The sequence below is a fragment of the Streptomyces sp. YS415 genome, from assembly GCF_023544665.1.
Classification (GTDB): Bacteria; Actinomycetota; Actinomycetes; order Streptomycetales; family Streptomycetaceae; genus Streptomyces.
In genome coordinates this window covers 1-111948 of record NZ_JAMJFL010000010.1, presented here as the reverse complement: position 1 = coordinate 111948, position 111948 = coordinate 1, and the positions used below count along the sequence as shown (strand labels likewise).

At 72.7% G+C, this 111948-nt stretch carries 109 protein-coding genes, 2 pseudogenes and 1 riboswitch (1 of these 112 only partly in view); of the genes and pseudogenes, 54 read left to right on the top strand and 57 right to left on the bottom strand.

Annotation, left to right across the window (positions count from 1 at the left end; all coding sequences use genetic code 11):
- From M8H82_RS15190 to M8H82_RS15180, 3 genes are all read left to right on the top strand, one after another.
- A protein-coding gene (locus M8H82_RS15190) for an adenosylmethionine--8-amino-7-oxononanoate transaminase (RefSeq protein ID WP_250074101.1) crosses the window boundary here: on the top strand, positions 1-391 show its 3' portion. Its footprint begins 890 nt before the window's first position; 391 of the gene's 1281 nt are visible here — the last part of the coding sequence; its start codon lies off the left edge, out of view; its stop codon occupies positions 389-391.
- 1 nt (position 392) lies between these two features.
- Positions 393-1103, top strand: coding sequence for a dethiobiotin synthase (bioD, locus tag M8H82_RS15185; RefSeq protein WP_250074099.1), 711 nt, complete (start codon positions 393-395; stop codon positions 1101-1103).
- Between the two features lie 181 nt (positions 1104-1284).
- Entirely contained in the window at positions 1285-1971 is a 687-nt protein-coding gene (locus M8H82_RS15180) for a class I SAM-dependent methyltransferase (protein WP_250074097.1), read from the top strand.
- 15 nt (positions 1972-1986) lie between these two features.
- Here M8H82_RS15180 and M8H82_RS15175 read toward each other — a convergent pair whose 3' ends face one another.
- Together M8H82_RS15175 and M8H82_RS15170 are read right to left on the bottom strand one after the other, a co-directional pair.
- Entirely contained in the window at positions 1987-2361 is a 375-nt protein-coding gene (locus M8H82_RS15175) for a fic family toxin-antitoxin system, toxin component (RefSeq protein ID WP_250074096.1), read from the bottom strand.
- Positions 2362-2365: 4 nt separating this feature from the next.
- Positions 2366-2593 carry an antitoxin gene (locus M8H82_RS15170; RefSeq protein ID WP_250074095.1) on the bottom strand — a complete coding sequence of 76 codons (228 nt, stop codon included), beginning with the start codon at positions 2591-2593 and terminating at the stop codon, positions 2366-2368.
- A gap of 133 nt (positions 2594-2726) precedes the next feature.
- Between M8H82_RS15170 and M8H82_RS15165 the strand changes: the two genes are divergently transcribed.
- From M8H82_RS15165 to mug, 8 genes are all read left to right on the top strand, one after another.
- Entirely contained in the window at positions 2727-3542 is an 816-nt protein-coding gene (locus tag M8H82_RS15165; protein ID WP_250074092.1) for an ABC transporter ATP-binding protein, read from the top strand.
- A gap of 4 nt (positions 3543-3546) precedes the next feature.
- Complete coding sequence (locus tag M8H82_RS15160; protein ID WP_250074091.1) at positions 3547-6114, top strand: ABC transporter permease; 2568 nt, start codon at positions 3547-3549, stop codon at positions 6112-6114.
- A gap of 57 nt (positions 6115-6171) precedes the next feature.
- Positions 6172-6597: a GNAT family N-acetyltransferase gene (locus tag M8H82_RS15155; protein WP_250074089.1), complete on the top strand. Its 426-nt coding sequence runs from the start codon at positions 6172-6174 to the stop codon at positions 6595-6597.
- Between the two features lie 145 nt (positions 6598-6742).
- Positions 6743-8086 carry a hemolysin family protein gene (locus M8H82_RS15150; protein ID WP_250074087.1) on the top strand — a complete coding sequence of 448 codons (1344 nt, stop codon included), beginning with the start codon at positions 6743-6745 and terminating at the stop codon, positions 8084-8086.
- Complete coding sequence (locus tag M8H82_RS15145; RefSeq protein WP_250074086.1) at positions 8083-9096, top strand: hemolysin family protein; 1014 nt, start codon at positions 8083-8085, stop codon at positions 9094-9096. The genes M8H82_RS15150 and M8H82_RS15145 overlap by 4 nt, the downstream gene beginning before the upstream one ends.
- A 60-nt stretch (positions 9097-9156) precedes the next feature.
- Positions 9157-9933, top strand: coding sequence for an SGNH/GDSL hydrolase family protein (locus M8H82_RS15140; protein WP_250074084.1), 777 nt, complete (start codon positions 9157-9159; stop codon positions 9931-9933).
- Positions 9934-10006: 73 nt separating this feature from the next.
- Complete coding sequence (gene purB / locus M8H82_RS15135; RefSeq protein ID WP_250074081.1) at positions 10007-11449, top strand: adenylosuccinate lyase; 1443 nt, start codon at positions 10007-10009, stop codon at positions 11447-11449.
- The gene (mug, locus tag M8H82_RS15130; RefSeq protein WP_250074396.1) at positions 11446-11997 is read left to right on the top strand and encodes a G/U mismatch-specific DNA glycosylase; all 552 of its coding nucleotides are present in this window, start codon (positions 11446-11448) and stop codon (positions 11995-11997) included. The genes purB and mug overlap by 4 nt, the downstream gene beginning before the upstream one ends.
- On the opposite strand, the gene M8H82_RS15125 is transcribed toward mug, so the two are convergent.
- From M8H82_RS15125 to M8H82_RS15115, 3 genes are read right to left on the bottom strand one after another with little or no spacing between them, the layout of a single operon-like run.
- Entirely contained in the window at positions 11975-12370 is a 396-nt protein-coding gene (locus tag M8H82_RS15125) for a hypothetical protein (RefSeq protein WP_250074080.1), read from the bottom strand. The two genes, mug and M8H82_RS15125, sit on opposite strands and share 23 nt — an antisense overlap.
- A gap of 56 nt (positions 12371-12426) precedes the next feature.
- Positions 12427-13152 (bottom strand): ABC transporter permease, encoded by a 726-nt coding sequence (locus M8H82_RS15120; RefSeq protein WP_250074078.1) that lies wholly within the window; start codon positions 13150-13152, stop codon positions 12427-12429.
- Entirely contained in the window at positions 13149-14075 is a 927-nt protein-coding gene (locus M8H82_RS15115; RefSeq protein WP_250074076.1) for an ABC transporter ATP-binding protein, read from the bottom strand. Before M8H82_RS15115 ends, M8H82_RS15120 begins: the two co-directional genes overlap by 4 nt.
- A gap of 108 nt (positions 14076-14183) precedes the next feature.
- Between M8H82_RS15115 and M8H82_RS15110 the strand changes: the two genes are divergently transcribed.
- The 3 genes from M8H82_RS15110 to M8H82_RS15100 all read left to right on the top strand — a co-directional run bounded on the left by M8H82_RS15110 (position 14184) and on the right by M8H82_RS15100 (position 17295).
- A complete protein-coding gene (locus M8H82_RS15110) occupies positions 14184-15338 on the top strand; it encodes a sensor histidine kinase (RefSeq protein ID WP_250074073.1) in 1155 nt (384 codons plus the stop codon).
- Positions 15339-15352: 14 nt separating this feature from the next.
- Positions 15353-16015, top strand: coding sequence for a response regulator transcription factor (locus tag M8H82_RS15105; RefSeq protein WP_250074071.1), 663 nt, complete (start codon positions 15353-15355; stop codon positions 16013-16015).
- Between the two features lie 122 nt (positions 16016-16137).
- Positions 16138-17295 carry an ROK family transcriptional regulator gene (locus M8H82_RS15100; RefSeq protein ID WP_250074394.1) on the top strand — a complete coding sequence of 386 codons (1158 nt, stop codon included), beginning with the start codon at positions 16138-16140 and terminating at the stop codon, positions 17293-17295.
- 64 nt (positions 17296-17359) lie between these two features.
- On the opposite strand, the gene M8H82_RS15095 is transcribed toward M8H82_RS15100, so the two are convergent.
- Both M8H82_RS15095 and M8H82_RS15090 read right to left on the bottom strand, forming a co-directional pair.
- Positions 17360-18121 carry a GntR family transcriptional regulator gene (locus M8H82_RS15095; RefSeq protein WP_250074069.1) on the bottom strand — a complete coding sequence of 254 codons (762 nt, stop codon included), beginning with the start codon at positions 18119-18121 and terminating at the stop codon, positions 17360-17362.
- A gap of 211 nt (positions 18122-18332) precedes the next feature.
- Positions 18333-19217: an RNA polymerase sigma-70 factor gene (locus M8H82_RS15090; protein WP_250074067.1), complete on the bottom strand. Its 885-nt coding sequence runs from the start codon at positions 19215-19217 to the stop codon at positions 18333-18335.
- A gap of 182 nt (positions 19218-19399) precedes the next feature.
- On the opposite strand from M8H82_RS15090, the gene M8H82_RS15085 reads away from it, so the two are divergent.
- A complete protein-coding gene (locus M8H82_RS15085) occupies positions 19400-20221 on the top strand; it encodes an alpha/beta fold hydrolase (protein WP_250074065.1) in 822 nt (273 codons plus the stop codon).
- Between the two features lie 126 nt (positions 20222-20347).
- Here the strand turns inward: M8H82_RS15085 and M8H82_RS15080 are convergent.
- Positions 20348-21133 (bottom strand): annotated as a pseudogene (locus tag M8H82_RS15080) (DMT family transporter); the annotation flags it as partial.
- Between the two features lie 47 nt (positions 21134-21180).
- Between M8H82_RS15080 and M8H82_RS15075 the strand changes: the two are divergent.
- The 5 genes from M8H82_RS15075 to M8H82_RS15055 all read left to right on the top strand — a co-directional run bounded on the left by M8H82_RS15075 (position 21181) and on the right by M8H82_RS15055 (position 30090).
- On the top strand, positions 21181-22626 hold the full coding sequence (locus M8H82_RS15075) for a PLP-dependent aminotransferase family protein (RefSeq protein WP_250074063.1): 1446 nt from the start codon (positions 21181-21183) through the stop codon (positions 22624-22626).
- A gap of 121 nt (positions 22627-22747) precedes the next feature.
- Positions 22748-24322: an alkaline phosphatase gene (locus M8H82_RS15070; RefSeq protein ID WP_250074061.1), complete on the top strand. Its 1575-nt coding sequence runs from the start codon at positions 22748-22750 to the stop codon at positions 24320-24322.
- 128 nt (positions 24323-24450) lie between these two features.
- Complete coding sequence (locus M8H82_RS15065) at positions 24451-25863, top strand: SWIM zinc finger family protein (protein ID WP_250074060.1); 1413 nt, start codon at positions 24451-24453, stop codon at positions 25861-25863.
- Positions 25860-28484: a DUF6493 family protein gene (locus M8H82_RS15060; RefSeq protein WP_250074058.1), complete on the top strand. Its 2625-nt coding sequence runs from the start codon at positions 25860-25862 to the stop codon at positions 28482-28484. Before M8H82_RS15065 ends, M8H82_RS15060 begins: the two co-directional genes overlap by 4 nt.
- A gap of 199 nt (positions 28485-28683) precedes the next feature.
- Positions 28684-30090, top strand: a complete 1407-nt coding sequence (locus tag M8H82_RS15055) for a GNAT family N-acetyltransferase (protein ID WP_250074056.1) — start codon at positions 28684-28686, stop codon at positions 30088-30090.
- On the opposite strand, the gene M8H82_RS15050 is transcribed toward M8H82_RS15055, so the two are convergent.
- The gene (locus tag M8H82_RS15050; protein WP_250074054.1) at positions 30087-31289 is read right to left on the bottom strand and encodes a PLP-dependent aspartate aminotransferase family protein; all 1203 of its coding nucleotides are present in this window, start codon (positions 31287-31289) and stop codon (positions 30087-30089) included. The two genes, M8H82_RS15055 and M8H82_RS15050, sit on opposite strands and share 4 nt — an antisense overlap.
- 60 nt (positions 31290-31349) lie before the next feature.
- Between M8H82_RS15050 and M8H82_RS15045 the strand changes: the two genes are divergently transcribed.
- Both M8H82_RS15045 and M8H82_RS15040 read left to right on the top strand, forming a co-directional pair.
- A complete protein-coding gene (locus M8H82_RS15045; RefSeq protein WP_250074052.1) occupies positions 31350-31841 on the top strand; it encodes an Lrp/AsnC family transcriptional regulator in 492 nt (163 codons plus the stop codon).
- 32 nt (positions 31842-31873) lie between these two features.
- Entirely contained in the window at positions 31874-33562 is a 1689-nt protein-coding gene (locus M8H82_RS15040) for a DUF885 domain-containing protein (RefSeq protein ID WP_250074051.1), read from the top strand.
- Between the two features lie 143 nt (positions 33563-33705).
- Here M8H82_RS15040 and M8H82_RS15035 read toward each other — a convergent pair whose 3' ends face one another.
- The gene (locus tag M8H82_RS15035) at positions 33706-34188 is read right to left on the bottom strand and encodes a rhodanese-like domain-containing protein (RefSeq protein WP_250074048.1); all 483 of its coding nucleotides are present in this window, start codon (positions 34186-34188) and stop codon (positions 33706-33708) included.
- Positions 34189-34355: 167 nt separating this feature from the next.
- Between M8H82_RS15035 and M8H82_RS15030 the strand changes: the two genes are divergently transcribed.
- The gene (locus tag M8H82_RS15030) at positions 34356-34802 is read left to right on the top strand and encodes an Lrp/AsnC family transcriptional regulator (protein WP_250074046.1); all 447 of its coding nucleotides are present in this window, start codon (positions 34356-34358) and stop codon (positions 34800-34802) included.
- 4 nt (positions 34803-34806) lie between these two features.
- Here the strand turns inward: M8H82_RS15030 and M8H82_RS15025 are convergent, their stop codons facing one another.
- The 5 genes from M8H82_RS15025 to M8H82_RS15005 form a co-directional block, all read right to left on the bottom strand.
- Positions 34807-37800, bottom strand: coding sequence for an AAA family ATPase (locus M8H82_RS15025; protein ID WP_250074044.1), 2994 nt, complete (start codon positions 37798-37800; stop codon positions 34807-34809).
- Positions 37797-38960: an exonuclease SbcCD subunit D gene (locus M8H82_RS15020; RefSeq protein WP_250074042.1), complete on the bottom strand. Its 1164-nt coding sequence runs from the start codon at positions 38958-38960 to the stop codon at positions 37797-37799. The genes M8H82_RS15025 and M8H82_RS15020 overlap by 4 nt, the downstream gene beginning before the upstream one ends.
- Positions 38961-39064: 104 nt before the next feature.
- On the bottom strand, positions 39065-39691 hold the full coding sequence (locus tag M8H82_RS15015; RefSeq protein ID WP_250074040.1) for a YigZ family protein: 627 nt from the start codon (positions 39689-39691) through the stop codon (positions 39065-39067).
- A gap of 24 nt (positions 39692-39715) precedes the next feature.
- Positions 39716-40258, bottom strand: coding sequence for a histidine phosphatase family protein (locus tag M8H82_RS15010; RefSeq protein ID WP_250074392.1), 543 nt, complete (start codon positions 40256-40258; stop codon positions 39716-39718).
- A gap of 157 nt (positions 40259-40415) precedes the next feature.
- Positions 40416-41141, bottom strand: a complete 726-nt coding sequence (locus M8H82_RS15005; RefSeq protein ID WP_250074038.1) for a hypothetical protein — start codon at positions 41139-41141, stop codon at positions 40416-40418.
- A gap of 164 nt (positions 41142-41305) precedes the next feature.
- On the opposite strand from M8H82_RS15005, the gene M8H82_RS15000 reads away from it, so the two are divergent.
- The 3 genes and pseudogenes from M8H82_RS15000 to M8H82_RS14990 all read left to right on the top strand — a co-directional run bounded on the left by M8H82_RS15000 (position 41306) and on the right by M8H82_RS14990 (position 43989).
- The gene (locus tag M8H82_RS15000) at positions 41306-41713 is read left to right on the top strand and encodes a CoA-binding protein (RefSeq protein WP_250074036.1); all 408 of its coding nucleotides are present in this window, start codon (positions 41306-41308) and stop codon (positions 41711-41713) included.
- A gap of 194 nt (positions 41714-41907) precedes the next feature.
- Positions 41908-42740, top strand: a pseudogene (locus M8H82_RS14995) (formylglycine-generating enzyme family protein).
- Between the two features lie 25 nt (positions 42741-42765).
- The gene (locus M8H82_RS14990) at positions 42766-43989 is read left to right on the top strand and encodes a 4-hydroxybenzoate 3-monooxygenase (protein WP_374211659.1); all 1224 of its coding nucleotides are present in this window, start codon (positions 42766-42768) and stop codon (positions 43987-43989) included.
- A gap of 1 nt (position 43990) precedes the next feature.
- On the opposite strand, the gene M8H82_RS14985 is transcribed toward M8H82_RS14990, so the two are convergent.
- Complete coding sequence (locus tag M8H82_RS14985) at positions 43991-44350, bottom strand: metalloregulator ArsR/SmtB family transcription factor (protein WP_250074034.1); 360 nt, start codon at positions 44348-44350, stop codon at positions 43991-43993.
- A gap of 59 nt (positions 44351-44409) precedes the next feature.
- Between M8H82_RS14985 and M8H82_RS14980 the strand changes: the two genes are divergently transcribed.
- The gene (locus M8H82_RS14980) at positions 44410-45429 is read left to right on the top strand and encodes a cation diffusion facilitator family transporter (protein WP_250074032.1); all 1020 of its coding nucleotides are present in this window, start codon (positions 44410-44412) and stop codon (positions 45427-45429) included.
- 2 nt (positions 45430-45431) lie between these two features.
- On the opposite strand, the gene M8H82_RS14975 is transcribed toward M8H82_RS14980, so the two are convergent.
- From M8H82_RS14975 to M8H82_RS14965, 3 genes are all read right to left on the bottom strand, one after another.
- The gene (locus tag M8H82_RS14975; RefSeq protein WP_250074030.1) at positions 45432-45989 is read right to left on the bottom strand and encodes a YbaK/EbsC family protein; all 558 of its coding nucleotides are present in this window, start codon (positions 45987-45989) and stop codon (positions 45432-45434) included.
- Between the two features lie 29 nt (positions 45990-46018).
- Positions 46019-46591, bottom strand: coding sequence for an XRE family transcriptional regulator (locus M8H82_RS14970; protein WP_250074028.1), 573 nt, complete (start codon positions 46589-46591; stop codon positions 46019-46021).
- Between the two features lie 135 nt (positions 46592-46726).
- Positions 46727-47491: an acyltransferase gene (locus M8H82_RS14965; RefSeq protein ID WP_250074027.1), complete on the bottom strand. Its 765-nt coding sequence runs from the start codon at positions 47489-47491 to the stop codon at positions 46727-46729.
- Between the two features lie 107 nt (positions 47492-47598).
- Between M8H82_RS14965 and M8H82_RS36440 the strand changes: the two genes are divergently transcribed.
- Positions 47599-48114, top strand: coding sequence for a gamma carbonic anhydrase family protein (locus tag M8H82_RS36440; protein WP_284048914.1), 516 nt, complete (start codon positions 47599-47601; stop codon positions 48112-48114).
- 65 nt (positions 48115-48179) lie between these two features.
- Here the strand turns inward: M8H82_RS36440 and M8H82_RS14950 are convergent, their stop codons facing one another.
- The 5 genes from M8H82_RS14950 to M8H82_RS14930 form a co-directional block, all read right to left on the bottom strand.
- A complete protein-coding gene (locus tag M8H82_RS14950) occupies positions 48180-48824 on the bottom strand; it encodes a DedA family protein (protein WP_250074025.1) in 645 nt (214 codons plus the stop codon).
- Positions 48825-48901: 77 nt separating this feature from the next.
- Positions 48902-50461 carry a carboxylesterase/lipase family protein gene (locus M8H82_RS14945; protein ID WP_250074023.1) on the bottom strand — a complete coding sequence of 520 codons (1560 nt, stop codon included), beginning with the start codon at positions 50459-50461 and terminating at the stop codon, positions 48902-48904.
- Positions 50458-52926 carry a beta-glucosidase gene (locus M8H82_RS14940; protein WP_250074021.1) on the bottom strand — a complete coding sequence of 823 codons (2469 nt, stop codon included), beginning with the start codon at positions 52924-52926 and terminating at the stop codon, positions 50458-50460. The genes M8H82_RS14945 and M8H82_RS14940 overlap by 4 nt, the downstream gene beginning before the upstream one ends.
- Before the next feature lie 216 nt (positions 52927-53142).
- A complete protein-coding gene (locus M8H82_RS14935) occupies positions 53143-54789 on the bottom strand; it encodes an RICIN domain-containing protein (RefSeq protein ID WP_250074019.1) in 1647 nt (548 codons plus the stop codon).
- 283 nt (positions 54790-55072) lie between these two features.
- Positions 55073-55510 (bottom strand): DUF4442 domain-containing protein, encoded by a 438-nt coding sequence (locus M8H82_RS14930; protein WP_250074388.1) that lies wholly within the window; start codon positions 55508-55510, stop codon positions 55073-55075.
- A gap of 164 nt (positions 55511-55674) precedes the next feature.
- On the opposite strand from M8H82_RS14930, the gene M8H82_RS14925 reads away from it, so the two are divergent.
- Together M8H82_RS14925 and M8H82_RS14920 are read left to right on the top strand one after the other, a co-directional pair.
- A complete protein-coding gene (locus M8H82_RS14925; RefSeq protein ID WP_250074017.1) occupies positions 55675-56682 on the top strand; it encodes a hypothetical protein in 1008 nt (335 codons plus the stop codon).
- 73 nt (positions 56683-56755) lie between these two features.
- Entirely contained in the window at positions 56756-58045 is a 1290-nt protein-coding gene (locus tag M8H82_RS14920) for an MFS transporter (RefSeq protein WP_250074015.1), read from the top strand.
- Here M8H82_RS14920 and M8H82_RS14915 read toward each other — a convergent pair.
- The 3 genes from M8H82_RS14915 to M8H82_RS14905 all read right to left on the bottom strand — a co-directional run bounded on the left by M8H82_RS14915 (position 58007) and on the right by M8H82_RS14905 (position 61089).
- Entirely contained in the window at positions 58007-58846 is an 840-nt protein-coding gene (locus M8H82_RS14915) for a fused MFS/spermidine synthase (protein ID WP_250074013.1), read from the bottom strand. The genes M8H82_RS14920 and M8H82_RS14915 overlap by 39 nt on opposite strands.
- An 89-nt stretch (positions 58847-58935) precedes the next feature.
- Positions 58936-60114, bottom strand: coding sequence for an elongation factor Tu (gene tuf / locus M8H82_RS14910; protein WP_250074011.1), 1179 nt, complete (start codon positions 60112-60114; stop codon positions 58936-58938).
- A gap of 252 nt (positions 60115-60366) precedes the next feature.
- Entirely contained in the window at positions 60367-61089 is a 723-nt protein-coding gene (locus M8H82_RS14905; RefSeq protein ID WP_250074009.1) for a DNA alkylation repair protein, read from the bottom strand.
- A gap of 49 nt (positions 61090-61138) precedes the next feature.
- Here M8H82_RS14905 and M8H82_RS14900 point away from each other — a divergent pair, with 49 nt between their 5' ends.
- Positions 61139-61900, top strand: coding sequence for a TVP38/TMEM64 family protein (locus M8H82_RS14900; RefSeq protein ID WP_250074007.1), 762 nt, complete (start codon positions 61139-61141; stop codon positions 61898-61900).
- Positions 61901-61904: 4 nt separating this feature from the next.
- Here M8H82_RS14900 and M8H82_RS14895 read toward each other — a convergent pair whose 3' ends face one another.
- The gene (locus M8H82_RS14895) at positions 61905-63074 is read right to left on the bottom strand and encodes a thiolase family protein (protein WP_250074006.1); all 1170 of its coding nucleotides are present in this window, start codon (positions 63072-63074) and stop codon (positions 61905-61907) included.
- Positions 63075-63166: 92 nt separating this feature from the next.
- Between M8H82_RS14895 and M8H82_RS14890 the strand changes: the two genes are divergently transcribed.
- Positions 63167-63640, top strand: coding sequence for a helix-turn-helix domain-containing protein (locus M8H82_RS14890; protein ID WP_250074004.1), 474 nt, complete (start codon positions 63167-63169; stop codon positions 63638-63640).
- Between the two features lie 27 nt (positions 63641-63667).
- Here the strand turns inward: M8H82_RS14890 and M8H82_RS14885 are convergent, their stop codons facing one another.
- On the bottom strand, positions 63668-64465 hold the full coding sequence (locus tag M8H82_RS14885) for an alpha/beta fold hydrolase (protein ID WP_250074002.1): 798 nt from the start codon (positions 64463-64465) through the stop codon (positions 63668-63670).
- A gap of 168 nt (positions 64466-64633) precedes the next feature.
- Between M8H82_RS14885 and M8H82_RS14880 the strand changes: the two genes are divergently transcribed.
- The 4 genes from M8H82_RS14880 to lnt all read left to right on the top strand — a co-directional run bounded on the left by M8H82_RS14880 (position 64634) and on the right by lnt (position 67968).
- On the top strand, positions 64634-65509 hold the full coding sequence (locus tag M8H82_RS14880; protein WP_250074000.1) for an undecaprenyl-diphosphate phosphatase: 876 nt from the start codon (positions 64634-64636) through the stop codon (positions 65507-65509).
- A gap of 91 nt (positions 65510-65600) precedes the next feature.
- Entirely contained in the window at positions 65601-65780 is a 180-nt protein-coding gene (locus tag M8H82_RS14875) for a hypothetical protein (RefSeq protein WP_250073997.1), read from the top strand.
- 63 nt (positions 65781-65843) lie between these two features.
- Entirely contained in the window at positions 65844-66311 is a 468-nt protein-coding gene (locus tag M8H82_RS14870) for a nuclear transport factor 2 family protein (protein WP_250073995.1), read from the top strand.
- A gap of 79 nt (positions 66312-66390) precedes the next feature.
- Positions 66391-67968, top strand: coding sequence for an apolipoprotein N-acyltransferase (lnt, locus tag M8H82_RS14865; RefSeq protein WP_250073993.1), 1578 nt, complete (start codon positions 66391-66393; stop codon positions 67966-67968).
- On the opposite strand, the gene M8H82_RS14860 is transcribed toward lnt, so the two are convergent.
- Positions 67892-68797 (bottom strand): Gfo/Idh/MocA family protein, encoded by a 906-nt coding sequence (locus tag M8H82_RS14860; RefSeq protein WP_250073990.1) that lies wholly within the window; start codon positions 68795-68797, stop codon positions 67892-67894. The genes lnt and M8H82_RS14860 overlap by 77 nt on opposite strands.
- Before the next feature lie 8 nt (positions 68798-68805).
- The gene (locus M8H82_RS14855) at positions 68806-69990 is read right to left on the bottom strand and encodes an FAD-dependent oxidoreductase (RefSeq protein ID WP_250073987.1); all 1185 of its coding nucleotides are present in this window, start codon (positions 69988-69990) and stop codon (positions 68806-68808) included.
- A gap of 78 nt (positions 69991-70068) precedes the next feature.
- Here M8H82_RS14855 and M8H82_RS14850 point away from each other — a divergent pair, with 78 nt between their 5' ends.
- The 3 genes from M8H82_RS14850 to M8H82_RS14840 all read left to right on the top strand — a co-directional run bounded on the left by M8H82_RS14850 (position 70069) and on the right by M8H82_RS14840 (position 71811).
- Positions 70069-70662, top strand: coding sequence for a TetR/AcrR family transcriptional regulator (locus M8H82_RS14850; protein ID WP_250073985.1), 594 nt, complete (start codon positions 70069-70071; stop codon positions 70660-70662).
- A 41-nt stretch (positions 70663-70703) separates the two neighbouring features.
- Positions 70704-71213, top strand: a complete 510-nt coding sequence (locus M8H82_RS14845; protein ID WP_250073983.1) for a DinB family protein — start codon at positions 70704-70706, stop codon at positions 71211-71213.
- A 112-nt stretch (positions 71214-71325) separates the two neighbouring features.
- On the top strand, positions 71326-71811 hold the full coding sequence (locus M8H82_RS14840) for a hypothetical protein (RefSeq protein WP_250073980.1): 486 nt from the start codon (positions 71326-71328) through the stop codon (positions 71809-71811).
- 27 nt (positions 71812-71838) lie between these two features.
- Here M8H82_RS14840 and M8H82_RS14835 read toward each other — a convergent pair whose 3' ends face one another.
- The 5 genes from M8H82_RS14835 to fabG all read right to left on the bottom strand — a co-directional run bounded on the left by M8H82_RS14835 (position 71839) and on the right by fabG (position 76537).
- On the bottom strand, positions 71839-72330 hold the full coding sequence (locus M8H82_RS14835; protein ID WP_250073978.1) for a hypothetical protein: 492 nt from the start codon (positions 72328-72330) through the stop codon (positions 71839-71841).
- A 104-nt stretch (positions 72331-72434) separates the two neighbouring features.
- Positions 72435-73118, bottom strand: coding sequence for a uracil-DNA glycosylase (gene ung / locus M8H82_RS14830; RefSeq protein ID WP_250073976.1), 684 nt, complete (start codon positions 73116-73118; stop codon positions 72435-72437).
- A 95-nt stretch (positions 73119-73213) separates the two neighbouring features.
- Positions 73214-74797, bottom strand: coding sequence for an ABC transporter substrate-binding protein (locus M8H82_RS14825; RefSeq protein ID WP_250073972.1), 1584 nt, complete (start codon positions 74795-74797; stop codon positions 73214-73216).
- A gap of 207 nt (positions 74798-75004) precedes the next feature.
- Positions 75005-75763 carry an SDR family oxidoreductase gene (locus M8H82_RS14820; RefSeq protein ID WP_250073970.1) on the bottom strand — a complete coding sequence of 253 codons (759 nt, stop codon included), beginning with the start codon at positions 75761-75763 and terminating at the stop codon, positions 75005-75007.
- Between the two features lie 12 nt (positions 75764-75775).
- Positions 75776-76537 (bottom strand): 3-oxoacyl-ACP reductase FabG, encoded by a 762-nt coding sequence (fabG, locus tag M8H82_RS14815; protein ID WP_250073966.1) that lies wholly within the window; start codon positions 76535-76537, stop codon positions 75776-75778.
- A gap of 260 nt (positions 76538-76797) precedes the next feature.
- Here fabG and M8H82_RS14810 point away from each other — a divergent pair, with 260 nt between their 5' ends.
- Entirely contained in the window at positions 76798-77253 is a 456-nt protein-coding gene (locus M8H82_RS14810) for an excalibur calcium-binding protein (protein WP_250073964.1), read from the top strand.
- Between the two features lies 1 nt (position 77254).
- On the opposite strand, the gene M8H82_RS14805 is transcribed toward M8H82_RS14810, so the two are convergent.
- Entirely contained in the window at positions 77255-77671 is a 417-nt protein-coding gene (locus M8H82_RS14805) for a DUF3037 domain-containing protein (RefSeq protein ID WP_250073962.1), read from the bottom strand.
- On the bottom strand, positions 77668-78423 hold the full coding sequence (locus M8H82_RS14800; RefSeq protein ID WP_250073960.1) for a HipA family kinase: 756 nt from the start codon (positions 78421-78423) through the stop codon (positions 77668-77670). The genes M8H82_RS14805 and M8H82_RS14800 overlap by 4 nt, the downstream gene beginning before the upstream one ends.
- 89 nt (positions 78424-78512) lie before the next feature.
- Between M8H82_RS14800 and M8H82_RS14795 the strand changes: the two genes are divergently transcribed.
- Positions 78513-78977 carry a Rieske (2Fe-2S) protein gene (locus tag M8H82_RS14795; RefSeq protein WP_250073958.1) on the top strand — a complete coding sequence of 155 codons (465 nt, stop codon included), beginning with the start codon at positions 78513-78515 and terminating at the stop codon, positions 78975-78977.
- Here the strand turns inward: M8H82_RS14795 and M8H82_RS14790 are convergent.
- Positions 78964-79602 carry a cysteine hydrolase gene (locus M8H82_RS14790; protein WP_250073956.1) on the bottom strand — a complete coding sequence of 213 codons (639 nt, stop codon included), beginning with the start codon at positions 79600-79602 and terminating at the stop codon, positions 78964-78966. The two genes, M8H82_RS14795 and M8H82_RS14790, sit on opposite strands and share 14 nt — an antisense overlap.
- 134 nt (positions 79603-79736) lie before the next feature.
- On the opposite strand from M8H82_RS14790, the gene M8H82_RS14785 reads away from it, so the two are divergent.
- A complete protein-coding gene (locus M8H82_RS14785; protein WP_250073954.1) occupies positions 79737-80204 on the top strand; it encodes a pyridoxamine 5'-phosphate oxidase family protein in 468 nt (155 codons plus the stop codon).
- Positions 80205-80214: 10 nt separating this feature from the next.
- On the opposite strand, the gene M8H82_RS14780 is transcribed toward M8H82_RS14785, so the two are convergent.
- Complete coding sequence (locus M8H82_RS14780) at positions 80215-81138, bottom strand: LysR family transcriptional regulator (protein WP_250073952.1); 924 nt, start codon at positions 81136-81138, stop codon at positions 80215-80217.
- A 74-nt stretch (positions 81139-81212) separates the two neighbouring features.
- Here M8H82_RS14780 and M8H82_RS14775 point away from each other — a divergent pair, with 74 nt between their 5' ends.
- A complete protein-coding gene (locus M8H82_RS14775; RefSeq protein WP_250073950.1) occupies positions 81213-82178 on the top strand; it encodes a DMT family transporter in 966 nt (321 codons plus the stop codon).
- A 20-nt stretch (positions 82179-82198) separates the two neighbouring features.
- Here M8H82_RS14775 and M8H82_RS14770 read toward each other — a convergent pair whose 3' ends face one another.
- On the bottom strand, positions 82199-83530 hold the full coding sequence (locus M8H82_RS14770; RefSeq protein WP_250073948.1) for an aminotransferase class I/II-fold pyridoxal phosphate-dependent enzyme: 1332 nt from the start codon (positions 83528-83530) through the stop codon (positions 82199-82201).
- Positions 83531-83565: 35 nt separating this feature from the next.
- Here M8H82_RS14770 and M8H82_RS14765 point away from each other — a divergent pair, with 35 nt between their 5' ends.
- Entirely contained in the window at positions 83566-84249 is a 684-nt protein-coding gene (locus M8H82_RS14765) for a pyridoxamine 5'-phosphate oxidase family protein (RefSeq protein WP_250074387.1), read from the top strand.
- 142 nt (positions 84250-84391) lie between these two features.
- On the opposite strand, the gene M8H82_RS14760 is transcribed toward M8H82_RS14765, so the two are convergent.
- Positions 84392-85396, bottom strand: coding sequence for a DMT family transporter (locus M8H82_RS14760; protein WP_250073945.1), 1005 nt, complete (start codon positions 85394-85396; stop codon positions 84392-84394).
- 72 nt (positions 85397-85468) lie between these two features.
- Positions 85469-86014, bottom strand: coding sequence for a Clp protease N-terminal domain-containing protein (locus M8H82_RS14755; RefSeq protein WP_250073943.1), 546 nt, complete (start codon positions 86012-86014; stop codon positions 85469-85471).
- A 185-nt stretch (positions 86015-86199) separates the two neighbouring features.
- Here M8H82_RS14755 and M8H82_RS14750 point away from each other — a divergent pair, with 185 nt between their 5' ends.
- Together M8H82_RS14750 and M8H82_RS14745 are read left to right on the top strand one after the other, a co-directional pair.
- Positions 86200-86421, top strand: coding sequence for a hypothetical protein (locus M8H82_RS14750; RefSeq protein WP_250073941.1), 222 nt, complete (start codon positions 86200-86202; stop codon positions 86419-86421).
- A gap of 78 nt (positions 86422-86499) precedes the next feature.
- Entirely contained in the window at positions 86500-86928 is a 429-nt protein-coding gene (locus M8H82_RS14745) for an SRPBCC family protein (RefSeq protein WP_250073938.1), read from the top strand.
- 82 nt (positions 86929-87010) lie between these two features.
- Here the strand turns inward: M8H82_RS14745 and M8H82_RS14740 are convergent, their stop codons facing one another.
- Positions 87011-87616: a PadR family transcriptional regulator gene (locus M8H82_RS14740; protein WP_250074384.1), complete on the bottom strand. Its 606-nt coding sequence runs from the start codon at positions 87614-87616 to the stop codon at positions 87011-87013.
- Positions 87617-87756: 140 nt separating this feature from the next.
- Between M8H82_RS14740 and M8H82_RS14735 the strand changes: the two genes are divergently transcribed.
- Positions 87757-88566 carry a PhzF family phenazine biosynthesis protein gene (locus tag M8H82_RS14735; RefSeq protein ID WP_250073937.1) on the top strand — a complete coding sequence of 270 codons (810 nt, stop codon included), beginning with the start codon at positions 87757-87759 and terminating at the stop codon, positions 88564-88566.
- 61 nt (positions 88567-88627) lie between these two features.
- Here the strand turns inward: M8H82_RS14735 and M8H82_RS14730 are convergent, their stop codons facing one another.
- Both M8H82_RS14730 and M8H82_RS14725 read right to left on the bottom strand, forming a co-directional pair.
- A complete protein-coding gene (locus M8H82_RS14730; protein ID WP_250074382.1) occupies positions 88628-89428 on the bottom strand; it encodes a type II CAAX endopeptidase family protein in 801 nt (266 codons plus the stop codon).
- A gap of 90 nt (positions 89429-89518) precedes the next feature.
- Entirely contained in the window at positions 89519-91036 is a 1518-nt protein-coding gene (locus M8H82_RS14725; protein WP_250073935.1) for a glutamate-cysteine ligase family protein, read from the bottom strand.
- 549 nt (positions 91037-91585) lie between these two features.
- Between M8H82_RS14725 and M8H82_RS14720 the strand changes: the two genes are divergently transcribed.
- Positions 91586-92170 (top strand): hypothetical protein, encoded by a 585-nt coding sequence (locus tag M8H82_RS14720; RefSeq protein WP_250073933.1) that lies wholly within the window; start codon positions 91586-91588, stop codon positions 92168-92170.
- A 338-nt stretch (positions 92171-92508) separates the two neighbouring features.
- Positions 92509-92715, top strand: a complete 207-nt coding sequence (locus tag M8H82_RS14715; RefSeq protein WP_250073930.1) for a DUF5999 family protein — start codon at positions 92509-92511, stop codon at positions 92713-92715.
- A 132-nt stretch (positions 92716-92847) separates the two neighbouring features.
- Here M8H82_RS14715 and M8H82_RS14710 read toward each other — a convergent pair whose 3' ends face one another.
- The 9 genes from M8H82_RS14710 to kdpF all read right to left on the bottom strand — a co-directional run bounded on the left by M8H82_RS14710 (position 92848) and on the right by kdpF (position 103314).
- On the bottom strand, positions 92848-93882 hold the full coding sequence (locus M8H82_RS14710) for an endo-1,4-beta-xylanase (protein WP_250073928.1): 1035 nt from the start codon (positions 93880-93882) through the stop codon (positions 92848-92850).
- Between the two features lie 53 nt (positions 93883-93935).
- Positions 93936-94700 carry a carbohydrate ABC transporter permease gene (locus M8H82_RS14705; protein WP_284048921.1) on the bottom strand — a complete coding sequence of 255 codons (765 nt, stop codon included), beginning with the start codon at positions 94698-94700 and terminating at the stop codon, positions 93936-93938.
- A gap of 68 nt (positions 94701-94768) precedes the next feature.
- Complete coding sequence (locus M8H82_RS14700) at positions 94769-95767, bottom strand: carbohydrate ABC transporter permease (RefSeq protein ID WP_250073923.1); 999 nt, start codon at positions 95765-95767, stop codon at positions 94769-94771.
- Between the two features lie 6 nt (positions 95768-95773).
- Positions 95774-97069 (bottom strand): extracellular solute-binding protein, encoded by a 1296-nt coding sequence (locus tag M8H82_RS14695; RefSeq protein ID WP_250073921.1) that lies wholly within the window; start codon positions 97067-97069, stop codon positions 95774-95776.
- A gap of 146 nt (positions 97070-97215) precedes the next feature.
- On the bottom strand, positions 97216-98712 hold the full coding sequence (locus tag M8H82_RS14690; RefSeq protein WP_250073919.1) for a glycoside hydrolase family 43 protein: 1497 nt from the start codon (positions 98710-98712) through the stop codon (positions 97216-97218).
- 115 nt (positions 98713-98827) lie between these two features.
- A complete protein-coding gene (gene kdpC, locus M8H82_RS14685) occupies positions 98828-99463 on the bottom strand; it encodes a potassium-transporting ATPase subunit KdpC (protein WP_250073917.1) in 636 nt (211 codons plus the stop codon).
- A 6-nt stretch (positions 99464-99469) separates the two neighbouring features.
- On the bottom strand, positions 99470-101557 hold the full coding sequence (gene kdpB, locus M8H82_RS14680; RefSeq protein WP_250073915.1) for a potassium-transporting ATPase subunit KdpB: 2088 nt from the start codon (positions 101555-101557) through the stop codon (positions 99470-99472).
- The gene (gene kdpA, locus M8H82_RS14675; RefSeq protein WP_250073913.1) at positions 101554-103218 is read right to left on the bottom strand and encodes a potassium-transporting ATPase subunit KdpA; all 1665 of its coding nucleotides are present in this window, start codon (positions 103216-103218) and stop codon (positions 101554-101556) included. The genes kdpB and kdpA overlap by 4 nt, the downstream gene beginning before the upstream one ends.
- 6 nt (positions 103219-103224) lie before the next feature.
- Positions 103225-103314: a K(+)-transporting ATPase subunit F gene (gene kdpF / locus M8H82_RS14670; protein ID WP_009326374.1), complete on the bottom strand. Its 90-nt coding sequence runs from the start codon at positions 103312-103314 to the stop codon at positions 103225-103227.
- Between the two features lie 251 nt (positions 103315-103565).
- On the opposite strand from kdpF, the gene M8H82_RS14665 reads away from it, so the two are divergent.
- The 4 genes from M8H82_RS14665 to M8H82_RS14650 all read left to right on the top strand — a co-directional run bounded on the left by M8H82_RS14665 (position 103566) and on the right by M8H82_RS14650 (position 106819).
- Complete coding sequence (locus tag M8H82_RS14665; RefSeq protein WP_250073911.1) at positions 103566-103964, top strand: molybdopterin-binding protein; 399 nt, start codon at positions 103566-103568, stop codon at positions 103962-103964.
- Between the two features lie 166 nt (positions 103965-104130).
- Complete coding sequence (modA, locus tag M8H82_RS14660) at positions 104131-104946, top strand: molybdate ABC transporter substrate-binding protein (protein ID WP_250073909.1); 816 nt, start codon at positions 104131-104133, stop codon at positions 104944-104946.
- Positions 104943-105770, top strand: coding sequence for an ABC transporter permease (locus tag M8H82_RS14655; RefSeq protein ID WP_250073907.1), 828 nt, complete (start codon positions 104943-104945; stop codon positions 105768-105770). The genes modA and M8H82_RS14655 overlap by 4 nt, the downstream gene beginning before the upstream one ends.
- The gene (locus M8H82_RS14650; RefSeq protein WP_250073905.1) at positions 105767-106819 is read left to right on the top strand and encodes an ABC transporter ATP-binding protein; all 1053 of its coding nucleotides are present in this window, start codon (positions 105767-105769) and stop codon (positions 106817-106819) included. The genes M8H82_RS14655 and M8H82_RS14650 overlap by 4 nt, the downstream gene beginning before the upstream one ends.
- A gap of 78 nt (positions 106820-106897) precedes the next feature.
- Here the strand turns inward: M8H82_RS14650 and gcvP are convergent, their stop codons facing one another.
- Positions 106898-109783, bottom strand: a complete 2886-nt coding sequence (gene gcvP, locus M8H82_RS14645) for an aminomethyl-transferring glycine dehydrogenase (protein ID WP_250073903.1) — start codon at positions 109781-109783, stop codon at positions 106898-106900.
- 177 nt (positions 109784-109960) lie between these two features.
- Positions 109961-110057, bottom strand: a riboswitch (glycine riboswitch).
- A 113-nt stretch (positions 110058-110170) separates the two neighbouring features.
- Between gcvP and M8H82_RS14640 the strand changes: the two genes are divergently transcribed.
- A complete protein-coding gene (locus tag M8H82_RS14640) occupies positions 110171-110545 on the top strand; it encodes a PRC-barrel domain-containing protein (RefSeq protein WP_250073902.1) in 375 nt (124 codons plus the stop codon).
- Between the two features lie 544 nt (positions 110546-111089).
- Here the strand turns inward: M8H82_RS14640 and M8H82_RS14635 are convergent.
- Positions 111090-111948, bottom strand: an 859-nt coding sequence (locus M8H82_RS14635) for a helix-hairpin-helix domain-containing protein (RefSeq protein WP_250073900.1), incomplete at its 5' end; no start/stop codon positions are given.

Here is a 111948-nt window from a genome sequence, read left to right as displayed (position 1 = left end):
AATCTCGCGGGGCGAGGTGCCGGTGCTGGCGCACGGCCCGACGTTCATGGGCAATCCGCTGGCGGCGGCCGTCGCCTGCGCCTCGATCGAGCTGCTGCTGGGCCAGGACTGGCTCGCGGAGGTCAAGCGGATCGAGGCGGGCCTGCGGGACGGGCTGGCCCCCGCGGCGGAGCTGCCGGGGGTGAAGGACCTCCGGGTCCTCGGGGCCATCGGCGTGGTCCAGCTGGACCACCCGGTGGACATGCGGGCGGCGACGGCGGCGGCCGTGCGCGAGGGCGTGTGGCTGCGGCCGTTCCGCGACCTGATCTACACGATGCCGCCGTATGTCACGGGCGACGCCGATCTGGCGCGGATCGCAGGTGCGGTGTGCGCGGCGGCACGGGAGGGCTGAGATGACGATTCTGGTGATCACGGGCACCGGCACGGAGATCGGCAAGACGGTCACGACCGCCGCCGTGGCCGCCACGGCGCTCGCGGCCGGGCGCACGGTGGCCGTGCTGAAGGCCGCGCAGACCGGCCTGCGGCCGGACGAGCGCGGGGACGCCGACGAGTGCGCGCGGCTCGCCGGCCCGGTGACGACGGCCGAACTCGCCCGCTATCCCGAGCCGTTGGCGCCGGCGACCGCGGCGCGCCGGGCGGGGCTGCCGCCGGTGCGCCCGCACGAGATCGCCGAGGCCGCCGCGAAGCTGGCCACCGAGCACGATCTGGTGCTGGTGGAGGGCGCGGGCGGTCTGCTGGTCCGCTTCGACGACGAGGGCGGCACGCTGGCCGACGCGGCCGGACTGCTGGCCGCGCCGGTCCTGGTGGTGGCGTCGGCGGGTCTGGGCACACTGAACGTCACCGAGCTGACGGCCCGTGAACTGCGCTCGCGGCGGCTGGACCTGTTCGGTGTGGTGATCGGCAGCTGGCCCGACGACCCCGATCTGGCCTCGCGCTGCAATGTGACGGACCTGCCGGAGGTGGCCCAGGCACCGCTGCTGGGAGCACTGCCGGCCGGGTCCGGGGCGCTGGCACCGGCCGGCTTCCGTACGGCGGCGCCGACTTGGCTCGCTTCGGAACTGGGCGGGACGTGGGAGGGCGGGGTCTTCCGGGAGGGCCTGTAACGGGAGGCTTGTGACGGGAGGGCTTTGCGCGCGGCCGGTCCGGGGCTTCGTACGGCGTCACGTCGGCGGGAGGCGCTGCCGGAACCGGCCGGCGGTGCGAGTCCGAGGCTGCACAGCGGGGGTGCGTCGGGGCGGGCGGGGGGACAATCGGGGTAGTGCCCGTCCTGCCCGGGAGGTCCTCATGCCCCTTCGGTCCGCCGGTACCGGCAAGGTGCCGCGGGATGCCGTGCACCATCCGGTGTTCGCCCGCTACTACGCCCGCCTCAGCGTGAGCGCCGAGACGAAGCTCGGCATGGGCGCCGTACGCGACCGGCTGCTCACCGGTCTGTCCGGGCGGGTGATCGAGATCGGCGCGGGCAACGGCCTGAACTTCGCCCACTATCCGGGCACCGTCTCGGAGGTCGTGGCGATCGAGCCGGAACGGGTGCTGCGCAAGCTCGCCGTCGAGGCGGCCCTGCGCGCCGAGGTGCCGGTCGACGTGGTGCCCGGGGCGGCGGAGGCCCTGCCGGTCAAGAGCGAGGCGTTCGACGCGGCGGTGGTCTCCCTGGTGCTGTGCAGCGTCCGTGATGTGCCGCGGGCGCTCGGGGAGATCCGGCGGGTGCTGCGGCCGGGCGGAGTCATCCGGTTCTTCGAGCACGGCCGGGGCGGCGGACGAGTGATGACGTTCACCCAGCAGGCACTGGACCGTACGGTGTGGCCGCTGGTGAGCGGCGGCTGCCATGTGGGCCGGGAGCCGGTCGCGTCCCTGCGCGGCGCCGGGTTCGAACTCGGCCCCTACCGGCGGATCCTGATGCCGGAGAAGGGGCCGGTGCTGCCGTCGTCGTACTGCGTGCTGGGCACGGCGTGGCGGCCCGGCGTCCAGGAATGATCACCCCGGCTCGGCTCACTCGCACCACTGCCGCAGTTCGTCGGCGATGTCCTGCACCGTGGCCGCACCGCTCTTGACCAGCCGGGCCAGCTCGCGGACCTGTTCCGGCGAGGTGACGACCTTCAGGCCGCAGGCGACCAGATAGGCGTAGGCGACGGCGGAGGCGAACAGGGCGTTGGAGCGCTCCAGCGCCGGGACGTGGATGAGCAGTTGGAGCAGTGCCGCGGCGCGCGCGTGCGGGCTGTCGTAGACGGGGACGTCGAAAATCTCGGCCTCGTGACGGGCGACGGCGGCGATCAGCGCGCCCCAGTCGGTGACCTGCGGATCTCCGGGGGTGTTCTGCTCGGCGAGCATCAGCAGCCAGGCGAGGTCGATCCTCACGGTGCTCAACGGATCAACGACGGCCTTCGCGCTCGGCGCCGAACTCCTCGGCGAACACGGACTCGTACTGCTGCATGAAGTCGGCCGCGGCCTCCACGAAGGTGTGGCCGACCTCGCCGGTGTCCTGCCGGACCAGTTCCTCGATGTAGCGGTTGACGCTCATGCCGCGCGCCAGGGCGCGCTCGCGGGCCGCGCGGGCGGTGCCCTCGTCGACGCGGACGTTCAGCTGGGTCTTCGCCATGTCTCGAAGCTAGCGCCCAGGCGCTAGCAGTGGCAAGGGTCATTCCTGGGGTGGAGACCGGTTCGGACCCAGGGGGGATATCCGGTGTGCGCCGGATCACACTACGCTCGGGGGCCCTGAGAAGGACGTCGCGATGTCCAGGATCGAGGAGGCAGCCTTGTCCACTCCTGCTTCGGCACACGACCCGGCCGACGGGATCGCGGCAAGGGCCCGCGGTCTGACCAAGGCCTACGGCTCCGGCGAGACGACGGTGCTCGCCCTGGACGCGGTGGACGTGGACATCGCGCGCGGCCGCTTCACCGCGGTCATGGGCCCCTCGGGCTCCGGCAAGTCCACGCTCATGCACTGCCTCGCCGGGCTCGACAACGTCTCGGCCGGACAGGTCTGGCTCGGCGGCACCGAGATCACCGGTCTGAAGGAACGCGAGCTGACCCGGCTGCGCCGGGACCGGATCGGGTTCATGTTCCAGTCGTTCAACCTGATACCGACGCTGAACGCCGCCGAGAACATCACCCTGCCCATGGACATCGCGGGCAAGAAGCCCGACGAGAAGTGGCTGGACCAGGTCATCGACACGCTCGGTCTGCGGGACCGGCTCAAGCACCGGCCCGCCCAGCTCTCCGGCGGCCAGCAGCAGCGCGTCGCCTGCGCCCGCGCCCTCGCCTCCCGCCCCGAGCTGATCTTCGCCGACGAGCCCACCGGCAACCTGGACTCGCGGGCCGGTCTGGAAGTGCTCGGCTTCCTGCGCGACGCCGTGGACCAGCTCGGGCAGACCGTCGTGATGGTCACCCATGACCCGGGCGCCGCCGCCCACTCCGACCTGGTGCTCTTCCTCGGCGACGGACGCATCGTCGACGAGATGGCCCGCCCCACGTCGGAGGCCGTACTGGAACGCATGAAGCGGTTCGACGTGATCCGGGGGGCCGCCGACTCCTCCGAGGAGGACTGATCCGGTGCTCAAGGCGACCCTGCGCAGCTTCCTCGCCCACAAGGGGCGGCTGCTGCTCTCCGCGCTCGCGGTGGTCCTGTCCGTCGCCTTCGTCGCGGGCAGCCTGATCTTCTCGGACACCGTCGGCCGTACCTTCGACCGGCTCTTCGCCTCGACCGCGGCCGATGTCACGGTCAGCCCGAAGGAGAACCTGGACGAGGCGATCCCCTCCGGGTTCACGCCCACCCTGCCCGCCTCCCTGGTGGACCGGGCGGCCCGGGCCGAGGGCGCCGCGTCGGTGCGGCTCGAGGTGGACGTGGAGGGCATCACCGTCGCCGACGAGGACAACGAGTCCGTCGGGCCGACCACCGGCGCGCCCACCATAGGCACCAACTGGAGCCCGAGCGACCGCAGTCCGGTGGAGCTGACGTCGGGGCACGCGCCCGAGGGCCCGGGCCAGGTGCTGATCGACGCGGACACGGCCGACTCCCGGAAGGTCGGCATCGGTGACACGCTCACGGTGATCGCCGCGCCGGGCTCGTTCAAGGTCGAGGTCGTCGGCATCGCCACCTTCACCACCACCAACCCCGGCGCCGCGCTGGTCTTCTTCGACACGCCGACCGCGCAGACCAGGCTGCTCGGCGACGCGGACGCCGCCACCAGCATCTCCGTCGAGGCCGCGGAGGGCGTCAGCGACCCGCAGCTCAAGGAGCGGGTGGCCGCGGCGCTCGGCGCCGGACGCTACGACATCCGCACGGCCGACGAGCAGGCCGAGTCGGACGTCGAACAGCTCGGCGGATTCCTCGACGTCATCAAGTACGTGATGCTCGGCTTCGCCGGGGTCGCCGTGCTGGTCGGGGTGTTCCTGATCGTCAACACCTTCTCGATGCTGATCGCCCAGCGCACCCGCGAACTGGGTCTGCTGCGCGCGCTCGGCGCGGACCGGCGCCAGGTGCGGCGCTCGGTGCTCGCCGAGGCGTTCCTGCTCGGCCTCGTCGGCGCCACGGTGGGGCTGGCCACCGGGATCGGGCTGGCCGTCGGGCTGATCGAGCTGATGGGCCTGCTCGGCATGAACATCCGCTCCGCGGACATGGTCATCGGCTGGGCCACCCCGGTCTCGGCGTACGTCGTCGGCCTCGGGGTCACCTTCGTCGCCGCCTACCTCCCGGCCCGGCGCGCGGCGACCGTCTCCCCGATGGCGGCCCTGGCGGACGCCGAGATCGCCGGGGTGGGCCGGCCGCTGCGGATGCGCGCGGTGCTGGGCACGGTCGTCGGGGCACTGGGAGTGGCGGCTCTCGTGGGCTGCGCCGCCGCCTCCACGACCTCCTCGTCCGCCTCCCTGCTCGGCCTCGGGGTGCTGCTGACCCTCATCGCCACGGTGATCGCGGGGCCACTGCTGGTCCGGCCCGTGATCCGGGTACTGGGCGGGGCGTTCCCGGCGCTGTTCGGTCCCGTCGGCCGGATGAGCCAGCGCAACGCCCTGCGCAATCCACGCCGTACCGGCGCCACCGCGGCGGCCCTGATGGTGGGGCTGGCGCTGGTCGGCGGGATGTCGGTGGCGAGCGCCTCGATGACCAAGTCGTTCGACGAACAAATCGACAAGACGCTGGGCGCCGACTTCGTCGTGCAGAACGCCAACTTCGTGCCCTTCCCCCGGGAGGTCACCGAGAAGGTGCGCGACACCGAGGGCGTCGGCCTGGTGGTCCGCTCCCAGCTCGCGCCCGTCGCGGTACGGCTGCCCGACGGAGACCGGGTCGAGACGACCGCCGCGGGCTACGAGCCGCAGCTCGACGAGGTCGCCAACATCACCTACGCGCAGGGCGACACGGCCGCCGCGCTGGCCGAGGGCCGCATGGCCATGGACCGGGATTTCGCGCGGGACCACGGGGTGCGCGTCGGCAGCACCGTCCCGCTTCAGTTCCAGGGCGGGCGCACCGCCGAGCTGACGGTGGCCGCGCTGACCGACCAGGACTCCGCCGACGGCTTCGGCACCCGGGGCGGCATGTACTTCGGTCTGGGCACCCTGGAGCGGTACGCACCGGGCGGCCAGGAGTCCGCGGTGTACGTCAACGCCGCGTCCGGCACCAGTGCCGACGACCTGCGCGCGAATCTGGAACGGACGCTCGACGCCTATCCCCAGGTGCAGGTCAGGGACCTGGCCGACTACAAGGAGCTGGTCCGTGACCAGATCGCGGTCCTGCTGTACCTGGTCTACGCGCTGCTCGGCCTCGCGATCGTCATCGCGGTGCTGGGTGTGGTCAACACCCTCGCGCTGTCGGTCGTGGAGCGGACCCGGGAGATCGGCCTGCTGCGGGCCATCGGCCTGTCCCGGGTCCAGTTGCGCCGGATGATCCGGCTGGAGTCGGTGGTGATCGCGGTGTTTGGGGCGGTGCTGGGACTCGCGCTCGGCCTGGTCTGGGGGGTGTGCACCCAGCAGGTGCTGGCCCTGCAGGGCATGACCGCGCTGGCGATTCCGTGGGGCACGATCGTCGCGGTGGTGATCGGCTCGGCGGTGGTGGGCATCGTGGCGGCCCTGCTGCCCGCGCTGCGCGCCTCGCGGATGAACGTGCTGACGGCCATCGCGCACGAGTGAGCGTCCGGACTGCGGAACGGCGGACTCCCGGGCAAGGCCTCGTGATGTGATCCGTGCATGACTGATCTACGGATACGGGCCGCCGGCCCCGGCGATCTCGACGCCGTGCTGGCCTTCTGGAAGGTCTCCGCCGAGGGCACCAGCATCAGCGACGACCGCGACGGCGTGGAGCGGCTGGTCGACCGCGATCCCGAGGCGCTGATCCTGGCCGAGTGCGGCGACGCACTGGTCGGCACGGTGATCGCGGGCTTCGACGGCTGGCGCTGCCATCTGTACCGGCTCGCGGTCCACCCGGACCATCGCCGCCAGGGCATCGGCACGGCCCTGCTCGCCGCCGCCGAGGACCGCTTCGTACGGCTCGGCGGCCGCCGCGGGGACGCCATGGTGCTGCAGCGCAACGAGCGGGCGCAGCATGCCTGGCGCGCGGCCGGGTACGCGCCCGAGGAGCAGTGGCGGCGGTGGGTCAAACCCCTCACCGACTGACGTCTTTGCTGCTCCTTTACCCTTGGAGGGCATTTGCGGTCCTCCGACGAAAGGTGTGTGAGCGTCCGCCCATGGGCGAGCCTCCCAGTACGCGACATCGCGCGATCCCAGCCACCCTGTCCGATCATGGGACGGAGGTGACCCGATGACCGAAGTGCTTCTGCTGCTGGTGGCGATCCTGCTCTCGCTGGCCTGCGGCGCCTTCGTCGCCGCCGAGTTCTCGCTCACCACCGTCGAGCGCGGCGAGCTCGAAGCGGCCGTGGAACGCGGCGAGCGGGGCGCCTCCGGGGCCTTGAAGGCCGTACGGAATCTGACGTTCCAGTTGTCCGGGGCGCAGCTCGGCATCACCGTCACCAACCTGGTGGTCGGCATGCTCGCCGAGCCGTCCATCGCCCGGCTGCTCGCGGGGCCGCTGGAAGCGCTCGGCGCCTCGCCCTCGACGGCGAGTTCGATCGCCCTGGTGATCGGCACCGCGCTGTCCACAGTGGTCCTGATGGTCGTCGGCGAGCTGGTCCCGAAGAACTGGGCCATCTCCTCGCCGCTGGCCGTGGCCAAGCGCGTGGGCAATGCGCAGCGCTGGTTCAGCGCCGCCTTCCGCCCGTTCATCACCCATCTGAACAACACCGCCAACCGGATCGTCCGCCGCTTCGGCGTGGAGCCCGCCGAGGAGCTCGCCTCCGCGCGCGGCCCCCAGGAGCTGGCGGCGCTCGCCCGGCACTCCGCGAAGGAGGGCGCCCTGGAGGCGGACACCGCCGAGCTCTTCGTGCGGACCCTGAACCTCGCGGACCTGACCGCCGAGAACGTGATGACCCCGCGCGTGCAGGTCATCGCCCTGGAGGCGTCGGCGACCTGCGAGGACGTCGCGAACGCCACCCGCGCGACCGGCCTGTCCCGGTTCCCCGTCTACCGCGGCAGCCTCGACTCGGTGGTGGGCACCGCGCACATCAAGGACGTGCTGGCCGTGCCCGCCGACCTGCGGCCCCGGGTACGGGTCGCCGAGCTGATGCGCGAGCCGCTGCTCGTGCCGGAGACGCTCACCGTCGACCGGCTGCTGGACCGGCTCTCGGGCAAGCGCACCATGGCCGTCGTCATCGACGAGTACGGCGGTACGGCGGGCGTGGCCACGCTGGAGGACATCGTCGAGGAGGTCGTCGGCGAGGTGCGCGACGAGCACGACCCGCACGAGACCCCCGACCTCGCCCCCGCCGGCAGCGACGACGCCGGCCGCGCCCTGTTCTCGGCCGACGGCTCCGCCCGCGTCGACCAGCTCGCACGCGTGGGCCTGCGGGCCCCCGAGGGGCCGTACGAGACGCTGGCCGGGCTCGTGGCGAACGAACTGGGCCGGATCCCCGAGCCCGGGGACCGCGTCCAGGTCGCCGGCTGGCAGCTGGACGTGACGGACGCCTCGGGGCACCGGGCGGCGCGGGTGCTGATGCGCGCCCCGCTGGACGAGGCCCTGCAGGGCGCGGACAAGGAGGAGACGCTGTGACCGCGATCCAGTTGCTGATCGGTCTGGCGACCCTCGTCGTCAACGCCTTCTTCGTCGGCGCCGAGTTCGCGCTGATCTCGGTGCGCCGCAGCCAGATCGAGCCGTACGCCGAACAGGGCGACCGGCGCGCCAAGAGCGTGCTGTGGGGTCTGGAGCACGTGTCCGCGCTGATGGCCGCGGCCCAGCTCGGCATCACCCTGTGCACCCTGATCCTCGGTGTGGTAGCCGAACCGGCCATCGAGCACCTGCTGGAGCCGGTGTTCCACGCGGTGGGCGTGCCGGCCGGCGCGGGACACGCGGTGTCCTTCGTGATCGCGCTGACCCTGGCAACGTATCTGCACATGCTGCTCGGCGAGATGGTCCCCAAGAACATCGCGCTGGCCGAGCCGGTGCGCAGCGCGCTGCTCCTCGGGCCGCCGCTGGTGACCCTGTCCCGGGGGCTGCGCCCGGTGATCTTCACCATCAACGCCTTCGCCAACGCCCTGCTGAAGCTGTTGCGCGTGGAGACCAAGGACGAGGTCACCGCGACCTTCTCGGACGCCGAGCTGGCCCGTCTGGTGCGGGACTCGGGCGAGGCGGGTCTGATCGACGAGCGCGCCCGGGAGCGGCTGCACGACGCCCTGGAGCTGGGCCGCCGGCCCGTGCGGGACGTCGTCCTGCCGCTGGAACGCGTCGTCTACGCGCGCGTGGGGGTCACACCGGAGCAGCTGGAGGGCCTGTCGGCCGATTCCGGGTTCTCCCGCTTCCCGGTGGTCGACGAGGGCCGCCGCATCGTCGGCTACCTCCATGTGAAGGACGCGCTGGACGCCTCGCCGCGGGACCTGCCGTTCCGGGTGCCGGACATGCGGCCCATCGCGCGCGTGCGGGAGAGCACCCCGCTCGACGACGTGCTCACCGCGATGCGCGGCAGCCGTACCCACCTGGCGGCGGTGCTCGGGGACGACGGACGGCTGTCGGGCCTGGTGACCATGGAGGACGTGCTGCGGGAGCTGTTCGGCCAGCGGGCCTGATCCGGGATCCCGGGGCGACCGACCGACGGGTATGCGCCTCGGGATAGCATCTTCCCCGCCATGGAGACGAACCCCTCTCACACCAGCCTGGTCGCCCTCGGCGACTCCTTCACCGAAGGCATGTCGGACCTGCTCCCGGACGGTACCTACCGGGGCTGGGCCGATCTCCTCGCCGCACGGATGGCGACCCGGGCCCCCGGTTTCCGGTACGCCAACCTCGCGGTGCGGGGCAAGCTGATCGGCCAGATCGTCCAGGAGCAGGTCCATGTCGCGGCTGCCATGCAGGCCGACGTGGTGACGCTGGTCGGCGGCCTCAACGACACCCTGCGCCCCAAGTGCGACATGGGCCGGGTGCGCGCCCTGCTGGAGGAGGCCGTGGAGCTCCTCGCGCCGGCCTGCAAGCAGTTGGTGCTGATGCGCAGCCCCGGCCGCCAGGGCCCGGTGCTGCAGCGGTTCCGGCCGCGCATGGAGGAGCTCTTCGTCTGCATCGACGACCTCGCCGCACGGCACGGCGCACTCGTCGTCGACCTCTACGGCGCCCCCTCGCTCGCCGACCCGCGCCTGTGGGACGTGGACCGGCTGCATCTGACCTCCGAGGGCCACCGCCGGGTCGCGGAGGCGGTCTGGCAGACCCTCGGCTACGAGCCGGAGGACCCGGAGTGGCGCACCCCGCTGCCCGCCTCGCTGCCGCCGGGCTGGGCCAGCCGACGGGTCGCGGACGCCCGGTTCGCCCGGCAGCACCTGCTGCCGTGGATCGGCCGCCGCCTCACCGGACGCTCCTCGGGCGACGGCCTGCCGCCCAAGCGGCCGGACCTCCGGCCCTACGACCTGCGGTGACCTGCGTCTCGTAGGTTCCGCCGAAGGAGCCCGCGGCACCGGCCTGCACGAACCGCCAGTAGAATCCGGTCACGTGACTTCAGCGCCCGCCAAGCCCCGCATCCCGAACGTCCTCGCCGGACGCTACGCCTCCACCGAGCTCGCCACGCTCTGGTCCCCCGAGCAGAAGGTGAAGCTGGAGCGTCAGCTCTGGCTCGCCGTCCTGCGGGCCCAGCAGGACCTCGGGATCGAGGTTCCGGACCAGGCGCTCGCCGACTACGAGCGTGTCCTCGACACCGTCGACCTGGCCTCCATCGCCGAGCGCGAGAAGGTCACCCGGCACGACGTGAAGGCCCGGATCGAGGAGTTCAACGACCTCGCCGGGCACGAGCACGTGCACAAGGGCATGACGTCCCGCGATCTGACGGAGAACGTCGAGCAGCTGCAGATCCGGCTCTCGCTGGAACTGATGCGCGACCGCACGGTGGCGGTCCTCGCCCGCCTGGGCAGGCTCGCGGGCGAGTACGGCGAGCTGGTCATGGCCGGCCGCTCGCACAACGTGGCCGCGCAGGCCACCACCCTCGGCAAGCGCTTCGCGACCGCCGCCGACGAGCTGCTCGTCGCCTACGGCCGCGTCGAGGAACTGCTCGGCCGCTACCCGCTGCGCGGGATCAAGGGCCCGGTCGGCACCGCGCAGGACATGCTGGACCTGCTCGGCGGCGACGCCGCCAAGCTCGCCGAGCTGGAGCAGCGGATCGCCGGTCACCTCGGCTTCTCGCAGGCCTTCACCTCGGTCGGCCAGGTCTACCCGCGCTCGCTCGACTACGAGGTCGTCACCGCGCTGGTGCAGCTGGCGGCGGCGCCGTCCTCGCTGGCCAAGACGGTCCGGCTGATGGCCGGGCACGAGCTGGTGACCGAGGGCTTCAAGCCGGGCCAGGTCGGCTCCTCCGCGATGCCGCACAAGATGAACACGCGGTCCTGCGAGCGCGTCAACGGCCTCATGGTCATCCTGCGCGGCTACGCCTCGATGACCGGCGAGCTGACGGGCGACCAGTGGAACGAGGGCGACGTGTCCTGCTCGGTGGTGCGCCGGGTCGCGCTGCCGGACGCGTTCTTCGCGCTGGACGGTCTGCTGGAGACGTTCCTGACGGTCCTCGACGAGTTCGGCGCCTTCCCCGCCGTCGTCGCCCGCGAGCTGGACCGCTACCTGCCGTTCCTCGCCACCACCAAGGTGCTGATGGGCGCGGTGCGCGCGGGCGTCGGCCGTGAGGTCGCGCACGAGGCGATCAAGGAGAACGCGGTCGCCTCCGCGCTCGCCATGCGGGAGCAGGGCGCGGAGCGAAACGAGCTGCTCGACAAGCTGGCCGCGGACGAGCGCATCCCGCTGGACCGCGACCGGCTCGACGCGCTGATGGCCGACAAGCTGTCCTTCACGGGCGCCGCCGCCGACCAGGTGGCCACGGTCGTCGGCCGCATCGAGGAGATCGTGAAGCAGCGGCCGCAGGCGGCCGGTTACACCCCGGGAGCGATCCTCTGACGCGTTTCACCCCCGCGGAGCTGGAGGCCGCCCGCGACCGTCTGGTACCGGACGTGGTCGCGGCCGGCCTCCGCGTGCTGTTCTGCGGCATCAACCCCGGGCTGATGACGGCGGCCACCGGCCATCACTTCGCCCGTCCCGGCAACCGCTTCTGGCCGGCGCTGCACCTGTCCGGGTTCACGCCGAGGCTGCTGAAGCCGTCGGAGCAGGGGGAGTTGCCGTCCTACGGGCTCGGCATCACCAACGTCGTGGCGCGGGCGACGGCCCGTGCGGACGAGCTGAGCGCCGAGGAGTACCGGGAGGGCGGGCGGCTGCTGGTCGAGAAGGTCGGCAGGCTGCGGCCGGCGTGGCTGGCGGTGGTGGGGGTGACGGCCTACCGCGCGGCCTTCGACGACCGCAAGGCCCGGGTGGGGCCGCAGGAGCGGACGATCGGGGACACCCGGGTGTGGGTGCTGCCCAACCCGAGCGGGCTGAACGCGCACTGGACCGTGCAGACCATGGCGGAGGAATTCGCCAGGCTGCGGATCACGGCGGATCCGTCGTCGTGACCACCACGTGCACCTGGGGATCCTCGGCGTCCTGGTCGGCGACCGTCAGGACGACCCAGTGGCCGGCCACTTCCCAGGCCCGCAGTTCCGTCGCCAGGGCGCCGAGCATGCCCCACGGCTCGGGTATGCGCTCACCGCGCGCGGCGCGCTCGACGAGCGTGGTGGTGCCCCACCTCGACGGTTCTCCCCACCGCTCGGTCAACCGCTCGGACAGGGCCGCCTCGTAGGCGTAGCAATCCTCCGCGTTCCGCCAGGGGGGCAGCCCTAAGACGGCCCGGCGGTAGCCCTCCGCGTCCGGCTCCGTGTCCGGCTCCGCGGGAACGACCCCGGTGCGGAGCCCGTCGATCAGGGCGAGGTCCTTCGCGATGTCCATGTGATCCAGTAAACCGGCCACCACTGACAATTGGCGCGGCGTCAGCCGACGGGCGGTCAGGCGTCCCGCCGTCGCACGCTCCAGGCCCCGGCGACCAGGGCGGCAGCCGTCCACAGCGCGGTCACCGCGAGCCCCGACCACGGGCCGAGCGTCCCGTCGTACGTCTCGTACAGGGCGACCTGGCCCGCCTTGTCGGGCAGGAACTCGGTGGCTCCGCCGGCCGCGTCACCGAGGACGAAGGAGACGACGAGCACGAACGGGATCAGCAGGGACAGCGTGGCCACGCCACTGCGCAGCAGGGCCGTGAGTCCGGCCGCGAACAGGGCCATGAGCGTGAGGTAGAGCGCGGATCCCAGGACACCGCGGACCTGTTCGCCCGCGCTGAGGCCGCTCGCCGCGTCGCCGAGCCCGGCGCGGCCCGCGGCGAGCGCGGCCAGGGTCGTGACCAGCCCTACGGTCAGGGCGAGCACGGCGATCGCCGTCGCCTTGGCCACGAACCACCGCCCGCGCCGCGGGACCGCGGACAGCGACAGCCGCAACGCGCCCGCCTGGTACTCGGCCGAGACGGCCAGCGCGCCGAAGGTGATCGCCGCGATCTGACCGGGCAGCACTCCGGACAGCGCCGTGAACAGCGGGTCGAGGTCCGGCTCCGGGGTCTCCGCTCCGGCGAGCGCCGAGAACGCCGTCGTCGCGGCGAACAGGGCCACCAGGGTGCCGTACAGGGAGCGCAGGGTGCGGATCTTCAGCCACTCGGCGTGGAGGGCGGGGGCGAACGTCGTCATGGGCGGGCCTCCTGAGGGGGTGCGGCGAACTCGGTCTCGGTGGCCGTGAGATCGAGGTAGGCCTGCTCCAAGGTGGCCTCCTCGGCGGCGAGTTCGAGGAGGGGGACGCCCGCCTCGGAGACGACACGGCCGATGTCGTCCACGCGCGCGTGCTGCACGGTCCAGTGCCCGTCCTCGTGCTGTACGACGTCATGACCGGCCCGGGAGAGGGCGGCCCGCAGCACGGTCGCGTCCGTCGTGCGGATCCGGACCCCGGGCCGCACGCGCGCGTGGATGAACTCCCGCATCGGGGTGTCGGCCAGCAGGCGGCCCCGGCCCAGGACCACGAGGTGGTCGGCGAAGGAGGCGGTCTCGTTCATCAGGTGGCTGGAGACCAGGACGGTACGCCCCTCCGCGGCCAGCCTGCGCAGCAACGCACGGATCCAGATGATGCCTTCGGGGTCCAGGCCGTTGGACGGCTCGTCGAGCATGATCACCCCGGGGTCGCCGAGCAGCGCGGCGGCGATGCCGAGGCGCTGGCGCATCCCCAGGGAGTACGTCTTCACCCGACGCCGGGCGGCCGGTGCGAGGCCCGTCTCCTCCAGCACCGACTCGACCCGGGCCCGCGGGATGCGGTTGGCCGCAGCGAGGACGCGCAGGTGGTCCCGGGCGGTACGCGAGCCGTGCGCGGCCTGCGCGTCGAGCAGGGCGCCGACCCGGCGCAGGGGCTCGTGCAGGTCGGGGTAGCGACGGCCGCCGACGGTGGCGGTGCCGGAGGTCGGCCGGTCGAGGCCGAGGACGAGCCTGAGGGTGGTGGACTTCCCGGCGCCGTTCGGGCCGAGGAAGCCGGTGACACGGCCGGGGAGCACGCTGAAGGTGAGGTGGTCCACGGCTCTGCGGGTGCCGTACTCCTTGGTGAGGGCTTGGACTTCGATGCTGGTCATGGCAGCAGCGTGGCGTGCCGGCGGGTGGCGGGGCCTCCCCCGCGCGTGGAGATCGTCTCCCCCGTGCGGGGGAGGCTCGTTGTCGGTGGCGGCTGGCACGATGACGCGATGGCCCGCTTCCTGCGCCCGTTGCTCCGGGGGACGACGTACACCCGCCTGCTGCACCTGTGGGTGCCGATGCTGATCGTCAGCGTGTGGATGTTCATCGACCCGTCGACTCCCTGGGTGCCCGCGCTGGTGCTGCTGCCGGTCGGGCTGATCCCGGCCGTCCGCAGGGGCGAGGGCGTGCAGGCGCGGCTGCTGCTGATGCCGGCCGACGAGGAGTCGGTCATCTCCGTCGAGGCGGCGGCCGGTTGGCGGGACCGGCTGCGCACCGTGCTGTGGCTCCAGGTGCGCATGGCGCTGGGTGCCGTGGCGATGTTCGCCACCGTCTGGCTGCCCGTCCTCTCCGTGGAGCTGGTGCAGGTCGCGGTCGGCGCGAACCCCGGCGACACCCCGGTGCTGCGGGACGCACGACCGCACTGGGCGTACGCCCTCCTCGCGCCGGTCCCCCTCGTCCTGCTGTACGGCGTCGTGACCGGGCTGGGCGAGCTGGTGACCCGGGCCGCACGCCGGCTGCTCGGCCCGTCCGCCGCCGAGCGGCTCGCCGCCCTGGAGGAGCGCACCGAGCAACTGCTGGAGCGCAACCGCATCGCCCGGGAACTGCACGACTCGATCGGCCACGCGCTGACCGTCGCCGTCGTCCAGGCCGGAGCGGCGCGCGCGGCCGGCGACCCGACGTTCACCGACCGGGCCCTGGACGCCATCGAGGAGACCGGCCGGGCCGCGCTCGAGGATCTGGAGCGCGTGCTGGGCATCCTGCGGGAGTCCGAACGCCCCGTGAGCGGCCGGCCGACCATGGTGGACGCCGGCCGGCTGCTGGAGTCGGCCCGCGCGTCCGGGGCGAAGGTCGACGCCGAGATCACCGGCCCGCTGGACACGGTGCCCGGGCCGGTCTCGCGGGAGGGTTACCGCATCCTCCAGGAGTCGCTGACCAACGTGCTGCGCCACGCGGGAGCGGCCCCCGCCGGGGTGCGCGTCGACGTCACCGACCGCGCGCTCGTCCTGGAGGTCCGCAATCCGCTGTCGGCCGGGACACCCGGCCCGGGCCGGGGCAGCGGGCTGCGGGGCATACGTGAGCGGGCCGCCCTGCTCGGCGGGCGGGCCCGGACCGGCCCGGCCGGGGATGACTGGCAGGTGCACGTCGAGCTGCCGCTGCGCTGATCTACGCTGGCCGGATGCCGGTCACCGTTCTCCTCGTCGACGACGAACCCCTCGTACGCGCGGGCCTGCGGGCCGTGCTGGACGCGCAGCCGGACATCGAGGTCGTCGGGGAGGCTGCGGACGGTGCGGCGGTGATCCCGCTGGTCCGGAGCCTGCGGCCGGACGTCGTCGCCATGGACGTACGGATGCCGCTGATGGACGGCATCGAGGCCACGCGCGCGGTGCTGCGGACGGTCGACGATCCGCCGAAGATCCTCGTGGTGACGACGTTCGAGAACGACGAGTACGTCTACGAGGCGCTGCGCGCCGGTGCCGACGGATTCCTGCTGAAGCGGGCCCGGCCCGCCGAGATCGTGCACGCGGTCCGGCTGGTGGCGGAGGGCGAGTCCCTGCTGTTCCCGGCGTCGGTGCGGCAGCTCGCCGCCGAGCACGGCGAGGACGGCGGCAACCCCGCCGCGCGCGCCGCGATGGAGCGGGCGCAGCTGACCGAGCGGGAGGCGGACGTCCTGCGGCTGATGGCGCGCGGGCTGTCCAACGCGGAGATCGCGCAGCGGCTGGTCGTCGGCACGGAGACGGTGAAGTCGCATGTGAGCGCGGTACTGGCGAAGCTGGGGGCCCGGGACCGGACGCAGGCGGTGATCGCGGCGTACGAGTCGGGGTTCGTGGCGCCGGGGTGACCCGGCGCCAGGGACGCCCCGGCCGGACCGGTCGGCGGGCCGCCGGTCGCCCGGCACTCGCCGGGGTCCGCCGGGCCGAGTACGATCCGGCCAACATCGCGCACGAGCTGGGAGGACGGACGGTGGGGCGGCTGACCGGCGGGGATCCCTCGCTGCTGCGAAGGATCAACTCCGCGGTGGTGCTGCACGCGCTGCGTGCCACGGACTGCGCGACGCTGACCGAGATCACCCGGGTGACCGGGCTGTCCCGGCCGACCGTCGAGGGCGTGGTCGAGGACCTCATCGGGACGGGCTACGTCGTGGAGAAGGCCGCCGACGAGAGCGTGGCGAGGCGGCAGGGGCGGCCGGCCCGGCGGTACCGGTTCCGGGCCGAGGCCGGGCATCTGCTGGGCCTGGACATCGGGCCGCACCGGGTAGCCGCGCTGCTGTCCGACCTCGACGGCCGGGTGCTCGGCTCGATCGCCAAGGACGTCGAGGAGCGGGCCACCGCCGACGAGCGGCTGGAGAAGCTGCGGACCGCGGTCGCCGAGCTGCTGCGCCGGGCCGGAGTGGCGCGCGGCTCGCTGCGGGCCGTGGGGGCCGCGACACCCGGGATCGTGGAGGCGGACGGCACGGTACGGCTGAGCACGGCCCTGCCGCAGTGGTCGGGGCTGCCGCTGGGCGAGCGGCTGAGCCGGTCCTTCAAGTGCCCGGTGCTGGTCGAGAACGACGCCAACGCCGCCGCCGTGGCCGAGCACTGGAAGGGCGCGGCGACCGAGTCCGACGACATCGTGTTCGTGCTGGCGGGGCTGAGTCCGGGCGCGGGTTCGCTGATCGGCGGCCGGTTGCACCGGGGGTTCGGCGGGGCGGCGGGCGAGATCGGCGCCCTGCACCTGCTGGGCCGGGAGGCGACGCCGGAGACCTTGCTGTCCACCACGGACGAGCCGCTGCACCCGCTCGACGAGCAGGCGGTCGCCAAGGTGTTCGCCAAGGCGCGCGAGGGCGACCAGCGTTCCCGCGCGGCCGTGGACCGGTTCAACCACCGGCTCGTGCACGACGTGGCCGCCCTGGTGCTGGCGCTCGACCCGGAACTGGTCGTCGTGGGCGGCTGGGCGGCCGGTCTGGACGGCGTACTGGAGCCGCTGCGCCGGGAATTGGCGCGCTACTGTCTGCGGCCGCCGAAGGTCACGCTGTCCCTGCTCGGTGAGGCGGCCGTCGCGACGGGGGCGCTGCGGCTGGCGCTCGACCACGTGGAGGAGCAGCTGTTCGCGGTCGAGGGGACGGTCACGGCCCGCCGCTGACCGTGCAACGCCTCGCGCCCCGGTGGAGTTCCGGGGCGCGAGGCGTGGTGCGGGCCGGGTCCGCTCAGGACGCCCGGCGTTCGGGGCCCTCGTGGATCTCCACACCGCCGGAGTCACCGAAGGTGAGCCGGCAGGTGTCCGCCCGGTAGGTGGCCACCGAGAGGGCCGCGGTGCGGCCCTCGGAGACATAGCGCGTGGTGACGACCAGGACGGGCGCCCCCGGGAGCCGGTCCAGCTGCTTGGCGTCGTCCGCGCGGGCCGAGCCGAGCTCGACGGCGCTCTCCCGGCCTTCCAGTTCCCGTCGCTGCAGTTCGCGCAGGACCGCACGCGCGCGTGCGGCTCCGGCGGGTGCGTCGATGGCGGTCAGGTCGGGCACCGAGGAGGCGGGCACCCACAGCAGCTCCGCGGCGACCGGCTGGCCGTGCGACACACGGGAGCGGCGCACCAGGTGCACCGCCTCCTCGGCTCCGGTCTCCAAGGCCGCGGCGACGGACGCGGGCGGCACCTCCGGGGTGCTGTCGACGGGCTGCCAGTCGTCTCCGGTCCCCCCGGGCCAGACGTGCTGCTCGGTGCCGACCGCGACCCCCACGCGCGGCGGCGCCACCGTCGTGCCGACCCCGCGGCGACGCTGCAGCCTGCCTTCCAGTTCGAGCTGTTCCAGAGCCTGTCGGAGCGTGGCGCGGGCCACGCCGAAGCGAGCGGCGAGATCGCGTTCGTTGGGCAGGATCTCGCCCACCGCGAACTCGGAGTCCAGCGCCTCGCTGAGCACGGTCTTGAGATGCCAGTACTTTGGTTCCGGCACCGGTTCCAGTTGCGTGGTCCCCACCCTGTCCTCCGCAATCGCCGTGGTCCGGCCGCGTTTCAGCGCCTTGTTTATTAAAGGTTGTTGCACTTATCTGCGACCATAGGGCGGCCCCCACCCTTGGTCAATACCAATCCTCGGTCCCTTGTGGGTGGTTCGTGGGGCATGCCGCAGAGCGTTCACGGGGCGTTCGCACAGGGCTGTTTTCATGACGCGACGGCAAAGCCCCGTCGGGTCAGTCGAGGTCCAGGAGGCGCAGCTTGTCGGGGTTGCGGATGACGTAGATCGACTGGATGCGGCCCTCCAGGACCTCCAACTGGAAGACGCTGTCGGGCCCGTGGTCGCCCAGGGCGAGCACGGCGAGGCCGCCGTTGACCTCCAGGAAGCGGAACGACACGTCGGGGACGCCCTTGCCCGCGGCGCCGACGAGGAAGCGGCCCACCTTGTCGGCGCTCTCCACGGCACGCAGGGGCGCCCGGGACTTGCCGCCGCTGTCGCCGACCAGGCGCACGTCCGGGGCAAGCAGGGACATGAGCCCTTCCAGGTCACCCTCGGAGGCGGCGGCGAGGAAGCGTTCGGTGAGGTCACGGCGTTCGGCGGGGTCGACGTCGTAGCGGGGCCGGCGCTCGTCGACGTGCCTGCGCGCCCGCCCGGCGAGCTGGCGGACCGCGGGCTCACCCCGGTCGAGCATCGAGGCGATGTCCGCGTAGGGGTAGCCGAAGGCCTCCCGGAGCACGAACACCGCCCGCTCCAGCGGCGACAGCGACTCCAGCACGACGAGAACGGCGAGGGAGACGGTGTCGGCGAGCACGGCCCGCTCGGCGGTGTCCGGAACGGTGTCGCCGAAATCGGTGACGTACGGCTCCGGCAGCCAGGGCCCCACGTACGCCTCGTTGCGTGCCTTGAGCCGGCGCAGCCGGTCGACGGCCAGGCGACTGGTGACCCGTACCAGGTAGCCGCGCGGGTCGCGCACCTCGGCGCGGCTCGCGCCCCTCCAGCGCAGCCAGGCCTCCTGGACCACGTCCTCGGCGTCGGCGACGCGTCCGAGCATGCGGTACGCGACGTCGAGGAGGACGGGGCGGTGCTCTTCGAAGACGTCGGTCACGGTGTCGGTGCTCACGCCACCATCCCAGCCGACGCGCCCCGCCGTGTCCAGGCGAGGCGTCGCAGACGCAAAGAACAGCGCTCGAATCAGGCCGCGTTCACCGCCGCCGTTCGGGTGCGCGCCCAGGGTCTACCCGTCGGTAGCAATTGCTGACAAGCTGTCTACGACGTTCGACGAGTCCCCTGCGAGGAGCACCCATGTCCACCACCGTCTCCTTCGCCCCGCGGGGCCCGCGGTCCGTGACCCTCTCCTACGCGCGCGTGGGCCGCGGCGAGCCGCTGCTCCTGCTGCACGGGATAGGTCACCATCGGCAGGCCTGGGACCCGGTGCTGGACATCCTCGCGACCGAGCGCGACGTGATCGCCGTCGACCTGCCCGGGTTCGGCGCGTCCCCCGCGCTGCCCGAAGGGCTGCCGCACGACCTGCCCACCATGACCGCCGCGCTGGGCGCCCTGTGCGAGGCGCTGGAGATCGAACGGCCCCATGTCGCGGGCAACTCGCTGGGCGGACTGCTCGCCCTGGAACTCGGCCGGGAAAAGCTCGTACGGTCCGTCACCGCCCTGTCCCCCGCCGGGTTCTGGACGCAGGCCGAGCGCCGCTACGCCTTCACCCTGTTGCTGTCGATGCGGCGGATCGCCCGCGGCATGCCGCTGCCGCTGGTCCGGCAGCTGTCCCGCACGGCGGCCGGCCGCACCGCGCTGACGAGCACCATCTACGCCCGGCCGCACCGCCGTTCACCCGAGGCCGTGGTCGCCGAGACGCTGGCCCTCGCGCACGCCACGGCCTTCACCGAGACCCTCCGGGCCGGGACCGCGGTCCGGTTCACCGATGACATCCCCGGCGTTCCGGTGACCGTGGCCTGGGGCAGCAAGGACCGGGTGCTGATCCGCCGCCAGGGGGTGCGCGCCAAGCGGATCATCCCCCGCGCGCGGCTGATCCGGCTGCCCGGCTGCGGACATGTCCCGATGAACGACGACCCCGCGCTCGTCGCGCGCGTGGTCCTCGACGGCAGCCGCTGAGACGGGGACTGAGACGGTTGCTGGGACGGCAGCCGCCGACCCACCTCTGGTGAACGCGCCCGACCCCAGGGCGACTCCGGCGCCGACCAGGGCGCTGCCCGCGGCCTGGGCGGCGCCGTAGGAGCCCGTGCCGACCAGCGGCGCGGTGCAGGCCGCGGCGACCGGGATGAGCCCGGAGAACAGCGTGGCGCGCTCCGCGCCGATCCGCTGCATGCCCATGTACCAGCAGACGAAGCCGATCACGGTGACGATCACCGCCTGCCACAGCAGCGCGGCCGTCTCGGTGGCGTCCGGCCGGCGCAGCCACCCGGTGCCGTCGACGATCAGCGCGGCCGGCGCGGACTCGACGGCGGCGACACCGCACACCGTTGCGGACAGCAGCCGCGGGCCCAGCGGGCGCAGGACGGGCACGGCGAGCACGGCGAACCCGACCTCGCCGACCAGGGCGCACACCGAGAAGGCGATGCCCGCTCCGTCCGTACGGCCCCAGCCCTGGACGGTGAGGGCGCCGACGGCGACAAGGGTGGCCCCGTACAGCACGACCCGCTGTGGCCGGCGGCCGTCCAGGAGCGGCACGAGGACGGCCACGACCACGGGGGCGCAGCCCACCAGGACGCCCGGGACAGCGGGTTCGGCGGTGCGTTCGGCGGCGATGACGGCCAGGTTGAAGCCGACCATGCCGACGGCCGCGAGCAGGGCCAGGCGCCCCCACTGGCGGGCGGTGAGCTTCCTGAGCCGGGCGGTGGCGCCCCGGCCGGCGAGCGGGACGAGCAGCAGGCAGGCCAAGGCGTAGCGCAGGAACTGGCCGCCGGCGTACGGGTAGTCGCCGAGGACGCTGTTGGCGGTGAAGGACCCTCCGACGAGGACACAGGCGAGCGCGGCGAGCAGTGACCCGCGCGTGGTCGTGTTCATGGGAGCGACGCTAGGAAGCGCGGCGGTCCGGTTTAAGGTCCACTTCCATGACGGCGTCACAGACCAATCCGGATGGACACGCGGGGACGGCCCCGGCGGACACGGGCTCGGCCGCGTGGGAACTGCTGCTGCCCGCCGCTGCGGCGCCGGCACGCGCGCGGGGGCGGGCGTTGCAGGCCGCGCTGCGGGAGGCGGTGCGCTCCGGGCAGCTCACGGCGGGAACGCGCCTGCCGTCGAGCCGGGACCTCGCCGCCGACCTGGGGGTGTCCCGGGGGCTGATCACCGAAGCGTACGAACAGCTCACCGCGGAGGGCTATCTGCGCAGTGGCCGGGGCGCCGGGACCTGGGTGGGCGGCGCCGTACGGTCGGCCCGGCCCCGCGCGCACGACCTGGCGCCGCGCACCCCGGGCGCCCGGGCCGACTTCGTGCCCGGCACCCCGGATCTGTCGCTGTTCCCGCGTGCCGCCTGGGCCGCGGCGCAGCGCGGCGTGCTGGCCGAGCTGCCGCACCAGGACCTCGGCTACCCCGACCCGCGCGGGCTGCCGCGGCTCCGAACGGCGCTGGCCGAACTGCTGGCCCGGCGCCGGGGCGTGGTCGCGGACCCGGAGCGGCTGGTGGTCGTCTCCGGGGTGGCGCAGGCGACGACGCTGCTCGGTTTCGCCCTGCACGGCCGCGGGATGCGCACGGTCGGCGTGGAGGACCCCGGCAGCCCGCAGCACAACGCGCTCTACGCCGCCGCGGGCGTCGCCGCCGTGCCGCTGCCCCTGGACGAGGAGGGCCTCGCCCTCGGCCCGCTGCGGGCCTCGGACGCCCGGTCCGTGGTGACCACCCCCGCGCACCAGTACCCGACGGGTATCGCGTACTCCGCGCGGCGCCGCGCCGAACTGCTGGACTGGGCACGGTCCGTGGACGGATTCGTCCTAGAGGACGACTATGACGGCGACTTCCGCTACGACCGGGCTCCGGTGGGCGCGCTCCAGGGACTGGACCCGGAGCGGGTGGCCTACGCGGGCTCGGTCAGCAAGTCCCTCGCGCCGGGACTGCGGCTCGGCTGGCTGCTCGTCCCGGAGGCGCTGGCCGACGAGGTCGTCGAGCGCAAGCGGACGATGGATCTCGGCCATCCCACGCTCGACCAGGCGCTGTTCGCCCGGTTCGTGGAGCGCGGCGACTACGACCGCCAGTTGCGCCGCTGCCAACGCGCCTACCGGGAGCGGCGCGACGCCCTGGTCGCCGCGCTGGAGGAGTACTTCCCGGGGTCCCGGGTGTCGGGCATCGCCGCCGGGCTCCATGTCATCGCCGTACTGCCGAAACGGTTCGGGCCCGAGGAGGACTTCCTGGCGCGCACGGCCGCGGCCGGTGTGGCGGTGCGCCTGCTCTCCCACTGCGCACACGCGCGTGGCGGCCACGACGACGTACGGCTGGTCCTGGGGTACGCGCATCTGTCACCGGCCCGGATCCGGGAGGGCGTGCGAGCCATGGCCGAGGCGGTGTGAACCGGCCGCCGGTCCCCTTGTCCCGGCGGTCAGTTGTTCACCCGTGGTTCGCTCGGGCGCTGCGGCGGCCCCGTAGGTGTGGCACTGCACACTGGCCGGATCCCGTCCTGGAGGCCCATCCATGTCACACCGTCCCGCCCCTGGCCGCCGCAGCGTTCTGCGCGGCTCGCTCGCCGCCACCGCGGCCCTGTCCCTGCCCACCGCGCTCGGTACGGCGCCCGCGTTCGCCTTGTCCGGGCGGCCCGAGGCGGGCTGGGGCGTGCAGACGGGCGACGTGACGACGGACTCGGGCCTGGTGTGGGTCCGCTCCGACCGGCCCGCCCGGATGATCGTCGAGACGTCCGCCACCGAGTCCTTCCGCAACCCGCGCCGTTGGCACGGTCCCCTGCTCGGCGCGGACACCGACTTCACCGGCACCACCCGGCTGCGCGGGCTGCCCTCGGGCGAGCAGATCCACTACCGCGTGCTGCTCGCCGACCCGGACGACCCGCGCCGCACCGGCGAGCCGGTGACCGGCACCTTCCGCACCGCCTCGACCCGGCGGCGCGACGGTGTCCGGTTCGTCTGGTCCGGCGACCTCGCGGGGCAAGGCTGGGGCATCAACCCCGACCTCGGCGGCTACCGCATCTACGACACGATGGCCGGCCTCGACCCGGACTTCTTCATCTGCAGCGGCGACAACATCTACGCCGACGGCCCGATCAGCCCGACCGTGACCCTGCCCGACGGCCGGACCTGGCGGAACATCACCACCGAGGAGAAGTCGAAGGTCGCCGAGACACTGGCGGAGTTCCGCGGCAACTTCCGCTACAACCTGCTCGACGAGAACCTGCGCGCCTTCAACGCCCAGGTCCCCTCCATCATCCAGTGGGACGACCACGAGGTCACCAACAACTGGTACCCGGGCGAGATCCTCGGCGACGCCCGCTACACCGAGAAGAGTGTCGACGTGCTCGCAGCCCGGGCCCGGCAGGCGTTCTCGGAGTACTACCCGATCTCCACGCTGCGCCGCCCCGACGGCCGCGTCTACCGCACCCAGCACCACGGCCCGCTGCTGGACGTGTTCGTGCTGGACATGCGCACCCACCGCAACGCCAACTCGCCGGACGACCAGAGCACCGACCCGGTGGGCATCCTCGGCCGGCAGCAGCTGGAGTGGCTCAAGCGCGAGCTGTCCCGCTCCCGGGCGGTGTGGAAGGTCATCGCCTCCGACATGCCGATCGGCCTGGTGGTCCCGGACACCGGCGACGGGAAGCCGAACATCGAGGCGGTCGCGCAGGGCGACCCGGGCGCCCCGCTCGGCCGGGAGCTGCAGATCGCCGAACTGCTGCGGTTCATCAAGCACCGGCGGATCACCGGCACGGTCTGGCTGACCGCCGACGTCCACTACACCTCGGCCCAGCACTACCAGCCCTCGCGGGCCGCGTTCACCGACTTCGCACCGTTCTGGGAGTTCGTCTCGGGCCCGCTGAACGCCGGCTCCTTCCCCGCCAACGCGCTCGACGGCACCTTCGGGCCGGAGCGGGTCTTCCTCAAGGCCCCGGCGGTCGCCAACGTCTCCCCCGCCGAGGGCTACCAGTTCTTCGGCGAGGTCGACATCGACGGTGACAGCGGCGAGCTGACGGTACGGCTGCGTGAGCAGGACGGCACCGTGCTGTTCACCAAGGTGCTCCAGCCGGGGCGGGTCGGCCAGTAGCCGACGTACCCTTCACCCGTGTCGCGCGCCGACGTCATCCCCCGGCGCGCGGCACGTCGAATCGGCCTCGCTGAGCGCGTATGCGCAGGTCGGAGCCGATTGTCAGTGGTGGCTTCTACGGTTTCCCCATGACGCGATCACTGCACGCGGTGGCCTATCGCCGACCCTCCGTGCTGGACTCCGGCGCGGACGGCCGGCGCCTGGGCCTGGAGACCTCCCGGGGCGCGACGCCCACCGGCACCACCGACCATCCGCGCTTCTTCACCGGCTTTCTGACGGCGCCTCAGGCGGCCTCCGCCGGGCTGCTGGCGGTGGCCGACGTGGCGGCCGCGCGCTACTACCAGCGCCAGGTGCGCGCCTCGCTGGATCCGGTGGTGACCGGCAACGGCGACCGGCTGCGGTTCGAGTCGTTCTCCGGCTGCGGCGGGGTGTACGCCCGGCTCGACGTGCTGACCGCGGGCCTGGACGGCGGCGAGGTGGGCCACGGCACGACGAACGTGGACGTCAACAACCCGCTGCGCGAGGCGCTGTCGAGGATCGGCACGGACGATCCGCTGCACCTGCGCGTCGGCCCCGACGACCTGACGGTGACCACGCTGGACGGACCGGTGGTGGAGAAGAAGGTTCCGCTCCCCGACCGCTGGCTGCGCGGCTTCGCGGAGTCCCAGGTGATCGCCGCCGATTTCGACCTGCGCGCCGAGCTGCCCGCCGCCGAGGCGGTGCGGTTCCTGCGCGCGCTGCCGAAGGCCGGACCGCGCGGCGCGGCGGGAGGCCCGCGCTGGGTGGTCCCGGCGGGCCGCGGACTGCGCCCGACCACCCGCGCGGTGCCCGGCGCGGTCTGCCTGCCGGGCCCGGAGCGGCTGAGCGCGCTCCAGCGGGTGCTCCGGCACGCCACCACCCTGCGGGTGTACGGCCCCGCGGTCGGCGCGGGCTCGGCGGCGACCGCGAGCGCCTGGGAGATGGTGCTCCCGGGGATGCGGCTCACCCTCACCCTGTCGCCCGACGCCTCCCGCGGCTTCTCCGGCGAGGGCGGCGTCCTCGACGCGCTCGCCACCGAGGAGGCCGCCGGGGACGCGGAGCTGATCTCGGTGCTCCTCGCCTGGGAGCCGCGCATCGACGTCACCGACCTCGCCGCCGCCTCGGGGCTCGTCCCGGAGCGGGTGCGAGCGGCCCTGGTCCGCCTCGGCACCTCGGGCCGGGTGGGCTACGACACCGCGGAGGCGGCGCACTTCCACCGGGAACTGCCGTACGACTCCGCGCGCGTGGAGCGGCACAATCCCCGGCTGCGCTCCGCCCGGGACCTGGTGGCGGCGGGCGCGGTCGCCCTGGACGGCGCGCTCGGCACGGTCACCGCGCAGGACGGCCATGTGCACCGGGTGCGGGACGAGGCGGGGGTGCTGAGCTGCACCTGCCTGTGGTGGGGGAAGTACCGGGGCGGGCGCGGGCCCTGCAAGCACGCCCTGGCGGTACGGATGGTGCGGCGCGGCGCCGCGGCCGGGCGGGGGACGGCAATGGCACGGGTCGACGGGGGTGTGCGATGAATGCGCTGACGGACGCGGTGCGGGCGGGACGGATCGCCGAGGTGGCGGACCTGCTGGACGGGATGACGGACGCCGAACGGCGGGCTTGTTTCCCGGAGTTGAAGGCGCTGCGCAAGGAGCTGCGTCCGAACCTCTGGAGCGAGCGGGGGCAGCGGATCCTGCCTGCCCTGCATCTGGCCGGCGCCGCCTGCCAGACCGGGGCCGCGGCTGTGGCGAACTGGTTGGCGGCCACCGACTTCACCTGGGCGTCCGCCTCACCGGCCCGGCTGGTCGACGCGCTGGCCGACCGGGACCTCGCCTGGATCGCCGATGTCGCCCACCGGCTCGCCCGGCGTCCGGTCAGCGCCCGGATCCCCTTCGACCTGATGACGGGCCTGGTACGGCTCTCCGCCTGCCCGGTGCCCACCACCGACGCCTACCTCCAGGGCTGGCTGCGGCACATCGGCAGCTCCTGGGCGCGCTCGGGCTCCCTCGCCGACCGGCTCCGCCAGGAGCCGCAGCTCGCGGAACTCGTGGCCGCGCTCTTCGAGGTCGACGACATCGGTTCGGTGCTCGGCTGGATCGCCGGGGAGGGAGCCAACAGCTGGCCCGCGTCCCTGGCCCGCCTCACCGAGGACGGCACCCTGGACCGCAAGCCGATGCTGGACGGCTGTGTGGCCCGCCTGCTCCGGGGCGGCCGGGCGTCGGACGTGCGGGTGTTCCTCCAGCTGCTGCAGGCGCTGGCCCCGACCCGTGAGGAGGAGCGGGAGCGGGTGGCCGACTGGACGGCGCTCGCCGCGGACGCCGCCTCACCCGTCGCCGGGCACGCCCAGTCGCTGCTGGCCGGGCTCGCCCTGGACGGCGAACTCCCTCCCCGGCGACTGGCGGAGATGTCCCAGGCGGTGCTGTTCCGCACCGAGAAGAAGCTGCTGCGGGCCCAGCTCGTGCTGCTGGGCAAGGTCCTCGCCCAGGACGCCTCCGGGGTCGACGCGTTGCTGCCCGCCCTGGCACAGGCCCTCGGGCACCCGGACTCCGAGGTGCGGGAGCGGGCGGTGAAGCTGGTGGAGCGGCACGCGCCGAGGATCGGCGACCCGGGCGTGCGGGAGGTACTCGTCGCCGGGGCCGAGCAGGCGCCTCCCCTTCTGCGTGCCCGGGTGGCCGAGGCCCTGGGCCGGGTCCCTGTCACCACGCAGGGGTACGAGGAGGTGCTGCCGCCGGTACCGGTGCCGCTGCGGCTGGCGCCCGCTCCGGAGTCGGCGGCCGAACTCGCGGAAGAGGTCGGGGCGTTGCTGGCGGGCACCGCGGATGACGTGGTCGCCTTCGAGCGCACCCTCGACGGCCTGGTGCGCCACGCCCACCGGGATCCGGGCACCCTGCGCGAAGCCCTCCGGCCGGTGGTGAGCCGGCTGAGCTGGTTCGGCACCGGCACCGTCCATGCGAGCGGCTTCCTCGGCGACCGCCATCTGGAGCTCGTTCTCGCGGCCCTGCTGCACAGGACGCCGGGTGAGGGCTTCGGTACACCGCTGCAGGACCCGTTGTCCGGGGCGGGGTGTGTGCACAGCCCGCTCGGCCGGGCCTTCAACGCCCGGATATGGGAGATCGCGGACCTGGTCCACGCCGATCCCCCGCCCTTCCTGCTCTCCACCCCCACCTGGAGTACCGGCATCCTCGAGCCGGACGAGCTGGTCGCCCGGCTCGACGCCTACCGCGAGCTCGGCACCCGGGTGGCGCCCGCCGACTTCGCGCAGGCACTGCTGCGGGTCCGGCACCAGGACCGCACGGCGGCCGGGGCGGCCGCGGCACGGGCGGCTGAGCTGGGCACCCCGGAGGGCACGCGCCTGGCCCGGTGGCTCACCGCCGACGGGCCGGCCCTGCCACCGGTGCGACGGCGCACCGCCGGTCCCCGGGTCCTGCTGGAGTCCGGCGAACTCCCGGAGCTGCAGGAGGATTTCCCGCCGGACTTCCACCCCCTGGGCCGACCGGTGACCGTCTACAGCGAGCGCTGGCGCTGCTACCACTGGGACGCCGACCTGCACCCGCACTGGACGGCCCTGCTGCCCCAACACCGCGGACTCGTGGCTCTCCGGCTGCTGCGGGACTTCTCCTCGCTGGCCGTGGACGACACCCGGGGAGCCGCCGGGGTACTCCCCCGGCTCGCCGAGTCGGACGGCGCGGCAGGCCCCGCCCTGCACCTGGGCATCGCGTACGCGCTCGGCGCGCGGCACGAGGAGGACCGGCTCGCCGCCGTGGACGCCCTGCTGGTGCTGGCCGCGCGAGAACAACTCGACACGGAGCGGCTGGGCGCGGACCTCGGGGAGCTGGTGCACCGGGGGGCGGTCAAGCCGGCACGGCTCGTGGAGTCCGTGCGGACGGCGGCGGCGACCGGTGCGAACGCCACGGTCTGGGACATACTCCGGTACACGCTCCCCGCCCTGCTCGCCGGCCTCACCGGTGACCGGCCGCCCGCCCCGCCCCGCGGGCTCGTGGATCTGCTGGCCGTGGCGGCGGACTGCGCCGAGCGGTCCGGGGCACGGGGCGAGGTGCCGCATCTGGCGCAGACGGCCGGACGCCGTGGCTCCTCCCGTCTGCTGGCCCAGGCCCGTCGGCTCCGCAGTGCGCTGGTCCCGGACGTGGCCGCCTGACGTAGGCCCCTACGCCGTAGGTCCGAGGCCCGGCGTCGACGCGGACTGACGACCAGGAAGGAGACGGAGGCCGGCCGGCGGCGGCACCACAACCGTAGAAGATTCGACAAAAGGTGCAGAAGCGAGCTTTACCGCCCGGTCACACAGGGTTCGTGATCACGCAACACCGTTCCTTCACAGTGGCTGCATGAGTCGAGACATGTCTGATGTGACGCGAGCGAAGCACGGGCGTCCTGTCCACCACTGGCGGCGGGACGTCATCGAACTCGCCGCGCTGTTCACGGCCGTCGCGGTGGCGGACGCCGTGGCCAATCTGGTCGGGCACGGCCCGGACGGACCGGAGCTGCTGCTGGTGTCGGCGGTCCTGCTGATCGCCACGGCCGCGTTCCACACATGGTGGTCACGCCGCCACGGCCACGCACCGCCGACGGACGATACCGGCGCCCGGCCCGCCGCTGAGCGGCAGGCCGGGCCGTCGGACCCTTCGTCGCAGCAGCCGGCCGGGGTCTCCCCCGGCGAGAGCACGCTGTGGCGGATGCGGACGACCGTGAAGGACGAGCCGGGTTCGCTGGCCGTGCTCTGCGCGGCCCTCGCCGAGCTGCGGGTCGACATCCTGAGCCTGCAGACCCATCCGCTGGGCGACGGCACGGTGGACGAGTTCCTGCTGCGCGCCCCCGGTGACCTCGCGGTCGCCGAGATCACCCGGGCCGTCTCCCGGGCGGGCGGCACCAGCACCTGGACCGAGCGCGCCGACGCCCACGACCTGGTGGACGCGCCGACCCGGGTGCTGGGCCTCGCCACCCGCACCGCCCTGGACGCGGCCGAACTTCCGCTCGCCCTGCGGCAGTTGCTGGGCCGCTGCACCATCCGCCAGCTGCCCGGCGCGCCGGTCGCCGGACGGGCGCCGGAGGGCGTTCCCGTGGAGGGCGTCCTGGAGGACACCGTGCTGCGGCTGCGGGCCCCCGAGGGCGGAGTGATCACCGTGGAGCGGCCGTATCTGCCGTTCACGCCCACCGAGTTCGCCCGGGCGAGGGCCCTGGTGGAGCTGGACGCCCGGCTCGGTCCCCGGGTGCCGGGCAGCCAGGACGTGCTGACGCTGCCGGAGGGCAGTGACATCACCGTGCGGCGGGCCGACACCGGCGATGTGGAGGCCGCGAAGGCCATGCACGAGCGGTGCTCCTCGCGGACGCTGGCCATGCGGTACCACGGGCCCGTGGGTGACGCCGACCGGTACCTGAACCACCTCCTCAGTCCGCGGTTCGGGCGGACGCTCGCCGTGCAGACGGCGTCCGGGCGGATCGTGGGGCTCGGTCACCTCCTGTGGGACGGGGACGAGACCGAGGTCGCGCTGCTCGTCGAGGACGCGTGGCAGCGGCGCGGGATCGGGGCGGAGTTGCTGCGCAGGCTGGTGGGGATGGCCGTGGAGGCCGGGTGCGAGAGTGTGTACGCGGTGACCCAGTCGTCCAACACCGGGATGGTGGCGGCGATGCGGGGGCTCGGGCTGCCGCTCGACTACCAGATCGAGGAGGGCACGCTGGTGATCACGGCCAGGCTCGCCTCCCAGGCGCAGGTGGGACTGGAAGAGTCGGCGCGCCGCAAGGGCTAGGGCCGGCCCGCCACCGCGCGTTCGTTGCGGCTGGTCGCGCGGTTCCCCGCGCCCCTGTCGGGGCGCGTTCCGCCCAGGGCGTTGTCCAGATCTGCCCAGAGATCCTCTACGTCCTCCAGGCCCACCGACATGCGCAGCAGGCTCTCGCTCACCCCGGCGTTCCGTCGGTCGCCCTCGTTCACGATGCGGTGGCTGATGGACGCCGGGTGCTGGATGAGGGTGTCCACGCTGCCGAGGCTGACCGCCGGGGTGATCAGGCGGACCGCGGCGATGACCTCGTGGGGGTCTCCGGCCACCTCGAAGGCGACCATCGCGCCGCCGATGCGCGGGTAGTGGACCCGGGTCACCCGGGGGTCGGCGGCGAGGCGGCCGGCCAGTTCGGCCGCGGTCGCGGAGGCCGCGCGGACCCGCACCGGGAGCGTGGACAGGCCACGCAGCAGGAGGTAGCCGGCGAGCGGGTGCAGGACCCCGCCGGTGGCGAACCGGATCTGCCGCAGACGTCCGGCCAGTTCCTCGTCGCAGGCCACCACGCCCGCCATCACGTCACCGTGTCCGCCGAGGTACTTGGTCGCGCTGTGCAGCACCAGGCGCGCCCCCTGCTCGACGGGGCGCTGGAGCACCGGGGTGGCGAAGGTGTTGTCCGCGAGCAGCGGGACCGAACCGCAGGCGTGGGCGACGGCACGCAGGTCGACCTCGGCGAGCGTCGGGTTGGCCGGGGACTCCACCATCACCAGGCCGGTGTCGGGGCGCAGGGCGTCCGCGATGCCGGCCGGGTCCGTCCAGGTCACCTCCGAGCCGAGCAGACCGGCGGTCAGCAGGTGGTCGCTGCATCCGTACAGCGGGCGTACGGCGACGACATGGCGCAGGCCCATCGAGGCCCGTACCAGCAGCACCGCGCTCAGCGCGGCCATGCCGCTGGCGAACGCCACCGCGGAGTCGGTGCCCTCCAGGCGGGCCAGCGCGGTCTCGAAGCGGGCCACGGTCGGATTGCCGAGGCGCCCGTAGACGGGCGGTCCGTCCGGGTCGGCGCCGGTCTCGGCGAACGCGTCGATGCGGGCGGCCTCGCCGCGGCTGTCGTAGGAGGGGTAGGTCGTGGACAGGTCGATCGGCGGGGCGTGCAGGCCCAGACCGGCGAGGTCGTCGCGGCCGGCGTGCACGGCTTCGGTGGCCAGAGCTCTCGAGCGCACAGGGATCTCCATGGGCGGAAGAGTGAACGCCGACCGGGTCACCGGAATCGAACGCCGTGCTACGTTCGGCCGGTGGCCGAATCTGTCGTACTGGATCCGGTGGACCTTCACCTGCTGCGGCTGTTGCAGAACGACGCCCGGACGACGTACCGGGACCTCGCCGCGCAGGTCGGGGTCGCACCGTCGACGTGTCTTGACCGGGTGACCCGGCTGCGGCGGGCCGGGGTGATTCTCGGCCACCAACTGCGGCTGGACCCGGCGAAGCTCGGGCGTGGGCTCGAAGCCCTGCTGTCGGTGCAGGTCCGGCCGCACCGGCGGGAGCTGGTGGGGCCGTTCGTGGACCGGATCCGCGCCCTGCCGGAGTCGCGGACCGTCTACCACCTCACCGGTCCCGACGACTATCTGGTCCATGTCGCGGTGGCGGACATGACCGATCTCCAGCGGCTGGTGCTGGACGAGTTCACCTCGCAGCGGGAAGTGGCGCGCGTGGAGACCCGGCTGATCTTCCAGCAGTGGGACTGCGGCCCGCTGCTGCCGCCTTCGCCCTCGGCTCAATCCGGGTGACGCCCGGCAAACGCCGTACGAGGATGGGCCGCATGTCAGAGACCAAGAGCCCGCTGCCCCGCGCGGTCGCCGACGCCTATGTCGACGACCTCATCGCCCTCGATCCCGTGACCGGTACCTATCTCGGTGTGAAGGAGAGTTCGAGCCGACTGCCCGATCTCTCGCCCGCCGGCCAGGAAGCGCTGGCGGAGCTGGCGCGGGCCACCCTGGCGCGGCTCGACGAGGCCGAGCGGCAGCCCGGCGCGGACAGCGACATCGAGCGCCGCTGCGCCCGCCTGCTGCGGGAACGGCTGACCGCCGAACTCGCCGTGCACGAGGCCGACGAGGGCCTGCGCGCCGTCGGCAACCTGGGCACGCCCCCGCACTCGGTGCGGGAGATCTTCACCATCACCCCGGCCGAGACCGAGGAGGACTGGGCGGCCCTCGCCGAGCGGCTGCGCGCGGTGCCCGCCGCCCTGGCCGGATACCGCGAGTCGCTCACCCTGGGCCTGGAGCGCAAGCTGTACGCGGCACCGCGGCCGACCGCCACCTTCCTGGACCAGCTCACCGAGTGGGCGGACACCGGGGCGGGCCGGGGCTGGTTCGAGGACTTCGCCGCCGCGGGCCCCGAGGCGCTGCGCGGCGAGCTGGACAAGGCGGCCCGCGGGGCGACCGCGGCCGTGGTGGAGCTGCGGGACTGGATGCGGGAGGTGTACGCCCCGGCCGTCGACGGCGCCCCGAACACCGTGGGCCGGGAGCGCTACGCCCGGCTGTCGCGCCACTTCAACGGCACCGATCTCGACCTGGACGAGGCGTACGCGTACGGCTGGTCCGAGTTCCACCGTCTCCTCGGCGAGATGCGGCAGGAGGCGGAGAGGGTCCTGCCCGGGGCCGGTACCCCGTGGGTGGCGCTCGCGCACCTCGACGAGCACGGCCGGCACATCGAGGGCGTCGACGAGGTGCAGGCCTGGCTCCAGGGTCTGATGGACCGGGCGATCGAGGAGCTGGACGGCACCCACTTCGAGCTCGCCGAGCGGGTGCGCAGGGTGGAGTCCCGCATCGCCCCGCCCGGAGGCGCCGCCGCCCCGTACTACACCGGGCCGAGCGAGGACTTCTCCCGTCCCGGCCGCACCTGGCTGCCGACGATGGGCCTGACCCGCTTCCCGGTCTACGACCTGGTGTCGACCTGGTACCACGAGGGAGTGCCGGGCCATCACCTCCAGATCGCGCAGTGGGTGCACGTCGCGGACCGGCTCTCCCGCTACCAGGCCACCATCGGCCAGGTCAGCGCCAACTGCGAGGGCTGGGCGCTGTACGCGGAGCGGCTGATGGACGAACTCGGCTTCCTCACCGACCCCGAGGAGCGGCTCGGCTATCTCGACGCGCAGATGATGCGCGCGGCCCGCGTCATCGTCGACATCGGGATGCACCTGGAGCTGGAGATCCCGGCGGACTCGCCGTTCCACCCGGGTGAGCGCTGGACGCCGGAGCTGGCCGAGGAGTTCTTCGGGGCGCACAGCAGCCGGTCGGCGGAGTTCGTGGAGAGCGAACTGACCCGCTATCTGACGATTCCGGGGCAGGCGATCGGCTACAAGCTGGGCGAGCGGGCCTGGCTGCTGGGCCGCGAGAAGGCGCGCGAGCGCCACGGCGACGCCTTCGATCTCAAGGCCTGGCACATGGCGGCCCTCTCGCAGGGCTCGCTGGGCCTGGACGACCTGGTCGACGAACTCGCCCGGCTCTGAACCGGAGCGAGCGGCGGCAGCCGCCCTCCTGAACGACGACCGGTCCGCCTCGCCCGTGGCGAGCCACGCGGTGAGGCGGACCGGGGCCGGATCGCCCCCAGGATCAGCGCCGCACTGGCCCCGGCACCCGTGCGCGGGCGCTGTCAGCAGCCGCAGTCCTCGCTGTCGACCGGCGCGGTGAGCGGGTCGGCGGCGCCGCGGGCGGGCCCCTGCCAGGTCTCGTACGCGAAGCCCTCGCGCGCCCAGTACTCGAAGCCGCCGAGCATCTCCTTGACCTGGAAGCCGAGTTCGGCGAGGGCGAGGGCGGCCCGGGTGGCGCCGTTGCAGCCGGGACCCCAGCAGTAGGTGACGACGGGCACGGACTTGTCGAGGAGCTGCTCGGCCTGCTCGGGGATGAGCGCGGTGGGCAGGTGGACGGCGCCGGGGACGTGGCCCTGGTCCCAGGAGGCGGTGGACCGGGAGTCCAGGACGACGAACCCGGGGTCGCCGTCGGCCGCGAGGGCGGCGGCCACGTCGGAGACGTCGGCGTGGAAGACCAGACTGGCGCGGAAGTAGGCGGCGGCCTCGGCCGGGTCCGCCGGGGCCACCCGCAGGACGGGGTTGGCGGCGGTGGTGATGCTGCTCATGATCGGGCCCTTCTGTGGTCGCTCCGTCGTCCTCGGGGCCTCCGCGGTCGTCGCGGCTGCCACGAGGGCTCATGACCGGAAATCTACGGCCCGAAGATCAACTCACTGAAGGGCCGATCCCCGGCGCTCTTCTTGATCGGCCGGGGAATTCCCTGTTAGCTCCGGCCATGACCACGTATTCACCGGACGCCACCGACTGGCGCATCCTCGATGTCCTCCAGCGCGAGGGCCGGGCCAGCTTCGCCGAGCTGGCGCGGGCCGTGTCGATGTCGCCGAGCGCGGTCACCGAGCGGGTGCGCAGGCTGGAGGAGGCCGGTGTCATCCAGGGCTACTCGGCGGTGGTGGCGCCGGAGCGACTGGGCCTGCCGATCCTGGCGTTCGTCCGGCTGCGCTATCCGACCGGCAACTACAAGCCGTTCCACGACCTGGTCGCCGTGACGCCGGAGATCCTGGAGGCGCACCACGTCACCGGCGACGACTGCTTCGTGATCAAGGTCGCGGCCCGCTCGATGCGCCACCTGGAGGAGGTCTCGGGCAGGATCGGCGCGCTCGGCTCGGTGACCACGTCCGTCGTCTACTCCTCCCCGCTCCCCCGCCGCCCGCTGGGCCGGTAGCCGCTCAGCCGGCGCCGCGCTGCCGCAGGGTCGATCCCGAGCGGCTCTTCACGACCTCCAGCTGGGCGTGGATGCGCCGCCGCAGATCGGCGACATGACTGACGATGCCGACACTGCGGTCGCGTTCGCGCAGGGAGTCGAGGACGTCGAGGACCTCGTCCAGGGTCTGGTCGTCGAGGCTGCCGAAGCCCTCGTCGATGAAGAGGGTGTCCAGCCGCACTCCGCCGGCCTCGTCGGTGACGACGTCCGCGAGACCGAGGGCGAGGGCCAGCGAGGCGAAAAAGGTCTCGCCGCCGGAGAGCGTCGCCGTGTCCCGCTCGCGCCCGGTCCAGGCGTCGACGACATGCAGCCCGAGACCGCTGCGGCCACGTCCGGCGCGGTCGTCGGAGTGGACGAGGGTGTACCGGCCGGACGACATCCGCCGCAGCCGTACGGTCGCGGCGGCGGCCACCTGTTCCAGGCGGGCGGCGAGGACGTAGGACTCCAGGCGCATCTTGCGTTCGTTGTCCGCCGACGTGCCCGCGGTGAGCCCGGCCAGGCGGGCCACCCGGTCGTACTGGGCACGCAGCGGCGCGAGCCGTCGTGCGCCCTGCGTCGAGCGGGCGGAGAGCCGGTCGAGTTCGGCGCAGCGCCGCTCGGCGGCGTCCCGCGCGGAGGCGGCGTCCCGCAGCCGCCGGCCCGCCTCGGCCGCGGCCTGTTCCGCCACTGCCAGGTCGGCGGGGGGCCGCTGGGCGGCGGCCGTCGTGTCGGCCTCGGCGAGAACGGCGCGTACGGCGGCCTCCTCGGACTGCCAGGCGTCCAGGCGCCGTTGCAGTTCTCGGTGGGCGGTGGCATCCAGGAGGGCGTCGGCCGCGGCCTCCGGTGTCTCGAACCCCGCACGGAACGCGGCGTCCGCGAGGCGCGCGTCGGCGTCCTTGAGCCGCTGCGCGCTGTCCTCGGCGGCCCGGGCGCTGTCGGCGGCGTCGGTGAGCAGCCCGACCCGGTGTTCCAGCTCGGCGGCGCGGGCGGCCACGCTGTCCAGGGCGCCGCGCGCTTCGGTCAACACCGCTTCGAGGGCGTCCCGTTCACGGTCGAGGCGGTCCCGGTGGCCGACCCGTGCAGCGGTCCTGACCTCCGCCTGCCGGGATGCCGTCACCCGCCGTTCGTGCTCCTGCTCGGCGCGGCGTAGTTCCTCGTGCGCGGGGTGCAGCGCGGAGGCGGATCGGCGGGCCTCGGAGAACAGGCGCTCCAGCTCCGCGACCTCGTCGGCGAGTACGGAGGTGGGCGTGTCCCCGGCCTCGGCGGTGGCGGCGGCCAGCGCCTCCCGGACGACGCCGAGCCGCCGTTCCCGCTCGGTCTGGCGCTCCTCCGCGGCCTGGAACGCGGCGAGCGCCGTCTCCTCGGCCTCGCGGTCGACGTGTCCGGCGTCCTTGCGGGCGGGCGCGGGGTGCTCGGTGGCGCCGCAGACGGCGCAGGGCTCGCCGTCGCTGAGCTGGGCGGCGAGTTCGGCCGCGATGCCGTTCAGCCGGCGCTCCTTCACCTCCAGCCAGTGCGCCTTGGCGGCCAGCGTCTCGTCCCGCGCACGGCGGGCCCGGTCGGCGGCGGTGTCGGTGTCCCCCGCCAGCTGGTCGCGCAGCCTGGCCGCCCTGAGCCGTCCGGCCGCGGGCTCCCGCTGGACGGCGAGCTGTTCGGCCCGGGTGGCGGCCTCCTGGGCGCTGTCGATCCGCGCCTGCAGCCCCGCGCGGGCCGCGTCCCAGCCGGCGAGCCAGGTCTCGGCCTCCTGGAGGATGTCCTCGTCGGCCCGCTCCTGGCGGTCCAGCCCGGTGCGCTCCTCGGCGAGTTCGGCCAGCCGCCGCTCGGCACGGCGGGCCGAGTCCAGGCCGCCCAGTTCCTCGGCGGCCCGGCGCGCGGCGGCCGCGAGCCCGGCGGCGCCTGCGTCGGCGAAGCCGGCCGGCAGCAGGCCACGCGTGTGTGCCCGGGCCGCCGACGCCCGCCGGTGCTCGGCCTCGGCGGCGTCCCGCAGCTCCAGCGCGGGGGCCACCGCCTCGGCCTTGCGGGCCCGTTCCATCCGCGCCTGTGCCGCGCGGTGCCCGTCGGCCCGCTCCTCCAGGGCCCGTGCCCGCTCCCGCGCCTCGGCGAACCTGCGCTGGAGCCGGGCGGTTTCGCGTACGTCGGCCAGCGCGCGCTCGGCGGCGGCCTGGGCGGACTCGGCGGCGGCGAGGCGGCAGTGGGCGACGGCCAGTTCCTCGCGGGCGGTGCTCCGGGCCACGGCGGCGGCGCTCAGGACGGCCTCGGCGAGTCCCGGCTCGCCCGGCGTCAGCCCGGGCAGCTCCATGGCGTCGCCCGCCGCCTGCTGCATGCGGTGGGCGTCGGCCAGCAGAACGGCGTCGCCTTCCCGGACCTCCGCCTCGGCCGCGCGCCGGCGCTCGGCGAGGCGCTTCTCCACCTCGGCGAAGCGGTGCGTGTCGAAGAGCCGGCCGAGCAGCCGGCCCCGCGCCTCGGCGTCGGCGCGCAGGAAGCGCGCGAAGTCGCCCTGGGGCAGCAGGACGACCTGGCAGAACTGTTCGCGGCTCATGCCGAGCAGCTGGGTGATCTCCTCGCCGATCTCCTGGTGGGAGCGGCTGAGGTCCTTCCAGGCGCCGGTCGTGGCGTCGTACTCGCGCAGCCAGCTCTGGGCCTTGTCCAGGGTGGTGCCCGAGCCGCGCTTCTTGGGGCGCTCCCAGGGCGGCTGCCGGGTGATCTCCAACCGGCGTCCGGCGATGGTCAGTTCGAGGGTGACCGTGGTGCGGGTGCCCGGCGGGGCGTGGTCGCTGCGCAGGGTGAGGCCCTGGCCGCTCTGCCGGGCCCCGGGCACCGCGCCGTACAGCGCGTAGCACACGGCGTCGAGCACCGAGGTCTTGCCCGCGCCGGTCGGGCCGTGCAGCAGGAACAGTCCGGCCGCGGACAGGTCGTCGAAGTCGACGCTCTGGGCGCCGCCGAAGGGGCCGAACGCGGTGACGTCGAGGCGGTGCAGTCTCATCGGGCCACCTCCCGCACCACCGTGTCCGCGCGGACGGTGTCGAACGCGTCCCGCAGCACCCCTTGCTCGTCCTCGTCCGGTCCGGCGCCGCGCACATGGGCGACGAAGTCCTCGGCGATCTGCTGGTCGCTGCGTCCGGCCAGCCGTCTCGCGTAGGAGACGTCCGGGTCGTCCGGGGCGCGGTCGGGGTCGAAGACGAGGCTGAGGGTGTGCGGGAAGCGCTCGGTGAGCCGGGCCATGGGGTCGGCCGGGCGGACCGCGTCGGTGAGGGTGGCCTCGACCCAGGCGTCCTCGTACCGGGCGAGGGACGGGTCGGCGAGCAGTTCCGCCAGCTCTCCCCGGATCCGGGCGAGGGGGCGTGGCGCGGGGCAGTCGATCCGCTCGGCCGCCACGGCACCGTCGGCGTCCAGGTCGACCAGCCACATGGTCTTGCGGTGGTCGGCCTCCGAGAAGGAGTACGCCAGCGGGGAGCCGGAATAGCGCACGCGCTCGGTGATGGTCTGGCAGCCGTGCAGATGCCCGAGCGCGGTGTAGTCGACGCCCGCGAAGACGCCGGCCGGGACCGCGGCCACCCCGCCGACGGTGATGTCCCGTTCGCTGTCGCTGGCCTCGCCGCCGGTGACGAAGGCGTGCGCCAGCACGACGGAACGGGTGCCCGGCGCGCGTGCGGCGAGGTCGGCGCGGACACGGTCCATCGCGGCGGACAGCACCGCCTCGTGGCCCGCCTTCTCCACCGCGAACTCGTCCTTCACCAGGGCGGGTTCGAGATAGGGCAGCCCGTAGAAGGCCACCTCGCCATGGCGGTCGGCCAGCACCACCGGGGTCCCGCATGCCGAGGGTTCGGTGCGCAGATGGATGCCCGCGCGGTCGATGAGCCCGGCGCCGACGCCGAGCCGACGGGCCGAGTCGTGGTTGCCGGAGATCATCACGGTGGGCGCGCCGAGGTCGGCGAGGCGGTGCAGGGCCTGGTCGAACAGCTCCACGGCGGCGAGCGGCGGCACCGCGCGGTCGTACACGTCTCCCGACACGATCACCGCGTCCACCTCGCGCTCGCGCACGGTGGTGACGAGGTGGTCGATGAACCCGGCCTGGGCGTCGAGCATGTTCACGCGGTGGAACGCCCGGCCCAGATGCCAGTCGGAAGTGTGCAGGAGCCTCATGATCCCCGAAGACTAACGGCCGGGTCTGACACCACGGGCGGTTACTCCCGTATCAGCCCGTCATGACCGCACCGGGCAACGCCCGTTGCGCCCACTTCCGTCCGTTATGCGTCCCCGTACGCCTCTCCCCCGAGCTCGAATCCGGCCGTCCCCGCGGACGCGTCGGCGAGCCAGGACCGGAAGGCGTCCACATCGGCGTCCGGGAGTCCGATGTCGAGGGTGACGTGCTCGCCGTAGCGCACGTCCCGTACCTCGTGTCCGGTGGCGCGCAGGTCGTTCTGGATCTTCCCGGCGCGCTGGTGGTCGACGGTGACGGTGGCGAGGCGGAAGCGACGGCGGGTGAGCGTGCCCAGGCTGTCCAGTGCCTCGCCGACGGCGCCGCCGTAGGCCCTGATGAGGCCGCCCGCGCCGAGCTTGACGCCGCCGTAGTAGCGGGTGACGACGGTGACGACGTACCGCATGTCGCGGCGCAGCAGCATCTGGAGCATGGGGACGCCCGCGGTGCCGCCGGGTTCGCCGTCGTCGCTCGCCTTCTGGATGCCGGCGTCGGCGCCGATGACGTAGGCGTAGCAGTTGTGGGTGGCGTCGGCGTGTTCCTTGCGGACGGCCGCGATGAAGTCCTGGGCCTCCTGCTCGGTGGCCGCCGGGGCGAGGGCGCACAGGAAGCGCGAGCGGTTGACCTCGGTCTCGTGCACGCCCGCGTGGGCCACTGTGCGGTACTCGTCCTGCATCCGGTCAGCCTATGCCAGGCGCCGTCAGCGCTTCTTTCCGCGGGGCACGGTGAACCAGGTCAGCAGCGCGGTGCCGGGAGTCAGGGCGGTCCAGGCGGTGCCGCGCCAGGCCAGGACGGCGACGGCGGAGGTGGGGAACTTCACCTTCACCTGCTCCAGCGCGTCGTCCAGGCCGTCCCCGGCCAGCTCGGTCACCAGCTCCTCGAGCCCCGGGTTGTGCCCGACCAGCAGCAGTGTCTCCACGGCGGCGGGCGTCTCGTGCACGGCGGCGAGCAGCTCCGGTACGTCGGCCGCGTACAGCCGCGGCTCGTAGCGCACCGGAGGCGGGGTGCCCCACTCGGCGAAGGCCAGCTCCCAGGTCTGCCGGGCGCGTACGGCGGTGGAGCACAGGGCGAGGTCGGGCAGCAGATCGGCATCGGCGAGCGCCCGCCCCGCGGCGGGGGCGTCCCGGCGCCCGCGCGGGGCGAGGGGCCGCCGGTGATCGGGCACCCCTTCGGGCCACGCGGACTTGGCATGCCGCAGCACGACCAGCCGACGCAACGGGCCCGTCCCGGCACGCGCGATCATGCCGGGCATCCGGGGACGGGGGCCGGCGCGGACCGGTCGGGCTCGGACAGGACGGCATGCGGGACGGGGACGCCCCGGCGAGGCTGACCGGGCATCTCACGCCGCATTCCGCACCGCGCCCTCCCGCGTCCCCGCTGACCCGCCCCCGTGTCCGCAGTCATTCCGGGGATCCCAGGTCGCGGGTGAGCTCCAGGCCGAGGAGGCGGTCGGCGTAGGCGTAGGTCTCGAAGCGGGCGCCGTCCGGGAGGTCCGGGTCGGTTTCCACGCGGGCCAGCAGGCGCAGTACGCCGGGCACGTCCAGGTCGTCCTCCCAGGCGCCGCGCAGATCGTTGCGCACCTTCTCCGGGACGGGCCGCGAGGGGTGCCGCGCCCAGGACGCGACCGCGTGCCGCCAGCGGACGAGCGTGTCGTGGGCCTCGGTCAGGGCGGCCGTGTCGAGCCGTACCGGCCGGTCCCGGCGCCGGCTGAGCAGGGCGAGACGCAGGGCCACGGGGTCGGCGCCCGTGAGCGGTGCGGGTGACGTCGCGTGGACGGGCGCGACGTCGACACGGACGCCGTCCGGTACCGGCCCGTCCTCCGGCACGACATGGATGACCTGTTTCTCACCGAGCCCACGGCCGGCCTCACGGCTGTCCTCCAGCGGGCGGATCCCCAGCGCCGCGGCTCCGGCCCGCAGCTCGGGCTGCTCGCGGTCGCCGTGGAGCACGGCCCGGACCGGCGTGCCACCGAGTTCCAGCGCGCGGACGAGGAGATCGGCGACGAGGAGGACGCGCAGAGCGCCGGTGTCGAAGCCCGGCGCGTGGACCTCGACGCGGGTCAGACCGCGCCGGGTGGGCGCGGCCTCGACGGGGACTCCCGTTCGGGAGTCGATGATGCGCAGCACTCCCCGAGCCTAGGCGGGCGCGCGCCCGGGCGCAGCACGCGGCGCGGTTTTCCGGACAGGAAGCGGCGCGTCCTCCCGGGAAACCGCACCTGGGCCCGGGAATCTCCCCGCCTCCTTGCCCGTTGTGCGGACAACAGGCGTGTCATGAGGTCGAGGAGGCCCCGTTGTACGGCGACGAAGCGACGATCCGCAAGATCCTCACCGAGCTCGGCGACACCTGGGCCGTGGTGGGTCTGTCGTCGAACCAGCGGCGTGCGGCGTACGGCGTCGCGCAGGTGCTCCAGCGTTATGGCAAGCGTGTGGTGCCGGTCCACCCCAAGGCGGAGACGGTGCACGGCGAGCAGGGTTACGCCTCCCTCGCGGACATCCCCTTCGACGTGGAGGTCGTCGAAGTGTTCGTCAACAGCGAGCTGGCGGGACCGGTGGCCGACGACGCCGTGGCCAAGGGAGCCAGGGCGGTGTGGTTCCAGCTCGACGTCATCGACGAGGCCGCCTACGACCGCACCCGCGCGGCCGGCCTGGAGATGGTCATGGACCGCTGCCCGGCCATCGAGATCCCCCTCCTGCGGTGACGCACCGGAGCGGGGCGGAGACTGGGTCCGCGCCCGCCCGACGCTCGTCCGTCCACGAGGAAACCGCCATGCCCGAGCCGCTCTCCCCCGCCCCCTGCTGCATGCCGCCGTCCGGGGCCGGGTCCGGGTCCGGGCGGGTCGGGCCGTCCCCGCAAGCCTTCGCCGACGGCCCGGCCTCCGCCTCCACCGACCGCATGGTCCCGCTCCCCGGCGGCGCGTTCCCTATGGGCACCGACGACGCGGAAGGCTTCCCGGACGACGCCGAGGGCCCGGTCCGGACCGTGCGGCTGCGGCCCTTCCGTATCGACGCCTGGGCGGTGACGAACGACGACTTCGCGGCCTTCGCCGCCGACACCGGCCACCTCACCGACGCCGAGCGCCTGGACTGGTCGTACGTCTTCGCCGGGTTCCTGCCCGGCGCGCTGCGCCGGGGCGCCCCGCGGCCCGGGGGACGCCCTGGTGGTGCGCCGTCACGGGGGCGGCCTGGGACCGGCCGGAGGGGCCGGGCAGCGATCTCGCCGGGCGTGGCGACCATCCGGTGGTCCATGTGTCCTGGTACGACGCCACCGCCTACGCGGCCTGGGCGGGCAAACGGCTGCCCACCGAGGCCGAGTGGGAGTACGCGGCTCGCGGCGGCCTCATCCAGCGGCGCTACCCCTGGGGCGACGACCTGGACCCGGACGGCGCTCCCCGCTGCAACATCTGGCGTGGCACCTTCCCCACCGACGACACCGCCGCCGACGGCTGTGCGGGCACGGCTCCGGTGGATGCCTTCGAGCCCAACGGCCACGGCCTGTACAACACGTCGGGCAACGTGTGGGAGTGGTGCGCGGACTGGTGGTCCACGGAGCAGCGCGGGGCGGTCGACCCGGCCGGCCCGGCCGAGGGCACCGCCAAGGTCATCCGCGGCGGCTCCTACCTGTGCCACGCCTCCTACTGCAACCGCTACCGCGTGGCCGCCCGCAGCGCCACCACCCCGGACAGCTCCAGCGGCCACGCGGGTTTCCGCTGCGCGGCGGACGCCTGAGGCCGGGCCCCCACATAATGCTCGGGTGACTTCCCTGCCCCACCACTCCAACTCCGGTGCCGCGCAACGCTTTCCGGTCGTCATCGTCGGCGCGGGACCGGCCGGTCTCACCATCGGCAACATCCTGCGCGCCGCCGACGTGGACTGTCTGGTCCTGGAGACCGAGAGCCGTGAGTTCATCGAGCGGCGGCCGCGGGCCGGCGTCCTGGAGGAATGGGCCGTACGCGGGCTCGACCGGCGCGGCCTCGCGGCGAACCTGCTGGCCCGCGGCCAGGTGCACACCGAGTGCGAGTTCAGGTTCGCCGGGCGGCGCCACCGGTTCGGGTACGCCGAGCTGACGGGGTATCACCACTACGTCTATCCGCAGCCGTTGCTGGTGACGGACCTGGTGCGGGAGTACGCGGACGTGCGGGGCGGCGCGATCCGCTTCGGCCTGCGGGACGTGGAGCTGCACGACCTGGACTCGGACCGCCCCTCGGTGTCGTACACGGACCCCGGGTCGGGCCGACGGCACACGGTGCACTGCGACTTCGTGGCGGGCTGCGACGGGGCGCGCGGGGTGAGCCGCGACGCGCTGCCGCCCGGCAGCGCCCGGGTCTCGCGCCACGACTACGGCATCGGCTGGCTGGCGCTGCTCGCCGAGGCGCCGCCGTCCAACGACTGCGTGGTGTTCGGGATGCATCCGCGCGGGTTCGCCGGGCACATGGCCCGCAGCCCCGAGGTCACCCGCTACTACCTGCAGTGCCCGCCCGGCGACGACCCGGAGAACTGGTCCCACGCAAGGGTCTGGTCCGAGCTCCGGCAGCGGCTCGGCGCGGCCGGCGCACCCCGGCTGACCGAGGGGCGGCTGATCGAGAAGCGCGTGCTGGACATGCACAGTTACGTCGTGGAGCCGATGACGTACGGTCGCCTGTTCCTGGCCGGGGACGCGGCCCATCTCACCGCGCCGATCGCGGCCAAGGGCATGAACCTCGCCCTGCACGACGCCTTCCTGCTCGGCGACGCCCTGGTCGGCCGGCTCGCCAAGGGCGACCGGAGCGGCCTGGACGGCTACTCGGCGGCCTGTCTGAGCCGGGTCTGGGACTACCAGGAGTTCTCGCAGTGGCTGTCGGAGATGTACCACGGCGTCTCCTCCGGCGACCCGCATCGCGCGGGCACCACGCTGGCCCGGCTGCGCCGGCTGCTCGGTTCCCCGTCCGCGGGACTCGCCTTCGCCGAGCAGTACTTGGGCATGACCGCGCACCGCTAGCTCAGTCGTGCGGGGGCCGGTCGCCGATCCGGTGGTCCGCCACCTTCAGCGCCTCCTCCACCAGCCGGCGCAGATGGCCGTCGTGCAGGGAGTAGATCACCCGGCGGCCCTCCTTGCGCGTGTTCACCAGCCCGGCGAGACGCAGCCGCGCCAGATGCTGGCTGACGGCGGGCCGGGCCGCTCCGCATGCCTGCGTGAGCGTGCTGACGTCGGCCTCTTCCCCGGTCAGCGCGTGCAGCAGGGCCAGCCGGGTGCGGTCGCCGAGGAGGGCGAGGAGTTCGGCGGCGAGGGCGAACTGCTCCTCGCCCGGGGTGCGCGGGTGCGCATCGTGCGCAGGTGACAGGTGCATGCGTGCGCTCATACGCACATAATGGCGTCGTGGACCGGGTAAGTCCACCGCCGACACCGGAAGGAGGCCCCGTGAGCCACCCGCACCACGACCACCCTCATCACCACACGCGCCGCCACCGCCTCGCCCACCTCCTCAAGCCGCACTCCCACGACACGGCCGACAAGCTGGACAACGCCCTGGAGTCCTCGGCCCGCGGCATGCGCGCGCTGTGGGTGTCACTGGCGGTGCTGGGCACGACGGCACTCGTCCAGGCGGTCGTCGTGGCGATGTCCGGCTCGGTGGCCCTGCTCGGCGACACCGCGCACAACACCGCCGACGCGCTGACCGCCGTCCCCCTCGGCATCGCCTTCGTGCTGGGCCGCCGCGCGGCGACCCGGCGCCTCACCTACGGCTACGGCCGCGCGGAGGATCTGGCGGGGCTGGTGATCGTGCTGACCATCGCGGCGTCGGCGGCGTTCGCCGCGTGGACGGCGTTCGACCGGCTGCTGGACCCCCGTCCCGTCCAGCACCTGCCCGCGGTGGCCGCGGCGGCGCTGGTGGGGTTCGCGGGCAATGAGTGGGTGGCGCGGTACCGGATCCGAGTGGGCCGGGCGATCGGCTCGGCCGCACTCGTCGCGGACGGCCTGCACGCCCGTACCGACGGATTCACCTCGCTCGCGGTGCTGCTGAGCGCGGGCGGGGCGGCGCTCGGCTGGCACCTGGCCGACCCCGTCGTGGGGCTGGCCATCACCGCGGCGATCGTGCTGGTGCTGCGGGACGCGGCGCGGGAAGTGTTCCGGCGGGTGCTGGACGCCGTGGACCCGGCCCTGGTGGACCGGGCCGAACATGCGCTGCGGGAGGTGCCGGGGGTGCGCGGGGTGGGCGAGCTGCGGCTGCGCTGGATCGGGCACCGGCTGCGCGCGGAGGTCGCGGTCGTGGTGGACGGCGAGGCGACGGTACGGCAGGCCCACGCGATCGCGGTCGACGCCGAGCACGCCCTGCTGCACGCCGTCCCCCGGCTCACCGCGGCCCTGGTCCACGCGGACCCGGCGCCCGTGCCCGGCGAGGCGGACCCGCATCTGCCGCTGGCCCACCACACGGCGGCCTGAGCTCAGGCGAGCCCGAGCCCGTCCAGCACGACGGCTCCGGGCAGCTCGGCGAAGGCCTTGCCCGGCACCAGCAGCTTGCCGCGCCGGCGTCCGCTGCCGACGAGGACGTACGGCAGGTCGACCACGGCGGAGTCCACCAGCACCGGCCAGTCGGCGGGCAGTCCGATCGGGGTGATGCCGCCGTACTCCATGCCGGTCTCGCCGGTCGCGGTGTCCATGGCGGCGAAGGAGGCCTTGCGGGCGCCGAGTTGACGGCGGACCGCGCCATTGACGTCGACGCGGGCGGTGGAGAGCACGACACAGGCGGCGAGTGAGGTCTCGCCGCCGCGCTTGCCCGCCACCACGACGCAGTTGGCGGACTGCTCGAGCAACTCCCGGCCGTAGTGCTCGACGAACACGGCGGTGTCGGCCCATTGCGGGTCGGTGTCGACGTAGACGATCTGGTCGGCGGGGACGCTGCCGCTCCAGTGGCGTACGGCGTCGGCGACCGGGGCGGTCAGTTCGTCGAGGCAGTCGGGGGCGGGGAGGGCCCGGTCGAAGTGTCCGATGGGTGCGCGCATGGCCGCACGGTAGCAAGCGCCGGCGCCGCTCAGTTCACGGGCGGGACGGAGACCGCCATCACCATCCGCATCGGCACCTCGCCGGTATTGCCGTACGTGTGCGGGGTGTTGGCCTCGAAGGATGCGGTCGCGCCCGCCGGGACGCGGTACTCCACGCCGTCCACGGTGAGGGTCAGCTCGCCCTCCAGGACATGGATCAGTTCCGCCGTGCCCGTGGGATGCGGGTCGGACGAACTGCTCTCGCCCGCCGTCAGCCGCCACTCCCACAGCTCCAGCGGGCCCGGGGCCTCGGTGCCGGCGAGGAGGAGGTTGTAGCTGCCGGTGTCGGTGTGCCACAGCCGTACGGCCTGGTCGGCGGGGACGACACGGACCTGCGGGCCCTGCTCGTACTCCAGCAGCGTGGTGATGCTCACGCCGAGCGCGTCGCCGATCTTCACGACCGTGCCGAGGCTGGGGTTGGTGCGCGCCTGCTCGATCTGGATGAGCATCCCGCGGCTGACGTTGGCCCGGGTGGCGAGCACGTCCAGGGTGAAGCCGCGTACCGCACGCCAGTGCTTGACGTTGCGGGCCAGGGACTGGGTCAGCAGGTCGAGGTCCGACACGTTCCGTCCAACGTTTGGTCCATCACGGTAAATGACACGGTTCAATTCATTGCACTACGGTGGGGTGTACCCGACCGTGCACCGAACTGTACTGCGAGGCGACCCGCGAGGGGATCCAGGCGCCGGGGAGCGGGCTCAGCCCTCCGCGTCAAGCTGCGCCAGCCGCGCCACCGTCTCCTCGTCCAGATCCGCCAGGGCCGCCAGTTGTTCCGAGGTCACACCGTCCGGTATCGGGACCGGTGCCGGTGTCCGCAAGGGGGGCTGCCAGCCGTCGGCGGGGGTCCAGCGGCGTACGACCCGGGCAGGCGCCCCTGCCACGACCGCGTGGTCGGGGACCGCGCCGCGGACCACGGCGCCGGCCGCCACGACCACGTTCCGGCCGATCCTCGCGCCCGGCAGGATCACCGCGCCGGTGCCGATCCAGCAGCCCGGCCCGATGGACACCGGCTCCATCCGCGGCCACTGCTTGCCGATGGGCTCGTGCGGGTCGTCGTAGGAGTGGTTCGTGGACGTGACGTAGACGTAGGGGCCGAAGTAGCAGTCGCTGCCGATGGTGACCGTGGTGTCGGCGATGACGTGGCTGCCCCGGCCGAGGACGACACCGTCACCGATCCGCAGGATCGGTTCGGGGCCGAGGTCGAGGTCGGGCATCAGGCCCGCGGTCAGCGTGACCTGCTCGCCCACGATGCAGTGGGAACCCAGCTCGATCCACGGTTCGCCGAAGACCGTGCCCAGCGGGAACGCCAGGCGGGTGGCCTCGCCGATCGCGCCGAAGTGGAAGCGCCCCGGCCGCTCGGCCGTCACCGAGCCGGTGCGCTGCACCCAGGCCCAGCCCGCGTGGACGGCCCGCTGCGCCGCTCGGCGACTCCAGGATGAGAACGTGTTCTTGCTCTTCGGCACGGGCTCACCGTACTGAGCGCCCGGCGCCCTGATGAGCCGGAGGGCCTGTGATCTTCGCCCCAACCGGTGGCGTACGGTGCCCTGAGTCACATGAGCGGGAGGCGATGATGATCAAGGGAATCGGCGGCCGGGAGCCGAAGGTGGACGAGGACGTCTTCGTGGCGCCCACCGCCTCGGTGATCGGCGACGTGAGGCTGCGGGCGGGAGCGAGCGTCTGGTACGGCGCCGTGCTGCGCGGTGACGTCGAGCGGATCTCCGTCGGCGCGAGCAGCAACGTGCAGGACAACTGCACCCTGCACGCGGACCCCGGCTTCCCGGTGACCGTGGGGGAACGTGTTTCCATCGGGCACAACGCCGTGGTCCACGGGGCGACCGTCGAGGACGACTGCCTCGTCGGGATGGGGGCGACCGTGCTGAACGGGGCGGTCATCGGGGCGGGCTCCCTGGTCGCCGCGCAGGCGTTGGTACCGCAGGGGATGGTCGTGCCGCCCGGGTCGCTGGTGGCCGGAGTGCCTGCGAAGGTCAAGCGGGAGCTCACGGAAGAGGAGCGTCAGGGACTCACGCTCAACGGGACGATGTATGCGCAGTTGGCGGGGGCTCACCGGGAAGAGCACGGCCACTAGAGGTCGTACGCGGTCTGCGGCGGCGCGGGGGCGCTCGCGCAGTTCCCCGCGCCCCCGAGGGAGCTCTACTCCCCGGCGCTCACCAGCTCCGGCTCCGCCGGCGCAGCCGGTGCCTGCTTCGCCTTGCGCTTCAGGATCAGGAACGACGTCAGGCCGATCAGCACCGCCGCCACCAGGCCCAGCCACGAGAACCGCTTCAGCCAGGACTCGGCGACCACGCCCACGTAGTAGATGACCGCCGTCGTGCCGCCCGCCCAGAGGATGCCGCCGAGGACGTTGGCCGTGAGGAACTTCCAGTACGGCATGTGCAGGACGCCCGCCAGGGGCCCCGCGAAGATGCGCAGGAGGGCGACGAAGCGGCCGAAGAAGACCGCCCACATGCCCCACTTCTGGAAGGAGCGCTCGGCGGTCGCGATGTGCCCCTCGCTGAAGTGCCTGGGGAACTTCCCGCCCAGCCAGGCCAGCAGGGGACGGCCGCCCTTGCGGCCGATGGCGTAGCCGATGGAGTCACCGATGATGGCGCCCGCGGTGGCGCAGGCGCCGAGGATCACGGGGTCGATCTCACCGTGCTGCGAGGCGAGCAGCGCCGAGGAGACCAGGATGATCTCGCCGGGCAGCGGGATGCCCAGGCTCTCCAGGCCGATGACCAGGCCCACCAGCAGATAGATGGCCAGCGGGGGCACCGTTTCGAGCCATTCCTGGACGTGCAACGCCGCTTCCTCTCCTGTGCTGGGCGTGTTCCCGGCGCCCGCTCGTGGGCGAGCGGGCGCCGGGGAAGCCTACCTGCTCAGCGCGACGCCTCCGCGTCCCACAGGTCGCACTGGTGGTCCCGGTGCACGGACGCGCTGGGAGCGTTGCCGCCCGCGGACGCCGTCCGCAGCGAGAGCACCCGCTCCGGCCCGCCCTCCGGCATGGCGGGCTGCCCGGCGGCGCGGGGCACTCCGGTGCGGACGAAGGAGCCCCAGTACTGGACCATCTGCCGGGCCAGCGCCCGCTGCTCGGCGTTCAGCGGGCTCTGCAGGCCGAAGTGCTTGAAGAGGTACTGCACCTCGTTGACGTGCGTGGCGCCGAAGTCGAAGCCGGTGCCGAGGTCGCGCAGCGAGGCGAAGGGCGGGGAGGTGCGGTCGGCGAACTCGTACGGGTACACCGGACCGCGGCCGGCCAGTGTGGCGTCGAGCCGGAGCGCGGAGCAGGCGAACATCCGGTCGCCGAGGGCGGTGCCGAAGGCGATGGTCGGGGAGGGGTGGGCGGTCAGGGGGTAGCGGGCGAGCACCTCCTCGCCGAAGGCGGCCCGCATCACCGCCGGGTACCGCCCGGCCGTGAGCGGAGCGCCCGTCGCGTCGAACCGGCCGAAGGCGAACAGCCGCCCCTCGTCCAGGTTGGCGCCGTTCATCACCGGCACCCCGGCCGCCGCTCCGGAGGCGAAGGCCTCGGCGGGCTGGACGGGCAGGAAGGCGCCGCCGGTCACCGGTCCCCAGTCGAAGCCGCCCTGCGCGGCCAGGATCTCGGCGGACGACTTGCCGCGCAGGCACGCCACCGTCGCGCAGCCGAGCTTCTCGGCGAAGGCGGCGCCCTGTTCCACCGCCGTCTCCCGGGTGCGTGCGGCGCAGTCGTCGTAGGCGCCGCTCTGGATGACGGCCGCCCGGAACAGGCCCTTCGCGGTGGGCGAGGCCAGCTGGGTGCAGACCGAGCGGCCGCCCGCCGACTCGCCCGCGATGGTCACGCGACCCGGGTCGCCGCCGAAGCGGCCGATGTTGGCGCGCACCCAGCGCAGCGCGGCCTGCTGGTCGAGCATGCCGAAGTTGCCGGAGACGCCGTCCGCGGCCTCGTCGTCGAGTCCGGCCGTGGCGAGGAAGCCGATGGCGCCGAGGCGGTAGTTGACGGTCACGACGACCGTGCCGGTCTGCCGGGCGAAGGTGTCGGGGACGACGTCCCGACCGGCCCCGGCGGTGAGTCCGCCGCCGTGGAACCAGACGAGCACCGCCCGCCGCCGGGAGCCCTCGGGCACGTACACGTTGAGGTCGAGGCAGTCCTCGGTGTGGCTGGGCTGCTCGTACCCGGGGTCCCAGCTCGCGCCTTGCACGCACGTGTTGCCGAAGTCGTCGGCGGCGCGGACGCCTTGCCAGGGCCGGACCGCCCGGGGCTCCTTCCAGCGCAGCGCGCCGACGGGCGCCTCGGCGTACGGGATGCCGAGGAACTGCCGCCCCTCGGCGGTGCGTTCACCGCGCACCAGGCCCGCCTCGGTCCGTACGACCGGCCTCTGCTGTCCCTCGGCCGCCTGCACCGGGGCGGGGACGATCACCGCCGCGGCGAGGGCCGCCAGCGCTGTCACGACACGACGTATCACCCGTGCACCTCCACACTCGTACGAAGCCGCAGATCCCCTGCGGACGCCCCTACCCACACACTGCGCCGCCCGGTGCCCAGCACCCAGGCGTGGCGGTCCGCGTCCCACGACGACAGCGTCCGCGGCGCCACCCGCACACTCACCCGTTGCCGCTGCCCGGCGTCCAGCGCGAGCCGCCGGTAACCGCCCAGCACCCGTACCGCCTGGTCGAGTTCCAGGTCGGGCGAGCGGCCCACGTACACCTGCGGCACCGCGATCCCGGCGCGCCGGCCGGTGTTGCGAACCGTGAAGCGCACGTCGAGGCCGTGCCGGTGCCAGTGCGCGGAGACGTCCTCGTAGCCGAAGGAGGTGTACGACAGCCCGTGCCCGAACGGGAACAGCGGCCGCTCGCCCTTGGCGTCGTACCAGCGGTGCCCGGCGTGGACCCCCTCCGAGTAGAGCTCGGTGCCGCCGACGCCCGGGTAGCGGCGCGGGTCCCCGGCGACGGGATGGTGGTCGTCGTCGAAGGGGAAGGTCTGGGTGAGGCGGCCGCCGGGATCGCAGTCGCCGAACAGGACGGCGGCGGTGGCGGCCGCGCCCTCCTGGCCCGGGTAGTACATCTGGAGCACGGCTCCCGTGCGCTCCAGCCAGGGCATCGACGTGGCGGAGGAGGTGTTGAGGACGACGGTGGTGCGCGGGTTCGCCGCCGTCACCGCCTCGATCAACGCGTCCTGATGACCGGGGAGTCGGATGGTCGTGCGGTCCTGGCCCTCGGTCGCGTCCTCGTAGGCGAACAGCACCGCATGGTGGGCGGCGCGCGCTGCCCGTACGGCCTCGGCGACGTCCTGGGCCCGGGTCGCGCTGGTGATGCGGCGCAACCGGAACCGCTGTCCGGTGTCCCCGCCCGGTGCGGTGATCCTCAGCTTGTGCGTGCCCTTGGCGACCGCGACCGTCCTGCGGCGCACGGACATCCCGTCGGCGGCGGTGGTGACGTAACCGCCCATGAAGTACTCGCCCCAGCCCGGCACGAGCGGGAAGAGCTCCTTGCCGTCGAGGACCACCTTCGGCCGGATCGTCGGTGCGCCGGAGTAGTGGATGACGAAGGTCCACTCGTCGGCCCGGTCGACGGTGAGCGTGCCGTCGTAGGACCAGGTGCGCCCGGCCTCGACCCGCCGGCCCTCGCTGTCGAAGCGCGGGCTGAGCACGGCGGCGGGGAGGGGTTTGCCGAAGATGTCCTCGCCCAGCGCGTGGGTCACCCGGCCGCCGCGTGCGCGCAGGGCGTCGAGAGGGCCGGCGGCGTGGTCGGGCACGACATGGGCGCTGCCGCCGCCGCTGATGAAGGGCAGGGAGCCGGGCTGGCCGATCACGGCGATGCTGCCGTCGGCCAGGGGGAGGGTGCCGCGCTTGTTGCGCAGCAGGGTGGCGCCCGCCTTGGCGACCTCCAGGGCCACGGCCGCGCCCGCTCGGCTGTCACGTTCGGGTCGCGGCGGCGCGCTGCCGTCGAGGAGGCCGAAGCGGTCCAGCACGGACAGGATCCGGCGTACGGCCCGGTCGACGTACCGCTCGGCCACGCTGCCGTCGCGCACGGCCCGCTTCAGCGCCGCGCCGAAGTGGGTGCCGGCCGGCATCTCCAGGTCCAGGCCCGCGGTGAGGGCCTTCCGGGTGCTGTGGGCGGCGAACCAGTCGGTCATCACCAGGCCCTCGAAGCCCCACTGGGTGCGCAGGACGTCGGTGAGGAGGGTCTTGTTCTCGCAGGCGTAGGTGCCGTTGACCTTGTTGTAGGCGCCCATGACCGCACCGGCGCCGGCGTCGACCGCGGCCTTAAAGCCGCGCAGTTCGACCTCGTGCATCGTCCGCTCGTCCACCCGGACGTCGACGCTCTCGCGGTCCCGCTCCTGGTTGTTCAGGGCGAAGTGCTTGACGGTGGCGACGAGGCCCTCGCCCTGGATGCCCTCGATCTCGGCGGCCACCAGGTCGGCGGTGAGCAGCGGGTCCTCGCTGAACGTCTCGAAGTTCCGCCCGGCGTACGGGGTGCGGATGAGGTTGACCATCGGGGAGAGCAGGACGTCCTGGCCGAGGGCGCGGCCCTCGTGCCCGATGACCCGGCCGTAGCGGCGGGCCAGCTCCGGGTCGAAGGCGGACGCCAGCAGGACGGGCGCGGGCAGGGCGGTGGCACGGGCGGTGACCCGGACCCCGGCCGGGCCGTCGGCCAGCCGCAGGGGCGGGATGCCGAGGCGCTCGACGCCGGGGAGGTAGCCCGCCTGGCCGAGCGGGGCGGGGTCGGTGGCGCCGTGCAGGAGGGAGATCTTCTCGTCGAGGGTGAGCCGGGCGAGCAGGCTTTCCACGCGCCGGCCGGCGCTCGGTCCCGGTCCGCCGGGCGCGTGGGCGCCCGCGGGGGAGGTCGCTCCGCCGGTCGCCGCGGCGGCGACGGCGACGGCGCCGCCCACCAGCCGCAGGGCGGAACGCCGGGAAACAGTGTCGGTCATGGCAGCCGTCACTCCTTCGGTGTGCGGGCACGACGAGGTGAACCGCGGTGCGCTGTGGCGCCCGGTCTGTTGTCGCCCTTTGACCGCACTATGCGTCAGTCGGACTTGACACCCCGTGAGCAACGCCACCGGCGCGTCGGAAACGTAGAGCGAGCGGTGACTCGTGTCAATGACCCGAACGGAGAAGGGCCACCCCGGCGGGGGTGGCCCTGTGGTCTAGGAGACCAGCGAGCCGAGCGGCTCGCTGGCCGGGGAGAGGACCTCCAGCGCCTCATCAGGGAGGGCGGGGCGCGCCACCGCGTCGGGCCGAGCAGCGGGTTCGGGTTCCGCCTGCGTGCCGGTCCGGGCGACTCGGGTCTCGTACGGCTCCTGGCTCCGGTGCCGGTCAGGGGGCCGCACCTCGGCAGCGTCGAACTCCCAGCGCTGGTCCGCGGATCCGTCCCGTCCGGCGACCGTCACCTCCTTGCCGTCGCCGGACGCCACGGCCCGGTCCTCGGCGCCGCGGAGCAGGAGTTCGCCGCGCACGGTGAGGTCGTGGCGCACTTCGCCGGCGTGCACCAGGCAGTCGCCGAGCACGACCGCGCCCTCGTCGGCGTGGGAGTTCAGGCAGAGGGTGGGGTCGGCGGCGCTGCGGAGCAGGCCGTCGTTCCGGTACGACCACCGTTGGGATCCGGCGGCCGAGCATCCGGCGAGGACGGTCGCCGTCCCGGGCCGGGGTGCCGCCTCCCGGAGGTCGAGGCAGAGACCGGTGCCGAGGTTGCGCAGCCGGCCGTGGCCCAGTTCCACGGAACGGCTCGCGGAGGCGGGATCCGGCGTCGGCGGCTCGGTGACCGCGCTCGGGGCGCCCCAGGTGGCGTGCGGATCGGGGACACCGTTGCCATCGGACCGGCCTGCGCCGACCAGGACGGTCGCGAGCAGGGCGAGGGAGGCCAGACCGGCGCCGACGACGGCCTTGGTCCGCCCCGAGGGCCGAGCCGGCCTCCGCGCCGCGACGGGCCGGTGCCGTCCGCCACGCGCGCGTGCCGGCCGCGCCGGGTACTGGTCCGCGCGGCCGGGACGCGAGTCCAGATAGCGCCGGGCGCCCCAGCCGAGGACCGTCTCGGCGAGCAACTCCCCCAGTCCGCCCTCGAAGTGGCCGAGTTGCTCGGCGGCCTGCCGGCAGTAGCGGCACTCGGTCAGGTGCCGCTGGACATCGGGCAGCAGCGAACCGCCCCGGCGGATCGGGACATCGAGGAGACGGCCGTAGAAGCGGCATTCCCGGGTGGGCGCGAGGTCGTGGTGCGCGCGGACGCAGGCGGTGCGGAACTGCTCGCGCGCCCGCTCCAGCGCGGCCGATGCCGTCACGCTGTCCACGCCCAGCAGACCGGCCGGTACGGTCAGGGGTTCCGCCTCGACCTCCGTGTGCCACAAAAGGCATTGCGAGGCGCCCGGAAGGGCCTGGAATGCGCGCTCGGCGAGCCGTCGCCTTTCGGGGGTCACGGATCTCGCGGCCCGAAGCCCACGGGCACCGGTCGGTTTACGGAGTTCCGGAAGTACGGCATGAATTCGCTCGTCGGCCGCCCACTCCTTGACCGTCTCCCGTACGGCCTTGAGGAGCTGGGGTCGCAGCGCGCCGCCGGGCGGCTCGCCGAGGACCCGGTGGAAGGCGTTCGCGGTCACCATGGACGCCGGACTTCCGGCCGCGGCCAGGCAGATCACGGCGTAGTCGTGGGCGGCCCGCCAATGCCGGGCCATCAGCAGCGGAACACCGTCGGCACCGGCGCCTGACGGGGCGAGACGGGCGAGCAGATCCCGGTCGGATTCTTCGAGGCGCGGTCCCGGCCGGGGCGGATACGGGGGGCGTGGGGGGTAAGGGGATTGCACGGAATCATTTCCTTCCAGGCCGCTTGCGGCACTCCCCGTGAGGGGGCGCTCACTTTCGCACAAACGGTTCAGAGGAAACAAGGAGTTCGAGTGCTCCTCGGGCAAGCCCCCGGAATTACTGTGCAGTTACCGGCGGTATCCGCACCGGCATTCGAACCTGCGGTCCGAACCAATCCCAAGTTGTGTGCACAGCACGGGGATTGCCGCACGAATTCTCCGCACGGGACAGCCGGACATGACACAAAGGGCCCCCACCGGGGGCCCTTCGCGGAGAACAGCTCGGTCAGCCGTTGGGACGCAGGGTCCACACGACCGTCATCTCGGTGGTGACCGCGCCGTCCGCGCGCTGGATCGCCACGCTCACCGGGAACTCCGGCCGCTCGCCGGCGTCGAGCTCGGCGACGACCTCGTCGATCGGCCGGCCCAGCGTCGCGGTGGCGGTGACCGCGCCCAGGGCGATCTTCTTGAAGGCGATCTCCGCGGTGACCGGGAGGGGGACGGCCCGGGACAGCTGGTCCCCGAAGGCCGCGAGCACGATCGCCCCACTGGCCGACTCCCCCAGCGTGAACATGGCCCCGGCATGCGGTCCGCCGACGTGGTTGCGGTACTCGCTCTGGTCCGGAAGGGCCAGCACGGCCCTCTCCGGAGTGGTCTCCAGGTACTCCAGGTTCAGCGTCCGAACCATCGGCACCGTGGCGGCGAGCAACTCGCCGATCGACATCTGATCTGCGCTCATGGCCGCATGTTACCCACGAGTAGCCTCACTGGCCAGACATCCCGCGTGATCGCCGTACGGACCTTCCGCCGACGGACCGCTGAATTGCTACGTCCCTGACAAGACCCGGTGACCGAATCGTGTCCCCGGCGCCGCTAGGGTTGCTGCCCATGTGGCCAGGACAGCAGCCGCCCGGGGGCGAGCAGAACCCGCAGCAGCAGAACAACCCGTACCAGCAGCCGGGGTACCAGCAGCCGAATCCGTACCAGCAGCCGGGCTATCAGCAGCCCCCCGCCTACGGCCAGCAGCCGCAGTGGGGCGCGCCGACCCCGGCCGGGGCGCCGGCTCCGCAGGGTGGCGGGGGCGGCGGCAACCGGACCAAGCTGGTCGCGATCGTGGCGGCCACGGCCGTGGTCGTGGCCGCCGGTGTCACCGGGTTCCTGGTGCTGGGCGGCGACGACAAGGACAAGGCGGACGGCAAGGCGTCGCCGAAGCCGACCGTGAGCAAGTCGGCCGAGCCCACCGCCTCCGAGTCCGGCTCGGGCGACGATCCGCGCGGCGACGAGGAACTGAAGCCGACCGTCGAGGGCTGGAAGGTCGTCGTCAACCCGCGCTTCGGCACGATGTTCGACGTGCCCGCCGACTGGGAGATCGACAGGGCCGACACCAGCGTCGGCTTCGAGTGGGAGGACAAGGACGGCAAGCTCGACCGCTCCACCGTCACCGCCCCCGCCTACCTCAAGTCCAAGTGGTGCACCGTCGACTCCGACAAGGACGGCCGCACCGAGGACACCGCCCTGGTCACCGCCGGCACCCGCGGTGAGAACGGCGCCAAGGACCTCACCGAGGCCGCGGAGACCCGCGTGCCGTGGTGGATCTTCGGCGGCTACACCCAGCCGGACCGCAAGAGCGTGAAGTTCTCCAAGCCCAAGCCGTACACGACGACTTCCGGCATCGAGGGCAGCGTCGCCACCGCCCACTCGGAGAACACCCCGCAGAACGGCAAGTGCGACACCGAGGGCAAGGCGATCACCTTCGCGTTCGAGAACGGCGCGGGCGACTTCGTCACCTGGAACCTCTTCGGCGCCAAGGGCGTCAAGGAGGAGATCCCGGAGGCGACGATCCAGAAGATCCTCAGCACCGTGCGCCTCACCGAGGCCATGCCGACCGACACCTAGGCGCAGGTGGCGGGGCCGAAGTCAGCTGGAATCGCATTTGGCAAGTCGGCCCCGCCGCGGCGATAGTCGCGAGGTGAAGCCCACCATCCCGCTCCGCCGCCCGACCTGGGCGGGCCGCAACTACTCCCTGCTGACCGCGTCCGCGGTCGTGACCAACCTCGGCAGCCACGGCGCGCTGATCGCCGCCGCGTTCGCCGTGCTGGAGTCGGGCGGGGACGGCGGCGACGTGGGCCTGGTGGCGGCCGCCCGGACCCTGCCGCTGGTGCTGTTCCTGCTCATCGGCGGAGCCGTGGCGGACCGGCTGCCCCGGCACCGGGTGATGGTCGCCGCCAACGCACTGAACTGCGTCTCGCAGGCCGCCTTCGCGGTGCTGGTGCTGACCGGCGAGCCGCTGCTGTGGCAGATGATGCTGCTGACCGCGCTCGGCGGCACCGGCCACGCGTTCTTCTCCCCGGCGGCCGAGGGCATGCTGATGTCCTCGGTCAGCGGCGACCAGGTGAGCCGCGCGTTCGCCATGTTCCGGATGGCCATGCAGGGCGCCGCGGTGGGCGGTGCCGCCCTGGGCGGTGCGATGGTCGCCGCGATCGGCCCCGGCTGGGTGCTCGCCGCGGACGCCGCCGCCTTCGCCGTCGCCGGGTCGCTGCGCGCCTTCCTCGACGTCAGCCATATCGCGCCGCGCGCCCCCGGCGGCGGCCTGCTCTCCGATCTGCGGGAGGGCTGGCGGGAGTTCAGCGGCCGGCCGTGGCTGTGGGCGGTGGTCGTGCAGTTCTCGATCGCGAACGCGGTGGTCGGCGCGGCGGACGCGGTCTACGGCCCCTTGGTCGCCCGCGATCACCTGGGCGGCGGCGCGCCCTGGGGCCTCGCCCTGGGCTTCTTCGGCGCGGGCACGGTCGTCGGCGCCCTGCTGATGACCCGCTGGAAGCCCCGCCGGCTGCTCCTGGCCGGCACCCTGTGCGTCTTCCCGCTGGCCCTGCCCTCCGCCGCCCTCGCGATCCCCACCTCGGTCGGCGTCCTGTGCGCCGTGATGTTCCTCACCGGCGTGACCCTGGAGGTGTTCGGCGTCAGCTGGATGACCGCGCTCCACCAGGAGATCCCGGAGGACAAGCTCTCCCGGGTCTCCGCCTACGACTGGTTCGGCTCGGTCGCCCTGGTCCCGCTGACCATGGCGCTGGCCGGCCCGGCGGAGACGGCGTTCGGGCGGACCTCGGCCCTGTGGGGGTGCGCGGTGCTGGTCGTCGTGGTCACGGCGGCGGTGCTGTGCGTACCGGACGTACGGAATCTGCGCCGCCGTACCAAGCACGTGACGGCGGCCTCCGCGCAGCCGTCAGCCGATACCGAAAGCCCCGTCGGGGGGCTCGGGTGACGGTACGGCGTCCTCGTCCCGTACCGGCCGCGCGCCGCCGATGAACGTCCGCAGGCCCGGCCCGTGTTCGACCCGGGCCGGGAAGGCGTCGGACGCGGTGAGCCGGGTCAGGGCGGCGAGGTCGACGGGCCGGTGCGCGGCGACCAGCACGGCGTTGCCGAACCGCCGCCCGCGCAGCACCCCCGGCTCGGCGATCAGTGCCAGCTCCTCGAACACCGCCGCGAAGGTGGCGAGCTGGGAGCGCAGGAAGGTGAACGGCGCGGCGTCGGCGAGGTTGGCGAGATACACCCCGGTGCCGCGCAGCACGCGCTCGGCCGCACGGGCGTAGGCCAGGGTCGTCAGATGCGCCGGAACGCGGGACCCCCCGAAGACGTCGGCGACCAGGACGTCGGCGGAGTCGGCGGGCGCGGCTTCGGTCCAGGCCCGGGCATCCGCCGTGTGCAGGGCGATCCCGTCGGGCACGGGCAGGTGGTCCACGACGAGCTGCAGCAGCCCCCGGTCCGCCTCGACGACGTCCTGCCGCGACCCGGGGCGGGTGGCGGCCACGTACCGGGGGATCGTGAGCGCCCCGCCTCCGAGATGCAGCACGTCCAGCGCCCGCCCCGGCTCCGCGACGACATCCAGCACATGCCCGAGCCGCCGTGCGTACTCGAACTCCAGATGGGTCGGCTCGTCGAGGTCGACGTAGGACTGCGGAGCCCCGTCGACCGTGAGCAGCCAGGCCCGTTCACGGTCGACGTCGGGCATGAGCTTGGCGGTGCCGTGGTCGACGGTCCGGCTGACGGGGAGGGCTTCGGTCACGTCCCCATTGTGCGGGGCGGCGAACGCCGGGAAGGGGCGCGGGGAACTGCGCGACCGGCCGCCACCGGGCCGGCAGTCCCCCACGCACATCAGGTGGCCATCACACGGGTCACGGTCCCCGCCCCCACGGTGCGTCCGCCCTCACGGATGGCGAACCCGAGCCCGGGCTCCAGCGGAACCGCACGCCCCAGCTCCACGGTCATCGTGACGGTCTCCCCGGGCCGCGCGAGACCCGCCGCACCGAGGTCGACGTCGCCCACCACATCCGCGGTCCGGATGTAGAACTGCGGCCGGTAACCGGTGGAGACCGCGGTCGCACGGCCGCCCTCCCGGGCCGACAGCACGTACACCTGCGCGGTGAACCGCGTGCGCGGCACGACACTGCCCGGCGCGGCCACCACGTGCCCCCGCCGCACGGCGTCCCGGGGGACCCCGCGCAGCAGCAGCGCCACGCTGTCCCCGGCCTGCGCCTCCTCCATCGGCTTGCCGAAGGTCTCGACGCCGGTGACGACGGTCTCGACGCCGGCCCCGAGCACCTCCACCCGGTCGCCGACCCGCACGGTGCCCCGCTCGACGGCACCGGTGACGACGGTGCCGCGGCCGGTGATGGTCAGCACGTTCTCGACGGGCAGCAGGAACGGCGCGTCCACGTACCGCTCCGGCGTCGGGACGTAGGTGTCCACCGCGTCCAGCAGCGCCTCCACGGCCGCCGTCCACTTCGGGTCCCCCTCCAGGGCGCGGAGCCCGGAGACCCGTACGACCGGCGCGGAGTCGCCCCCGTAGCCGTGCTCGGTGAGCAGGTCGCGGACCTCCAGCTCGACGAGTTCGACCAGCTCCTCGTCCGCCGCGTCCGCCTTGTTCAGCGCGACGACCACATGGTCCACCCCCACCTGCCGGGCGAGCAGCACGTGTTCGGCGGTCTGCGGCATGATCCCGTCGAGCGCGGAGACGACGAGGATCGCCCCGTCGAGCTGCGCGGCGCCGGTGACCATGTTCTTGACGTAGTCGGCGTGGCCCGGCATGTCGACGTGGGCGTAGTGCCGGGTGTCGGTCTCGTACTCGACGTGCGCGATGTTGATGGTGATGCCGCGCGCGGCCTCCTCCGGCGCCCGGTCGATGCGGTCGAAGGGCACGTAGCGGGTGCCGGAGTCGCGCTCGGCGAGGACCTTGGTGATGGCGGCGGTCAGGGTGGTCTTGCCGTGGTCGACGTGGCCCATGGTGCCGATGTTGAGATGTGGTTTGGTGCGGACGTATGCCGTCTTGGACATGGCGGTACCTCGAAGCGTCAGAAGTGGCGTTGGGACCCCGGGGACCGGCCGACCCTCCCCCTGCGGGGTCCGCCGGACGATCCGGGGAGGGTCAGCTTCGGGCGCCGTCGACTGCGGCCGGGAAGACGAGGACGGCAGCCTTCGGGGCATCCGCGACCGCGGATGCTGCGAGGACGAAGGCGTGCCGGAACATGGGGCCGATACTCGTCGACGCGCTGTTCGGCGTCGAATGGTTTTCCGCCGTACGGGACGTCAGGCGCGGGTGTTCTTCAGCGCCTCCCGCACCGACAGCGGCGCGAAGCGTTTCTCCTCGCGCGCGAGGAAGTCCCGTACGGCGTCCGCGTCGGTCTTGGCGTACTCGCGCAGTGCCCAGCCGATGGCTTTGCGGACGAAGAAGTCGGGGTGCCCCGACTGGCGCAGGCAGTAGCCGAAGAGGCGTTCGGTGTCGGTGTGTTGCCGGTAGCGCAGCTGGTGGAGCAGGGCGGTGCGGACGATCCACAGGTCGTCGTCCGCGCTCCAGTCGTCCATGTCGGCGGTGAGGGTGGGGTCGGCGGCGACGAGGGTGCCGACCACGTGGACGGCGAGCAGGTCGACGGTGTCCCACCAGGGGACGGTGGAGACCAGGTGCCGGGTCACGGGCAGGAAGGCGGAGGTGCAGCGCCCGGCGTGGCGGCGCAGGTAGTCCACGGCGAAGTAGTGGTACTCGCGCTCCGGCAGCCGCCAGCAGCGCAGGGCGACGGCCGTGCAGTCGGCCTCGTCGGGGCGGGGCACGCCCTCCAGGACCGTGCGGGACAGGGCCCGGCGCACGGGCGTGGGGAGGCCGAGGAAGGGGGCCACGTCCTTCATGTACGCCCGCATGGACGCGGCCCGTTCCGGATCGGCCCGGGCGCCGTAGACGGCGGTGAGCCGGGCCAGCAGGGTGTCGGCGAGGGCGCTGTCGGGGACCTGCGGGGTTCTCCCGCCTGTCACGCTCATGAGACGAACCATACGGCGATCACACACATTTGTCGGTTAGTGTCACCGGATGCTCGATGCCCACACCCGCTCTGGGGGCACCGCCGTGGCCTCTCCCCGGGCCACCCCTTCGGAGCTCGCCGTCGCCCTGCCCCCCAGCCTCGCCGCGCGCTGCACCAGAGCCCTGCTCTCGCCCTGGACGCGGCTGTCCCTGCTGGTCGCGCTGCTGGCCTCGGCCGCGGTCACCGTGCTGCTCTTCGAGCCACAGCGGCTGCTGGCGGACGGCTGGCCTCCCGAGGTCAGCGGTGCCGCGGCAACGGTCGTGTTCGCGGTGGCGTACGGGCTGTGCACGGTGGCGTTCGTGCCCCGGCCGCTGCTGAACCTCGCGGCGGGCGCGCTCTTCGGTTCCCAGCTGGGTCTCGGCGCCGCGGTGGCGGGGACGGTGCTCGGGGCGGGGCTCGCCTTCGGGCTCGGCCGGCTGCTCGGCCAGGAGGCGCTGCGGCCGCTGCTGCGGGGCCGCTGGCTGAAGGCGGCGGACGGGCAGCTCTCCCGGCACGGCTTCCGCTCGATGCTGGCGGTGCGGCTGTTCCCCGGGGTGCCGTTCTGGGCGGCCAACTACTGCGCCGCCGTCTCCCGCATGGGCTATGTGCCGTTCCTGCTGGCGACGGCGCTCGGTTCCATCCCGAACACCGCCGCCTACGTGGTGGCCGGCGCCCGTGCCTCGGCTCCGACGTCCCCGGCCTTCCTGATCGCGCTGGCCTGTATCGCCGTCCCCGCTCTGGCGGGTGTGGTGGTGGCCTGGCGCAAGCGTCACCACCTGCGCGGCTGCTGAGCGGTCAGACCGACTCCAGGATCATGGCGTTGGCGAGGCCGCCCGCCTCGCACATCGTCTGCAGGCCGTAGCGGGCGCCGCGCTCGCGCATCGCGTGCACCAGGGTGGTCGTCAGCCGGGTGCCGCTTGCGCCGAGCGGGTGGCCGAGGGCGATGGCGCCGCCGTGCACGTTGACCTTCGCGAGGTCGGCCCCGGTCTCCTGCTGCCAGGCCAGGACCACGCTGGAGAAGGCCTCGTTGACCTCGAACAGGTCGATGTCGTCCAGGGTGAGCGAGGCCCGGCGCAGCACCTTCTCCGTGGCGGGGACGACTCCGGTGAGCATCAGCAGCGGGTCGGAGCCGGTGACGGCGAAGCTGTGCAGCCGCGCGAGCGGGCGCAGGCCGAGCCGGGCCGCGGTCTCGGCGGAGGTGATGAGCACGGCGGAGGCGCCGTCGTTGACGGGGCTGGCGTTGCCCGCGGTGACGTTCCACTCGATCTGGGGGAAGCGCTCGGCGAAAGCCGGGTCGTGGTAGGCGGGCTTCAGTCCGGCCAGGATCTCGGTGCTGCTGTCCGGGCGGACGCACTCGTCGCGGGCGACCCCGTCCAGGGGCGCGACCTCGGCGTCGAAGCGGCCCGTGGCCCAGGCCTCGGCGGCCCTGTGGTGCGAGGAGACCGCGAAGGCGTCCATCCGGTCGCGGGTGAGCGACCACTTGGCGGCGATGAGTTCGGCGCTGATGCCCTGCGGGACCAGGCCCTCCGGGTAGCGCGCGGCGACACCGGGGCCGAAGGGGTCCTTGCCGGGCGGCACGTTGGACCACATCGGCACCCGGCTCATGGACTCCACCCCGCAGGCCACCACCAGGTCGTAGGCGCCCGCGACGACGCCCTGCGCGGCGAAGTGCACGGCCTGCTGGGAGGAGCCGCACTGGCGGTCCACGGTGGTCGCCGGCACCGACTCGGGGAAGCCGGCCGACAGGGCGGCGTAGCGGGTGGTGTTCATGGCCTGTTCGCCGACCTGGTCGACGGTGCCGCCGATGACGTCGTCGATCAGCGCGGGGTCGACGCCGGAGCGCTCGACGAGGGTGCGCAGGGTGTGGGCGAGGAGTTCGACGGGGTGGACGTGGGCGAGGGCACCGCCGGGCTTGCCCTTGCCGATGGGGGTGCGTACGGCTTCGACGATCACTGCGTCACGCATGTGCGGCCTCCGCGGCTACCAGCGAGTAGGAAATCCGAACTCACCATAGACCCGCGAGTTGGAAAAACAAACCCTCTATTAGGCTGGGCGTCATGCCCGCCTCCAAGGACCCGCGTCCCTGTTCGATCGCCGACGCCCTCGCGCTGGTCGGCGAGAAGTACTCCCTGCTCGTCCTGCGGGAGGTGTGCCTCGGCAACAGCCGCTTCGACCAGCTGGTGCGCAACACCGGCGCCCCGCGCGACATCCTGGCCACCCGGCTGCGCCGCCTCGTGGACGCCGGGATCCTGACCAAGCGGGCCTACAGCGAACGGCCGCAGCGCTTCGAGTACCGGCCCACCCGGGCGGGCCTGGAACTGGAACCGGTCCTGATGACCCTCATGGCGTGGGGCGACCGGCATCTGCGCGACGACGAGAACCGGCCGATGGTGATCGAGCACGTCTGCGGCAACGAGCTGCTCCCGGTCGTCACCTGCTCCGCCTGCGGCGACCCGGTGCGCCACGAGGACCTCAGCGCCCATCCGCAGGCCGAGGGCTGGACGGTGGCAGGGCCGACAGCGGCGGCCTGAGCCTCACCCGTGCGCGTGGCCTGCGCCTCACGCGTGCGCGTGGCAGAAGGCGCGCACCGCCCGCGTGAACCCCTCCGGGTCCTCCAGATTGCTCAGATGCCCCGCGCCGGGCAGCAGGACCAGCTCGGCGCCCGCGATCTCGGCGGCGAAGTCCCGGGCCACCGCCAGCGGCGACCGCGCGTCGGCCTCGCCCCACAGCAGCAGGGCCGGTACCGCGATGCGGGACAGCACGTCACGGAGGTCGGTCTCGGCCATCATGTGCAGCTGCGCGCCCAGCGTCCGCGGGCGCACCTCCCGCTGCATCGCCTCGAACAGGCCCGCGAACGAGGCAGGCGGACCGCCGGCGGCGAACAGCCCCGGCAGTGCCGGATCGAACTCCTCCGGCGGCGCGGCGAGCATCCGCTCGGCGGCCACCACCCGCGCGGTCACCTCGTCGGCCGGCAGGGAGCCCCGCCAGCCCGCGTAGGTGTCGGCCAGGATCAGCGTCCTGACCAGCTCCGGGCGTTGCCGGTACAGCTCCAGCACCACGGTGCCGCCCCAGGAGAGCCCGGCGACATGGGCCGGACCGCGCCCAAGGTCCTCGACGACGGCGGCGAGGGCACGGGCGTAGTCGGCGAGACCGAATCCGGCGGGCACGTCCGAGGACCGCCCGGCGCCCGGTTCGTCCCAGGCGACGACCGTGAAGTCGTCGGCCAGCGCCTCGGTCTGCGGCTGCCACATCCGGCCGTCCAGACCCGCGCCGTGCACCAGGACCAGGGGCGGCCCCGGCCCGTCGCCCACGCACGCGTAGGCGACCTCCACCCCGCTGACCCGCACGGTAGCCATGCATCCAGGCTAACCACGGGCGGGGCCGGGCGCTCTCTGCCAAACCCCTGTGCCATGGCCGTCGTCGAGGGGCGCTACGCTGCCCTCGACCACTGTGATCACCGGGCCCCCGCGGCACGGTGTGGCCGTTCTCGCCTACCGCCATCAGCACTTGGACGTCGTACTTTCATGACCTGGTTTGAATCCCTCATCCTCGGACTCGTCCAGGGGCTGACCGAGTTCCTCCCCGTGTCCTCCAGCGCGCACCTGCGGCTGACCGCGGCGTTCTCCGGCTGGGAGGACCCGGGCGCGGCCTTCACCGCGATCACCCAGATCGGTACGGAAGCGGCCGTGCTGATCTACTTCCGCCAGGACATCGGGCGGATCATCCTGGCGTGGTCCAAATCGCTGACGAACAAGGCGATGCGCAGCGACCACGACGCCCAGATGGGCTGGCTGGTGATCGTGGGCTCCATCCCGATCGGCGTCCTCGGCGTGACGCTGAAGGACCAGATCGAGGGCCCGTTCCGCGATCTGCGCATCACCGCGACCATGCTGATCGTGGTCGGCATCATCATCGGCATCGCCGACCGCATGGCGGCCCGCGACGAGAGCGGCGGCCGGCACCGCGCGGCCAAGCAACGCAAGGAACTCAAGGACCTCAACGTCCGCGACGGCCTGATCTTCGGCCTCTGCCAGTCCGCGGCCCTGGTCCCGGGCGTCTCCCGGTCCGGCGCCACCATCAGCGGCGGCCTGTTCATGGGCTACACCCGCGAGGCGGCGGCCCGTTACTCCTTCCTCCTCGCGATCCCCGCGGTCCTCGCCTCCGGCCTGTACGAACTCAAGGACGCGATGGAGGGCGGCCACGTCACGTGGGGGCCGACGATCTTCGCGACGGTCATCGCCTTCGTCACCGGATACGCCGTCATCGCGTGGTTCATGAAGTTCATCTCGACCAAGAGCTTCATGCCCTTCGTCTACTACCGCATCGCCCTCGGCATCCTGATCATCGTGCTGGTGGCCACGGGCGCCCTGAGCCCCGACGCGGGCGAACCGGCGCACTGAGGCACGGCCCGGAATTCCCGTGACCCATCACATACGGGATGCGTAGCCGTTCGGTAGCGCAGTGTCAGTGCTTGCCCCTAGGCTTGTCCGCATGTCCCCGGATTTCTTAACCCCTAGTTCCCTGCGCTCCGCCGCCGAGGTGAACGAGCAGATCCGCGCGCTGTGGGTGCGCGCGGGCGGCACGCTGTCCGCCCAGGAGCGCGCGGAGTACGAACTGCTGGTGGTCGAATGGGCGTCCGCGATCCGCGGCGAGGTCATCGAAGCGGCGTAGCGCGGCGGCGGCAGTCCCGGCACGCCTCTTGGCGTTGTTCGTCCCATGCCCAACACTGAGCCGATGACGCAGCGTGTGGAGCTCGCGGCCGTGATGGACCGCCTGGCCGTCGACAATCTGATCACCGAGTACGCGATGGCCGTGGACGACGGCGACTGGGAGGCGTACCGCGGGCTGTTCGCCCCCGCGGGACGCGCGGACTACCGGTCCGCGGGCGGGATCGAGGGGGACGCCGGACAGATCGCCGAGTGGCTCGCGGAGAACATGCGGCTCTTCCCGATGCGTCAGCACCTCATCGTCAACCGCCGCGTCCGCTTCGGTGTCCTGGACCAGGACACCGGCGACACCGCCCAGGTCCAGGCCGACTACGTCAACCCGATGCGCCTCGCCCGCGACGGCGAGGCATCCGCTGCCCCCGACTTCGTCTGCGGCGGCCGCTACACCTTCGGCATGACCCGCACCCACGACGGCTGGCGGCTCGACCAGGTCGTCGTACGCGAGAAGTGGCGGCAGCTGCCCGCGACACGATGATCGACCGGATGCGGACGCTTCGTTTAGGGGCCGGTCCCAGCGCGCACACTGGAGGGACCACAGGTCAGAAAGGCGCCGCATGCAGAGGTTCGGCCGATGGCTCGTCACCCCGTGGCGGCGCTCCCTCGTCGCCGCGGTGGCCGGCGCCCTGCCCGTCCTCGCCTTCCCGGCCCCCTCGCTGTGGTGGTTCGCCTACGTCGCCCTGGTGCCCTGGATCCTGCTGCTGCGCACCGCCCCGACCGGCCGCCGGGCGCTCCGCGACGGCTGGTGCGGCGGCTTCGGGTTCATGCTGGCAATGCATCACTGGCTGCTGCCGAACCTGCATGTCTTCACCGTCGTCCTCGCGGCGCTGCTCGGCGCCCTGTGGGCCCCGTGGGGGTGGCTGGTGCGCCGCTTCCTCGCCGGCGCCCCCGGCCCGGCCCGGATCGGGGCCGCCCTCGCCGTCCTGCCGTCGGGCTGGCTGCTGGCGGAACTGGTCCGTTCCTGGGAGGGGCTCGGCGGCCCCTGGGGCGTGCTCGGGGCCAGCCAGTGGCAGGTGGAGGCGGCGCTGCGGCTCGCCTCGGTCGGCGGGATCTGGCTGCTCAGCTTCCTGGTGGTGGCACTCAACGTCGCCGTCGCCGCCCTCGTCTCGGTGCCCGGCTCGCGGGTCCCCGCGGTGGCGGGCCTGGTCGCCACGGCCACCGTCACCTCCGCGGCCTGGGTCTGGTCACCGCGGCCCGACGCCGACGGGCGGACCCGCATCGCCGTCGTCCAGCCGGGCGTCATCAAGGCCGGCACCGACAGCGCCGACCGGCGCTTCGCCGTGGAGGAGCGGCTCACCCGGGAACTCGTCGGCGAGGACGTGGACCTGATCGTGTGGGGCGAGAGCAGCGTCGGGTTCGACCTGGGCCGCCGCACCGACCTGGCGGACCGGATCGCGGCCCTCGCCCGCGAGACCGGGGCGCCCGTACTCGTCAACGTCGACGCCCGCCGCTCCGACAAGCCCGGCATCTACAAGAGTTCGGTGCTGGTCGGCCCCGAAGGCCTGACCGGCGCCCGCTACGACAAGATGCGGCTCGTCCCCTTCGGCGAGTACATCCCGGCCCGCTCCCTGCTCGGCTGGGCGACCTCGGTCGGCGAGGCGGCCGGCGAGGACCGGCGCCGCGGCTCCGCACAGGTCGTCATGCGGGCCGGGAGCGGCCTGCGCGTGGGCCCGATGGTCTGCTTCGAGTCGGCCTTCCCCGACATGAGCCGCCATCTCGCCGAGGACGGCGCCCAGGTCCTGGTCGCCCAGTCGGCGACGTCGACGTTCCAGCAGAGCTGGGCCCCCGGGCAGCACGCCTCCCTGGCCGCCCTGCGCGCCGCCGAGACCGGCCGGCCGATGGTGCACGCGACCCTGACGGGCGTGTCCGCCGTGCACGACGCGAGCGGGCGGCGCGTCGGCTCCTGGCTCGGCACGAGCGAGCGCACGGCGCGGGTCTACGACGTGCCGCTCGCCCGGGGCACCACGCCCTACGTCCGGTTCGGCGACTGGCCGCTGCAGGCGGCGCTGCTGATCCTCGCCGCCTGGTGCGCGGCCGAGGGGGTGCGGACCGTGCGGATCAGGCGGCCCGGTCCTGGATCGCGCGTACCACCCGCTCGCACAGCTCATGAGTCGCCAGCGCGTCCCGGGCGCTGAGCACCTTGCCCGCGCGCACCGCGTCCAGGAACGCCAGCACCGCCTGCTCGATGCCGCGCTGCCGGGCCACCGGCACCCAGTCGCCGCGCCGGCGCACGGTCGGCTGCCCCTTGTGGTCGATCACCTCGGCGAGGTTGAGCACCTGACGCTTGGTGTCCTGCCCGGACACCTCCAGGATCTCCTCGGCCGAGCCGCTGAGCCGGTTCATCACCCCGAGGGCGGTGAACCCGTCGCCGGCGAGTTGGAGCACCACATGGTGCAGCAGACCGCCCTCGGTGCGGGCCCGCACGGTCACGTCGTCGACCGGCCCCGGCGCCAGGAAGCGCAGTGTGTCCACGACATGGATGAAGTCGTCCAGGATCATCGTGCGCGGCTCCTCGGGGAGCCCGATCCGGTTCTTCTGCATGAGGATCAGCTCGCGCGGATGGTCGGCGCACTGCACGTACCCGGGGGCGTGGCGCCGGTTGAAGCCGACGGCGAGGCTCACCCCGCGCCGCTCGGCGAGCTCCACCAGCCGCTCGGACTCGGCGAGTTCGTACGCCAGCGGCTTATCGACGTACGTCGGCACGCCCGCCTCCAGCAGCCGCGCCGCGATCTCCGGGTGCACGTCCGTCGGCGCGTGCACGAAGGCCGCGTCCAGGCCCTGGGCGAGCAGCGAGTCCAGATCGGTGTGGCGCTGCCGCGCGGGGAGGTGGAGGGTGTCGGCGACCCGGTGGAGCGTGGCGGGAGTGCGGGTCTGCAGGTGCACTTCCACACCGGGCTGGTGGCCGAGCACGGGCAGGTACGCCTTCTGTGCGATGTCGCCTAGTCCGATGCAGCCGACCTTCACTGATGCTCCTACCGTGGTCCCGGGCGTGACACGACGGAAGCATACGGCGGCTGCGGGGGCCGCCAGTCGGCGATGCCGGCGAACCCCCGCAGGAGCAGGCCGGGCGCCGCCTTGGAGACGGCGGCGATCAGGGCGTCGCGTACGGCGATGCCGGCGCGGTTGGTCATCAGGTCGAGGCGGGCGGTCCTGACCGACTGGCGGGCGATGGCGGTCGTCCGCGGCTGCCGGGCCGCGCTGTACGCCGTGAGGTCACCCGCATAGTGGGCCAGCACGATCGCGTCCTCGATCGCCTGGTTGCCGCCCTGGCCCAGCATCGGCGGCATGGCGTGCGCGGCGTCGCCGACGAGGGCCACCCGGCCGCGGTGGAAGGCGGGCAGCGGTGGGTCGATGTGGTGGACGTCGTGGCGCAGGACGTCCTCGGGCCGGGCGGCGGCGAGGATCGCGGGAACGGGGTGGTGCCAGTCGCCGTAGCGGCGCAGCAGTTCGGCCCGCTCGTCGTCGGGGGCGCGCTCCCCGGCGGGCGCCAGGGCCGCCGCGTACGCGTACACCCGGCCGTCCTTGAGCGGGTGCGAGCCCCAGAGCCGGCCCCGGCCCCAGGTCTCGTGCGAGGCGAACTCCACGCCGGGCAGCGGGATCACGACCCGCCAGGTGGTGAACCCGCAGTACACGGCTCCGGGATGGTCCGGGAACAGCGCCCCGCGGACGGCGGAGTGGATGCCGTCGGCGGCCACCACCAGGTCGGCCTCCAGATCGCCGTCCGGGGTGCTCACCCGGGCCGGGCGGCCGTCGGCGCCCGGATCGGCGACGGTGGCGCCGACGCCCGTGCGGACCGTGCCCGGCGGGAGGCCGGCGGACAGGCTGGTGATGAGGGTGGCCCGGTGCAGCAGGACCAGGGGGCCGCCGAAGCGTTCCGCCGCGGCGGCGGCATCGGTGCGCGAGAGCCACCGTCCCGACGGGGCGCGCAGTCCTCCGTCGCCCTGCCAGGCGGCCAGGTCGCGGATCTCCTCCCCGAGGCCGATGACGTCCAGGGCGCGCAGGGAGTTGGGAGCGAGCGAGATCGCCGCGCCGACCGGTTCCAGCGAGGGGGCCCGCTCCAGGACGGTCACCTCCAGGCCACGGCGGTGCAGTGCCGCCGCCGCGGTCAGCCCGCCGATCCCGCCGCCGATCACGACGACCCGCTTCGGCTGTGCCATGGGTTCCTCCCGATGCAACTACAGGTGTAGTGAGGCGTACCGTACTACGGATGTAGTGAGCCGGGTAGGTTGATCTCCATGTCCGAACGCTCCGCGGGCGCCGCCCGCGCCGACCTCGTCGCCGACGCCGCCCTCCGTCTGCTCGCCGAGCGCGGCATGCGCGGCCTGACCCACCGGGCGGTCGACGAGACGGCCGGGCTCCCCCAGGGCTCGACCTCCAACGTGGCCCGCACCCGCCAGGCCCTCCTGGAGCTGACGGTACGGCGGCTCGCCGAACGCGAGGCCCGCGTGCTGGCCCTCGATGAGATGCCGGACCCGCGCGGCGGCCGGGAGTCCCTGGTGGACGGACTCGCGCTGGCCACGCACCGCTCCCTGACCCGCAACCGCGAACTGACGCTCGCCCGCTACGAGCTGGCCCTGGAGGCCACCCGACGCCCCGAGCTGCGCGCCTGCTTCGACGCCACGGGCGCCCGCTTCCACGAACAGCTCGGCGCGCTGATGACCGCGCTGGGCTCGACGGATCCGGCCCGGCACGTGCTGTCCCTGGTGGCGTGGGCGGACGGGCTGATGTTCTCCTGCGTGGCCGGTTCCTTCGGTGCGCGGCAACCGGGCCTGGACGAGGTGCGCGCCGGACTGCGCGAACTGCTGGAGGGGATGTTCGGGCCGTCGTAAAACCGCTGGTGGGCGGCGGCGAGTTGGGCAAGGATGCGGCCATGACGACCGAACGCCGCGAACCCGCCGTCAACGCCGATGAGCGCACCATGCTGGAGGGCTGGCTCGACTACCACCGCCAGACCCTCGCCTGGAAGTGCGCGGACTTGACCGAGGACCAGCTGAGGACCGCCTCCGTGGCGCCGTCGGAGCTGACCCTGATGGGGCTGGTGCGGCACATGGCCGAGGTCGAGCGGTACTGGTACCACGAGGTGCTCCTCGGCGAGGACCTCGGGGTGCTCTACTCCTCCGAGCAGGACCGGGACGGCGAGTTCCACCTCTCCGACTCGGACACCTGGCAGGAGGCCCACGACACCTGGCAGGCCGAGATCGAAAGGGCCCGGCGCAACACCGCCGGCCGGGGTCTCGACGACCTCTCCAAGGGCACCAGCCGCGCCGGGGAGCACTTCAGCCTCCGCTGGATCCACACCCACATGATCGAGGAGTACGCGCGCCACAACGGCCACGCCGACCTCCTGCGCGAGCGCGTCGACGGGTCCACCGGCGACTGACGTCACCCTCGGCGGGCCCACGGCCTCCGTACGGGGGCGGAGATCACCCGTGCGGGGCATCCTGCGCTTGTCCACTGTCCCGAAGCGGTCCCCACCCACCAGAGTGGCCCGGGTGCATCGAACGACGACGACCGCAACGCTCCTGGTCACCGTGGCCCTCTCGACCCTCTCGGGCTGTGTGACCGTCCAGCGCCCGCCCGTCCCGGGGCCCGTCACGGCACCGTCCCAGCCCTCCGCGCCCCGGCCGGACGGCAGGGCGGAGCCGCAGATCGTGCAGGCGCCGGCCCAGGAGGCGCTGGAACTCATCGGCCCGCCCCGCCGCCCGGAACGCACGCCACCGGCGACCCGGCGGCCCACCCGTCCCGCCCCGCCGCCCGCGACGGCACCAGCCGCCCGGCCGGAGGCTCCCCGCAGCCATCCCCGCCCGCCACACCCGCGCCCCGAGCGCCCCGCCCCGCCGCGCCCCCGGGTCGAGCTCCCGGACGTCGCCGAATCGGTACGCGAGAACACCGACGTCTGCGCCCTGGGCAGGACGTACGGCGGCTGGCGCAAGGACAGCCCCGAGGCGAGGATCTGCGAGCGGACGTACGGGCGCTGACCGTCAGGGCCGCTGCACCGGCGGCCCTCACCCCCGGGAGGAGTCGCCCTCCCCCAGCCGTTGTTCCAGCCGGTGGATCGCCGCCCGCACCCCGTCCCCGTAGCTGTCCTCGGCGAGCGCGTCGGCCGCCGTCCGGGCCCGCCGCAGATGCGTCCGCGCCGCCTCCGAGCGGTTCAGCTTCACGTAGTCCGCGGCGAGGTTCAGATGCAGCGACGGATACAGCGCCCGGACCGCGAGCGCCCCCTCGTGCTCGGCGAGGCGGTCGTCGGTCAGCTCCTCCGCCGCCGTCAACGCCCTCAGGTCCCAGGCGAGTTCGTCGTCCGGCTCGTCCTGCGTGTCGGCGAGGTAGTGGGCCAGGGTGCAGCGGTGCAGCGGGTCGCCGTCCTCGCCGATCTCGGCCCACAGATCGAGCAGGCGGTGCCGGGCCTCCTCGCGGTCCCCCGCGTGGTGCAGCATGACGACCTGCCCGATCCGTGTCATCACGGCATCCGGCGCCGTCCGCTCCTGTCGCTGTGCCACCGCGTCCTCCACACCCTCGGCGCCTGGTCGCCCCCGACGCTAACCGCAGCCACCGGCAATCCCGGCGAGGCGGGGCCGACCCGTGGGAGCGGCCCCGCACCAGGTCAGCCCAGGTTCGGCAGCCGCCAGTCGATCGGCTCGTGGCCCTGCGCCGCGACCGCCTCGTTGATCTGGGTGAACGGACGGGAGCCGAAGAACTTCTTGGCCGACAGCGGGGAGGGGTGCGCGCCCTTGACCACGGCGTGCCGCGTTTCGTCGATCAGCGGGAGCTTCTTCTGCGCGTAGTTGCCCCACAGCACGAACACCGCCGGGTCGGGCCGGCCGGCGACGGCACGGATCACGGCGTCGGTGAACTTCTCCCAGCCCTTGCCCTTGTGGGAGTTGGCCTCACCGGAGCGGACGGTGAGGACCGCGTTGAGCAGCAGCACGCCCTGCTGGGCCCACGGCATCAGATAGCCGTTGTCCGGGACCGGCAGGCCCAGCTCCTGCTCCATCTCCTTGTAGATGTTCCGCAGGGAGGGCGGGGTCCGCACACCGGGACGGACCGAGAAGCACAGGCCATGCCCCTGCCCTTCGCCGTGGTAGGGGTCCTGACCGAGGATCAGGACCTTCACCCGGTCGAAGGGCGTCGCGTCCAGCGCGGCGAAGACCTCCTCGCGCGGAGGGTAGACGGGACCCTTCGCTCGCTCCTCCTCGACGAACTCCGTCAGCTCCTTGAAGTAGGGCTGCTGCAGTTCGTCACCCAGAACCCCGCGCCAGGACTCGGGCAGCATGGCGATGTCGGTCACGTCAACTTCCTTCGGTGTGCGGTCACTACGACGTGCGTCGCTTCCTGACCACAGAACCTACCGGCGCCCACTGACAACGCGTCCCGCGGACGGCCCTACCAGCTGGTCTTGCGGTACAGCGCACCCATCATCATGATCGTCGACGGGTCCAGGGCCCGCTCCGCGCCCGAGATGTCGTTGTTGGCCGCCACGTACTGCCGGCCCTGCCACAGCGGCAGCAGACGGGCGTCCTCGACGAGGATCTTCTGCGCCGCCTCGAAGTCCTTCTCCACGTTGGCGCGGTCGCTCTCCTGACGGGAGCGGGGCAGCAGCTTGCCGGTGATCTCGGGGGCCGGGTAGGGCGTACCGAGGGCGTTCTGGTCGCCGACGAAGGGGGCGATGAAGTTGTCGGCGTCGGGGAAGTCGGGGGACCAGCCACGGCCGAACACCGGGTACTCGCCCTTCTGGTAGCCCGTGACGTACGTCTTCCACGGGCGGCTCTTGAGGGTGATCTCGAACAGTCCGGACCCGTCCAGCTGCTTCTTGATCTCCTCGAACTCCGCCTTGGTCTCCGAGCCGTAGCGGTCGGTGGTGTACCAGAGGTCGAGCGGCACCTTGTCGGTGATGCCGGCCTCGGCGAGGATCTGGCGGGCCTTGGAGGTGCTGGGCTGGCCGTAGTCGTCGAAGAAGCCGGTGGTGTGCCCGGTCAGGCCCTTGGGGACCATGGAGTAGAGCGGCTCCACGGTGTCCTTGTAGACCTTGTGCGCGATGGCCGGGCGGTCCAGGACCTGGGCGATGGCCTTGCGGACGGCGGGCTTGGCGGCCCACGGGTCCTTGGGGTTGAAGACCAGGTAGCTGATCTGGGTGCTGACGCTCTCGACGACCTGGAACTCCTTCTGCGCCTCGTGCGTCTGGAGGTCGAGGATGTCGTCGGCGGCGATACCGCGGAAGGCGACGTCGAGCTCGTGCTCGCGCAGGGCGCCGACCATCTCGCCGGAGTCCTGGAAGTAGCGGATGGTCACCGCGCTGTTCTCGCGCTGCGCATAGCCCTCGTACTTGTCGTTGCGGACCAGCTCGGCCGTCTTGCCGTCCTCGTACGCCTGGAGCGTGTAGGGGCCGGAGCCGACGACCTTGCCGTCCTCGCGCAGCTTGTCCGCGGGGTAGCTGTCCGGGTCGACGATCGACATGGCGGGCGTGGCGAGCACGAACGGGAAGGTGGCGTCGGGCTTGTTGAGGTGGAAGACGACCTCGCGGTCGCCCAGCGCCTGGACCCGGTCGAGGCTGCCCAGCAGACCGGCGGGACCGCCGTTGACGTTGATGTCCCGGATGCGGTCGATCGAGTACTTGACGGCCTGGGCGTCCAGCGTGCTGCCGTCGGAGAACTCCAGCCCGTCGCGCAGTTCGCAGCGGTAGGCCGTGTTCGTGTTGTCGGTGAACGCGCACTTCTCGGCGGCGTCCGGCTCGGGCACGCTCGCCCCGGCGGGGTAACTGAGCAGTGTCTGGTAGATGTTGCGGAACAGTTCCCAGGAGCTGTCCCACGACGCGGCGGGATCCAGCGTGCTCGGCGCACTGGTGGTGCCCACGACGATCGGCCCTTCCTCCTCGGAAGAGTCCGAGGAGAGAATTCCGCATCCTGTCATCAGGGACGATATGGACGCGATGGCCGCCACCTGCCGCAGGCATCGGTTCCGGTTGAACACGCGCACGCTCCTCGATCTGCCATACCAAGGTCGGCAGACCATACCGCAGAGCTCGCCCGATTGAACCTGTGTCTCACAAGGGTTCTTGATCGATAAACCTCTGACTACGTTGTCAGCCGTAGGTGAATCCGTTCGGCCGGTGCGGGACGACCGGCTTGTCCGGATTCGGGCCCGTGCCCCCGCCGGGAGACACGGGCCCCACGCGGGTCAGCCGACGCCGGCGTTGAGGAAGATCCCGCCGTCGACGACGAGCGTCTGACCGGTGACCCAGTCGGACTGCTCGGAGGTGAGGAAGGCGGCGGCGCCCCCGATGTCGGAGGGCACGCCGAGCCGGGCCAGCGGGTAGGAGGCGGCCGCCTCCTCCTCCCGGCCCTCGTACAGCGCCTGGGCGAACTTGGTCTTCACCACGGCCGGGGCGATCGCGTTGACCCGCACCTTGGGCGCGAACTCGTGCGCCAGCTGCTGGGTCAGGTTGATCAGCGCGGCCTTGCTGACGCCGTAGGCGGCGATGAAGGGCGAGGGCGCGATGCCCGCGACGGAGGCGACGTTGACGATCGCGCCGCCGTTCTCCTTCTGCCAGGCGTGCCAGGTCTTCTGCGCGAAGCCGAGGGCCGAGATCACGTTGGTCTCGAACACCTTGCGGGCGACACCCAGGTCCAGGTCGGCGACCGGCCCGAACACCGGGTTGGTGCCGGCGTTGTTGACCAGGAAGTCGACGCGGCCGAAGGCCTCCATGGTGCGCTCCACGGCGATGGCCTGGTGCGCCTCGTCGTGGGCCTTGCCGGCGATGTAGATCGCGCGGTCCGAGCCGAGCTGCTCGACGGCCTCCTTGAGGGAGTCCTCGTTGCGGCCGGTGATGGCCACCCGGTCGCCGCGGGCGACGAGCGCCTCGGCGACGCCGTAGCCGATGCCGCGGCTGCCACCCGTGATGAGGGCGACCTTGCCGGAGAGTTCCATTGCAGTCATGTGCTTGATCCTCTAGTCGAGCGGTCCGCCGGCGACGTACAGCACCTGGCCGGAGACGAAGCCCGCGTCATCGCCCGTGAAGTAGGCGATGGCGTGGGCGATGTCCTCGGGGTAGCCGACGCGCTGGACGGGGATCTGGGTGGCGGCCGCGGCCTTGAAGTCCTCGAAGCCCATGCCGACGCGCTCGGCGGTGGCCGCCGTCATGTCGGTGGCGATGAAGCCGGGGGCGACGGCGTTGGCGGTGACGCCGAACTTGCCGAGCTCGATGGCGAGGGTCTTGGTGAAGCCCTGCATACCGGCCTTGGCGGCGGAGTAGTTGACCTGGCCGCGGTTGCCGAGCGCGGACGACGACGAGAGGTTGACGATCCGGCCGAACTTGGCGTCCACCATGTACTTCTGGCAGGCCTTCGACATCAGGAAGGCACCGCGCAGGTGCACGTTCATGACCGTGTCCCAGTCGGAGACGCTCATCTTGAACAGCAGGTTGTCGCGCAGCACGCCCGCGTTGTTGACCAGGATCGTGGGCGCGCCGAGCTCCTGCGCGATCCGGGCGACGGCCGCCTCGACCTGGGCCTCGTCGGAGACGTCGCAGCCGACCGCGAGGGCCTTGCCGCCCGCCGCGGTGATCTTCTCCACGGTGTCCTTGCAGGCCGCCTCGTCGAGGTCGACGACGGCGACCGCGCGGCCCTCGGCGGCCAGGCGTACGGCGGTGGCGGCGCCGATACCGCGCGCTGCGCCGGTGACTACGGCGACCCGCTGGTCGGTGGTGGACATGGCTGCTTCTCCTCGCCCTTGGGGGTGCGGCTCCACGGTCCGCCCATCGGTGAGCGACCGCTTAGTACCTTCAGCAGACGTGACGCTAGAAGCCCTGGCACCCGGTGTCAACGGCACACCGCCACGTGTGATCCATTCCCCGCGCCCCCGGCCCGCGGCGGCCGGTGGCCGCCACCCGATCGGCCCAGCTCAGCGCGTCCCCGCCCCGGGCGGCCCCTAGCGTCGGCCGGAGGCCCACGTGGCCGGAGAGGAGGCGCATCATGCGCCGTCGTACCGCAGCCGCCGGCACGCTGTTCGCCATAGCCGCGATCGTGCCGCTGGCCGACATCGCCCACGCGCAGGACCTGGACTGCGCCAACTTCACGTACCGGGAGGAGGCACAGGCCGTCTACAACTCCGACCCCAGTGATCCACACGACCTCGACGAGGACCAGGGCCCCGACGACGGCATGGCCTGCGAGGCGCTGCCCTCGCGCGGCACCGCCGCCCTCGGCACGCTCGCGCCCGCCACCTCGGCTCCCGCGCCCGTCACGGCCACCCCCACCCCCACCGCCGTACCCACCGGCGTCACCGCCAGTCCGACGCTCGGCGTGCGCGGTGGAGTGGGCGGCGCCACCGACTCCGGTCTCAGCGGCTGGGCGACCGCGGCCGGGGTCGTCTTCGTCGCCGGTGGCGCCGTCGCGGCCGGCTACGTGGTCAAGCGCCGCCGCGCCTGACTCACCGGACGAGCAGGTCCAGCAGCCGTGCCGTCTCCGCCGCCGGGTCGGCCGTGAGGCCGGTGTGGACCGGGCCGGGCTGGACGATCGTGGAGCGGGGGGCGATGAGCCAGCGGAAGCGGCGGCCCGCGTCGTCCGGGGCCGCCTGGCCCGCCGCCGCTCCCCCGGAGCAGACCCGCTCCACCGCGCCGAGCGCCGCGCGCACACCGGCCAGGTCGGCCCCCGGGTCCAGGGCGAGCAGGCGGCTCTCGTCGAGGTGGGTGAGCGCCCCGACGTACGCCTTGGCGCGGCAGTAGACCAGCACCCCGGCGTTGATGCACTCGCCGCGCTCGACGCGGGGCACGACGCGCAGGACGGCGTACTCGAAGACCTCGCGCTCGCTCGGGCCTCCCCTGATGAAGTGGCGGTCGTCGCTCACCGGGTCCCCTCGATTCGCTCGTGGATGACGGCGGCCCGGGCCAGCAACGGGCGGGCGTAGGCCCGCCTGAGGTCGTCCGGGGTGTCGAAGCCGGGTTCGTCGACGAGCCAGGCGTCCGGGATCTCGGCGGTCACCTCGGCGAGCAGGTCCTCGGTGACGAGGGGCGCCAACTCCCGGGCGCCCGCGGACACATCGGGCCCGAAGGGGGCGAGGGCGTGGTCGCGGGCGTCGTAGGGGCGGGCCGCGGAGGCCTCGGCGCCGGGCCAGTTGTGCTGCCAGATCATGGTGGCGCCGTGGTCGATGAGCCACAGCTCCCCGTGCCGCATCAGCAGGTTGGGGTTGCGCCAGGACCGGTCGACGTTGTTGACCAGGGCGTCGAACCAGACGATCCGCCCGGCCTCCTCGGGGCTCACCGCGAAGGCGAGCGGGTCGAAGCCGAGCGCACCGGACAGGAAGTCCATGCCGAGGTTGGTGCCGCCGCTGGCCCTCAGCAGCTCCTGCACCTGCTGGTCGGGTTCGCCGAGCCCGAGCACCGGGTCCAGTTCGACCGTCACCAGCCGGGGCATCCGGAACCCCAACCGCCGGGCCAGCTCCCCGCACACCACCTCGGCCACCAGCGTCTTGCGGCCCTGCCCCGCGCCGCGGAACTTCATGACGTACGTCCCGAAGTCGTCGGCCTCGACGAGACCCGGCAGCGAGCCGCCCTCACGCAGCGGCGTGATGAACCGGGTCGCGATGACTTCCTTGAGCATCGCCCCAGGTTACCGGCGCTCTGAACGGCATCCGCGCGCCGCCCGTACCTGTGGGCGCAAGGCGTACCTCCGTGGAAGGGAAGTCCGGCATGACCAGCGAACCGCTCCACCCCGTCGCGCCCCCGAGCCGCCGTACCGTCGTGGCGGCGGTCGGCGCGGTGGGCCTCACCTTCGCGCTGAACGCGTGCGGGTCGGAGGACGAGGAGCCGTCCGGGGCGGCCGGGTCCGCCGAGACCTCCGAGGGGGCAGAGGGCGCAGAGGGCGGCGGGACCGTCGTCGCGCGGACCTCGGACATCCCCGAGGGCGGCGGGAAGGTCCTCACCGATCACAAGGTGGTCGTCACCCAGCCGACGGCGGGCACCTTCAAGGCGTTCTCGTTCGAGTGCACCCATCAGGGATGCCCGGTGACGGGTGTCTCCGGGGGCGCCATCACCTGCCCCTGCCACAACAGCCGGTTCTCCATCGAGGACGGCAGCGTGCAGAAGGGGCCCGCCACCCAGCCGCTGTCCGCACGGAAGGTCGCCGTGGACGGCGACTCGATCACCCTCGCCTGACCCGGAGGGCGGCCAGCAGCTCGGCCGTGGTGGTCAGCGTGGCCACCAGCGCGAGGGTGTTGCGGATCATCGCGGGGGTGTACTCGGAGGGCACCCCGGCTATCGCGTCGGTGGGCACCACGACCGTGTAGCCGCGGTTGACGGCGTCGAACACGGCGTTCGGGATCGCCACGTTGGCCGAGACCCCGGTCACCACCAGGGTGCGGCAGCCCAGGTTGCGCAGCAGGGCGTCGACCTCGGTCCCGTGCAGGGGGGACAGGCCGTGCAGCCGCCGTACGACGAAGTCCTCCTCGGTGACCTCGATCGGGGCCGCTACGCGGACCGCGGTGGTGCCGGACAGCTGCTGGACGGGGAGCCGTTCGGCGGCGCGGAACAGACGCGCGTTGCGGTTCGCGCCGCGGCCGTCGGGGCGGCGCTCGGCGATCGCGTGGATCACCTGGAGCCCGCGGGCGTGGGCGCCGTCGACCAGCCGGGCCACGTTGGCGAGGGCACCGGAGGAGCGGGCCTCCTTGGCGAGTTCGGGCAGGGCGCTGTCCGGTCCGACGACCCCCTGCTGGCACTCGACCGTGAGCAGCACGGCGGTGGCCGGGTCGAGGACTTCCCTGAGCTGGTCGTACGACGGCACGGTTCCCCCTTGTCGCCGGCTTTCCGGGCGGGCGAGCGTAGCCACCATTGCGCGAGGAGGGAAGACGACCCATTCTTTTCTGACGTGATGTCAGAGGATCTCCTCTGGCACGACGTGGGAGAAGAGGGGGACGCATGACCGTCACTCAGCGCCGGGGCCGCAAGATCATGATGACACCGGGTGAGCTGGACGAGTTCCTGGCCACCCAGCGCACCTGCCGGGTCGCCACCGTGTCCGCGGACGGCGCCCCGCATGTGAGCACCCTGTGGTTCGCCTGGGACGGCACCTCGCTGTGGCTCTACTCGGTGGTGCGCAGCAGGCGTTGGGCACAGCTGCGCCGCGACCAGCGGGTCGCCGTCGTGGTCGACACGGGCGAGGAGTACGACGAACTGCGCGGCGTCGAGCTGTCCGGGAGGGTGGAGTTCGTGGGCGAGATGCCGCGCACCGGGGAGCTGTGCGCCGAACTCGACGTGCCGGAGACGCTGTTCGCGCGCAAGAACTTCGGTCTGGAGGAGATGCCGCACGACGGCCGGCACGCGTGGATGCGGCTGACCCCGGAGAAGATCGTGTCCTGGGACTTCAGGAAGCTGTCGTCGCTGTAGCGCCCGCCCTTCAGGAAACGGTCGCCGCCGACGCGCTCACGCGCTCCCCCGCCGACCGCAGCGCCCGCACCGCCGCCCGGATCGACGGGCGGCGATCGGCGTCCGCCCGCCAGATCACGTACACATGCCGCCGCACCCGTTGCCTGAGCGGCACGGTGACGACCTCGGCGGGCATCGGGTGGCGGCCCAGCAGCGGGACGACACAGACGCCGAGGCCCGCGGCGACCAGACCGAGCTGGGTGTGGGTCTCGGCGGCGCGGTGACCGATGATCGGCTCGATGCCCTTGGAGCGCAGGGTGAACATCAGCCACTCGTGGCAGAACTCGCCCTGGCCCCAGGTGATCCACTCGTCCTCGGCGAACTCGGCCAGATCCACCTCGTCGCGGCCCGCGAACCGGTGGCCGACCGGCATCGCCACATCGGCGGGGTCGTCCAGGATCGGCGCCTTGACCAGGCCGTCCGGGAGCGGCATCGGCTTGTTGTACCAGTCGAGGACCACCGCCAGGTCCAGATCGCCGCGCACCACTCCCCCCACGGCCTGTTCCGGTTCCAGTTCGCAGGAGCGCAGCCGCAGGGCGGGGTGCTCGGTGCGCAGGCCGGCGAGGGCGGCCGGGAAGAGTCCACGCGCCGCGGTCGGGAACGCCGCGAGTCTGAGCTCCCCCGCAACCTGGCCGCGCTGCGCCTCCAGGTCGGCCTGGGCCAGCTCCACCTGGGACAGGATCCGCGCCGCGTGCTCCGCGAGCAGCCGTCCGGCGTCGGTGAGGCGGACCCCGCGGCCGTTCTTGGCGAGCAGTCGCTGGCCGACCTCCCGCTCCAGCTTGGACATCTGCTGGGAGACGGCGGACGTGGTGATGTGCAGACCCTCGGCCGCTCCGCTGACCGAGCCGTGGCGGGCGAGGGCGTCCAGGGTGCGCAGGCGCTCCAGGTTCAACATGTAAGCAATACTACGAGATAAGGCTCGCAAATTCTCGCTTGTGCTACGAGATTGTGAGGCCCCACCCTGATCCCATGACCCGCTCTCGCTCCCTGCTCGACTGGCGGCTGCGCTTCGCCGTCCTCTCCCTCATCTGGGGTTTCAGCTTTCTGCTCATCAAGGTGGGCACCGAGGGATACGCCCCGTTCCAGGTCACCCTCGGCCGGCTGCTGTTCGGCACGGCGGTGCTCGCGGTGGTGATGGCGATGCGGCGGGACCGGCTCCCGCGCGGGGCGCGCACCTGGGGGCATCTGACGGTCGCCGCGCTGCTGCTGAACGCGCTGCCGTTCTCGCTGTTCGCCTACGCGGAGCTGACGATCCCGTCGACGCTCGCGGGCATCTGCAACGCCACCTCCCCGCTGTGGGGCATGGCCCTGTCCCTCGTCGCCCTCTCCGAGGACCGGCCCACCCGGATGCGGCTGGCGGGTCTCGGCGTGGGCTTCCTCGGCGTCCTGACGGTGCTCGGCGCCTGGCAGGGCTTCACCGGCATGGACGCCCGGGGCACCGGCATGGCCCTGCTGGCCTCGCTCTGCTACCCGGTCGGCTGGATCTACGTCCGCCGCACCCTGGCCGGCTCCGACTCCTCGCACCTGTCCCTCACGGGCGCCCAGTTGCTGCTCGCCACGCTGCAACTGGCCGTCGTCACGCCCCTGTTCACCACAGCCCCGGACGCCTTTCCGCTGCTCCCCCTGCTCGCCGTCGCGGCCCTCGGCGCCCTGGGTACGGGCGTCGCGGTGCTCCTCCAGTACGGTCTGGTCGCCGAGGTCGGCCCGACGACGGCCCAGATGGTCACCTACTTCATCCCGGTCATCGCCACGGCGGCAGGCGTCACCCTGCTCGGCGAGTCCCTGACCTGGTCCACCCCGGTGGGCGCGGCCATAGTCCTGGCAGGAGCGGCCCTGACCCAGCTCCGCCCCCGCGAACGGGCCCCGATCCCGGTCGGCCTCGACAGCCCGGTGCGGGCACCGGCGAACACCGGGGCGGGGGGAGGACGACCGTAGGTCCGAGGCGACTCCGGGCCCTACACGCCGCTCCGGCCCCGGGACGGGCGCACTGCCGAGGCGATGGCGTCGGCCAGGGCCTGCGTCTCCGGTTCGGTGAGGGTGGAGACCGTGACGCGCAGGCCGGGGCTGGTGTTCAGGCGGAACCGGGCGCCCGGCGCGACGGCCCAGCCGGCGTGCAGGAGGCGGGAGACGGCGCCGGTCTCGTCGGGGACAGGGATCCAGACGTTCATGCCGGTACGCCCCCGCGCGGTGACGCCCCGCTCCGCGAGCGCCTCGATCAGCCGGTCCCGCCGTCCGCCGTACGCCGCCGCCACCGCCTTCGGGTCGACCGAGCCGTCGGACCACAACCGGGCCACGGCCCGCTGGACGATCAGGCTGACCCAGCCCGGCCCGAGGCGCTGCCGGCCGCGCACCCGGTCGAGGGTCACCTCGTCCCCGGTGAGCACGGCGAGCCGCAGGTCGGGGCCGTAGGCCTTGGCGGCGGAGCGGGCGAAGGCCCAGTGGCGGGTGGTGCCGGCCAGCGGGTGCAGCGGGACGTCGACGATGGCGTGGCCGTGGTCGTCCTCGATCAGCAGGGTGTCCGGGTGCTCCCTCAGCACGGAACGCAGGGCACGCGCACGCGTGGCGCTCACCGCGGCGCCGGTCGGGTTCTGGGCCCGGTCGGTGACGATCAGGGCGCGGGCCCCCGCGCCGAGCGCCTGGCGCACGTCGCCGGGGAGCGGCCCCTCGTCGTCGACGCCCACGGGCGCCACGCGCAGACCGAGCGCCGGGACGAGGTCGAGGACGCTGCCCCAGCCGGGGTCCTCGACGGCGACGGTGTCCCCCGGCTTCAGATGTGCCGCGAGGACGCGCTCGATGGCGTCCAGCGCGCCGGAGGTGACGACCAGGGGCCCGTCCGGCACCCCGTCGGCGTCCAGCCCGGCGCGTGCGGCGCGCGCCAGCTCCGGATCCAGCGGGTCGTCCCCGTAGAGCACCGGCGTCCGGTCGCCCTGGTCCGCCGCGGCCGCGAACGCCGGGCCGAGCGGGGGCAGCAGCGCCGGGTCCGGATTGCCGTTCGCCAGATCCCGCACCCCGGCGGGCACCTCCTCGCGGACGTACTCGCGGGCGGTGGTGGCCGGTTTGGGTCGCACCCGGCTGCCCCGGCGCCCGGCGGTCTCGATGACCCCGCGTTCCCGCAGGGTCCGGTAGGCGGCCGCGACGGTGTTGGGATTGACGCCCAGCTCCACCGCCAACTCCCGCATCGGCGGCAGCAGTTGCCCCGGCTCCAGCTCCCCGGAGCCGACCGCCGCCTCGATACCGGCCGCAATCTCTGCTGCGCGCCGGCCCTGGATCCGATATTCTCCTAGCACAAACCCAATTATGCACTAGTGCAATGGAGACCGCAATGCAGGGGACCGCCCAGCCGACGTCGCAGCCCGCCGCCTACACCCCGACCGACCGCACGGTCCCCACGCGCTCCGCCGAGCGGGCGTCGTACGACAAGGACCTGGTGCACTCGATACTCGACGAGGCCTACGTGTGCCATCTGGGCTTCGTCCGGGACGGGGCGCCGGTGGTGCTGCCGACGCTGTTCGGGCGGGTCGGCGACCGGCTCTACGTGCACGGCTCGACGGGCTCGCGCCCGCTGCGGATGACGGGGCAGGCCGACCCGGGGCTGCCGGTGTGCCTGACGGTGACCCACGTGGACGCGCTGATCCTGGCCCGCTCGGCCTTCCACCACTCGATGAACTACCGGTCCGTGGTGGTGCACGGCATCGCCCACCAGGTGACGGACCCCGAGGAGAAGCGGATCGCGCTGGACGCCCTCGTCGACCACGTCGTACCGGGCCGCTCGGCGGACTCCCGGCCCGCCAACAAGAAGGAACTGGCCGCCACTTCCGTCATCCGCCTCGACCTGAACGAGGTCTCCGCGAAGCTGCGCACCGGCGGCGTCAACGACGAGCCCGAGGACCTCGCCCTCCCCCACTGGGCGGGCGTGGTCCCGCTGCGCAAGGGCTACGACGCCCCGGTCGACGACCCGGACCTGGCACCCGGCACCGAGGTGCCCGCCTACCTCAAGGCGCTGTGACGCGGGGCGGGTACGACGGACGCGGCGGCGTCACCCCGACAGCCGCCGCGGCCCCTCCCACGCGCTTGTCGGCCGCCGACTCCGGCGCCGAGAGCCCCGCGGCGGAGGGCTCAGGCAGGCAGCTCGCGTACCGGGCCACCCCTCACGCCGCAGAACCCGGCCGGGACAGCTCCCGCTCCCCGCTCCCGCCCGCCACCGGCTCCGCCGAGCCCTTCGCCGGCGCCGAGGACTGCGCGATCAACGCGCCGAGCAGGACGACCGCCCCGCCGATGACCTGCGGAGCCGAGAGGTGCTCGCCCAGCAGGACCCAGGCCAGCACCGTCGCGACGACCGCCTCCAGGCACGCGACCACGCCCGCGACCTGCGGGGAGAGCCGGCGCACCGAGACCACGCCGGTGACGTAGGCGACGACGGTGGCGATCAGCACGATCCAGGAGAGCAGCAGCGCCGCCGCGACGGGGGTTCCGTCCATGTCCGCACTGCCCGCGAGAACGGCCCACTCCATCGTCCAGGGCCGGGCCACCACGGTCAGCACGGCGGCGCCCACCAGCAGGCCGTAGGCGATGACGCCGAGCGGGTCCGGCGCCTCCCCGGCCGCGTCGCTGCCCTGGTCGGACAGGACGAAGTAGCCGACCTGGCAACAGGCCGCGCCGAGGGCGAGGAGCAGACCGAGGGCGTCGAAGCCGAGCCCGGCCCAGATCTCGACCACGCAGGCGAGTCCGCCCACCGCGAGGACCACTCCGAGCGCCGCGGCCCGGGTCACGGGACGGCGCTGCACGAACCGCACCCAGCCCAGCACCAGCGCCGGCGCCAGGTACTCCACGAGCAGCGCGACGCCGACCGGGATCCGGGAGATGGAGGCGAAGTAGAAGGCCTGGACGCCGGCCACCCCGAGCAGTCCGAACCCGGCGAGCAGCGCAGGACGGCGGCGCACCAGCGCGCGATGGCGGACGGCGAGCGGCAGCATCACAAGGGCCGCCCCGGCCACCCTCAGCCACACCACGTGCAGCGGGTCGAGGCCCGCCTCGATCAGCGGCTTGGCCGCGACACCGGATCCCCCGAAGGCGAGCGCGGAGGCGAGGGCGAGACCGAGCCCCATCCCCTTGCCGCCATGGCCCTGACTGCTCGTTGACGTACGCACCGGCACATGATGACAGGCGATGACATGAGCGTCACCCCCGATGACACCTGTCTCAACGGCTGGACGACCCCGACTCCCTCAGCAGCCGCTCTCACCGACGCGGCTCCCGGGACGGCTGTCGATCCGCGCGTACACGTCACCCGCGTCGATCCCGGCACGGGCCAGCACCTCGACGGCCCGCGCCTGCCCGTCCACGACGATGGCGGCCAGCAGGTCCACCCCCCGGGCGGCTTCCTCCCCGCGGCGGGCCGCGCGTTCGCAGGCGTGCTCCAGTGCGCCCGAGGCCAGCGGGGAGAGGCCGTCCGCCTCGGTCACCACGGGCACGGCTTCGGAGTCCTCGACACTGCCCTGCCAGCGCAGGCCGTAACCGATGCTGCGCTGGACGAGATAGCCGAGCAGCCGGGCCGTCCGGGGCTCGCCCTCGAAGACGTCCCGCACCTCGGGGTCGTGCTCCAGCAGGGAGTGCAGCAGATGGGCGGTGTCGACCTGCCGGTCCGCGTCCCGTGTCGCGCGACGCCGGGCGCCGGAGAGCACCGCTGCCAGTTGGGCACTGAGCCTGGCATCGTTGTCCGAGCGTCCGCCGGCCTGGTGGGGGTCCGGCCGGTGAGGGGTACGGGGTGGCACATCCCCTACCCCATCAGCCTCCGCCGGACAGGGCATCCCCGGCGGGATGCATCTTCCCGTCCCACACAGAGTGGACCCGGCGACCCGGAATCTCCTCCTTGAGGAGGAGATCACGCCGGTCCGGCGCCCTCGTCGGCCGCAGGGGAACCGCAACCACGCCGCGTTCCCGTACGTCCCACACGTGCATGGAGAGCATGTGCTGGCTGGTGGCGTTGCCGGCCGTGGACGGGAGACAGTACGTCTACCGGGTGTACGCCCCGGAGGACGCATTGCCCGCCGACCTGTTCTGGGACGCCTGGCACTGCCACGACGAGAGCGCCTTCCCGCGCGCGTGGGACCTGTTCGACGCGGCGGTGATACGACTCGTCGGCCGAGCCTCGCCCGGCACCGGCCTCCACGCTTTCTGACGGTTCATCAGTATTGAATGTTCCCGGCCTTGCGGCTACGTTCCGCGACACCGTAGCCCGAGACGAAGGGGTGGTCGCATGGCCGAAGTCACCGCTCAGGCCCGCATCGACGCGCCGGCCGACACGGTGTGGGCGCAGCTCACGGACTGGTCCGCGTACGGCGAGTGGAACGCGACCCACACCAGCTTCCCCCAGGGCGGCCCGACGGCCCTCGAAGCGGGCGGCACCTTCCAGGAGAACATGAAGCTGATGGGCTTCCCGGCCGAGGTGGAGTGGACGATCGAGGAGCTGGAGCCGGCCCGGGTGCTCGCCCTGCGCGGCAAGGGCCCGATGGCGGTGAGCGTCGCCACCCGCTACACGCTGACTCCGGACGGGGACGCCACGACCGTCCGCATCGACGGCGAGTTCACCGGCGCCGCGGTGTCGCTGATGGCGGGACGGCTGAAGGACTCGGGGACGGCCGCCCTGAACGAGTCGCTGCGCAAGCTGGCCGGGCTGGTGAGCTGAGGACCGTACCCGAAAAGGCGCCCCGCGGATCGCTCCACGGGGCGCCTTCGTCTCGCTGCCATGTCTCACGGCGGGGAGGCCGTCAGTCCTCGTCGGCGAGGATCAGGTACATCTTCTTGCGCGCGTCGTTGATCACGGAGATCGCCTTCTCGCGCTGTTCCTTGCTGCCGGTCTTCCAGACCTGCCCGAAGGCCTCCATGAGACCGAAGCCCGCCTGGCGGATCTCGCCGAGCGCCTCCCAGTCGACACCCTTGGAGGCGTCCTCCCAGGGCGCCTCCGGGCCATCCTCGGCCGCGGCGCGGCCGGCCTCGGTGAGGGAGAACAGCTTCTTGCCGCCCTCGCTCTCGCTGACGATCAGGCCCTCGTCCTCCAGCAGCTGGAGGGTGGGGTACACCGAGCCGGGGCTGGGCTTCCACGCCCCGCCGCTGCGCTGGGCGATCTCCTGGATCATCTCGTAGCCGTGCATCGGCCGGTCCTTGAGCAGGGCCAGGATCGAGGCGCGTACATCACCCCGCCTCGCCCTCCCCCGAGGTCCGCCGCGGCCCCTGGGCCCCCAGTGACCGGGACCGAAGCCCGGTCCCCCGAAGCCGGGTCCGCCCGGCCCGAAGGGACCGAAGGCGGCACGGCCGCCCTCGAAGCCACCTCGGCCGGTACCACCGTGTCCATGTGCGAATCCGTGGGAACGCATCGCCATCACTCCATTCCATCGTTGATCAGTCGCGATGCCTCAACGATATATCGGAATAGCTCGCCTGACAACCCTCGGTCGGTCCAGTCACCCCGAATTGGCCTTGGCCCGCGCCTTCGCCGCCCCACTACCGTCGGCTCATGCGCATCCGAATCGTCGACGCCTTCACCGACCGCCCCTTCGCCGGGAACCCGGCCGGGGTCCTGCTCCTCGACGCCTTCCCCACCGACGACTGGCTCCAGAAGGTCGCCCGGGAGGTCAACCACGCCGAGACCGCGTTCACCCACCGGCTCCCCGACCACCCGGAGGCCGACTGGGCGCTGCGCTGGTTCACCCCCGCCGCCGAGGTCGCCCTGTGCGGCCACGCCACCCTCGCCACGGCCCACGTCCTGCACGGCACGGGTGCCCATGAGGGCCCGGTGCGGTTCGCCACCCGCAGCGGCGTCCTGACCGCCACGCCCGGCGAGGACGGCTCGTTCACCCTCGACTTCCCGACGGCGCCGCTCACCGCGGCCGAGATCCCGGACGGCGTCGCCGAGGCGCTGGGCGCCGAGCCGCTGGCCGTCTTCGACACCGGCCCGAACGTGGGCGACCTGCTGGTGGAGCTCGCCGACGAGAAGACCGTGCGCGCCCTGAACCCCGATCACCGTTCCCTCGGCGCCTTCTCCGAGCGCGGCATCATCGCGACCGCCCGCGCCGAGGATCCCGCGGGCGGCTACGACTTCGTCTCCCGCTGCTTCTTCCCGAACCTCGGCATCGACGAGGACCCGGTCACCGGCAGCGCCCACACCGCACTGGCCCCGTTCTGGTCGCAGCGCCTCGGCCGCCCCGCGCTCACGGGCCTGCAGGCGTCCCCCCGCTCGGGCCTGGTCCGCACGGAGGTGCGCGGCGACCGCACCCTGCTGGGCGGCCGCGCGGTCACGGTGATCGACGGCGAGCTGCTGGCCTAGGCGCGCAGACACGCGAGGGGCGTACGCATCGCACGTACGCCCCTGTCGCGGTTCACGCCGTTCAGGCCGTGGGCAGCCAGTCCACCTTGCCCGCGAGCAGCGCGTATCCGACGAACGCGCCGATGTCGAGCAGCGAGTGCGCCACCACCAGCGGGCCGACCCGGCCCCAGCGGCGGTAGAGGTAGACGAACACCACGCCCATCACCAGGTTGCCGATGAAGCCGCCGATGCCCTGGTAGAGGTGGTACGAACCGCGCAGCACCGAGCTGGCCATCAGCGCCGCCCCGGGCGTCCAGCCCAGCTGGTGGAGCCGGCGCAGCAGATAGCCGACCACGATGACCTCTTCGAGGATCGCGTTCTGCAGCGCCGAGAGGATCAGGACCGGGTACTTCCACCACACCTCGGGCAGCGCCTCGGGGACCACGGTCAGGTTGAAGCCGAAGCCCCGGGCGGCGAGGTAGAAGGCGATGCCGCTGCTGCCGATCACGGCGGCGACGGCGGCGCCCCGGCCGAGGTCCGGCCAGGGGCGGGTGCGGTCGAACCCGAGGGCCCGCAGACCGCTGCCCTCGCGCAGCAGGAAGTGCGCGACGAGGAGGACCGGCACCAGGGACGTCGTGATCCCGAAGAGCTGCCAGGCGAGGTCCAGCCAGGGCCGCCCGGGAGCGGCGGAGGCGTTGAGGGTGGCCGCCTGGTCCTTCAGGCCGCCGGGCTTGGTGACCGAGCCGATGAAGCTGATGAGGGCGGAGACCCCGCTCGCCCCGAGCGAGAGCGCCAGCACGAGCAGCAGCTCGTCCCGGAGGATCCGGCGCGGGGGCCCCTCCTGCGGGAATGAATCGGCCACGGGGCCCGCCTCCGCCTGCACACTGCCTCCCAGGGGCACCACCGTCATAGGACGTCACAGCTTGCCCGATCAGTATGAGGCGGACGGCGGCGACCCCCGTTCCGGCACCCCTCAGCCCAGCGGCACGGTCTCCGGCAGGCCGACGGGCCAGGCGTGGACCGGCTCGCCCGCGCGCATCAGCTCGCGGTAGCGGCGGGTCGTGGCGGCCAGGGCGGCGTCCCGGGACAGCCCCTGCTCCAGGGCGCGGTGGAAGGTCGCGGACTGCCAGGAGGCCCCGTTGGTCCGCCGCCGGCAGCGCTCCTCGATCACCCCGAGGTACAGGTCGCGGTCGGCGGCCTCCACACCCCACGCGTCCAGACCGGACGCGGCGAGCGGCAGCAGTTCCTCGCGCACGAGGGTGGTCACGTCGATCTCCGTGACGCCGCCGTAGCGTCCGCGCCGGGGCCACTGCAGGCGGGCGTCGATGCCGTGCTGACAGGCGGTGTCGAAGTTGGTGGCGGCCGCCTCGAAGGGCAGCCGGGTCCACACCGGGCGCGGTTCCTCGGCGAGGGCGCGGATGAGGCCGTAGTAGAAGGCCGCGTTGGCGAGGACGTCCGTGATGGTGGGGCCGGCGGGCAGGACCCGGTTCTCGACGCGCAGGTGCGGGACGCCGTCGGCGACGCCGTAGACCGGGCGGTTCCAGCGGTAGACCGTGCCGTTGTGCAGGACGAGTTCCGCCAGTGAGGGGATGCCGCCCTCGTCGAGCACCTGGAGGGGGTCCTCGTCGTCGCAGATCGGGAGCAGGGCGGGGTAGTAGCGCAGGTTCTCCTCGAACAGGTCGTAGGCGGAGGAGATCCAGCGCTCCCCGAACCAGGTGCGCGGTCGCACCCCCTGGGCCTGGAGCTCGGGCGGGCGGGTGTCGGTGGACTGGGTGAACAGCGGCGGGCGGGACTCGCGCCACAGCTCCCGGCCGAACAGGAACGGCGAATTGGCCCCCACCGCGACCTGGACGGCGGCCACGGCCTGGGCGGCGTTCCAGACGTCGGCGAAGCGGCCCGGGGTGACCTGGAGGTGCAGCTGGACCGAGGTGCAGGCGGCCTCGGGCGCTATGGACTTCGAGGTGCAGGTCAAGTGCTCCACGCCGTCGATGTCGAGCATGAAGTCCTCGCCGCGGGCGGCCACGATCTGGTCGTTGAGCAAGGTGTAGCGGTCGACGTCGGAGAGGTTGGAGGAGACCAGGTCGTCCCGGTCGAGGGTCGGCAGAATGCCGATCATCACGATTCCCGCGTCCAGCTCACCGGCTTTCCGGTCGGCATATGCCAGCGAGGCGCGGAGTTCCTCGGCGAGCTGATCGAATACCCGGCCGCCCAGTCGGTGGGGGGCTATGTTCACCTCCAGGTTGAACATGGCGAGTTCCGTTTGGAAATCCCGGCTCGCGATCCGCTCGAGAACCTGCGCATTCAACATTCTCGGCATGCCGTCGGCTCCAGCGAGATTCAATTCGATCTCGAGCCCCATGAGGTTCTTCGGGCGATCGAACCGCTTCTCCGCCAGAAGCCGCTCCAGGCCCGCCAGACACTTCCGGAGCTTGTCGCGGTAGTGCTGGCGGTCGGACAGATCGAACCGACCTGCCTCGACCTTCTCCCCCATGGGAGCATCCCTCCTCGATCGGTCGGGCCGAAGATCGGCCGTCGGTGTCCTGGGTCAGGTGGGATGATGCCCAGCCGAAGCGATCGATAACGTCCCGCCGTGACCCTGAGCCCGCTAGGCTGTCGAACGTGACGGGCGGCACATTCGCCAGGCATGGGGCCGTGTGCAGTTTCGGGCGACCGCCGAACTCGTGAAAAACGCCGACGAGAATTGGCCGACCACTTCTCCCGCCTTCTCCGAGGTCACCGCCTTACACTCCTTCCGGAATCGGGATCAAACCCGCGGATCGCCGTCCGAATGCGCCCTTGCCGAGTGCGCCCGAAACGGCTAGACGAAACACTCACTGAACACTTGTCGTATAAACTCCGCGAACAAGGCGGATGCTTGGCGCCCGGTCGGAGAACCTGCCGCAGCGATGGACGTGCGGCGGGCCTCTCGCACACCCACGTACCCAGGACCTCGGCCCGAGCCTCTCCGCCTTCGCGAGCTGACAGCGCCGTCCGCCCCGCCCTCGCGCCACCGTGCCTGTCTCATGAGAGGCGACCCACCATGCCGCTGCATGTCCCCCCGGCTCCCGCGCCCGCACTTCGCTCCGTCATCACCGCACTCGGGTCCCCCACCGCGGTCCGCGAGGCCCGAACTCCCGCCCTGCGCTCCACCCAGGGACCCGCCACCCCCGAACTGCCGTTGCCGGTGCATGTCCTGGACGGCATCACCGCCACCGGCCCCGCCACCACCCGGCTCGCCGGCTGGCGGTTCCTGATCCGCTGCGGCGACCGTGCCGTCGCCGCCGCCGAGACCCGGCTGACGCCCGACGGGTGGGCCTTCTCGCACTTCTTCGAGGGCCCCTACATCACGTCCACCGAGCGCGCGCTGCGCCAGGCCGAGACGATGCAGGCGCCCTACCAGCCACGGCTGCTGTCCATCCCCGGCCTGTACATGCTGGCCCTGTGGCTGCACGGCGACATCGCCGCCGACGCCTCGGCCGGCCATCCCGAGCCCACGGATCTGCTGGTCCCGCTGGCCCCGGCACCGCCCGGCATCGCGGCCCACCGACCGCATCAGGCCGCCGACCTCCTCTCGGTGCTGACCCGCCGCGTGACCCGGGCCCCGCTGCTCGGCTCGCCCGCCTGACCGTTCCCTTCCGAGGGTCCCGTGCCCCGCCGCCGCTCGCCGGCCGCGGGGCACGGCGCTGGGCGCGACGGCAGCCCCACCATGGCGCTCGTACGAGCGTCGACGCGCTCCCCAGAGCCCTCGACCTGGATGGACTAGCCCCATCCGGCCCCCTCGAACCACCCGAATTGACAGTGCAGTTGGGATGAACCGTCCGCGCGGGTGATGCGTCCTCAACCTGTGAGAAGCGGTGCACCGAAATCCCTGCGGATCGACGCTCGTAGGGCAACACTGGGTTCGAACCACTTGTCGCAACGGGGGCGGCCATGAACAACACGTCACAGCGAAAGATCCCACCCATGTGCCAGCACCAGCCACCGTGTCCCTCCGCAGACTCCGCCGACCGGGAATCGGCGCGCCTCCTGGCGCACCACCCGGAACAGGGCTGGAGCCTGCTGTGCAACGGCGTTCTGCTCTTCGAGGACACCGGTGAGCTCCTGCCCGACGGTCAGATCATCGCCCCGCACCGCCCGCTGGGCGCCGGCCAGGTGGTGACCGCGGCCTGAGCACGGCCGGGCGGTCGACCGACCGCGCGGAGACCTTGGGGGCCGGTCCGCAGACCCGTTCTGCGCTCCGGCCCCGACGCACGTCCGGCGGTGGTCACTCCCCGTACCCCACCACCGTCCCTGCGGTGACGGCTACTTGAGCGCGTCCCGGATCGCGTAGTACGCGGGCTTGGGCCGCAGCTCCTCGTCCCAGGGCAGGGCGGCGCCCTCACCCTCGAAGAACGCCGGGATCCACGAGTACTTGTCCGTGTAGTCCCACAGCGTGATGCCCACGCACCGGCGCACCGCGAGGCACGCCTCGGTCAGGTCCCCGTACCACTCGGCCTGCGTGGCCAGCTTCTCCTCGTCCGCGGGCAGGTACATCCGGATGTCGACCTCGGTGAGCGCCGTCTCCAGACCGAGCCTCGAGAAGCGGCGGAGGTTGTCCTCAAGCGTGGCCGGATAGCCGTACTGCAGCGCCAGATGGGCCTGGAGGCCGATGCCGTGCAGGGGGACGCCCTGCGCCTTCAGCTCCTTGGCGAGCCGGTAGTAGGCGTCGCTCTTCGGGCCGACCGACTCGATGTTGTAGTCGTTGAGGTACAGCTTCACCCGCGGGTCGGCCTGGTGGGCCCAGCGCAGGGCGTCGGCGATGTAACCGGGGCCGAGGGTCCGGTAGAAGATCGTGTCCCGGTAGGTGCCGTCCTCGTTGAAGGCCTCGTTGACGACGTCCCAGGCGAAGACCTTGCCCCGGTAGTGCCGTACCTCCGTCTGGATGTGCTTCTTCAGTACGGCCCTCAGCTCGCCGGCCGTCCACTCGCGGCCGGTGAGCCAGTCGGGCAACTGGCTGTGCCAGACCAGGGTGTGGCCGCGGACCTTCTGGTGGTTGGCGCGGGCCAGGTCGACGATCTCGTCGCCCTGCGAGAAGTCGAAGACGCCCTGCTGGGGCTCCGTGGCGTACCACTTCATGCCGTTGCCGGGGGTGATCTGGTCGAACTCGCTGCCGAGCAGCGAGACGTACGGGGCGTCGGTGAGCTCGGGGTTGTCGGTGGCGCTGCCGAAGTAGCGGCCGTGGCGCTGGGCGAGGTCGGCGAGCGTGGGCGGCTCGTCGTGGGCCACGGCGGCCGGCCCGGTCACGGCGACCAGCACGGCGGCGAGGGCCCCGACGACTGCGAGACGGTTCTTGCGCATGGTGCGACTCCTCACGGAACAGGGGTGGGTGAGCCGTACGTCCGCGGCGCGGGTCATCCCTTCGTGGCGCCGGCGGTGAGACCGCCGACGAGCTGGCGCTCGGCGACGGCGTAGAAGGCGAGGGCGGGGACCATGGCGAGGACGAGATAGGCGAACACCCGGGCCACGTCCTGCGAGTACTGGCCCTGGAACTGCTGAACGCCGATCGGGATGGTCCACCAGGTGGGCTCGTTGAAGACGAGCAGCGGCAGGAAGAAGTTGTTCCAGCTGGTGACGACGGCCAGCACCGAGACGGTGCCGAGCGCGGGCCGCGCCATGGGCAGCAGCACCCGCCAGAAGAAGCCGAGCGGACCGCAGCCGTCGAGGGTGGCCGCCTCCTCCAGCTCACCGGGGATCTGCCGGAAGAAGCCGCGCAGGATGATGATGGTCATCGGCAGCCCGAAGGCGGCCTGCGGCAGGATCACACCCAGGGGGTTGTCCAGCAGGTTCATCTCGCGCAGCAGCAGGAACAGCGGCAGCGCCGCCACCGCGAAGGGGAACATCAGGCCCATCGTGAACAGGGTGAACAGCACCTCCCTGCCCCGGAAGGCGAACCGCGCGAAGGAGAACGCGGCGAGCGCCGAGGCGGCGACCACGAGGGCCGTCGTGGCCACGGCGATCAGGGTGCTGTTGCCGACCAGCCGCCAGAAGTCGCCCGTGGCCAGGATGTCGGTGTAGTTGCCGGTCACCCAGGGGTCGGGCAGCCCGATGGGGTTGCGGGAGAGCTGGTCGGTGGACTTGAAGCCGGAGAGCACCGCGTACAGCAGGGGGATGCCCATCACCGCACCGACCACGATCAGGACGACGTGCAGCGGCAGGGAACGCCCGCGCTTGGTGGAACGGACGGTCACGTGCCGCCTCCCCGCATGGTGGTGGTCGCGCCCTCCAGGTCCCGGCGGAGCACGAACCGCTGGTAGGCGAGGGCGAAGACGAGGCTGATGCCGAACATGACCACGCTGATCGCGCTGGCATATCCGACCTGGTAGCGCTTGAAGCCGAACTGGAACATGGTCACGGCCATGGTCTCGGAGTGATGGTCGGGGCCGCCCGCGGTGACCACCCAGACGAGGTCGAAGAGCTGGATCGCCCCGATGACGGACAGGAAGACGCTGATCCGCAGGGTGGGCGCGAGCAGCGGCAGGGTGACACTGCGGAACCGCTGCCAGGGGCCGGCGCCGTCGATCAGCGCCGCCTCGTGCAGTTCCTTGGGGATGGACTGGAGTCCGGCCAGGTAGAGCATCATGTGGAAGCCGAAGTACTTCCAGGTCATGACCAGGAAGAGGGTGGCCATCACCATGTCGGGATCGGCGAACCACTCACCGCCCAGCCCTTCCAGGCCCACCCCGTCGAGGATCTCGTCGGCGAGCCCCTCGCCCGGCGCGAAGATCATGGCGAACAGCACACCGGTGATGGCCTCGGAGAGCACGTACGGCGCGAAGAACAGCATCCGGTACACGGCCCGGCCGCGCATGCGCTGGTTGAGCGCGACGGCCATGGCGAGCGCGAACGGCAGTTGCAGCACCAGCGAGAGCACGACCAGGAAGAGGCAGCGCCACAGGTCGCCGAGGAAGACCGGGTCCTTGAAGAGGCGGGTGAAGTTGTCGACGCCGATGTAGTCGGAGGGCATGCCGAAGCCGCCCCACCGGAAGAAGGCGGCGTACAGCGCGAACAGGATCGGCAGCAGGACCAGGACGCCGAACAGGGCGAGGGCGGGCACCTGGAAGGAGACCGCGGTGAGCCAGTTCAGCGCCCGGCGCCTGGCCCGCCCCCGGCCCGCCGGAGCGGCCGGGGGCGGGAGGTCGAGGCCGGGACCGCTCCGTTCGTCCTTGAGCGAGGTGAAGGTCATCTGCGCCTACTGCTCTTCCTTCGCGACCTGGGTGATCGAGTCGGCGACCTGCTCGGGCGACTTGGACCCGGCGATCAGCGCCCCGACGCTGTCGTTGACCTCCTGGCCGAGGGCGGGCGCGTACGCCTGGTCGAGGTAGAGCTGGAACCCGGTCGCGGCCGTCAACTGCTGCTGTACGGCCTTGATGTTGGGGTCGGTGATGGCGCTCGCGGCAGCCGGGACGACGGGGAGCACGCCGGTCTTCTTGACCAGTTCGCGGTCGGTCGCCTCCGAGGCGAAGAACTTCAGGAAGTCCACCGCCGCCTGCGGGGCGCCGCTGCGCAGGGCGTGCCCGCCGCCTCCGCCGAACACCTCGGTGATCGCGCCCTGTCCGCCCTCGACCGTGGGGAAGGGGAAGAAGCCGAGGTCGTCCCCGAGGCCCTTTCCGGCGTCAGCCTGCACGACGGGCGCCCACTGGCCCATGAGCTCCATGGCCGCCTTGCCGTTGCCGACGGTGGCCGCCTGCCCGGTGGGCCCGGAGTAGGAGGCGCCGAGGAAGCCCTTCTGGAACGGCTCCAGTTCGACGAGTTCCTTGAGGTGCTCGCCGGCCTGGACGAGACCGGGGGCGGTGAAGTCCTTGTCCTCGTTGGCCTTCTGCAGGGCGCCGGCACCGGCGGTGCGCATGGCCAGGTAGGCCCAGTAGTACATGCCGGTCCAGGTCTCCTTGCCCGCGAGGGCGAGCGGAGTGACACCGGCGGACTTCAGCTTGCCGACCGCCTCCAGGAAGGCGCTCCAGGTGGCGGGGGGCCCGCTGATGCCCGCCTTCTTGAACAGCGCCTTGTTGTACCAGAAGCCGATCATGCCGATGTCGAAGGGAATGCCGTACAGCTTCTCGTCGACCAGGTACGGCTCCTTGGCGACGGGCACCAGCCCTTCGGCCCAGTCCTTGGTGCGGTCCGTGAGGTCCTCGACCAGGCCGGCGTCGATCTGCTGGCGCAGGACGCCCCCGCCCCAGGTGTGGAAGATGTCCGGAAGCTTCCCGGAGGCGGTCAGCGCCGTCATCTTCGACTTGTAGGCGTCGTTCTCCAACTGGACGATCTTTATCTTCACCTTGGGGTTCTGGGCCTCGAACTTCTTTGCGAGAGCTGCCCATACGTCCTTCGTGGGCTGAGTGGTGGAGATGTTCCACCACTCGACCGTGGTCGTGCCGTCGGACGACCCTCCGTCCGAGTCGCCGCCGCAGCCGCTCAGTGCCGTCATGCTCAGACCGGCTGCGGCGGAGGCCGCCAGGAAGCCGCGGCGGGACAGTGCCGGGTCGCCCATCATGCACTCCTCGATTTCGAAAGTTTCGGTGTGAATCCAGAAAGCTTCGCTGCTGCCGCACCCTAGAGACAGCTCTCGACGGGTGGCAACCCCTCGTGCACAGGGAATCCGACTCCGACGCGTCCAAGGTCGGGAGGAAGCCGGGTTCAGCCGGCCTCCGGGCCCCGCTCCCGGTACTCGAACCAGTCGAACGCCGCGCTGCCCGCGGTGACATACATGCCGATGACCCGTCCGGTGAAGCCGCCCACGACCTGGGTGGAGAGATACCGCCCGTCCAGTTCGGCCACCGTGCGGGCGCCCTGCGGGCTTTCGACCGAGAAGACGATCGTGTCGGGCCCGCCGGGGCGCACACCCTCCGCGGGCGGCGGCGCGGCGGCCGTACGGAACTCGACAGCCAGGGTCACGGGCCCGGCGGGCACGGGGAGTTGGGCCACGCACTGGCGCAGCGGGCCGATCCGGGCCAGCACGCTCACCGTGCCGTCGTGCGCCTCGACGTCGTAGTGGTGCGCCTCGTCCATGCGGACCGACAGGCCCGCGCGGCTGCCCGGGGCGCCGTCGAGGCGGGTCGCCACCCGGCAGTCGTGGTGCTGCTGGCGACGGCCGACGAAGGTGTGGCCCGGCCGGTCGAGGCTGTCGCCGGTGGCGTGCAGGGTGAGCCATCCCGGGCGCTCGGCGGTCGACCACTCCGGGCGGCGGCGCGGGGAGATGAAGTGCGGGGCAAGGACGGGCGCGTCGAAGTCGTCCCGGGCGGGCTCGGGCGGGAAGGGGTGCAGGGCGGCCGGTGCCTCGTACCGCTCGCGCACCGTGCCGACGAACGGCCAGCCGTCCACCCACTCCACCGGGGCCAGGAAGGTCTCCCGGCCGAGGACGTGGAACTTCGGGAAGAAGCCGCGCGGACGCGTCCCGAGCAGCACCATCCACCACCTGCCGTCGGCCGTCCGGACGAGGTCCGCGTGACCGGTGCACCGGATGGGCAGCCCGGTGCTGCGATTGCTCACCACGGGGTTGTGCGGGGCCGGTTCGAAGGGTCCCCGGGGCGTGCGCGCCCGGGCGATCGACACGCTGTGCCCGTCCGCGGTGCCGCCCTCGGCGACCATCAGGTACCACCACGCCCCGACGCGGTACAGATGCGGCCCCTCGGGATCCGCCATGCCCGTTCCGGACCAGACGGGGAGCGGCCCTTCCAGCACCTTCCCGGCCACCGGGTCGATGCGCGCGAGCCCCACCCCGGCGACGGCGCTCCAGCACGTGCCGTCCACGTCCCAGGCCAGGTCGGGGTCGATCCCGGGCAGGTCGATCCACACCGGGTCCGACCAGGGGCCCTCGGGGCGGTCGGCGGTGACGAGGAAATTGCCCCCCGCGCCGACGTTGGTGGTGATGACGTGAAAGCGGCCCTCGTGGTGGCGGATCGTGGGTGCGTAGATGCCGTCGGAGGCGCGCAGGTCGTGCGGCACCTCGAACTGCTCGGGCCGGTCGAGGACATTGCCGATCTGCCGCCAGTTGACGAGGTCGCGGCTGTGGAAGAGCGGCAGTGCGGGAAAGTACTCGAAACTGGAGCAGACCAGGTAGTAGTCCTCACCGACCCGGCACACACTGGGGTCGGGGTGGAAGCCGGCGAGGACGGGGTTGTCGTACGTCCGCATGCGTCAGTCCTTCCGAGGACCGAGCGAAACATTCGGTCCGGTGGGCGAACATTACGGAGCGGACTGTAAGGGGACCGGCGAGGGCGGACAAGAAGCCCTGTCGGCCCCCGGGCGTTCAGCGGCCGTCGATCACCTCCTTGAGCGCGAGGTTGAGTGCGAGCACGTTCACGCGGGGTTCACCGATGAAGCCGAGGGTGCGTCCCTCGACGTGGTCGGCGACGAGCCGCCGGACGCGGGCGAGGGAGAGGTCGTTGCGGTCGGCGACCCGGTGGACCTGGAGTTCGGCGTAGGCCGGGGAGATGTCCGGGTCGAGTCCCGAGCCGGAGGAGGTGACGGCGTCGGGGGGTACGTCGGAGGGCCTGACCCGGTGGCCGGCGGTCGAGTTCTCCTCGGCGACCTCGGCCTTGGCCTCCTCGATCCACCGGACGAGCTCGGGGCTGTCCGCCGAGCGGTTGGTCGCGCCGGAGACGGTCAGCCGGTACTGGGTGTTGACCGTGTTCTCCCCCAGTCCGCCCGCGGGGCGGGGCTGGAAGTAGTCCAGGCCGTAGCCCTGTTGTCCGATCAGGGCGGAGCCGACGACCCGGCCGTCCGCCGTCACCTCCGAGCCGTTCGCCTCGGTACGGAAGAGCGCCTGCGCCACACCTGTGACGGCCAGCGGATACAGGACGCCGGTGAGCAGGGTCATCACCAGCAGCGCCCGGAGCGCCGCGCCCAGCAACCGGCCTGTGTTCACCACGGAGTTGTTGTTCATGGTCCTTCACCCGATCCCGGGGATCAGCGAGACGATCAGATCGATGAGCTTGATGCCGACGAACGGGGCGATCAGTCCGCCGAGTCCGTAGACCGCGAGGTTGCGGCGGAGCATCCGGTCCGCGCTCATCGGCCGGTACCGCACCCCGCGCAGCGCGAGCGGCACCAGCGCGATGATGATCAGCGCGTTGAAGACGACCGCGGACAGGATCGCCGAGTCCGGCGAGGACAGGCGCATGATGTTCAGCCTGTCCAGGCCCGGATGGACGGCCGCGAACAGCGCCGGGATGATCGCGAAGTACTTCGCTACGTCGTTGGCGATCGAGAAGGTGGTCAGCGCGCCCCGGGTGATCAGCAACTGCTTGCCGATCTCCACGATCTCGATCAGCTTCGTCGGATCCGAGTCGAGGTCGACCATGTTGCCCGCCTCCTTGGCGGCCGACGTCCCCGTGTTCATCGCCACGCCGACGTCCGCCTGGGCGAGCGCGGGGGCGTCGTTCGTCCCGTCGCCCGTCATCGCGACCAGCTTTCCGCCGGCCTGCTCCCGCTTGATCAGCGCCAGCTTGTCCTCGGGGGTCGCCTCCGCGAGGAAGTCGTCGACGCCGGCCTCCGCCGCGATGGCCTTGGCGGTGAGCGGGTTGTCCCCCGTGATCATGACGGTCCGGATGCCCATCCGGCGCAGTTCCCCGAACCGCTCGCGCATGCCCTCCTTGACCACGTCCTTGAGGTGGATGACGCCGAGCACGCGGGCCCCGTCGGCGTCCTCGACCGCGACCAGCAGAGGCGTACCGCCCGCCGCGGCTATCAGCTCGGCCGACTCCCGGGCGTCCTCGGCGCCTCGGCCGCCCTGCCCGCCCACCCAGGACAGCACCGAACCGGCCGCGCCCTTGCGGACCTTGCGCCCGGCGACGTCCACCCCCGACATCCGGGTCTGTGCGGTGAAGGGGATCCACCGCGCGTGCGCCGACTCGCCCTCGCGCCGCTCAGGCAGCCCGAACCGTTCCGTGGCCAGGGCGACGACCGAACGGCCCTCGGGCGTCTCGTCGGCCAGCGACGACAGCCGGGCGGCCTCCGCCAGCTCGACGGCGGTCACCCCGCGCACCGGCACGAATTCCACCGCCTGCCGGTTGCCGTGCGTGATGGTGCCGGTCTTGTCGAGCAGCAGCGTGGAGACATCGCCCGCGGCCTCGACGGCCCGCCCCGACAGGGCGAGCACGTTGCGCTGCACCAGCCGGTCCATGCCCGCGATGCCGATCGCGGAGAGCAGGGCGCCGATGGTGGTCGGGATCAGACAGACCAGCAGCGCCACCAGCACGACCATCGTCGGACGGGCGCCCGCGTGGTCGGCGAGCGGCGGAAGGGTGGCGCAGGCGAGCAGGAACACGATCGTCAGCGACGCCAGCAGGATGTTCAGCGCGATCTCGTTCGGCGTCTTCTGCCGCGCGGCGCCCTCGACCAGGTTGATCATCCGGTCGACGAACGTCTCCCCCGGCCTGGTCGTGATCTTCACGACGATCCGGTCGGAGAGCACGGTGGTGCCGCCGGTGACGGCCGAGCGGTCCCCGCCCGACTCCCGTACGACAGGCGCCGACTCACCGGTGATCGCCGACTCGTCGACGCTGGCCACGCCCTCGACGACGTCCCCGTCACCGGGGATGACGTCACCCGCCTCGCAGACGACCAGATCGCCGACCTGCAGCTCGGTCCCGGCGACCACGGTCCCGTCGGTCCTGCGGGCCATCGTGCCGGTCCTGGCCCGGCGCAGGGTGTCCGCCTGCGCCTTGCCGCGTCCTTCGGCCACGGCCTCCGCGAGGTTCGCGAAGAGGACCGTCAGCCACAGCCAGGCGCTGATCGCCCAGCCGAACCCGTCCTCGGGGTCCGCGAAGGAGAACCCGGTGGTCAGCACCGAGCCGACCAGCACCACGAACATCACGGGGGACTTGATCATCACCCGCGGATCGAGCTTGCGGACGGCGTCCGGCAGGGACCGCAGCAGCTGCTGCGGCGCGAACAGGCCCGCGCCGACGGTGTGCGGGGCCCGCGCAGGGGCGGGGGCGGTCAGGGTGTCCTCGTGCTGCGTCACGTCGATGGTCATGCCGCCAACCCCTCGGCGAGCGGTCCCAGCGCGAGAGCCGGGAAGTAGGTCAGTCCGGTGATGATCAGGATGGCGCCCACCAGCACGCCGGTGAACAGCGGTTTCTCGGTGCGCAGGGTGCCCGCGGTGACCGGCACCGGCCGCTGCCCGGCGAGCGAGCCGGCCAGCGCCAGCACGAACACCATGGGCAGGAAGCGGCCGAGGAGCATGCACAGGCCGAGGGTGCTGTTGAACCACTGCGTGTCCGCGTTGAGCCCGGCGAAGGCCGAGCCGTTGTTGTTGGCGGCGGAGGTGTAGGCGTAGAGGATCTCGGAGAACCCGTGCGCCCCGCCGTTGGCCATCGAGTGGGGCGGAGTGGGCAGGGCCATCGCCGCGGCGGTGAGGACCAGCACCAGGGCCGGGGTGACGAGGATGAAGCAGGCCGCAGCCTTGATCTCCCGGGTGCCGATCTTCTTCCCCAGGTATTCGGGCGTACGACCGACCATCAGACCGGCGAGGAACACCGCGATGATCGCCATGACCAGCATGCCGTACAGGCCGGAGCCGGCGCCGCCGGGCGCGATCTCGCCGAGCATCATGCCGAGCAGGGCGATGCCGCCGCCGAGCCCGGTGAAGGAGGAGTGGAAGGAGTTCACCGCACCGGTCGAGGTGAGCGTCGTCGACGTGGCGAAGAGGGAGGAGGGGCCGATCCCGAAGCGGACCTCCTTGCCCTCGTACGCCCCGCCGGCGATTTCCGGCGCCGGGCCGTGATGGGCGAACTCGGCCCACATCATCAGTGCCGCGAAGCCGAGCCAGATGACGCCCATGGCGGCGAGGACGGCGTACCCCTGCCGGACCGAGCCGGTCATCACCCCGAACGTCCGGGTCAGGGAGAACGGGATGACGAGCATCAGGAAGATCTGGAAGAGGTTCGTGAACGGCGTCGGATTCTCGAACGGATGCGCGGAGTTGGCGTTGAAGTAGCCGCCACCGTTGGTGCCCAGCAGCTTGATGGCTTCCTGCGAGGCGACGGCACCCCCGTTCCACTCCCGCGCGCCACCCGTGAACTGGCCGACCTCATGGATGCCGGAGAAGTTCTGGATGACTCCGCAGGCGGCGAGCACGACTGCCGCGACGACGGCGAGCGGCACCAGTACGCGTACGATGCCGCGCACCAAGTCAGTCCAGAAGTTGCCCAGTTCACCGGTGCGCGACCGCGCGAACCCGCGTATCAGGGCGACCGCGACGGCCATGCCGACCGCGGCGGAGACGACGTTCTGCACGGCGAGGCCGGCGGTCTGCACGACATGGCCCATGGCCTGTTCACCGGCGTAGGACTGCCAGTTGGTGTTGGTCACGAAGGACACGGCGGTGTTGAACGCCTGGTCCGGATCGATCGACGTGAAGCCCAGCGAGCCGGGCAGTACGCCCTGGAGCCGCTGGAGGGCGTACAGGAGGAGGACTCCGACGAGCGAGAAGGCCAGCAGGGCGCGCAGATAGGCGGGCGGGCGCATCCGGGTGTCGGGGTCGGCTCCGATCGTCCGGTAGATCCACTTCTCGACGCGCCAGTGCCGGTCGCCGGAGTAGACCCGGGCCAGGTGGTTGCCGAGGGGGATGTGGACGAGGGCGAGCGCCCCTGCCAGTGCCAGCAGCTGGAGCACGCCGGCGAGTACGGGACCCATCAGCGCTCAGAACCTCTCGGGGAAGATCAGGGCGAGGACGAGATAGCCCAGCAGGGCGACGGCCACGACGAGGCCGACGACGTTCTCGGCGGTCACAGCCTGGTCACCCCCTTGGCGACGAGAGCCACCAGCGCGAAGACCGCGACCGTGGTGACGACGAAGGCCGCATCGGCCATCGTGAGCTCCTGGAGTTGAGATGCGGTGTGAAACAGGGACGGGTAGAGCGAACCTCTCCCCTGACCGCATCCGACCGTTGTTGACAGCTCCCATACGGTCTGCCGTCCACCCTTGACGGTTCTCTTACGCCGACGGCCGAAAGCCGTGGTCGACGCCCTATCGTGACCGGCATGCAGTCCTACACGATCGGCCAGGCCGCACGACTTCTCGGGGTCAGCCCGGACACCGCCCGCCGCTGGGCGGACGCGGGCCGGATGGCGACCCATCGCGACGACAGCGGCCGGCGGCTCATCGACGGCCGGGACCTGGCCGAGTTCTCGGTGGAGCTCGCCAGGACGGCGACCGCACCCGACGAGGAGGCCCCCTACACCTCGGCCCGCAACGCCTTCCCCGGCATCGTCACCGCGATCAAACTCGGTGACGTGGCCGCCCAGGTGGATATCCAGGCGGGCCCGCACCGGCTGGTCTCCCTGCTCACCCGGGAGGCCGTGGAGGAGCTGGGCCTGGAGGTCGGCATGGAGGCCACGGCCCGGGTGAAGTCGACAAACGTACACATCGACCGCGCGTGAGCGGTGCCGCACATACGAACCTCCACCCTCCTCTCCCCTTGCTCATACGAAGGACCAGGAGACTTACCCCTCGCATCTGCGTAAGTATGATCGGCGTATGCGAGGGGAAGCCCGGCGGTCAGTCCCGGCGGCTTCCTCCCCAGAAGACCGAGGGAGTGGACCCGTGATGACCCTTTACGCCCGCCGGACCCGCAGAACCGTGCAGGCAGCCGGCGCGGGAGCCGCCGTACTGCTCCTGCTGAGCGCCTGCTCCTCGTCGTCCGAGTCCTCCTCCGAGGCGTCCGGCTCCTCGGGCTCGCCCAAGCTCTCCGGCACGGTCACCGTGTTCGCCGCCGCCTCCCTCCAGGAAAGCTTCACCGAGCTCGGTGAGACGTTCGAGAAGGAGCACCCCGGCACCGAGGTCACCTTCAGCTTCGGCGGCAGCGACACCCTCGCGGCGAACATCACGGGCGGCGCTCCCGCGGACGTGTTCGCCGCTGCCAGCCCGAAGACCATGGAGATCGTGACGGCCGCAAAGGACGTGGCGGGCACCCCGTCCACCTTCGCCCGCAACCAACTGGAGATCGCCACCCTGCCGGGCAACCCCGACCGGATCTCCTCCCTGAAGGACCTCACCGCGCCAGGCCTGAAGGTCGTCCTGTGCGACAGGACCGTGCCGTGCGGCGCCGCGGCGGACAAGGCACTGACGGCAGCGGGCCTGAAGGTCACGCCGGTCTCCTACGAGCAGGACGTCAAGGGCGCCCTGACGAAGGTGGAGCTCAAGGAGGCCGACGCCGCCGTCGTGTACCGGACGGATGTGCAGGCGGCGGGTGACAAGGTGGACGGCGTGGACTTCCCCGAGGCCGCCGACGCCATCAACGACTACCCGATCGCCCTCCTCAAGGACGCGCCGAACCCGGACACGGCCAAGGCGTTCATGGCACTGGTGCGGTCCGCCGAGGGCCAGAAGGTCCTGACCGAGGCCGGGTTCCTGAAGCCGTGACGCACCCCGCCGAGACCTTGAAGGGCGGACCCCGGCGCCCGCGGCCCCGTCTGGTGCCGCTGCCGCTGCTGCTCCCCGCCCTCCTGGGTCTGGCGTTCCTGGTCGTCCCCCTGATCGCCCTGCTGGTCCGCACCCCGTGGAGCACCCTCCCGGACCAGCTGACCAGCCCCGAGGTCTGGGACGCCCTGCGGCTGTCCCTGCTCTGCGCGACGGCGGCCACCGCGCTGAGCCTGTTCCTGGGGGTCCCCCTGGCCTGGCTGCTGGCCCGGACCGACTTCCCCGGCCGCGGTCTGGTCCGCGCCCTGGTGACGCTGCCCCTCGTCCTGCCCCCGGTGGTGGGCGGTGTGGCGCTGCTCCTGGCGCTGGGCCGCAACGGCGTGGTGGGCCAGTGGCTGGACAACTGGTTCGGCGTCACCCTGCCGTTCACGACGGCGGGAGTGGTGGTGGCGGAGACCTTCGTGGCGATGCCGTTCCTCGTCATCAGCGTCGAAGGCACGCTCCGGGCGGCGGACCCCCGCTACGAGGAGGCGGCCATGACCCTGGGCGCGTCCCGCTTCACGGCGTTCCGCAGGGTGACGCTGCCGCTGATCGCGCCGGGCATCGCGGCCGGAGCGGTCCTCGCCTGGGCCCGCGCCCTGGGCGAGTTCGGCGCCACCATCACCTTCGCGGGCAACTTCCCGGGCCGGACCCAGACCATGCCCCTCTCGGTCTACCTGGCCCTGCAATCCGACCCAGCAGCCGCCATCGCCCTGAGCCTGGTGCTCCTGGCGGTGTCCATCACGGTGCTGGCCGCACTCCGGGACCGATGGATGACGACCCCATGACCGACACCCCCCAGGGCCTGGCCACCCGCCTGGTCGTCGACCGGGACACCTTCCACCTCGACATCGGGCTCACCGCCGCCCCCGGCGACGTCGTGGCCCTGCTCGGCCCCAACGGCGCGGGCAAGACCACCGCCCTGCGGGCCCTCGCCGGCCTGGTCCCCCTGACCGCCGGCCACCTCCACCTCGACGGCACCCCCCTGGACCGCACACCCCCCGAGCACCGCCCCGTGGGCGTCGTCTTCCAGGACTACCTCCTCTTCCCCCACCTCACCGCCCTCGACAACGTCGCCTTCGGCCCCCGCTGCCAGGGCGCCACCAAGGCCGACGCCCGCGCCCAGGCACACACCTGGCTGGACCGCATGGGCCTCGCCGACCACGCGCACGCCAAACCCCGCCACCTCTCCGGCGGCCAGGCCCAACGCGTCGCGCTGGCCCGCGCCCTTGCCACGAGCCCCCGCCTCCTGCTCCTCGACGAGCCCCTCGCGGCCCTGGACGCCCGCACCCGTCTGGAGGTCCGGGCCCAGCTGCGCCGCCACCTCGCCGAGTTCGCGGCGGTGGCGGTCCTGGTCACCCACGACCCCCTGGACGCCATGGTCCTGGCCGACCGGCTGGTCGTCATCGAGCAGGGCCGGATCGTCCAGGAGGGCACCCCCTCGGACATCGCCCGCCACCCCCGCACGGACTACATCGCCCAGCTGGTGGGCCTGAACCTCTACAAGGGCACGGCCGAAGGCCATACGGTCCGGCTGGACACGGGCCCCCTCATCACCACCACCGAGGACCTCGCCGGCCCGGTGTTCGTCGCGTTCCCCCCAGGCGCGGTCACCCTGTTCCGCGACCGCCCCACCGGCGCCAGCGCCCGCAACCTCTGGCACTGCCGGGTCGAAGGGCTGGAGACCCACGGCGACCAGATCCGCGCCGCCCTCACCGGCGAACTCCCCCTCGCCGCCGACCTCACCACGGTCGCCGCGGCAGAGCTGGACCTGCACCCGGGGGCCCCTGTCTGGGCGACGGTCAAGGCGACGCAGACCCACGCGTACCCCGCATAGGCCGGTCCGACCAGCAGAAAACAGCAAAGGGGCTCCCCCGGGCCGTACCGCCCTGGGGAGCCCTTCGCCTACGCCGGATCAGTCCTCGTACGCGTCCATCGGCGGGCACGAGCAGACCAGGTTCCGGTCACCGAAGGCCTGGTCGATACGGCGCACCGGCGGCCAGTACTTGTCCGCGGCCGAGACCCCGCCCGGGAACACGGCCTCCTCACGGCTGTACGCGTGCTCCCACTCGCCGCCCAGCGCGGCGGCGGTGTGCGGAGCGTTCCGCAGCGGGTTGTCGTCCGCGGCCCACTCCCCGGAACCGACCTTCTCGATCTCCCCGCGGATGGCGATCATCGCCTCGCAGAACCGGTCCAGCTCGATGAGGTCCTCGGACTCGGTCGGCTCGATCATCAGCGTGCCCGCCACCGGGAAGGACATCGTCGGCGCGTGGAAGCCGTAGTCGATGAGGCGCTTGGCGACATCGTCGACGCTCACGCCGGTGGCCTTGGTCAGCTCCCGCAGATCGATGATGCACTCGTGCGCGACCAGCCCGCCGGGACCGGTGTACAGCACCGGGTAGTGCGGCTCGAGGCGCTTGGCGATGTAGTTCGCGCTGAGCACGGCGACCTGCGTGGCCCGCTTCAGCCCTTCGCCGCCCATGAGCCGGACGTACGACCACGAGATCGGCAGGATGCCCGCGGAACCCCACGGCGCCGCCGAGATCGGCCCGACACCGGTCTCGGGCCCGGCACTCGGCTGCATCGGGTGGTTCGGCAGATACGGCGCCAGGTGCGCCCGGACACCGACCGGACCGACGCCCGGACCACCGCCGCCGTGCGGGATGCAGAAGGTCTTGTGCAGGTTCAGGTGCGAGACGTCACCGCCGAAGTGACCCGGCTTGGCCAGGCCCACCAGGGCGTTGAGGTTGGCGCCGTCGACGTAGACCTGGCCGCCCGCCTCGTGCACCTGCGCGCAGATGTCGGCGACGTGCTCCTCGAAGACACCGTGCGTGGAGGGGTACGTGATCATCAGCACCGACAGCTCGTCGCGGTACTGCTCGATCTTCGCCCGCAGGTCCTCGACGTCGATCTCGCCGTCCCCGGCGGTCTTGACGACGACGACCTTCATGCCCGCCATCACGGCGCTGGCGGCGTTGGTGCCGTGCGCGGAGGACGGGATGAGGCAGACGGTGCGCTGCTCGTCGCCGTTGGCCCGGTGGTAGCCGCGGACGGCGAGCAAACCGGCCAGCTCGCCCTGCGAGCCGGCGTTCGGCTGGAGGCTGACCTTGTCGTACCCGGTGACCTCGGCGAGACGTTCCTCCAGCTCGCGGATGAGCGTGAGGTAGCCCCCGGCCTGCTCCTCGGGCGCGAAGGGGTGCAGCTGCCCGAATTCGGGCCAGGTCACCGGCTCCATCTCGGTCGTCGCGTTCAGCTTCATCGTGCAGGAACCCAGCGGGATCATGCCGCGGTCGAGCGCGTAGTCACGGTCGGCGAGGCGGCGCAGGTAACGCAGCATCGCGGTCTCCGAGCGGTACTGGTGGAAGACCGGGTGGGTCAGGAACTCGTCCTGGCGCACCAGCGCCGCCGGCAACGCGTCCTCGGCCCGGACGTCCAGCGCCTCGACGTCCCCGTCGACCCCGAAGGCGCTCCACACGGCACCGAGCTGGGCCCGGCCGGTGGTCTCGTCGCAGGCGAGGGAGACGTGGTCGGCGTCGACCAGCCACAGATTCACGCCGTTGTCCCGCGCGGCCGCGACGACCTCGGCGGCCCGTCCGGGCACCCGCATGGTGAGCGTGTCGAAGTAGGAGCCGTGCACGACCTCGACCCCGCCGGCGGTGAGTCCAGCGGCCAGGATCGAGGTGTAGCGGTGGACCCGCCGGGCGATGCTCTTCAGCCCTTCGGGCCCGTGGTAGACGGCGTACATGCCGGCCATGACGGCGAGCAGCACCTGCGCCGTACAGATGTTGCTGGTCGCCTTCTCCCGGCGGATGTGCTGCTCACGCGTCTGCAGCGCGAGGCGGTAGGCCCGGTTGCCGTCGGCGTCCACGGACACTCCGACCAGCCGGCCGGGCAGGCTGCGCGCGAACTTCTCGTGCACGGCCATGTAGCCGGCGTGCGGACCGCCGAAGCCCATCGGCACACCGAAGCGCTGCGTGGTGCCGACCGCGATGTCCGCGCCCAGCTCGCCCGGCGAGGTCAGCAGCGTCAGCGCGAGCAGATCGGCGGCGACGGTGACCAGCGCGCCCAGCTCATGGGCCTGCTCGATGACGGGCTTGATGTCCCGTACGGCACCGGAGGCGCCGGGGTACTGGATGAGCACGCCGTTGATCTCGCGCGAGGCGATCTCGGCCGGGATGCCCTCGCTCAGATCGGCGACGACCACCTCGACGCCCGTCGGCTCGGCCCGCGTCTCGATCACGGCGATGGTCTGCGGAAGGGCGTCCGCGTCGATCAGGAACAGGCCCTTCTTGTTCTTGCCCATGCGCCGGGACAGGGCCATGGCCTCCGCGGCGGCCGTGCCCTCGTCGAGCAGCGAGGCACCGGAGGTGGGCAGCCCGGTGAGCTCGGCGACCATCGTCTGGAAGTTCAGCAGGGCCTCGAGGCGGCCCTGCGAGATCTCCGGCTGGTACGGCGTGTAGGCCGTGTACCAGGCCGGGTTCTCCATGACGTTGCGCAGGATGACGGGCGGGGTGAACGTGCCGTAGTACCCGAGCCCGATCATGGAGTCGAGCACCTGGTTGCGGTCGGCGAGGCTCCGCAGCTCGGCAAGCACCTCGGCCTCGGTGCGCGCGCCCGGCAGGTCGAGGGCGTCGGCGTTCTTGATCACATCCGGCACCGCGGCGGCGGTGAGCTCGTCCAGCGAGCCGTAGCCGACCTGGGCGAGCATCTTGGCCCGAGCCTCATGGTCAGGACCGATATGACGCTGCTCGAAGGGGATCCCTTGCTCGAGCTCGGAGAGCGGAATGCGATAGGCGGTCATTGCGGAGGCCTCCTGGTCGACACGACCTTCGAGGGGCACCACGGCACGGGTACCCGGACGGCCTCCCCCTCTGTCATCTCAACCTGAGAGCTTCACCGGAGGCACGCGGGCGTCCGGCTTTCACCGTCGGTGAGAGCGGGAGCCGTCGGCGGCACCCGCTCTGCTTTCCAGAGTGACCTCGTCCGTGCGGTACGTGGGCCTGAGAGATTCCGGGGAGGATTTGCTCCTTCGGCGCCTCCGGATGGTGTCCGGAGGACTCTCCCGCACGGGGTCAGCAGCCGCTGTCAGCCTACCAGCGAGGTCAACGCCCAGGCGTTCGAGTGGCCGGGGGCCCGAATGTGCTCTTTCGTAGTGCTTACGGATGAGTTGCGACCAAGTGGAGGGCACGTGCAGACCGACATCGATCCGCGCAACCTGATCGGCCGCAAGGCGTTCGACCGCAACGGTACAAAACTCGGCACCATCGACGAGGTCTACCTCGACGACGCCACCGGCGTACCGGAGTGGGCAGCCATACGCACGGGCCTGTTCAGCAGGGACGCCTTCGTCCCCCTGGAGCCCAGCGAACTGGTGGAGGGCACCCTGCGCGTCCCCTTCGACCGCTCCCTCATCAAGGACGCCCCCGACTTCGGAGTGGGCCGCCACCTCTCCCCCGAGCAGGAACTCCAGCTCTACCACCACTACGGCCTGGACCTGACCTCCCCCCCACCCCCCGACCACGACTTCGGCAAATTGGCAAACACAGAAGAAGCAGACACCTGACCCGCCCCACACAACTTCGCCGCAGCTGCGCGGCCCCATAGCCGCGCGCCGCATGCCCCGCCAATCCCACAGCCGCGCGAAGGCGCTCCCCTCGGCCCCGCAGCCTCGTCCCGCGGGCCGCACGCCACAGCAACCCCCCAGCCGCGCCACGGCATGCCCCAAAACCTGCAGCGCATGGCCGCACCCCTGGCGGCTGTCGGCAGCTCTGTGACTGCGCGAACGCATGCCCCCCGCATCTGACGGCGCCCATGCCCCGCAGCTGCATAGCCGCGTCCCTCGTAGCTCCGCAACGGCAGGCGGTAACCGGACGACGCCTGCCTCATAACGCGGGAGCCGCGGGGCCCGATCCCAGCGCCCCTCCGGCTGCGCGACCGCGCACCCGCGCAACTGCGCGCACCTCGAGGCCGCCCCAGCCGCGGGCAGTCGTGCCGCTGGGGCGGCACGGGTGGGCGCGGCGGCACCCCGCCGGCGCGGGCGAGCGCACCCACCTCCCGGCGCGCCCAACCGCCGGCACCGATCACCCCAGGACGAGCGCGACCACACCTCACGCCCGCACCTCACCCGCAGCAGCAACACCCGGCGCCCGCGGAACCAACGGCAACGGCTCCGCAGGAGACAGCTGGGGATCATCCACCCGAAACGTCCGCACCCGCCCCGGCCCGGATTCCGGCGTCTCGAACCGCACCGTCACCCGCCCCACCCCACTCCCCTGCACCCACCCATGCCCGAACTCGGCATGCCGAACGTCATGCCCGGCAGCCCACCGCCGCTCCACGGGCGCCCCCGCTTCCGCCGTCACCACCCCCGCAGCCGCCGCCTCGACCGCACCGTCCTCCCCCGGATCCTCCGCACTCCGCCCCCGCTCCCCCGCGGCCTGCGCGAACAGATCCTCCTGCGTGTAGTCGGCAAGCCCGCTGACGCCCACCCCCAGCAGCCGCACACCCCCGGTCGTGTCCACCGACTCCAGCAACCGGCCCGCGGCCTCCCGCACGACCGCCGGATCATCCGTGGGCCCCCGCAACGTCTCGGACCGAGTCAACGTGGAGAAGTCGTACCGCCTCACCTTCAGTACGATCGTCCGCCCGGACAGCCCAGCCTCCCGCAACCGCCGCACACACCGGTCCGCGAGCCGCTGCACCTCCAGCCCCACCCGCACCCGGTCATGGATGTCCACGTCGTACGTGTCCTCCACGGACACCGACTTCGTCTCCCGTTCGGCCACCACCGGCCGCTCGTCCCGCGCCAGCGCCATGGCGTACAGCGCATGCCCGTGCGCCTTGCCCAGCAGCCGCACGAGCTCGTCCTCCCCGGCCTCGGCCAGCTCTTCGACCGTGTGGATCCCGGCCCGCCGCAGGTGGTCCCCGGTGGCCGGCCCCACCCCCGGCAGGGTCCGCACGGACATC

Excerpts from the sequence above, each read along its gene's own strand:
- bioD (WP_250074099.1), top strand. The coding sequence starts at position 393 with ATGACGATTCTGGTGATCACGGGCACCGGCACGGAGATCGGCAAGACG.
- M8H82_RS15180 (WP_250074097.1), top strand. The coding sequence starts at position 1,285 with ATGCCCCTTCGGTCCGCCGGTACCGGCAAGGTGCCGCGGGATGCCGTG.
- M8H82_RS15170 (WP_250074095.1), bottom strand. The coding sequence starts at position 2,593 with ATGGCGAAGACCCAGCTGAACGTCCGCGTCGACGAGGGCACCGCCCGC.
- M8H82_RS15165 (WP_250074092.1), top strand. The coding sequence starts at position 2,727 with ATGTCCAGGATCGAGGAGGCAGCCTTGTCCACTCCTGCTTCGGCACAC.
- M8H82_RS15155 (WP_250074089.1), top strand. The coding sequence starts at position 6,172 with ATGACTGATCTACGGATACGGGCCGCCGGCCCCGGCGATCTCGACGCC.
- M8H82_RS15150 (WP_250074087.1), top strand. The coding sequence starts at position 6,743 with ATGACCGAAGTGCTTCTGCTGCTGGTGGCGATCCTGCTCTCGCTGGCC.
- M8H82_RS15140 (WP_250074084.1), top strand. The coding sequence starts at position 9,157 with ATGGAGACGAACCCCTCTCACACCAGCCTGGTCGCCCTCGGCGACTCC.
- M8H82_RS15125 (WP_250074080.1), bottom strand. The coding sequence starts at position 12,370 with ATGGACATCGCGAAGGACCTCGCCCTGATCGACGGGCTCCGCACCGGG.
- M8H82_RS15120 (WP_250074078.1), bottom strand. The coding sequence starts at position 13,152 with ATGACGACGTTCGCCCCCGCCCTCCACGCCGAGTGGCTGAAGATCCGC.
- M8H82_RS15115 (WP_250074076.1), bottom strand. The coding sequence starts at position 14,075 with ATGACCAGCATCGAAGTCCAAGCCCTCACCAAGGAGTACGGCACCCGC.
- M8H82_RS15110 (WP_250074073.1), top strand. The coding sequence starts at position 14,184 with ATGGCCCGCTTCCTGCGCCCGTTGCTCCGGGGGACGACGTACACCCGC.
- M8H82_RS15105 (WP_250074071.1), top strand. The coding sequence starts at position 15,353 with ATGCCGGTCACCGTTCTCCTCGTCGACGACGAACCCCTCGTACGCGCG.
- M8H82_RS15085 (WP_250074065.1), top strand. The coding sequence starts at position 19,400 with ATGTCCACCACCGTCTCCTTCGCCCCGCGGGGCCCGCGGTCCGTGACC.
- M8H82_RS15075 (WP_250074063.1), top strand. The coding sequence starts at position 21,181 with ATGACGGCGTCACAGACCAATCCGGATGGACACGCGGGGACGGCCCCG.
- M8H82_RS15070 (WP_250074061.1), top strand. The coding sequence starts at position 22,748 with ATGTCACACCGTCCCGCCCCTGGCCGCCGCAGCGTTCTGCGCGGCTCG.
- M8H82_RS15065 (WP_250074060.1), top strand. The coding sequence starts at position 24,451 with ATGACGCGATCACTGCACGCGGTGGCCTATCGCCGACCCTCCGTGCTG.
- M8H82_RS15060 (WP_250074058.1), top strand. The coding sequence starts at position 25,860 with ATGAATGCGCTGACGGACGCGGTGCGGGCGGGACGGATCGCCGAGGTG.
- M8H82_RS15055 (WP_250074056.1), top strand. The coding sequence starts at position 28,684 with ATGTCTGATGTGACGCGAGCGAAGCACGGGCGTCCTGTCCACCACTGG.
- M8H82_RS15050 (WP_250074054.1), bottom strand. The coding sequence starts at position 31,289 with ATGGAGATCCCTGTGCGCTCGAGAGCTCTGGCCACCGAAGCCGTGCAC.
- M8H82_RS15040 (WP_250074051.1), top strand. The coding sequence starts at position 31,874 with ATGTCAGAGACCAAGAGCCCGCTGCCCCGCGCGGTCGCCGACGCCTAT.
- M8H82_RS15035 (WP_250074048.1), bottom strand. The coding sequence starts at position 34,188 with ATGAGCAGCATCACCACCGCCGCCAACCCCGTCCTGCGGGTGGCCCCG.
- M8H82_RS15030 (WP_250074046.1), top strand. The coding sequence starts at position 34,356 with ATGACCACGTATTCACCGGACGCCACCGACTGGCGCATCCTCGATGTC.
- M8H82_RS15025 (WP_250074044.1), bottom strand. The coding sequence starts at position 37,800 with ATGAGACTGCACCGCCTCGACGTCACCGCGTTCGGCCCCTTCGGCGGC.
- M8H82_RS15020 (WP_250074042.1), bottom strand. The coding sequence starts at position 38,960 with ATGAGGCTCCTGCACACTTCCGACTGGCATCTGGGCCGGGCGTTCCAC.
- M8H82_RS15015 (WP_250074040.1), bottom strand. The coding sequence starts at position 39,691 with ATGCAGGACGAGTACCGCACAGTGGCCCACGCGGGCGTGCACGAGACC.
- M8H82_RS15010 (WP_250074392.1), bottom strand. The coding sequence starts at position 40,258 with ATGATCGCGCGTGCCGGGACGGGCCCGTTGCGTCGGCTGGTCGTGCTG.
- M8H82_RS14985 (WP_250074034.1), bottom strand. The coding sequence starts at position 44,350 with ATGAGCGCACGCATGCACCTGTCACCTGCGCACGATGCGCACCCGCGC.
- M8H82_RS14975 (WP_250074030.1), bottom strand. The coding sequence starts at position 45,989 with ATGCGCGCACCCATCGGACACTTCGACCGGGCCCTCCCCGCCCCCGAC.
- M8H82_RS36440 (WP_284048914.1), top strand. The coding sequence starts at position 47,599 with ATGATCAAGGGAATCGGCGGCCGGGAGCCGAAGGTGGACGAGGACGTC.
- M8H82_RS14940 (WP_250074021.1), bottom strand. The coding sequence starts at position 52,926 with ATGACCGACACTGTTTCCCGGCGTTCCGCCCTGCGGCTGGTGGGCGGC.
- M8H82_RS14930 (WP_250074388.1), bottom strand. The coding sequence starts at position 55,510 with ATGTCGATCGGCGAGTTGCTCGCCGCCACGGTGCCGATGGTTCGGACG.
- M8H82_RS14925 (WP_250074017.1), top strand. The coding sequence starts at position 55,675 with ATGTGGCCAGGACAGCAGCCGCCCGGGGGCGAGCAGAACCCGCAGCAG.
- tuf (WP_250074011.1), bottom strand. The coding sequence starts at position 60,114 with ATGTCCAAGACGGCATACGTCCGCACCAAACCACATCTCAACATCGGC.
- M8H82_RS14905 (WP_250074009.1), bottom strand. The coding sequence starts at position 61,089 with ATGAGCGTGACAGGCGGGAGAACCCCGCAGGTCCCCGACAGCGCCCTC.
- M8H82_RS14900 (WP_250074007.1), top strand. The coding sequence starts at position 61,139 with ATGCTCGATGCCCACACCCGCTCTGGGGGCACCGCCGTGGCCTCTCCC.
- M8H82_RS14895 (WP_250074006.1), bottom strand. The coding sequence starts at position 63,074 with ATGCGTGACGCAGTGATCGTCGAAGCCGTACGCACCCCCATCGGCAAG.
- M8H82_RS14890 (WP_250074004.1), top strand. The coding sequence starts at position 63,167 with ATGCCCGCCTCCAAGGACCCGCGTCCCTGTTCGATCGCCGACGCCCTC.
- M8H82_RS14885 (WP_250074002.1), bottom strand. The coding sequence starts at position 64,465 with ATGGCTACCGTGCGGGTCAGCGGGGTGGAGGTCGCCTACGCGTGCGTG.
- M8H82_RS14880 (WP_250074000.1), top strand. The coding sequence starts at position 64,634 with ATGACCTGGTTTGAATCCCTCATCCTCGGACTCGTCCAGGGGCTGACC.
- M8H82_RS14875 (WP_250073997.1), top strand. The coding sequence starts at position 65,601 with ATGTCCCCGGATTTCTTAACCCCTAGTTCCCTGCGCTCCGCCGCCGAG.
- M8H82_RS14870 (WP_250073995.1), top strand. The coding sequence starts at position 65,844 with ATGACGCAGCGTGTGGAGCTCGCGGCCGTGATGGACCGCCTGGCCGTC.
- lnt (WP_250073993.1), top strand. The coding sequence starts at position 66,391 with ATGCAGAGGTTCGGCCGATGGCTCGTCACCCCGTGGCGGCGCTCCCTC.
- M8H82_RS14855 (WP_250073987.1), bottom strand. The coding sequence starts at position 69,990 with ATGGCACAGCCGAAGCGGGTCGTCGTGATCGGCGGCGGGATCGGCGGG.
- M8H82_RS14850 (WP_250073985.1), top strand. The coding sequence starts at position 70,069 with ATGTCCGAACGCTCCGCGGGCGCCGCCCGCGCCGACCTCGTCGCCGAC.
- M8H82_RS14845 (WP_250073983.1), top strand. The coding sequence starts at position 70,704 with ATGACGACCGAACGCCGCGAACCCGCCGTCAACGCCGATGAGCGCACC.
- M8H82_RS14820 (WP_250073970.1), bottom strand. The coding sequence starts at position 75,763 with ATGACTGCAATGGAACTCTCCGGCAAGGTCGCCCTCATCACGGGTGGC.
- fabG (WP_250073966.1), bottom strand. The coding sequence starts at position 76,537 with ATGTCCACCACCGACCAGCGGGTCGCCGTAGTCACCGGCGCAGCGCGC.
- M8H82_RS14810 (WP_250073964.1), top strand. The coding sequence starts at position 76,798 with ATGCGCCGTCGTACCGCAGCCGCCGGCACGCTGTTCGCCATAGCCGCG.
- M8H82_RS14800 (WP_250073960.1), bottom strand. The coding sequence starts at position 78,423 with ATGCTCAAGGAAGTCATCGCGACCCGGTTCATCACGCCGCTGCGTGAG.
- M8H82_RS14795 (WP_250073958.1), top strand. The coding sequence starts at position 78,513 with ATGACCAGCGAACCGCTCCACCCCGTCGCGCCCCCGAGCCGCCGTACC.
- M8H82_RS14785 (WP_250073954.1), top strand. The coding sequence starts at position 79,737 with ATGACCGTCACTCAGCGCCGGGGCCGCAAGATCATGATGACACCGGGT.
- M8H82_RS14780 (WP_250073952.1), bottom strand. The coding sequence starts at position 81,138 with ATGTTGAACCTGGAGCGCCTGCGCACCCTGGACGCCCTCGCCCGCCAC.
- M8H82_RS14775 (WP_250073950.1), top strand. The coding sequence starts at position 81,213 with ATGACCCGCTCTCGCTCCCTGCTCGACTGGCGGCTGCGCTTCGCCGTC.
- M8H82_RS14765 (WP_250074387.1), top strand. The coding sequence starts at position 83,566 with ATGCAGGGGACCGCCCAGCCGACGTCGCAGCCCGCCGCCTACACCCCG.
- M8H82_RS14750 (WP_250073941.1), top strand. The coding sequence starts at position 86,200 with ATGGAGAGCATGTGCTGGCTGGTGGCGTTGCCGGCCGTGGACGGGAGA.
- M8H82_RS14745 (WP_250073938.1), top strand. The coding sequence starts at position 86,500 with ATGGCCGAAGTCACCGCTCAGGCCCGCATCGACGCGCCGGCCGACACG.
- M8H82_RS14740 (WP_250074384.1), bottom strand. The coding sequence starts at position 87,616 with ATGCGTTCCCACGGATTCGCACATGGACACGGTGGTACCGGCCGAGGT.
- M8H82_RS14735 (WP_250073937.1), top strand. The coding sequence starts at position 87,757 with ATGCGCATCCGAATCGTCGACGCCTTCACCGACCGCCCCTTCGCCGGG.
- M8H82_RS14725 (WP_250073935.1), bottom strand. The coding sequence starts at position 91,036 with ATGGGGGAGAAGGTCGAGGCAGGTCGGTTCGATCTGTCCGACCGCCAG.
- M8H82_RS14720 (WP_250073933.1), top strand. The coding sequence starts at position 91,586 with ATGCCGCTGCATGTCCCCCCGGCTCCCGCGCCCGCACTTCGCTCCGTC.
- M8H82_RS14715 (WP_250073930.1), top strand. The coding sequence starts at position 92,509 with ATGTGCCAGCACCAGCCACCGTGTCCCTCCGCAGACTCCGCCGACCGG.
- M8H82_RS14710 (WP_250073928.1), bottom strand. The coding sequence starts at position 93,882 with ATGCGCAAGAACCGTCTCGCAGTCGTCGGGGCCCTCGCCGCCGTGCTG.
- M8H82_RS14705 (WP_284048921.1), bottom strand. The coding sequence starts at position 94,700 with ATGGGCATCCCCCTGCTGTACGCGGTGCTCTCCGGCTTCAAGTCCACC.
- M8H82_RS14700 (WP_250073923.1), bottom strand. The coding sequence starts at position 95,767 with ATGACCTTCACCTCGCTCAAGGACGAACGGAGCGGTCCCGGCCTCGAC.
- M8H82_RS14695 (WP_250073921.1), bottom strand. The coding sequence starts at position 97,069 with ATGGGCGACCCGGCACTGTCCCGCCGCGGCTTCCTGGCGGCCTCCGCC.
- M8H82_RS14690 (WP_250073919.1), bottom strand. The coding sequence starts at position 98,712 with ATGCGGACGTACGACAACCCCGTCCTCGCCGGCTTCCACCCCGACCCC.
- kdpC (WP_250073917.1), bottom strand. The coding sequence starts at position 99,463 with ATGAACAACAACTCCGTGGTGAACACAGGCCGGTTGCTGGGCGCGGCG.
- kdpB (WP_250073915.1), bottom strand. The coding sequence starts at position 101,557 with ATGACCATCGACGTGACGCAGCACGAGGACACCCTGACCGCCCCCGCC.
- kdpA (WP_250073913.1), bottom strand. The coding sequence starts at position 103,218 with ATGGGTCCCGTACTCGCCGGCGTGCTCCAGCTGCTGGCACTGGCAGGG.
- M8H82_RS14665 (WP_250073911.1), top strand. The coding sequence starts at position 103,566 with ATGCAGTCCTACACGATCGGCCAGGCCGCACGACTTCTCGGGGTCAGC.
- modA (WP_250073909.1), top strand. The coding sequence starts at position 104,131 with ATGACCCTTTACGCCCGCCGGACCCGCAGAACCGTGCAGGCAGCCGGC.
- M8H82_RS14650 (WP_250073905.1), top strand. The coding sequence starts at position 105,767 with ATGACCGACACCCCCCAGGGCCTGGCCACCCGCCTGGTCGTCGACCGG.
- gcvP (WP_250073903.1), bottom strand. The coding sequence starts at position 109,783 with ATGACCGCCTATCGCATTCCGCTCTCCGAGCTCGAGCAAGGGATCCCC.